The organism is Ruegeria sp. YTSA075, assembly GCF_059610245.1.
In genome coordinates, this window is the sequence record NZ_JBXWNG010000006.1 from 1 (window position 1) to 110,430 (window position 110,430).

At 58.1% G+C, this 110,430-nt stretch carries 116 protein-coding genes and 1 pseudogene (1 of these 117 only partly in view); 70 read left to right on the plus strand and 47 right to left on the minus strand.

All coding sequences use genetic code 11. The annotated features are described in order from the left end of the window. Positions 1-96: 96 nt before the first annotated feature. Positions 97-1,365: a cytochrome-c peroxidase gene (locus AC2FGE_RS12625; RefSeq protein WP_496819739.1), complete on the minus strand. Its 1,269-nt coding sequence runs from the start codon at positions 1,363-1,365 to the stop codon at positions 97-99. A 15-nt stretch (positions 1,366-1,380) separates the two neighbouring features. On the opposite strand from AC2FGE_RS12625, the gene AC2FGE_RS12630 reads away from it, so the two are divergent. Continuing rightward, positions 1,381-1,851 (plus strand): tetratricopeptide repeat protein, encoded by a 471-nt coding sequence (locus AC2FGE_RS12630; protein WP_496819564.1) that lies wholly within the window; start codon positions 1,381-1,383, stop codon positions 1,849-1,851. 31 nt (positions 1,852-1,882) lie between these two features. Here AC2FGE_RS12630 and AC2FGE_RS12635 read toward each other — a convergent pair whose 3' ends face one another. Genes AC2FGE_RS12635 through AC2FGE_RS12660 form a run of 6 tightly spaced genes read right to left on the minus strand, consistent with a single transcriptional unit; the run spans position 1,883 to position 7,459 of the window. After that, the gene (locus tag AC2FGE_RS12635; protein ID WP_496819565.1) at positions 1,883-2,944 is read right to left on the minus strand and encodes a TRAP transporter substrate-binding protein; all 1,062 of its coding nucleotides are present in this window, start codon (positions 2,942-2,944) and stop codon (positions 1,883-1,885) included. Between the two features lie 24 nt (positions 2,945-2,968). Next, a complete protein-coding gene (locus tag AC2FGE_RS12640) occupies positions 2,969-4,258 on the minus strand; it encodes a TRAP transporter large permease (RefSeq protein ID WP_496819566.1) in 1,290 nt (429 codons plus the stop codon). Then, a complete protein-coding gene (locus tag AC2FGE_RS12645) occupies positions 4,259-4,846 on the minus strand; it encodes a TRAP transporter small permease (protein ID WP_496819567.1) in 588 nt (195 codons plus the stop codon). It abuts the gene before it with no gap. Between the two features lie 53 nt (positions 4,847-4,899). Further along, positions 4,900-5,415, minus strand: coding sequence for a flavin reductase family protein (locus AC2FGE_RS12650; RefSeq protein WP_480550856.1), 516 nt, complete (start codon positions 5,413-5,415; stop codon positions 4,900-4,902). Then, on the minus strand, positions 5,415-6,305 hold the full coding sequence (locus AC2FGE_RS12655; RefSeq protein ID WP_496819568.1) for an aldo/keto reductase: 891 nt from the start codon (positions 6,303-6,305) through the stop codon (positions 5,415-5,417). The genes AC2FGE_RS12650 and AC2FGE_RS12655 overlap by 1 nt, the downstream gene beginning before the upstream one ends. Then, positions 6,305-7,459 (minus strand): LLM class flavin-dependent oxidoreductase, encoded by a 1,155-nt coding sequence (locus AC2FGE_RS12660; protein ID WP_496819569.1) that lies wholly within the window; start codon positions 7,457-7,459, stop codon positions 6,305-6,307. Before AC2FGE_RS12660 ends, AC2FGE_RS12655 begins: the two co-directional genes overlap by 1 nt. 112 nt (positions 7,460-7,571) lie before the next feature. On the opposite strand from AC2FGE_RS12660, the gene AC2FGE_RS12665 reads away from it, so the two are divergent. From AC2FGE_RS12665 to AC2FGE_RS12685, 5 genes are all read left to right on the plus strand, one after another. Next, positions 7,572-8,276, plus strand: coding sequence for a GntR family transcriptional regulator (locus AC2FGE_RS12665; protein ID WP_496819740.1), 705 nt, complete (start codon positions 7,572-7,574; stop codon positions 8,274-8,276). 11 nt (positions 8,277-8,287) lie between these two features. Continuing rightward, positions 8,288-9,385, plus strand: coding sequence for a Gfo/Idh/MocA family protein (locus AC2FGE_RS12670; RefSeq protein WP_496819570.1), 1,098 nt, complete (start codon positions 8,288-8,290; stop codon positions 9,383-9,385). 159 nt (positions 9,386-9,544) lie between these two features. Beyond that, a complete protein-coding gene (locus tag AC2FGE_RS12675) occupies positions 9,545-10,699 on the plus strand; it encodes a phosphoserine transaminase (RefSeq protein WP_496819571.1) in 1,155 nt (384 codons plus the stop codon). A gap of 65 nt (positions 10,700-10,764) precedes the next feature. After that, complete coding sequence (serA, locus tag AC2FGE_RS12680) at positions 10,765-12,360, plus strand: phosphoglycerate dehydrogenase (RefSeq protein WP_496819572.1); 1,596 nt, start codon at positions 10,765-10,767, stop codon at positions 12,358-12,360. A gap of 88 nt (positions 12,361-12,448) precedes the next feature. Continuing rightward, on the plus strand, positions 12,449-13,210 hold the full coding sequence (locus AC2FGE_RS12685) for a metallophosphoesterase family protein (RefSeq protein ID WP_496819573.1): 762 nt from the start codon (positions 12,449-12,451) through the stop codon (positions 13,208-13,210). On the opposite strand, the gene AC2FGE_RS12690 is transcribed toward AC2FGE_RS12685, so the two are convergent. Beyond that, entirely contained in the window at positions 13,200-14,717 is a 1,518-nt protein-coding gene (locus tag AC2FGE_RS12690) for a malonate--CoA ligase (protein WP_496819574.1), read from the minus strand. The two genes, AC2FGE_RS12685 and AC2FGE_RS12690, sit on opposite strands and share 11 nt — an antisense overlap. A 157-nt stretch (positions 14,718-14,874) precedes the next feature. Between AC2FGE_RS12690 and serB the strand changes: the two genes are divergently transcribed. From serB to AC2FGE_RS12710, 4 genes are read left to right on the plus strand one after another with little or no spacing between them, the layout of a single operon-like run. After that, positions 14,875-15,753 carry a phosphoserine phosphatase SerB gene (serB, locus tag AC2FGE_RS12695; protein WP_496819575.1) on the plus strand — a complete coding sequence of 293 codons (879 nt, stop codon included), beginning with the start codon at positions 14,875-14,877 and terminating at the stop codon, positions 15,751-15,753. A 44-nt stretch (positions 15,754-15,797) separates the two neighbouring features. Then, positions 15,798-16,127, plus strand: a complete 330-nt coding sequence (locus AC2FGE_RS12700; RefSeq protein ID WP_496819576.1) for an ArsR/SmtB family transcription factor — start codon at positions 15,798-15,800, stop codon at positions 16,125-16,127. Next, positions 16,115-16,543: an SRPBCC family protein gene (locus AC2FGE_RS12705; RefSeq protein WP_496819577.1), complete on the plus strand. Its 429-nt coding sequence runs from the start codon at positions 16,115-16,117 to the stop codon at positions 16,541-16,543. The genes AC2FGE_RS12700 and AC2FGE_RS12705 overlap by 13 nt, the downstream gene beginning before the upstream one ends. 22 nt (positions 16,544-16,565) lie before the next feature. Then, positions 16,566-16,886, plus strand: a complete 321-nt coding sequence (locus tag AC2FGE_RS12710; RefSeq protein ID WP_496819578.1) for a YciI family protein — start codon at positions 16,566-16,568, stop codon at positions 16,884-16,886. Positions 16,887-16,888: 2 nt separating this feature from the next. On the opposite strand, the gene AC2FGE_RS12715 is transcribed toward AC2FGE_RS12710, so the two are convergent. Further along, on the minus strand, positions 16,889-17,887 hold the full coding sequence (locus AC2FGE_RS12715; RefSeq protein WP_496819579.1) for an asparaginase: 999 nt from the start codon (positions 17,885-17,887) through the stop codon (positions 16,889-16,891). Positions 17,888-18,068: 181 nt separating this feature from the next. Between AC2FGE_RS12715 and AC2FGE_RS12720 the strand changes: the two genes are divergently transcribed. The 4 genes from AC2FGE_RS12720 (at position 18,069) to AC2FGE_RS12735 (ending at position 21,104) form a co-directional block, all read left to right on the plus strand. After that, positions 18,069-18,602, plus strand: coding sequence for an invasion associated locus B family protein (locus tag AC2FGE_RS12720; protein WP_496819580.1), 534 nt, complete (start codon positions 18,069-18,071; stop codon positions 18,600-18,602). A gap of 164 nt (positions 18,603-18,766) precedes the next feature. Continuing rightward, entirely contained in the window at positions 18,767-18,934 is a 168-nt protein-coding gene (locus tag AC2FGE_RS12725) for a hypothetical protein (protein WP_496819581.1), read from the plus strand. Positions 18,935-19,103: 169 nt separating this feature from the next. Then, positions 19,104-20,291: a dual-specificity RNA methyltransferase RlmN gene (gene rlmN, locus AC2FGE_RS12730; protein WP_496819582.1), complete on the plus strand. Its 1,188-nt coding sequence runs from the start codon at positions 19,104-19,106 to the stop codon at positions 20,289-20,291. A 189-nt stretch (positions 20,292-20,480) separates the two neighbouring features. Then, a complete protein-coding gene (locus AC2FGE_RS12735; protein ID WP_496819583.1) occupies positions 20,481-21,104 on the plus strand; it encodes a cytochrome P460 family protein in 624 nt (207 codons plus the stop codon). An 8-nt stretch (positions 21,105-21,112) separates the two neighbouring features. Here the strand turns inward: AC2FGE_RS12735 and AC2FGE_RS12740 are convergent, their stop codons facing one another. Then, entirely contained in the window at positions 21,113-21,451 is a 339-nt protein-coding gene (locus AC2FGE_RS12740) for a hypothetical protein (RefSeq protein ID WP_480500669.1), read from the minus strand. Then, entirely contained in the window at positions 21,448-22,368 is a 921-nt protein-coding gene (locus tag AC2FGE_RS12745; RefSeq protein WP_496819584.1) for a DnaJ C-terminal domain-containing protein, read from the minus strand. The genes AC2FGE_RS12740 and AC2FGE_RS12745 overlap by 4 nt, the downstream gene beginning before the upstream one ends. Before the next feature lie 159 nt (positions 22,369-22,527). Between AC2FGE_RS12745 and AC2FGE_RS12750 the strand changes: the two genes are divergently transcribed. Then, complete coding sequence (locus AC2FGE_RS12750; RefSeq protein ID WP_496819585.1) at positions 22,528-22,911, plus strand: hypothetical protein; 384 nt, start codon at positions 22,528-22,530, stop codon at positions 22,909-22,911. Here the strand turns inward: AC2FGE_RS12750 and AC2FGE_RS12755 are convergent, their stop codons facing one another. Together AC2FGE_RS12755 and AC2FGE_RS12760 are read right to left on the minus strand one after the other, a co-directional pair. Next, entirely contained in the window at positions 22,912-24,009 is a 1,098-nt protein-coding gene (locus tag AC2FGE_RS12755; RefSeq protein ID WP_496819586.1) for a cystathionine gamma-lyase, read from the minus strand. 3 nt (positions 24,010-24,012) lie between these two features. Then, positions 24,013-24,855 carry an LOG family protein gene (locus AC2FGE_RS12760; protein WP_496819587.1) on the minus strand — a complete coding sequence of 281 codons (843 nt, stop codon included), beginning with the start codon at positions 24,853-24,855 and terminating at the stop codon, positions 24,013-24,015. 79 nt (positions 24,856-24,934) lie between these two features. On the opposite strand from AC2FGE_RS12760, the gene AC2FGE_RS12765 reads away from it, so the two are divergent. From AC2FGE_RS12765 to AC2FGE_RS12780, 4 genes are all read left to right on the plus strand, one after another. Further along, positions 24,935-25,846, plus strand: a complete 912-nt coding sequence (locus tag AC2FGE_RS12765) for a threonine/serine dehydratase (RefSeq protein ID WP_496819588.1) — start codon at positions 24,935-24,937, stop codon at positions 25,844-25,846. A gap of 108 nt (positions 25,847-25,954) precedes the next feature. Then, complete coding sequence (gene dapD / locus AC2FGE_RS12770) at positions 25,955-26,782, plus strand: 2,3,4,5-tetrahydropyridine-2,6-dicarboxylate N-succinyltransferase (protein ID WP_496819589.1); 828 nt, start codon at positions 25,955-25,957, stop codon at positions 26,780-26,782. Between the two features lie 108 nt (positions 26,783-26,890). Then, positions 26,891-27,517, plus strand: a complete 627-nt coding sequence (locus AC2FGE_RS12775) for a LysE family translocator (RefSeq protein WP_496819590.1) — start codon at positions 26,891-26,893, stop codon at positions 27,515-27,517. 52 nt (positions 27,518-27,569) lie between these two features. Further along, positions 27,570-27,917, plus strand: coding sequence for a DUF8846 family protein (locus AC2FGE_RS12780; protein ID WP_496819591.1), 348 nt, complete (start codon positions 27,570-27,572; stop codon positions 27,915-27,917). Here the strand turns inward: AC2FGE_RS12780 and AC2FGE_RS12785 are convergent. Then, on the minus strand, positions 27,914-28,972 hold the full coding sequence (locus AC2FGE_RS12785; RefSeq protein ID WP_496819592.1) for a transporter substrate-binding domain-containing protein: 1,059 nt from the start codon (positions 28,970-28,972) through the stop codon (positions 27,914-27,916). The two genes, AC2FGE_RS12780 and AC2FGE_RS12785, sit on opposite strands and share 4 nt — an antisense overlap. Positions 28,973-29,181: 209 nt before the next feature. On the opposite strand from AC2FGE_RS12785, the gene dapE reads away from it, so the two are divergent. Genes dapE through rnr form a run of 3 tightly spaced genes read left to right on the plus strand, consistent with a single transcriptional unit; the run spans position 29,182 to position 33,216 of the window. Continuing rightward, positions 29,182-30,321: a succinyl-diaminopimelate desuccinylase gene (dapE, locus tag AC2FGE_RS12790; protein WP_496819593.1), complete on the plus strand. Its 1,140-nt coding sequence runs from the start codon at positions 29,182-29,184 to the stop codon at positions 30,319-30,321. A gap of 3 nt (positions 30,322-30,324) precedes the next feature. Further along, complete coding sequence (locus tag AC2FGE_RS12795) at positions 30,325-30,900, plus strand: TIGR04282 family arsenosugar biosynthesis glycosyltransferase (protein WP_496819594.1); 576 nt, start codon at positions 30,325-30,327, stop codon at positions 30,898-30,900. A gap of 57 nt (positions 30,901-30,957) precedes the next feature. After that, positions 30,958-33,216 carry a ribonuclease R gene (gene rnr / locus AC2FGE_RS12800; protein ID WP_496819595.1) on the plus strand — a complete coding sequence of 753 codons (2,259 nt, stop codon included), beginning with the start codon at positions 30,958-30,960 and terminating at the stop codon, positions 33,214-33,216. On the opposite strand, the gene AC2FGE_RS12805 is transcribed toward rnr, so the two are convergent. Both AC2FGE_RS12805 and AC2FGE_RS12810 read right to left on the minus strand, forming a co-directional pair. Continuing rightward, positions 33,207-33,593, minus strand: coding sequence for a DUF1801 domain-containing protein (locus tag AC2FGE_RS12805; protein WP_496819596.1), 387 nt, complete (start codon positions 33,591-33,593; stop codon positions 33,207-33,209). The two genes, rnr and AC2FGE_RS12805, sit on opposite strands and share 10 nt — an antisense overlap. Then, positions 33,590-34,288: a glutathione S-transferase family protein gene (locus AC2FGE_RS12810; protein WP_496819597.1), complete on the minus strand. Its 699-nt coding sequence runs from the start codon at positions 34,286-34,288 to the stop codon at positions 33,590-33,592. Before AC2FGE_RS12810 ends, AC2FGE_RS12805 begins: the two co-directional genes overlap by 4 nt. Before the next feature lie 84 nt (positions 34,289-34,372). Between AC2FGE_RS12810 and AC2FGE_RS12815 the strand changes: the two genes are divergently transcribed. From AC2FGE_RS12815 to AC2FGE_RS12825, 3 genes are all read left to right on the plus strand, one after another. Next, positions 34,373-35,086 carry a helix-turn-helix transcriptional regulator gene (locus tag AC2FGE_RS12815; RefSeq protein WP_496819598.1) on the plus strand — a complete coding sequence of 238 codons (714 nt, stop codon included), beginning with the start codon at positions 34,373-34,375 and terminating at the stop codon, positions 35,084-35,086. A gap of 90 nt (positions 35,087-35,176) precedes the next feature. Then, a complete protein-coding gene (locus tag AC2FGE_RS12820; RefSeq protein WP_496819599.1) occupies positions 35,177-36,469 on the plus strand; it encodes a lytic murein transglycosylase in 1,293 nt (430 codons plus the stop codon). 151 nt (positions 36,470-36,620) lie between these two features. Then, on the plus strand, positions 36,621-37,424 hold the full coding sequence (locus tag AC2FGE_RS12825) for a class I SAM-dependent methyltransferase (RefSeq protein ID WP_496819600.1): 804 nt from the start codon (positions 36,621-36,623) through the stop codon (positions 37,422-37,424). A gap of 146 nt (positions 37,425-37,570) precedes the next feature. Here AC2FGE_RS12825 and AC2FGE_RS12830 read toward each other — a convergent pair whose 3' ends face one another. Further along, a complete protein-coding gene (locus tag AC2FGE_RS12830) occupies positions 37,571-38,968 on the minus strand; it encodes an aspartate aminotransferase family protein (RefSeq protein WP_496819601.1) in 1,398 nt (465 codons plus the stop codon). A 71-nt stretch (positions 38,969-39,039) separates the two neighbouring features. Next, positions 39,040-39,687 carry a GntR family transcriptional regulator gene (locus AC2FGE_RS12835; RefSeq protein WP_496819602.1) on the minus strand — a complete coding sequence of 216 codons (648 nt, stop codon included), beginning with the start codon at positions 39,685-39,687 and terminating at the stop codon, positions 39,040-39,042. A gap of 176 nt (positions 39,688-39,863) precedes the next feature. Here AC2FGE_RS12835 and AC2FGE_RS12840 point away from each other — a divergent pair, with 176 nt between their 5' ends. The 5 genes from AC2FGE_RS12840 (at position 39,864) to AC2FGE_RS12860 (ending at position 45,146) form a co-directional block, all read left to right on the plus strand. Further along, entirely contained in the window at positions 39,864-40,949 is a 1,086-nt protein-coding gene (locus AC2FGE_RS12840; RefSeq protein ID WP_496819603.1) for a polyamine ABC transporter substrate-binding protein, read from the plus strand. 66 nt (positions 40,950-41,015) lie between these two features. Then, positions 41,016-42,143, plus strand: coding sequence for an ABC transporter ATP-binding protein (locus tag AC2FGE_RS12845; RefSeq protein ID WP_496819604.1), 1,128 nt, complete (start codon positions 41,016-41,018; stop codon positions 42,141-42,143). Next, on the plus strand, positions 42,143-43,033 hold the full coding sequence (locus tag AC2FGE_RS12850; protein WP_496819605.1) for an ABC transporter permease subunit: 891 nt from the start codon (positions 42,143-42,145) through the stop codon (positions 43,031-43,033). Before AC2FGE_RS12845 ends, AC2FGE_RS12850 begins: the two co-directional genes overlap by 1 nt. After that, complete coding sequence (locus AC2FGE_RS12855) at positions 43,030-43,848, plus strand: ABC transporter permease (RefSeq protein ID WP_496819606.1); 819 nt, start codon at positions 43,030-43,032, stop codon at positions 43,846-43,848. The genes AC2FGE_RS12850 and AC2FGE_RS12855 overlap by 4 nt, the downstream gene beginning before the upstream one ends. Beyond that, the gene (locus AC2FGE_RS12860) at positions 43,845-45,146 is read left to right on the plus strand and encodes an NAD(P)/FAD-dependent oxidoreductase (protein ID WP_496819607.1); all 1,302 of its coding nucleotides are present in this window, start codon (positions 43,845-43,847) and stop codon (positions 45,144-45,146) included. The genes AC2FGE_RS12855 and AC2FGE_RS12860 overlap by 4 nt, the downstream gene beginning before the upstream one ends. Positions 45,147-45,153: 7 nt before the next feature. Here the strand turns inward: AC2FGE_RS12860 and AC2FGE_RS12865 are convergent, their stop codons facing one another. From AC2FGE_RS12865 to AC2FGE_RS12875, 3 genes are all read right to left on the minus strand, one after another. Further along, positions 45,154-45,954: a phosphotransferase gene (locus tag AC2FGE_RS12865; RefSeq protein ID WP_496819608.1), complete on the minus strand. Its 801-nt coding sequence runs from the start codon at positions 45,952-45,954 to the stop codon at positions 45,154-45,156. Between the two features lie 124 nt (positions 45,955-46,078). Then, complete coding sequence (locus AC2FGE_RS12870; RefSeq protein ID WP_496819609.1) at positions 46,079-46,741, minus strand: flagellar hook capping FlgD N-terminal domain-containing protein; 663 nt, start codon at positions 46,739-46,741, stop codon at positions 46,079-46,081. A 2-nt stretch (positions 46,742-46,743) separates the two neighbouring features. Further along, a complete protein-coding gene (locus AC2FGE_RS12875; RefSeq protein WP_496819610.1) occupies positions 46,744-47,955 on the minus strand; it encodes a flagellar hook-length control protein FliK in 1,212 nt (403 codons plus the stop codon). 134 nt (positions 47,956-48,089) lie between these two features. Between AC2FGE_RS12875 and AC2FGE_RS12880 the strand changes: the two genes are divergently transcribed. The 6 genes from AC2FGE_RS12880 to AC2FGE_RS12905 all read left to right on the plus strand — a co-directional run bounded on the left by AC2FGE_RS12880 (position 48,090) and on the right by AC2FGE_RS12905 (position 51,809). Further along, complete coding sequence (locus AC2FGE_RS12880) at positions 48,090-48,356, plus strand: rod-binding protein (protein ID WP_496819611.1); 267 nt, start codon at positions 48,090-48,092, stop codon at positions 48,354-48,356. Continuing rightward, the gene (locus AC2FGE_RS12885) at positions 48,346-48,705 is read left to right on the plus strand and encodes a flagellar biosynthesis protein FlgN (RefSeq protein ID WP_496819612.1); all 360 of its coding nucleotides are present in this window, start codon (positions 48,346-48,348) and stop codon (positions 48,703-48,705) included. The genes AC2FGE_RS12880 and AC2FGE_RS12885 overlap by 11 nt, the downstream gene beginning before the upstream one ends. A 209-nt stretch (positions 48,706-48,914) precedes the next feature. Beyond that, positions 48,915-50,165: a flagellin N-terminal helical domain-containing protein gene (locus AC2FGE_RS12890; protein WP_496819613.1), complete on the plus strand. Its 1,251-nt coding sequence runs from the start codon at positions 48,915-48,917 to the stop codon at positions 50,163-50,165. A gap of 77 nt (positions 50,166-50,242) precedes the next feature. Continuing rightward, entirely contained in the window at positions 50,243-50,617 is a 375-nt protein-coding gene (flaF, locus tag AC2FGE_RS12895) for a flagellar biosynthesis regulator FlaF (protein ID WP_496819614.1), read from the plus strand. Then, entirely contained in the window at positions 50,617-51,018 is a 402-nt protein-coding gene (flbT, locus tag AC2FGE_RS12900; protein ID WP_496819615.1) for a flagellar biosynthesis repressor FlbT, read from the plus strand. Before flaF ends, flbT begins: the two co-directional genes overlap by 1 nt. Then, the gene (locus tag AC2FGE_RS12905; RefSeq protein WP_496819616.1) at positions 51,015-51,809 is read left to right on the plus strand and encodes a DUF1217 domain-containing protein; all 795 of its coding nucleotides are present in this window, start codon (positions 51,015-51,017) and stop codon (positions 51,807-51,809) included. The genes flbT and AC2FGE_RS12905 overlap by 4 nt, the downstream gene beginning before the upstream one ends. Positions 51,810-51,917: 108 nt before the next feature. Here the strand turns inward: AC2FGE_RS12905 and AC2FGE_RS12910 are convergent, their stop codons facing one another. From AC2FGE_RS12910 to AC2FGE_RS12920, 3 genes are all read right to left on the minus strand, one after another. Further along, entirely contained in the window at positions 51,918-53,489 is a 1,572-nt protein-coding gene (locus AC2FGE_RS12910; protein WP_496819617.1) for a DUF427 domain-containing protein, read from the minus strand. Positions 53,490-53,596: 107 nt separating this feature from the next. Next, a complete protein-coding gene (locus tag AC2FGE_RS12915) occupies positions 53,597-54,298 on the minus strand; it encodes a winged helix-turn-helix domain-containing protein (protein ID WP_496819618.1) in 702 nt (233 codons plus the stop codon). After that, positions 54,270-54,557, minus strand: coding sequence for a hypothetical protein (locus AC2FGE_RS12920; RefSeq protein ID WP_496819619.1), 288 nt, complete (start codon positions 54,555-54,557; stop codon positions 54,270-54,272). Before AC2FGE_RS12920 ends, AC2FGE_RS12915 begins: the two co-directional genes overlap by 29 nt. A 176-nt stretch (positions 54,558-54,733) precedes the next feature. Between AC2FGE_RS12920 and AC2FGE_RS12925 the strand changes: the two genes are divergently transcribed. The 4 genes from AC2FGE_RS12925 (at position 54,734) to AC2FGE_RS12940 (ending at position 58,649) form a co-directional block, all read left to right on the plus strand. After that, the gene (locus AC2FGE_RS12925; RefSeq protein WP_496819620.1) at positions 54,734-55,189 is read left to right on the plus strand and encodes a hypothetical protein; all 456 of its coding nucleotides are present in this window, start codon (positions 54,734-54,736) and stop codon (positions 55,187-55,189) included. A 111-nt stretch (positions 55,190-55,300) separates the two neighbouring features. Next, positions 55,301-55,918 carry a ribonuclease HII gene (gene rnhB / locus AC2FGE_RS12930; RefSeq protein ID WP_496819621.1) on the plus strand — a complete coding sequence of 206 codons (618 nt, stop codon included), beginning with the start codon at positions 55,301-55,303 and terminating at the stop codon, positions 55,916-55,918. A gap of 105 nt (positions 55,919-56,023) precedes the next feature. Next, positions 56,024-57,127, plus strand: coding sequence for a site-specific DNA-methyltransferase (locus AC2FGE_RS12935; RefSeq protein WP_496819622.1), 1,104 nt, complete (start codon positions 56,024-56,026; stop codon positions 57,125-57,127). 139 nt (positions 57,128-57,266) lie between these two features. Then, positions 57,267-58,649, plus strand: coding sequence for an adenylate/guanylate cyclase domain-containing protein (locus AC2FGE_RS12940; RefSeq protein WP_496819623.1), 1,383 nt, complete (start codon positions 57,267-57,269; stop codon positions 58,647-58,649). A 78-nt stretch (positions 58,650-58,727) separates the two neighbouring features. Here AC2FGE_RS12940 and AC2FGE_RS12945 read toward each other — a convergent pair whose 3' ends face one another. Together AC2FGE_RS12945 and mutY are read right to left on the minus strand one after the other, a co-directional pair. Next, a complete protein-coding gene (locus AC2FGE_RS12945) occupies positions 58,728-59,864 on the minus strand; it encodes an alkane 1-monooxygenase (RefSeq protein WP_496819624.1) in 1,137 nt (378 codons plus the stop codon). A 59-nt stretch (positions 59,865-59,923) separates the two neighbouring features. Continuing rightward, positions 59,924-60,979, minus strand: a complete 1,056-nt coding sequence (gene mutY / locus AC2FGE_RS12950) for an A/G-specific adenine glycosylase (RefSeq protein ID WP_496819625.1) — start codon at positions 60,977-60,979, stop codon at positions 59,924-59,926. Positions 60,980-61,060: 81 nt separating this feature from the next. Here mutY and AC2FGE_RS12955 point away from each other — a divergent pair, with 81 nt between their 5' ends. Both AC2FGE_RS12955 and AC2FGE_RS12960 read left to right on the plus strand, forming a co-directional pair. Beyond that, complete coding sequence (locus AC2FGE_RS12955) at positions 61,061-61,567, plus strand: DUF721 domain-containing protein (protein ID WP_496819626.1); 507 nt, start codon at positions 61,061-61,063, stop codon at positions 61,565-61,567. Positions 61,568-61,580: 13 nt separating this feature from the next. Further along, positions 61,581-62,243: a DsbA family protein gene (locus AC2FGE_RS12960; RefSeq protein WP_496819627.1), complete on the plus strand. Its 663-nt coding sequence runs from the start codon at positions 61,581-61,583 to the stop codon at positions 62,241-62,243. A gap of 33 nt (positions 62,244-62,276) precedes the next feature. Here AC2FGE_RS12960 and lpxK read toward each other — a convergent pair whose 3' ends face one another. From lpxK to AC2FGE_RS12985, 5 genes are all read right to left on the minus strand, one after another. Then, positions 62,277-63,275 (minus strand): tetraacyldisaccharide 4'-kinase, encoded by a 999-nt coding sequence (gene lpxK, locus AC2FGE_RS12965; protein ID WP_496819628.1) that lies wholly within the window; start codon positions 63,273-63,275, stop codon positions 62,277-62,279. After that, positions 63,262-64,497: a 3-deoxy-D-manno-octulosonic acid transferase gene (locus tag AC2FGE_RS12970; RefSeq protein ID WP_496819629.1), complete on the minus strand. Its 1,236-nt coding sequence runs from the start codon at positions 64,495-64,497 to the stop codon at positions 63,262-63,264. Before AC2FGE_RS12970 ends, lpxK begins: the two co-directional genes overlap by 14 nt. After that, positions 64,494-65,294 (minus strand): inositol monophosphatase family protein, encoded by an 801-nt coding sequence (locus tag AC2FGE_RS12975; RefSeq protein ID WP_496819630.1) that lies wholly within the window; start codon positions 65,292-65,294, stop codon positions 64,494-64,496. Before AC2FGE_RS12975 ends, AC2FGE_RS12970 begins: the two co-directional genes overlap by 4 nt. Beyond that, positions 65,281-66,627, minus strand: coding sequence for a TldD/PmbA family protein (locus tag AC2FGE_RS12980; protein ID WP_496819631.1), 1,347 nt, complete (start codon positions 66,625-66,627; stop codon positions 65,281-65,283). Before AC2FGE_RS12980 ends, AC2FGE_RS12975 begins: the two co-directional genes overlap by 14 nt. A 135-nt stretch (positions 66,628-66,762) precedes the next feature. Next, on the minus strand, positions 66,763-68,283 hold the full coding sequence (locus AC2FGE_RS12985; RefSeq protein WP_496819632.1) for a DUF2125 domain-containing protein: 1,521 nt from the start codon (positions 68,281-68,283) through the stop codon (positions 66,763-66,765). Positions 68,284-68,422: 139 nt separating this feature from the next. Between AC2FGE_RS12985 and AC2FGE_RS12990 the strand changes: the two genes are divergently transcribed. From AC2FGE_RS12990 to AC2FGE_RS13000, 3 genes are read left to right on the plus strand one after another with little or no spacing between them, the layout of a single operon-like run. Continuing rightward, complete coding sequence (locus AC2FGE_RS12990; RefSeq protein ID WP_496819633.1) at positions 68,423-69,166, plus strand: SDR family oxidoreductase; 744 nt, start codon at positions 68,423-68,425, stop codon at positions 69,164-69,166. Next, entirely contained in the window at positions 69,163-69,771 is a 609-nt protein-coding gene (locus AC2FGE_RS12995; protein ID WP_496819634.1) for an enoyl-CoA hydratase/isomerase family protein, read from the plus strand. The genes AC2FGE_RS12990 and AC2FGE_RS12995 overlap by 4 nt, the downstream gene beginning before the upstream one ends. Then, positions 69,768-70,505: a VOC family protein gene (locus AC2FGE_RS13000; RefSeq protein WP_496819635.1), complete on the plus strand. Its 738-nt coding sequence runs from the start codon at positions 69,768-69,770 to the stop codon at positions 70,503-70,505. The genes AC2FGE_RS12995 and AC2FGE_RS13000 overlap by 4 nt, the downstream gene beginning before the upstream one ends. Here AC2FGE_RS13000 and AC2FGE_RS13005 read toward each other — a convergent pair whose 3' ends face one another. Continuing rightward, positions 70,506-70,802, minus strand: coding sequence for an HNH endonuclease (locus AC2FGE_RS13005; RefSeq protein ID WP_496819636.1), 297 nt, complete (start codon positions 70,800-70,802; stop codon positions 70,506-70,508). It lies immediately after the preceding gene. A 46-nt stretch (positions 70,803-70,848) separates the two neighbouring features. Between AC2FGE_RS13005 and AC2FGE_RS13010 the strand changes: the two genes are divergently transcribed. After that, positions 70,849-72,030 carry a TIGR03862 family flavoprotein gene (locus tag AC2FGE_RS13010; RefSeq protein ID WP_496819637.1) on the plus strand — a complete coding sequence of 394 codons (1,182 nt, stop codon included), beginning with the start codon at positions 70,849-70,851 and terminating at the stop codon, positions 72,028-72,030. On the opposite strand, the gene AC2FGE_RS13015 is transcribed toward AC2FGE_RS13010, so the two are convergent. From AC2FGE_RS13015 to AC2FGE_RS13035, 5 genes are all read right to left on the minus strand, one after another. Then, positions 72,023-72,610 carry a glutathione S-transferase family protein gene (locus AC2FGE_RS13015; protein WP_480826359.1) on the minus strand — a complete coding sequence of 196 codons (588 nt, stop codon included), beginning with the start codon at positions 72,608-72,610 and terminating at the stop codon, positions 72,023-72,025. The two genes, AC2FGE_RS13010 and AC2FGE_RS13015, sit on opposite strands and share 8 nt — an antisense overlap. A gap of 68 nt (positions 72,611-72,678) precedes the next feature. Beyond that, entirely contained in the window at positions 72,679-73,707 is a 1,029-nt protein-coding gene (gene holA / locus AC2FGE_RS13020; protein WP_496819638.1) for a DNA polymerase III subunit delta, read from the minus strand. Beyond that, positions 73,704-74,207: an LPS assembly lipoprotein LptE gene (lptE, locus tag AC2FGE_RS13025; protein WP_496819639.1), complete on the minus strand. Its 504-nt coding sequence runs from the start codon at positions 74,205-74,207 to the stop codon at positions 73,704-73,706. The genes holA and lptE overlap by 4 nt, the downstream gene beginning before the upstream one ends. Then, positions 74,194-76,746 (minus strand): leucine--tRNA ligase, encoded by a 2,553-nt coding sequence (gene leuS / locus AC2FGE_RS13030; RefSeq protein ID WP_496819640.1) that lies wholly within the window; start codon positions 76,744-76,746, stop codon positions 74,194-74,196. The genes lptE and leuS overlap by 14 nt, the downstream gene beginning before the upstream one ends. Before the next feature lie 72 nt (positions 76,747-76,818). Continuing rightward, positions 76,819-77,307 carry a DUF3576 domain-containing protein gene (locus AC2FGE_RS13035; protein WP_496819641.1) on the minus strand — a complete coding sequence of 163 codons (489 nt, stop codon included), beginning with the start codon at positions 77,305-77,307 and terminating at the stop codon, positions 76,819-76,821. 282 nt (positions 77,308-77,589) lie between these two features. Here AC2FGE_RS13035 and AC2FGE_RS13040 point away from each other — a divergent pair, with 282 nt between their 5' ends. Both AC2FGE_RS13040 and AC2FGE_RS13045 read left to right on the plus strand, forming a co-directional pair. After that, positions 77,590-78,558: a porin gene (locus tag AC2FGE_RS13040; RefSeq protein WP_496819642.1), complete on the plus strand. Its 969-nt coding sequence runs from the start codon at positions 77,590-77,592 to the stop codon at positions 78,556-78,558. Between the two features lie 105 nt (positions 78,559-78,663). Next, positions 78,664-79,323: a YggS family pyridoxal phosphate-dependent enzyme gene (locus tag AC2FGE_RS13045; RefSeq protein ID WP_496819643.1), complete on the plus strand. Its 660-nt coding sequence runs from the start codon at positions 78,664-78,666 to the stop codon at positions 79,321-79,323. Here AC2FGE_RS13045 and AC2FGE_RS13050 read toward each other — a convergent pair. Together AC2FGE_RS13050 and ribA are read right to left on the minus strand one after the other, a co-directional pair. Next, positions 79,307-79,807 carry a L,D-transpeptidase family protein gene (locus AC2FGE_RS13050; protein WP_496819644.1) on the minus strand — a complete coding sequence of 167 codons (501 nt, stop codon included), beginning with the start codon at positions 79,805-79,807 and terminating at the stop codon, positions 79,307-79,309. The genes AC2FGE_RS13045 and AC2FGE_RS13050 overlap by 17 nt on opposite strands. Then, the gene (ribA, locus tag AC2FGE_RS13055) at positions 79,804-80,898 is read right to left on the minus strand and encodes a GTP cyclohydrolase II (protein ID WP_496819645.1); all 1,095 of its coding nucleotides are present in this window, start codon (positions 80,896-80,898) and stop codon (positions 79,804-79,806) included. The genes AC2FGE_RS13050 and ribA overlap by 4 nt, the downstream gene beginning before the upstream one ends. Before the next feature lie 159 nt (positions 80,899-81,057). On the opposite strand from ribA, the gene AC2FGE_RS13060 reads away from it, so the two are divergent. Next, positions 81,058-81,744, plus strand: a complete 687-nt coding sequence (locus AC2FGE_RS13060) for a response regulator transcription factor (RefSeq protein ID WP_170533404.1) — start codon at positions 81,058-81,060, stop codon at positions 81,742-81,744. Between the two features lie 201 nt (positions 81,745-81,945). Here the strand turns inward: AC2FGE_RS13060 and AC2FGE_RS13065 are convergent, their stop codons facing one another. Both AC2FGE_RS13065 and AC2FGE_RS13070 read right to left on the minus strand, forming a co-directional pair. After that, complete coding sequence (locus AC2FGE_RS13065; RefSeq protein ID WP_496819741.1) at positions 81,946-82,398, minus strand: helix-turn-helix transcriptional regulator; 453 nt, start codon at positions 82,396-82,398, stop codon at positions 81,946-81,948. Between the two features lie 102 nt (positions 82,399-82,500). Continuing rightward, positions 82,501-82,659: pseudogene (locus tag AC2FGE_RS13070) on the minus strand (HTH domain-containing protein); the annotation flags it as partial. Positions 82,660-82,745: 86 nt separating this feature from the next. Here AC2FGE_RS13070 and AC2FGE_RS13075 point away from each other — a divergent pair. From AC2FGE_RS13075 to AC2FGE_RS13095, 5 genes are all read left to right on the plus strand, one after another. Continuing rightward, positions 82,746-83,690 (plus strand): alpha/beta fold hydrolase, encoded by a 945-nt coding sequence (locus tag AC2FGE_RS13075; RefSeq protein ID WP_496819646.1) that lies wholly within the window; start codon positions 82,746-82,748, stop codon positions 83,688-83,690. A 281-nt stretch (positions 83,691-83,971) separates the two neighbouring features. Continuing rightward, positions 83,972-84,760, plus strand: coding sequence for an exodeoxyribonuclease III (locus AC2FGE_RS13080; protein WP_496819647.1), 789 nt, complete (start codon positions 83,972-83,974; stop codon positions 84,758-84,760). Positions 84,761-84,836: 76 nt separating this feature from the next. After that, positions 84,837-85,754, plus strand: coding sequence for a thioredoxin (gene trxA / locus AC2FGE_RS13085; RefSeq protein ID WP_496819648.1), 918 nt, complete (start codon positions 84,837-84,839; stop codon positions 85,752-85,754). Between the two features lie 27 nt (positions 85,755-85,781). Beyond that, positions 85,782-86,423, plus strand: coding sequence for an LON peptidase substrate-binding domain-containing protein (locus AC2FGE_RS13090; protein ID WP_496819649.1), 642 nt, complete (start codon positions 85,782-85,784; stop codon positions 86,421-86,423). Further along, on the plus strand, positions 86,420-86,605 hold the full coding sequence (locus tag AC2FGE_RS13095; RefSeq protein ID WP_496819650.1) for a Trm112 family protein: 186 nt from the start codon (positions 86,420-86,422) through the stop codon (positions 86,603-86,605). The genes AC2FGE_RS13090 and AC2FGE_RS13095 overlap by 4 nt, the downstream gene beginning before the upstream one ends. Here the strand turns inward: AC2FGE_RS13095 and AC2FGE_RS13100 are convergent. Beyond that, positions 86,602-87,828 (minus strand): FAD-dependent monooxygenase, encoded by a 1,227-nt coding sequence (locus AC2FGE_RS13100; protein ID WP_496819651.1) that lies wholly within the window; start codon positions 87,826-87,828, stop codon positions 86,602-86,604. The genes AC2FGE_RS13095 and AC2FGE_RS13100 overlap by 4 nt on opposite strands. Before the next feature lie 88 nt (positions 87,829-87,916). On the opposite strand from AC2FGE_RS13100, the gene AC2FGE_RS13105 reads away from it, so the two are divergent. The 4 genes from AC2FGE_RS13105 to AC2FGE_RS13120 all read left to right on the plus strand — a co-directional run bounded on the left by AC2FGE_RS13105 (position 87,917) and on the right by AC2FGE_RS13120 (position 94,053). Next, positions 87,917-89,245 carry an amidase gene (locus AC2FGE_RS13105; RefSeq protein ID WP_496819652.1) on the plus strand — a complete coding sequence of 443 codons (1,329 nt, stop codon included), beginning with the start codon at positions 87,917-87,919 and terminating at the stop codon, positions 89,243-89,245. A 108-nt stretch (positions 89,246-89,353) separates the two neighbouring features. Continuing rightward, positions 89,354-90,535: an aminotransferase class I/II-fold pyridoxal phosphate-dependent enzyme gene (locus tag AC2FGE_RS13110; protein WP_496819742.1), complete on the plus strand. Its 1,182-nt coding sequence runs from the start codon at positions 89,354-89,356 to the stop codon at positions 90,533-90,535. A gap of 14 nt (positions 90,536-90,549) precedes the next feature. After that, on the plus strand, positions 90,550-93,441 hold the full coding sequence (locus tag AC2FGE_RS13115) for a DNA translocase FtsK (protein ID WP_496819653.1): 2,892 nt from the start codon (positions 90,550-90,552) through the stop codon (positions 93,439-93,441). 39 nt (positions 93,442-93,480) lie between these two features. After that, positions 93,481-94,053, plus strand: a complete 573-nt coding sequence (locus AC2FGE_RS13120) for a LolA family protein (RefSeq protein WP_496819654.1) — start codon at positions 93,481-93,483, stop codon at positions 94,051-94,053. Positions 94,054-94,090: 37 nt separating this feature from the next. On the opposite strand, the gene AC2FGE_RS13125 is transcribed toward AC2FGE_RS13120, so the two are convergent. Beyond that, entirely contained in the window at positions 94,091-94,672 is a 582-nt protein-coding gene (locus AC2FGE_RS13125) for a transglycosylase SLT domain-containing protein (RefSeq protein ID WP_496819655.1), read from the minus strand. Between the two features lie 61 nt (positions 94,673-94,733). Then, positions 94,734-95,615, minus strand: a complete 882-nt coding sequence (locus AC2FGE_RS13130; protein WP_496819656.1) for an AEC family transporter — start codon at positions 95,613-95,615, stop codon at positions 94,734-94,736. An 80-nt stretch (positions 95,616-95,695) separates the two neighbouring features. Here AC2FGE_RS13130 and hspQ point away from each other — a divergent pair, with 80 nt between their 5' ends. After that, positions 95,696-96,022 carry a heat shock protein HspQ gene (gene hspQ, locus AC2FGE_RS13135; protein WP_496819657.1) on the plus strand — a complete coding sequence of 109 codons (327 nt, stop codon included), beginning with the start codon at positions 95,696-95,698 and terminating at the stop codon, positions 96,020-96,022. A gap of 34 nt (positions 96,023-96,056) precedes the next feature. Here hspQ and AC2FGE_RS13140 read toward each other — a convergent pair whose 3' ends face one another. The 3 genes from AC2FGE_RS13140 to AC2FGE_RS13150 all read right to left on the minus strand — a co-directional run bounded on the left by AC2FGE_RS13140 (position 96,057) and on the right by AC2FGE_RS13150 (position 98,659). Beyond that, positions 96,057-97,634: a gamma-glutamyltransferase family protein gene (locus tag AC2FGE_RS13140; protein WP_496819658.1), complete on the minus strand. Its 1,578-nt coding sequence runs from the start codon at positions 97,632-97,634 to the stop codon at positions 96,057-96,059. Positions 97,635-97,851: 217 nt separating this feature from the next. Then, on the minus strand, positions 97,852-98,301 hold the full coding sequence (locus tag AC2FGE_RS13145) for an ATP-binding protein (protein WP_496819659.1): 450 nt from the start codon (positions 98,299-98,301) through the stop codon (positions 97,852-97,854). A gap of 19 nt (positions 98,302-98,320) precedes the next feature. Continuing rightward, positions 98,321-98,659 carry an STAS domain-containing protein gene (locus tag AC2FGE_RS13150; RefSeq protein ID WP_496819660.1) on the minus strand — a complete coding sequence of 113 codons (339 nt, stop codon included), beginning with the start codon at positions 98,657-98,659 and terminating at the stop codon, positions 98,321-98,323. Between the two features lie 103 nt (positions 98,660-98,762). On the opposite strand from AC2FGE_RS13150, the gene AC2FGE_RS13155 reads away from it, so the two are divergent. The 11 genes from AC2FGE_RS13155 to AC2FGE_RS13205 form a co-directional block, all read left to right on the plus strand. Further along, positions 98,763-99,935, plus strand: a complete 1,173-nt coding sequence (locus AC2FGE_RS13155; protein WP_496819661.1) for an acetyl-CoA C-acyltransferase — start codon at positions 98,763-98,765, stop codon at positions 99,933-99,935. Positions 99,936-100,005: 70 nt separating this feature from the next. Beyond that, complete coding sequence (locus AC2FGE_RS13160) at positions 100,006-100,458, plus strand: GAF domain-containing protein (protein WP_496819662.1); 453 nt, start codon at positions 100,006-100,008, stop codon at positions 100,456-100,458. Between the two features lie 125 nt (positions 100,459-100,583). Beyond that, the gene (locus AC2FGE_RS13165) at positions 100,584-101,153 is read left to right on the plus strand and encodes a helix-turn-helix domain-containing protein (protein ID WP_496819663.1); all 570 of its coding nucleotides are present in this window, start codon (positions 100,584-100,586) and stop codon (positions 101,151-101,153) included. Then, entirely contained in the window at positions 101,153-101,776 is a 624-nt protein-coding gene (locus AC2FGE_RS13170) for a LysE family translocator (protein WP_496819664.1), read from the plus strand. The genes AC2FGE_RS13165 and AC2FGE_RS13170 overlap by 1 nt, the downstream gene beginning before the upstream one ends. A gap of 4 nt (positions 101,777-101,780) precedes the next feature. Further along, positions 101,781-102,161: a GFA family protein gene (locus tag AC2FGE_RS13175; protein ID WP_480550736.1), complete on the plus strand. Its 381-nt coding sequence runs from the start codon at positions 101,781-101,783 to the stop codon at positions 102,159-102,161. Positions 102,162-102,176: 15 nt separating this feature from the next. Then, complete coding sequence (locus AC2FGE_RS13180) at positions 102,177-104,624, plus strand: GcvT family protein (RefSeq protein ID WP_496819665.1); 2,448 nt, start codon at positions 102,177-102,179, stop codon at positions 104,622-104,624. A gap of 21 nt (positions 104,625-104,645) precedes the next feature. Beyond that, entirely contained in the window at positions 104,646-105,122 is a 477-nt protein-coding gene (locus AC2FGE_RS13185; protein ID WP_496819666.1) for a cupin domain-containing protein, read from the plus strand. 12 nt (positions 105,123-105,134) lie between these two features. Next, positions 105,135-106,187 carry an alcohol dehydrogenase family protein gene (locus tag AC2FGE_RS13190; protein WP_496819667.1) on the plus strand — a complete coding sequence of 351 codons (1,053 nt, stop codon included), beginning with the start codon at positions 105,135-105,137 and terminating at the stop codon, positions 106,185-106,187. A gap of 12 nt (positions 106,188-106,199) precedes the next feature. Next, positions 106,200-107,093: a homocysteine S-methyltransferase family protein gene (locus tag AC2FGE_RS13195; RefSeq protein ID WP_496819668.1), complete on the plus strand. Its 894-nt coding sequence runs from the start codon at positions 106,200-106,202 to the stop codon at positions 107,091-107,093. Between the two features lie 17 nt (positions 107,094-107,110). Then, positions 107,111-108,094: a GlxA family transcriptional regulator gene (locus AC2FGE_RS13200; protein ID WP_480826384.1), complete on the plus strand. Its 984-nt coding sequence runs from the start codon at positions 107,111-107,113 to the stop codon at positions 108,092-108,094. A gap of 89 nt (positions 108,095-108,183) precedes the next feature. Next, positions 108,184-110,430, plus strand: partial view of a GcvT family protein gene (locus tag AC2FGE_RS13205; protein WP_496819669.1) — the 5' portion only. It continues 207 nt past the right edge of the window; only the first 2,247 of its 2,454 coding nucleotides appear in the window; the start codon lies at positions 108,184-108,186; its stop codon lies off the right edge, out of view.

Genomic DNA, 110,430 nt, shown 5'->3' on the forward strand with positions numbered 1-110,430 from the left:
ATGGCGACCGAAACCTCATATGCACATGCCCCCCAATGACCGAATACATCGAAGCCGCTGAATAAAAACATCCCCCCCCAAAGGGGGGGGTACTCTCTATGGCTTGAAATCTTTGGGCACACCAAACGGCGGAGTGCCCACAGTCGCGCCTGTCAAAGCGTTTAGAAACGCGAGGAGGGCGTTGATTTCCGTGTCGGTAAGAACCACCGGGGAAATGTCGATTGTATTGCGCACACGCTGCATTTCGAGCCGGTCTTGCCAGACGACAAAATCCGCTTTTTGCAGCCATGGGACCGCGGGCAGGGCCGCCGAGTCCGGCGTCCACTTAGAAAGGCTGGCCTGCGGGTTCAAATGGTGGCGGATCATCGTGTCCAGATCTGGAAAAGCCCCGTTATGGCCATAGGGCGCGGTCAGGGCGACGTTACGCAGCATGGGGGTGCGGAAGCGATAGGCATCCTCGATCCGATTGCTTTCGCCCATGCGGCCCACGTCGCGGGCGTAAGGATCCCATTGGCGGGTTCGCCCAGGGCCAAACGGGGGCAGGCCCAAAGCGTGAAATTGTTGATCTGTCATCAAAGGGCCGGCATGGCAGGCCGCGCAATTGGCCTTGCCATAGAACAGCATCATACCATCTATCTGAGCGTCCGTGAGCGCCGTGGCATCACCCGCCAGATACTGATCAAACGGGCTGTCGGTGCTGCGCCATTCGATGGCCATGAACGCGGCCAGGGCATTCGCGATCTGGGTGATTGTGATGTCTTCGGTGTTTTCGACTTCGTCGAACGCCTTTATAATTGCGGGGCCGTAGCGCGGATCGGTGCGGACGCGTTTGGCCAGAATGGGCCATCCCAGATCGATCCGGTCGGCGACCGCTCCGGTCACCTGATTTTCGCCGACATTCCCGGCCATCTCGAATTGCGACGTCAAGGGAAACAGCGCCTGCGCGGCGAGTAACGAGTTCAGCCCTTTGGGCAACCACTCCTGCGCTGGTGAATTAAACCCATTGCCGTAGACATCCGATATGCTGAGGCGGCCATCGTGAAACACCGTGTGGAGGTCCTTAGCGCCGAGGTTCCACAGCCCAGGTGAATTGCGGGGAATGCGCTTGCGGATTCTATCGATCCCGGTGCCGGGTGTGCGCTCCGGGCCCAGACCCTCACCACCTTCGCCAATGCCCAAAGACAGTCCATCCGAGGTGCCGAAATCCGGGTGATGGCAATGGGCGCAGCTGATGTTCTGGTTGCCCGACAGGATCGGATCGTAAAACAGTTGATGACCAATGGTGGCCTGTTCCATATCAAAGGGGATGAAATCTGCATCGGTCAGCGGGCGTGGCAAATCCTGCGCCACCGCAGCCCCGGCCAAGAGGAACACTATCCCATGCGTCAGTTTGTATATGCCCTTTGCCTGTTCGCATCCCCGGCGGTGGCCGAATTGGAACAGGCGCGCGACATGATGGAAGCTGGGGAATTCGAGGCCGCGCGTGAGGAGCTGTTGCCAGCGGCGCGGTCGGGCAATGCCGAGGCCGAGGAATTGATCGGTGTGATGTACGGGCTGGGGCTGGGTGTCGAACAAGACTATGAGCGTGCGTTCGAATGGTACCTGCGCGCGTCGATGAAAGGACATCCGGGTGCTCAGTCGGGTGTCGGCTGGTACTATGAGCTGGGGTTGGGCATGCCCGCGCCCGATCTGGTGCGCGCTTACATGTGGTACACGCTCAGCGCCATTGGCGGCGATCCCGACGCGGCGATCAGCCTTGAGGAAGTGGTCAAGAAGATGTCGCCGGAGCAAATCGATAAAGCGCATGTGCTGGTGAACGACTACAAAGGGTGGATGTACCCGTTTCGGTAAGGGCCGGGCCACCAGGGCCCGACCCGTTAGCTTAGTTCAGGTCTGCGTCGCGTGAGGCGTTTACATCGGCCTCAGCTGCTGCCACTGCATCCGTCAGCGCAACAAAGATCTCATCGCCACGGGCGACGTTCGACTGGAACCAGTCATAAACAGGCGTTGCGGCCTCTTTGAACGCGGCCTTCTGATCGGGTGTCAGAACATAGAGGTCACCGCCACCGGCGACGAAGTCTTCATAGGCCTGAATCGACTTGCGCTTGGGCGAGGCAAAGGTGGCCTGTTGCAGCGCATAGAAGCCATCGACCACGACGCGGCGCATATCCTCGGGCATTTCCTGGAACTTCGCATTGTTCATCCACCACAGCGCGCCCATATAGGCGTGGCCGTCCAGCGTGACATATTGCAAGCCCGCATCCGGGAATTTCATGCCCATGATGTCTGTGATGCCGTTTTTGGAACCCTCAACGACGCCAGTCTGGAAGCTGGTGAACAGTTCAGGCCACGGGATCGGGGTAGGCGATGCACCAAGCGCCTTGACCAGTTCCTGCGGTAGGTCGGCAACCACGGTGCGGATTTTCAGACCTTCCATATCGGCGGGCTCGGCCACGCGACGTTGCGTGTTGGCAAAGTTGCGCCAGCCGCCGGTGTTGCCGATGGTCATCAGACGGATCGCGCCGCCGGAATCTTCCAGCGCCATATCGCGCATAGTGCGGGTGAAATCGCCTGACAACACGTGTTCAGCAATCCGGTCATCGGCCATCAGATAGGGCAGGTCCAGCACTTGCACATATGGGAAGATGCCCGAGGCCCCGCCCGAGGTGGAAATATAGATGTCGATGGTGCCGTCAGCCACACCTTGTAGGCATTCTGCACCGTTCGAACACAGCTGGGTGCCGATGAACAGTTCAACCTCGATAGCGCCGTTCGACGCGGCCTCGACATAGTTCTTGAACACGATCAGACCGTCATAGTCCTCATCGTTTTCATTCGAGTTGGCCGTGGCGCGCAACGTGTAGTCGGCGGCTGTTGCGGCAATGGCAGATGCCGCCACCAGCGACGTGGCTACCGCGGCGGTTTTGATGAAGTTTCTGAGCATGCGTTTCCTCCCTATGGATCTCAGTTAGTTTGCAAATCCCGTTATCCTCGGGATCGTCATGGATAGTGCGGGGATATATGTGATCAGGAAGATCACGATAATTTCGACGGCCAGGAACGGCAGGATCGCCTTGGCGATGGTCTCGACCCGTTCGCGCGATACGGCTGCGGCCACGAACAGAACCAAGCCCATCGGCGGGGTGGCCAGACCGACGGTCAGGTTGACGCTCATGATGATCGCAAAGTGGATCGGGTCCACGCCGAGGCTGGTGAAGATGGGTCCAAGGATGGGTCCAAGGATGATGATCGCAGGGCCAGCGTCCAGAAACATGCCGACGACGAACAGAAGCAGGTTGATCAGGAACAGCAGGATTAGCGGGTTTTCCGACAGGCTGAGGATCAGCGAGGCCAGTTGTTCCGGCGCATGGCTGAGGCTGACCACGGTCTTGAACGCCATTGCCGCACCGACCAGCAGCAGGACGACGGCTGAAGTCATGCCCGCATTGCTGAGCACCTCGGGTACCTCTTTCCATGTCAATGTCCGCAGGATGAAGAAGCCGATGATGAAGGCATAGCCCACGGCGACTGCCGCAGCCTCAGTCGGGGTGAAGATACCGCCCAGAATACCGCCCAGAATGATGACTGGTGTCATCAGCGGGAAGAAGGCTTTCAGGCTGGCCTGACGGCGTTCGGGCCATGTGTATTTGCGGCTGGCGACGGGAAAGTCGTAACGGTCGGCCATCAGCTTGATCATCAGCATCAGACCAACGCCGACCATCACACCCGGCACGATGCCCGCAAGGAACAGGGCAGCGACGCTTTCACCCATGACATATGCGTAGATGATCATGATGCCCGAAGGCGGGATAATCGGCCCGATCACTGAACTTGCCGCTGTGATCGCGGCGGCGAACTTGCGGGTGTAGCCCTGTTTCTCCATCGCCGGGATCAGCATCGACCCCAGTGCAGAAGTGTCCGCCACGGCGGACCCTGAAAGGCCCGCGAACAGAATCGAACTCAGCACGTTCACATGGGCCAGCCCGCCGCGCAGGTGGCCCATCAGGGCTTGTGAGAATTCGACCAGACGAATGGTGATGCCGCCGCGATTCATCAGCTCTCCGGCCAGCATGAAGAAGGGGATCGCCATCAGTGGGAAGCTGTCCATGCCGTTATAAACATTGCGATAAAGCAGCGTGATGTCGTTTGTCTGTCCGTTTAGCCACAGCAGGATACCGGGCGCGGCCAGAAGGGCGAAGAAGACCGGCAGGCCGATCAGCAGGAAGATCAGAAAGGTGGGCAGGAACCAGATTAGCATTTATTCGGCCCCCACTGCCGCATCAGGAATTTCGGGCAACAGGTGACCTCCACCCAGCAAGGTGATGAAGGATCGCAAAATCAGTTCGATGTTGACCGAAATCAGCAGGATGATCCCCACCAGCAGTGAGGCCATCATCCAGCTGCGCGGGATGCGATACCATTCGTCGAACCCGAGGGAGGTGGGCAGGTACAAAGCAGCAGTCGCGAATTTGCCGCCAAATCCGGTGACCTCGGACCATCCGATATTAGCGGCGACCAGCAACACCGCCAGTGAGACCACCAGCAGGAACAGGGTCAGCACCTGCCCGACAACGCGCGGCAGCATCAATGGCACCATGTCGATGGCCACAAAGCCACCGCGCCGAAAGGCGGTGGGGGCCATCAGGCCGGTCATCCACAACATACAGAATCGCGCGGCTTCATCCGGCCAGGGCAGAGCATTGCCCAGCACGTATCGAAAGAACACCTGAATCAGGATCGCGATCACCATCAATGCAATCGCAACGACACCAACCGCGCGGCCCAGACGCAGCGCGGTTTCGTTCACGAATGCAATCGGCGCAAGCACCGATGCCAGTCCGCCCATGCGGATCCTCCCTTGTGCAGCCGCAGGTTTCTCCTGCGGTCGTCAGATCGCGCTTAGTGTTGCGCGAATTGGCCGAGTTTCCCGGCATAGAAGGTCAGCGCGTCTCCATCGCTCATGCTGGCCTTCAGGACTTTGCCCACTACGATCACATGATCGCCCGCATCGTGATAGGCATGTTGTTCGCATTCAAACCGCGCCAGGCAATCCGACAGCAGCGGCGTACCATTCTCGCAGCGCTCATGTTCGATCTCACGCAGGGCGTGGGCGTCTTTGGAGCACCCAAAGCACAGCTCTGCCTGTTCGGACGATAGCACATGTACGGTGAAATGGCGGGCCTTGTGAAAATAGGGAAAACGGCGTGAGTTGCGATCGCCTGCCCACATGATCAGCGGTGGGTCCAGCGATAGTGACGAAAAGCTATTGGCGGTGATGCACACCGGGCCATCGGTACTGTTGCAGGTTACGATGGTGACGCCTGTGGCAAACCGCCCAAACGCATCGCGCAGGGTGCGGGTGTCGTCCTTATGTGGAACGAAGGTGTGGGTCATGTCCTTTGAGATTGCATTCATCATGGTACCTCATGGCCCAATGCCGCCTCATAGAGGCGATACCAGCTTTCACGATCCAGTTTGACTTTCAGAGCGTCCGAGATGGTTTTGATGCGGTTCAGGTTATTTGTGCCCATAACCGGCAGGATGTTCGCGGGGTGAGCCAACAGGAACGCCACCGCGACGGCGGCGCGATCCACGCCAAACTCGGCTGCGATTTCGTCCGCGACAACGCCCACCGGCGGGTTTCCGGCCATCAAAAGCCCGCCCCCTAGCGGTGACCACGCCATGATCGGCTGCCCATGTTGTTGGTGGAATGCCAGATCACCATTCGTGAAAGGGCTGATCTCACCGAGGGAAATTTCGATCTGGTTAGTGACCAGCTGCGTCTTCATCGCTGATTGCAGCAGCGACCAGTCCCAGGGGCGGAAGTTCGACACCCCAACCGCACCAACCTTGCCGCTGGCAACAACTTCATCTAGCGCGGCGCCGGTCTCATGGTGGTCCATGAACGGGTCGGGGCGGTGGATCAGCAGCAGGTCGATATGGTCGATGGCCATTTCTGACAGAGACATATCGACGGAGTTCAGGATATGCGCGCGCGAGGTGTCATAGTATTTGACCTTGGCGTCCGAATACCGGCCCATCGGCGCGACGATGTCACATTTGGTGACGATTTCCATCTGTTTGCGTAGGTTTGGGTTTGCACGCAGGGCGGCGCCCAGAACGGCTTCAGCAGCATAGCCGCCGTAAATGTCGGCCTGATCAAAGGTGGTGATGCCCTGATCCAGACAGGCCTGAATCTTGGCCTCGACATGGCCAACGGACGTGTCGCTGTCATCGCCCAGCCGCCACATGCCATAGACAAGGCGGCTCATTTCCAGCGTGTCGGCTAGTTTCACACGTTGCATCAGCGACGAACTCCGTTACCCAGCGGGGTCGCCGGGGATGTTGCAGGCACGCGCCCATAGGCTTCGGGCAGCGAGCAGGTTTTCAGGTTGGGCATCACGCGGGCGCCAAAATGCTTGGCCTCATCCATGTGTGGATAACCTGAGAAGATGAAAGCGCGGATGCCCATCTTCTGGTATTCTTCGATCTTGGTTATGACCTGATCGGTCGAGCCCACCAGAGCCGCTCCACAGCCGGAACGTGCCCGGCCCACGCCCGTCCACAGACCCGGCTCGACATAGCCGTATTCATCCGCCAGATCGCGGTTCTTGGCCTGATGCGCCACGCCCAGCGAGGTTGAATCCAGCGCCCGTTCCCGGATCGCACGGCCATATTCGTCATCCAGTTTAGAGACGATGTAATCCGCATACTCCTGCGCCTCGGCCTCGGTATCGCGCACAATCATGTGGACGCGCAGGCCGTAATCCAACGTGCGGTTGTAATTCTCGGCCACGGCGTGAACGGCCTTCATACGCTCGGCTAGCTGGTCCTTGGTTTCGGGCCACATCAGGTAGACATCGCAATGCTCACCGCACAGGTCCAGAGCGGACGGAGAGTAGCCACCGAAATACAGAAGCGGACCGCCGGTCTGGTACGGTTTTGCCGGGTCAGTAGTCAGCCCTGAGAAATTGTAGACTTCGCCCGCATGATTGATCTCATCCTGCGTCCAGGCCTGTTTCAGGATCTCGACCACTTCGCGCGAGCGCTGATAGCGGAACGCGCTATCGGCTTTCTCACCGGGGAAATCTGAGGAAATGATGTTGACTGTCAGCCGACCCTTCAGCATGTGGTCCAGCGTTGCAATGGTACGGGCCAGCATGATCGGCTGCATCTCACCGCACCGCACGGCGGCCAGCAGGTTGATCTTTTCGGTGATCGGGGCGCAGCCGGCGACGAAACTCAGCGTGTCCTGACCGACCTGATAGGACGAGGGGCACAGGATGTTGCGGAACCCCTGTGCTTCAGCCTCTTTCACGATGCCGGAACAATGATCCCAGCTCGAGCGCAGATTGCCGTCAGGTACGCCAAGAAACTGATAATCATCCGAGCAAAGTGCTGCAAACCACGAAACCTCGGCCGCATCCAGATCGGGGGATGTGATGGGGACGATGGTCATTTGATTCACACTCCGTACATCTTTGACTTTCCTCTTGCGTAGCAAGCACATTGATGTAGATCAATAGTGTATCAATTTTTCCTGCGACCCAGTGAAGCGCGCGCAAGTGACCATGAACAGCCGAAATCCCAATGCCTTGCCGATCTATGTTCAGATCGCAGAGCTGCTGATCCGCGAAATCGCGGCAGGTCGCATGATTGATGGCGAGCGTCTGCCGCCGGAACGGGACATGGCATCCGAGCTCAAGGTTTCGGTCGGGACGCTGCGAAAATCGCTCGCCGAGCTTGAGAAAAAAGGGATGCTGGAGCGGATACAAGGCTCGGGCAACTATGTGCGCGAGACTGGAACGCAAAACAGCGTCTATGCGATGTTCCGGCTGGAACTGCCCGAAGGTGGGGGGTTGCCGCGTGCGGATATTCTGTCCGTGGATCAGGTGGAAAAGCCCGCCGATCTGCCTGGGTTCGGGGCATCAAGCCGAGGCTCACGCGTACGGCGGATGCGCTATCTGAATGACACAATCATCGCGGTTGAGGAGATCTGGCTGGACGAATCAGCCGGTCGGATCGATCGCAGCCTGCTATCGGACTCGCTCTATCGCTACTATCAGCACCAGCTTGGGTTCTGGATTACGCGGGCCGAAGACAGGGTTTCGGTCGGGAAACTGCCCGACTGGACGCCGGAGACTTTCACCAAACCTGCCGGGGAAACGGTGGGGTATATCGAGCGGTTCAGCTGGTCGGAAAAGGCCGAACCGGTCGAGTTCTCAAAGACATGGTTCGACCCCGATCGGGCCACCTATGTCCAACGTCTGAAGTAAAAGGAAAACGCATGACCCGGACCATCCACTACGGGCTGATCGGATGCGGCATGATGGGGCAGGAGCATCTGCACAATATTGCTTTGCTGGAGGGTACGCGTGTCGCGGCGATTTATGAGCCGGACCCGGGCATGGCGAAAGCGGCGCAAGCTATAGCGCCGGATGCGGTCATAGTGGGGTCCGTGCAGGAGTTGCTGGCGGTCGAGGATCTGGATTGCATCATCATCGCAAGCCCCAACCATCTACATGTGAACCAGATTTGCGAGATCGCAGAAACGCGCCCATTGCCATTGTTGGTCGAGAAGCCCTTGTTCACCGACCCGCAGGATGCCGCGCGGCTTGAGCAGGTGCAGCGGGACTACCCCCATCCGATCTGGGTGGCGATGGAGTACCGCTATATGCCGCCCATTGCGGCTTTGATTGATCAGGCGGGTGTGACGGGCGGCGTCCAGATGCTGTCGATCCGCGAACATCGCTTTCCGTTTCTGACCAAAGTTGGCGACTGGAACCGGTTCAACCGTAACACCGGCGGGACCTTTGTTGAGAAGTGTTGCCACTTCTTCGACCTGATGCGCCTTATCCTGAATTCCGACCCGGTGCGGATCACCGCCAGCGGCGGGCAGGCGGTTAACCATTTGGATGAAAGCTACAGCGGTGAGACACCGGATATCCTGGATCACGGTTATGTCTTGGTCGATTTCGCCAACGGCGCGCGGACGATGCTGGAACTATGCATGTTCGCCGAAGGCTCTCGCTACCAGGAAGAGGTCTCAGCCGTCGGCCCCAAGGCCAAGATCGAGGCGTTGGTGCCCGGTCCGGGTCGGTTCTGGCCTGATCATTTGGGTGAGCCCCCGGTGCCACAGCTGATTGTCAGCCCGCGTGATCCGAAAGGACCTGTGTCAAAAGACATCCCGGTTGACCCAAAGCTGTTGGCGGCTGGGGACCACAATGGCTCGACCTTCTATCAACATCAGGGGTTTCTGGAACTTGTGCGCGGCCAACGTTCTGCGCCGGATGTGTCGCTTCAGGATGGGCTATGGGCAGTTCGTATGGGGTTGGCGGCGCAGCAGGCGCTGGCCACTGGAGAGACGGTTCGCTTCGATCTGTGATGCCGATAGGAAACCTGTGTTCCCGATAAACGCGATTTCCGGTGTCGTTTTTGACATCGGAAAGGTCTTTTCTGCTTGCTGAGCAGTTTTCCAGGCAATAGCTCTGCCCGTGGGACACCCCTCCCCAACGAGGGGCGTGTATCTGGAAGGGTAATACACATGAATATCGAACAACCGGCGGCGCGGCCGGCCAATCCGCGTTTTTCTTCGGGTCCTTGTGCCAAACCCCCCACATTTGATCTATCCAAACTGGCCGATGCTGCGCTGGGCCGGTCGCACCGTGCTGCTGTTGGCAAGGACAAGCTGAAAGCGGCCATTGAAGGCACGCGTGAGATGCTGGGTATTCCGGCAGACTACAAAATCGGCATCGTTCCCGCCTCGGATACTGGCGCGGTTGAGATGGCGCTTTGGTCGCTGCTGGGTGAACGCAAGGTCGAGATGCTGGCCTGGGAAAGCTTTGGCGCGGGCTGGGTCACAGATGTGGTCAAGCAGCTGAAGATCGATGCCGAGATTAAGACAGCCGACTACGGACAGATCGTCGATCTCGCCTCTGTCGATTTTGCCAACGACGTTGTGTTTACGTGGAATGGCACAACCTCGGGCGTGCGGGTTCCCAATGGCGACTGGATTGAGGATGACCGTCAGGGCCTGACGATTTGCGATGCGACCTCGGCAGCGTTTGCGATGGACCTGCCCTGGGACAAACTGGATGTTACCACCTTCAGCTGGCAGAAGGTGCTGGGCGGTGAAGCGGCTCACGGGATGCTGATCCTGAGCCCGCGCGCGGTGGAACGGCTGGAAAGCTATACGCCAGCATGGCCGCTGCCAAAGATTTTCCGCCTGACCAAAGGCGGCAAGCTGATCGACGGTATCTTTACCGGGGCGACAATTAACACGCCTTCGATGCTGGCGGTTGAGGATTACCTGTTCGCGCTGGACTGGGCGCGTTCGGTTGGTGGGTTGCAGGGGCTGATCGCCCGTGCCGATGCCAATGCCGGGGCGGTTCACGCCTTCTGCGACCAGAATGACTGGATCGCCAATCTGGCCGAAGATGCGGCGACGCAATCGAACACCTCGGTCTGCCTGAAATTCACAGATGGGCGCATTCAGGACGGTTCAGCATTCGCGAAAGCCGTGGCCAAACGGCTTGAGACCGAGAATATTGCCTTGGACATCGGTGGCTATCGCGATGCGCCTGCGGGCTTGCGAATCTGGTGCGGCGGTACGGTCGAGACCTCGGATATCGAAGCGATGCTGCCTTGGCTGGCATGGGCCTTTGAGGCCGAAATCGCGGCGCAAACAGAAGCCGCCTGATCGCATCCCATCTTCACCGGGCCGCATCGGCCCGGACTTCTCATTACATTCAAGGACCAGAGACTATGGCCCCCAAAGTACTCGTATCTGACAAGCTCAGCGAAACCGCCGTGCAGATCTTCCGCGATCGCGGTATCGACGTGGATTTCATGCCCGACTTGGGTAAGGACAAAGACAAACTGGCCGAGGTGATCGGTCAGTATGATGGCCTTGCCATTCGTTCGGCCACTAAGGTTACGCCGACCATTCTGGAGAAAGCCGACAAGCTCAAGGTCATCGGTCGTGCCGGGATTGGGACCGATAACATCGACAAGGATGCGGCGTCGAAAAAGGGTGTGATCGTGATGAACACACCGTTCGGCAACATGATCACCACCGCCGAACACGCGATTGCGATGATGTTTGCCGTGGCAAGGCAAATCCCCGAGGCCAGCACCTCGACCCATGCAGGTAAATGGGAAAAGTCCAAGTTCATGGGCATTGAGCTAACCAACAAGACCCTTGGCGTGATTGGTGCGGGCAACATTGGCGGTATCGTGTGCGAACGCGCGCTTGGCCTGAAGATGAAGGTTGTGGCTTACGACCCCTATCTGGGCGAAGAGAAAGCCGCGCAGATGGGTGTTGAAAAGGTCGAGCTGGACGAGCTGCTGGCCCGCGCTGACTTCATCACCTTGCATGTGCCCCTGACGGATCAGACCCGCAATATCCTGAGCCGAGAAAATCTGGCGAAGACCAAAAAGGGTGTACGGATCGTCAATTGTGCCCGCGGTGGCCTGGTCGACGAAGACGCGCTGGCTGAGGCGTTACAATCGGGTCACGTGGCTGGCGCGGCCTTTGATGTGTTCAGCGAGGAACCTGCCAAGGAAAACGCCCTGTTCAACTTACCCAACGTAGTTTGCACGCCTCACCTTGGCGCGGCGACAACCGAGGCGCAGGAAAACGTCGCGCTGCAGGTGGCTGAACAAATCTCGAACTATCTGCTCACCGGTGCTGTTGAAAACGCGCTGAACATGCCCAGCGTGACGGCGGAAGAGGCCAAGGTTATGGGCCCGTGGATCAAGCTGGCCGGACATCTGGGCAGCTTCATCGGCCAGATGACGGATGAGCCGATCAAGGCGATCAACATCCTTTATGACGGTGTCGCCGCCGAGATGAACCTGGCTGCGCTGAACTGCTCGGTCGTGGCCGGGATCATGAAGAAGTTTAACCCGGAAGTGAACATGGTCTCGGCCCCGGTGGTTGCAAAAGAACGGGGTATCCAGATTTCGACCACCAATCAGGACAAATCGGGTGCGTTCGAAGGTTACATCAAGGTGACCGTTGTGACCGAGAAACGCGAACGATCCATCGGTGGGACTGTGTTCAGCGATGGCAAGCCGCGGTTCATCCAGATCAAGGGGATCAATATCGATGCCGAGGTGGGTGCGCATATGCTCTACACCACCAACGAAGACGTGCCGGGCATCATCGGTGCGCTGGGGCAGACCATGGGCGAGAACGACGTGAACATCGCCAACTTTACCCTTGGCCGATCCGAGGCTGGCGGAGAGGCCATCGCGCTGCTTTATGTGGACGAGCCGGTCCCTGCCGAAGCCCGCGCCAAGCTGGCCGAGACGGGTCTGTTCACCCAGATCAAACCGTTGGAATTCGACGTCGCGTAGCGAGTGTTGAGTTTTTGAGACATCTTCCACCCGTGCCAACTCAGGCGCGGGTGTTTTCTTTTTTAGTCTGCCATACAGGGCCGAAAATGTGCTTGTCTTACCAAGGGATATCGCGGTGACCGCTCCGATCTACGCCGTTGGCGACATTCACGGGCAGCTTGAGATGCTGCAAGAAGCATTGGACCTGATCGAACGCGAAGGTGGGCCGGACGCTCGTGTCGTGTTCCTGGGTGATTATGTGGATCGTGGCCCGGACAGTCGCGCGGTTTTGGACCTTCTGGCCGCAGAGCTTTGCGCTGGGCGAAACTGGGTCTGCCTGCTTGGCAATCACGACCGGATGTTTGCGCGTTTCCTGCGCGATGGCTCTACAGCTGAGGCCAAATTGCGCATTGGGGAACACTGGTTGCATCATCGTCTGGGCGGGGCAGAGACTTTGGCATCTTACGGTATCGAATTCTCGGACGATGACCGTATCTACCGGATTTTGGAGCGGGTGCGCGCGGTTGTTCCAGATAAGCACATCAACTTCCTGAACAGCCTTGTGACACATCATCAAGAGGGCGAGGTGTTTTTTGCCCATGCAGGCATTCGGCCTGGTGTGCCCTTGGCGGACCAAGCCGAGGACGATCTGGTCTGGATACGGGGTGAGTTTCTGGACGATCCGCGACCCCATCCCTGTCTGATTGTACACGGGCACACGCCCGCCCTACAGGCCGAACATCGTGGCAACCGGATCAATCTGGACGGCGGTGCCGGGGTGGGCCGACCGCTGGTCCCGGCCGTGTTCGAAGGCCGGGATTGCTGGCTGTTGACCGAAAACGGTCGTATGCCATTGATACCTAACCTTTGACGAATCTGTCCTTGAATTGTTCGCGCAAGGCGTTCTTTTGGACCTTGCCCATCGTGTTGCGCGGCAGGGCGTCCATCAGGATCAACTCGCGCGGATGCTTGAACCGGGCGAGGTCGTTCTGAACCGAGGCCATGATCGCGGCCAGGTCAGGCGACTTGCCGGGAAAAGGTACGATGATGCCCAGAACGGTCTCGCCGAAATCCGGGTGCGGTACGCCGATCACAGCGCTTTCCAACACGCCGGGTTGGTCGTCCAACAGTAGCTCTAGCTCTTTGGGGTAGATGTTGAACCCGCCCGAGATGATCAGGTCCTTGCCGCGTCCGACGATGTGGACATAGCCATCTTCGTCCACACGACCCAGATCGCCGGTGATGAAGTACCCATCCTCACGTAGTTCGGCGGCAGTTTTCTCGGGCATCTGCCAATACCCCTGAAACACGTTCGGACCGCGCACCTCGATCATACCGATCTCGCCTTGTGAAAGGGTCTCTCCATTGTCCGGGTCGGTCACTTTCAGCTCGACATCAGGCAGAGGGAGGCCAACCGTCCCCGCGCGGCGTTCGCCATCATAGGGGTTTGAGGTGTTCATGTTGGTTTCGGTCATGCCATAGCGTTCCAGAATGCGATGGCCGGTGTGGGCCTCGAACCGCTCATGGGTTTCCGCCAGCAGAGGGGCCGAGCCTGAGATGAACAGCCGCATATGGCTGGTCAGATCGCCATTGAATCGATCATCGCCCAGCAGCCGGGTGTAGAAGGTGGGCACCCCCATCATCGATGTCGCCTTTGGCATCAGGCGTAGCATGTCGTCCAGATCAAATTTCGGCAGAAAGATCATTGACCCGCCTGAGGCAAGGATCACATTTGTTGCCACAAACAGCCCGTGGGTGTGAAAGATCGGCAGCGCGTGCAACAGCACATCGTCACGGGTAAATCGCCATTCTCGCACTAGCGTTTCCGCATTGGACAGCAGGTTTCTATGGGTCAGCATGGCCCCTTTGGATCGTCCGGTGGTGCCCGAGGTGTAAAGGAACGCGGCCAGATCATCCTCAGCCCGGTTCACCGTCTCGAAATGGGTTGGCATGGTCTGTGCGTTGTGTATCAGACTGCCGCTGCCATTCCCGTTCAGTGTTTCCACCTTGGCATTCTGAGCGTGTGAGATAGCGGTTAGCTCAGCTTGATTGACCGCGTCGCAGACAACCAAAGACGCCCCGCTGTTTTCGACAAAATAGGTCAGTTCCGCCGTTTTATAGGCGGTGTTCAGCGGCAGGAAGATCAGCCCGGCCTGCGCGCAGGCGGCATAGAGCGCCAGCATCTGAGGTGACTTTTCAACCTGAACCGCAACCCTGTCTCCCGGTTTCAGCCCAAGCGCCGTCAGCGCATTGGCGATTTGTGCGACCATGTTCAGGAATGCGGCGTGTGTGATGGTGTGGCCATCGGGCAGGTGCAGAAAAGGCGTCTCTTTCCCCGCATGGACGTCGAACAAACGATCATAAAGCGGGTTGGCCATTGTCTATTCCCTTCGGTGCGCTGCGCCCTGAACCTGACCGGGAAATCCGAGGCGGACAAGACCCGAATCCCAGATATTTCCGGGGTGAATGCCCATCGAACACTGGTGAAAATGCTGCACCTGCGATATGCGCAAGGCAGTTTGCCGGAGACCTGAGATGTTTGTTGCCACTTTGCTGACCACCCCCACTGCGCCCGCGCTGGACACTTCGCTGGTCGAGTCTTTGCGAAACGCGTGGGGCGGCGAAGATGTTATCTGGCTCAGCCCCGATGAAGCGGCAGAATTCAACCTTTCAGCCCGCCCCGACAATCAATGGGAGGTCTGGGCAGACTTGCAGCCCATGGGCGTGGATCTTGTCCTACAGCCTATAGAAGGGCGACGCAAAAAGATGCTGCTGGCCGATATGGACAGCACGATGATCCAACAGGAATGCATTGATGAGCTGGCCGATGAGGCCGGTGTCGGCGAGCGCGTCAAAGACATCACCGCACGTGCCATGAATGGCGAACTGGATTTCGAAGGCGCCCTGATCGAACGGGTTGGTCTGTTGAAAGGTATGGATGAGGCGGTGATTGATCAGGTGTTGAACACAAGGATCACATTGATGCCCGGTGGGCGCGCCCTGGTGGCAACAATGCGCGGAAACGGCGGATACGCTGCGCTCGTCTCGGGCGGGTTCACAGCCTTTACCGCCCGCGTGGCCGAGTTGATCGGGTTTGATGAGAACCGGGCCAACACGCTTCTGGCTGCGGATGGTAGGCTGACGGGTGAGGTTCAGCGCCCGATCCTAGGGCGCGAGGCCAAGGTTGAATCTCTGGAACGGATCACAGCGCAGTTGGGGATTGCGGAATCGGATGTTCTTGCCGTGGGTGACGGGGCGAATGATCTGGGCATGCTGCATCGCGCGGGCACGGGCGTGGCGCTGCATGCCAAACCCTCGGTCGCGGCAGAGTGCGATGTGCGGATCAACCATGGGGACCTGACAGCGCTGCTGTATTTGCAGGGCTATTCGCGTGCAGAGTTCGCTGCTGAGTAACGGCGGGGCTTCCCTTTATTTAACACTCATGTTAAATAGTGGTCATGAACACGCTTCTGACCGCCTTTTCCGCTTTATCCGACGCCACGCGTTTCTCGATTGTCGAGCAGTTGATGGCCGATGGGGAATTGCCTGCCGGTGATCTGATCGACGGCAAGGGCATGTCAGGCGCGGCAATCTCACGCCATTTGAAAGTTCTGCGCGAGGCCGGGCTGATCCAACAACGCGTGCAGGGCACGCAGCGCATGTATTCCGTGCGGCCTGAAGGTCTGCGGGCGATTGCGGATTGGACGATCTCAAAACGGCAATTCTGGGAAAGCAGCCTGGATCGTTTGGGCGACATTTTGGAAAGGGAAACCTCATGGCCGACCTGAAACTCGAACGGGAGTTTCCGGTTGACCCCGAAACTCTGTTCGCTTGGGTCTCGGACGGGGCAAAGCTGTTGCAATGGTGGGGGCCCGAGGGAATGCATGTGCCCGAACACAATCTGGATTTCTCGCGCGCTGGTCCCTGGTATTCGGTGATGGAGAATGCCGAAGGGCAGCAATACAAGGTGTCCGGACATGTAACCCATGTCGATCCACCAAACTCGGTCGGGTTCACCTGGGCCTGGCATGACGATCAGGATCAGCGCGGTGTCGAAAGCCATGTGACCTTTACTGTCACCGCCTCTGGCGCCGGATCGCTGCTGGTTTTGGATCACCGCGAACTGGTCGATGCCGAGGCCGCCGCAAATCATAACAAAGGCTGGACATCGTCTCTGCGCAAACTCGCAGCGCAGTGCAAATAGAGTTTCAACAGGGAGGAGCGAAATGCCCCAATATTTGTTTGTCTATCATGGCGGTGCTGCGCCGCAGTCTCAGGCCGAAATTGACGCCACCATGGCTGCATGGGGTGTCTGGTTTCAGGATATGGGTCCTGCGGTCAAGATACCGGGCAACCCGGTCGGGCAGTCTTATACCGTCAGTGCTTCGGGCGTTGCCGAGGATGGTGGTGCAAATCCCGCGTCGGGATTTAGTGTGGTCATGGCTGACTCGGTTGAAGCGGCGAACGAGATGGCCAAGGGCTGCCCTATGGTCGTCAGCGGTACCGGCTCAGTCGAGGTGGCTGAAATCCACGAATTCGAGGCCTAGGCCTAACCGGGGAAACCTGGTGCAGGCCGGATCACGCCACATTCCAGCCCTCGGCGGCTGTATTGCGTGGCATTCATGAACTTGCAGGTGGCCGGGTGATCGGCCTCCAGTACGCCAAGACTGACAAGGATGGCCGCAATCGCGCATTCACTGGCGCGGGTTGTGCCATCGGCGATTTTCAAGGCCACGCCCATCCGTTTCTCGGGGATGATAGCCACAAAGACAGCCTCGGCCCCGGTTTTGATCGCGGCGCGGCCATCCATGGCGCGCATCAGCTCGGTGCAGGCGCGCGTTTCGCCCGCAACCAGATCCGGGTGCTGGATCATGGCCGCCGTCAGTTGCTGCGCCGCATCGCTAGACCGATCCGAACGGTCGCCGGCGGATGCAAACCAGGCCATGGAACGGGCGAGACCCACCAAAGATGTGGCAAAATTGGGCGCCGAACAGCCGTCAATCCCATAACCGGGGCTGGTTTCACCCGTGGTTTCCTCGAATGCAGACAGGCTTGCCTGCTGCACCGGATGATCGATGTCCAGATATTCCGGCCCGGCCCCCATATGCTGCGCCAGGGTCAGAAACCCACAATGTTTGCCCGAACAATTGTTGTGAATCTGACAGGGCGTATCGTCGGCCAATATCAGCCGGTCGCGTGCGGCCTTGTCCGCCGGTTCCTGCGGGCCACAGCGCAGATCGGGCTCTGATAGCCCCAGATGATCCAGCCAGGCGATCACGCGATCCGTGTGAATGGCAGCCCCGTTATGGGACGCGCAGGCCAGCGCCAGATGCTCGGACGTTAGCCCGTACTTTGCCGCCGCGCCGGAGGTGACCAATGGAAGTGCTTGAATCATCTTGGCGGATGAGCGTGGATAAATCACCGCGTTCGGATCCCCCCAGCTTTGCACAATCTGGCCGGTATCGTCGCAGATGACGGCGTGGCCCAGATGCAGGCTTTCCAGCAATGGTCCACGCCACAGTTCAGTCATCGGGATAGGCTGCGTCATCGGGACCTCCGGTTTTTTGCGCAAAATTCTGCCAATCGCCCTTTCGCCTGTGGCGAAACCTGCGTTAGTGTGTGTATGTCGGCAATCATCGGAATGCGCAACTTTCGTAAAGACGAACCGGCAGGGTTCGCGGGCATTCCGGTGGGTATGAGGTAAAAGGTCGAGCTAGGAGGCTGGACAAATGGGATCAATGCTCGTCCGCGTGATCGCGGGCCTGTGTGTGGCAGGGATGGCCACATCTGCAATCGCTCAACAAGCGACAAGCACAAATCGCGTAGCGGCAAAAACCGATTGGAGCGTTTTTGTCGAAGATGATCCTACCGAATGCTGGAGCGTTTCTGCCCCTAAGGAAACCGTGAACACGCGCGGCGGCCGCGTCGTTTCAGTTCGGCGCAGCGATATCCTGTTGTTCGTGTTCTATCGCCCCAATGCCGAGGTCAAAGGCCAGGTCACCTTTACCGGCGGCTACCCGTTCGCATCAGGCTCTACTGTGAACCTGAACGTGGATGGCAGTGAATTTGAGCTGTTCACTGAAGGCGAATGGGCTTGGCCGGCAACAGCCGCCGATGACGCCAAGATTGTCACGGCGTTGAAACGCGGGACCGAGGCGGTGTTGACCGCGCGCTCCGAACGCGGAACACAGACCAAGGACACGTTTTCGTTGCTGGGCTTTACAGCTGCCATCGAAGACGCCGAAACGCGCTGCACCAACTAAGGTGACGCTTACGCGTGTAAGGCCCCGTCATCTGGCGGGGCTTTGTCGTTATGGCGACCCGTTCGTGCCTTTATGTGATTTCAGCTTTGAATTTGATCCGTATCAATGTCGCGGCCTTCAGAATCTGAACTAATCGGTTCAAGAGAAACGAAGGAGTGATAGATATGATGGACAAATCTCTGATCGCGCTCATGATGGTGTGTGGGGTTCTGTTGACGGCCTGTGAAAACAACGGAGAAACCTATCCGGTTACCGGTGAACAATGTGGCCCGGAAGATCCGGTGAAAAAGCTGGATGCGGCAGACTGCCTTGTTCCACCTTCAGGTGTCTGACACCGTACAGACCTCAACTGACTGGCCGCGGCGCTGATCCCCGCGGCCAGCTGCGTTTCCGGGCATTGCAGCGTGTTGGGTACGATTTCTTTTGATCTTTGCACGCGTTCCTATATAGAGGCGCATCCCAAGCCAGAATCTGCATAGATACGCCCTAGAAGGTACCAGCATGTCGCCCAAAGCGCCGATCACGCAAGACGTAATGACCATCCCCCGCAAGCTGCCTGAGGGGAAGGTGAATCTGGTTGGTTTGTCACGTGATCGTCTGCGTGAGGTCCTGATTGAGCATGGTACACCGGAAAAGCAGGCCAAGATGCGGACCGGCCAGATCTGGCAGTGGATCTACCAATGGGGCGTGCGGGACTTTGCCGAGATGACAAATCTGGCCAAAGCCTATCGCGCGCAACTGGCCGAAAACTTTGTCATCGAAATCCCCGAAGTCGTGACTCGTCAGGTTTCGGAAGATGGCACCCGCAAGTATCTGTGCCGCATCGCAGGCGGGCACGAGGTCGAGGTTGTTTATATCCCCGAAGAGGATCGCGGCACACTCTGTATCTCTTCCCAGGTGGGTTGTACGCTGACCTGTTCTTTCTGTCACACCGGCACGCAGAAACTGGTGCGAAACCTGACGGCGGCGGAAATCGTTGGTCAGGTGATGATGGCCCGTGATGATTTGGAGGAATGGCCAACCCCCGGTGCCCCTAAGGACGAAACGCGCCTGTTGTCGAACATTGTTCTAATGGGCATGGGCGAGCCGCTTTATAACTTCGAAAACGTCCGTGATGCGATGAAAATCGCGATGGATCCTGAAGGCATTTCCTTGTCGCGCCGCCGGATCACTCTGTCCACGTCTGGCGTTGTGCCCGAGATTGCGCGCACAGCCGAGGAAATCGGCTGCCTGCTGGCGATCTCATTCCATGCCACCACGGATGAGACCCGCGACGTACTGGTCCCGATCAACAAGCGCTGGAATATCGAGGAACTGCTACAAGCACTCGCAAGCTACCCAAACGCTTCGAATTCCGAGCGGATCACGTTCGAATATGTGATGCTGGATGGCGTCAATGACAGTGATGAGGATGCGCATCGCCTGATCGATCACATCAAGCGCCACAACATCCCCGCCAAGATCAACCTGATCCCGTTCAACGAATGGCCCGGCGCTCCATACAAGCGCAGCTCGAACAATCGTATCCGGGCCTTTGCGAACATCATCTATCAGGCCGGTTATGCCTCTCCTATTCGCAAAACACGCGGAGAGGACATCATGGCCGCTTGTGGCCAACTGAAATCGGCCACCGAACGCGCCCGTAAGTCACGCAAGCAGATTGAGGCCGAAGCCGGGTTGAACGGCTGAGTGAGACTGCCAGCGCCTGTTTTCTGAACTCAAAATTTGTTATATTTGACCTGTTCGGTTCAGGTCGGGCTCACCTTTGTGCACAAGACTGTGAGAGGAATGGGTCCGCGCGAGCCACATGCTAAGTCTTTGGCGACGACCTGCGCGTGGATTGCACGCAGACAAACTGTTTTCAGATGGGCTAATACCATGAGCACGATTTTTCAAATTAGTTTCAAAACAATACTCGTCGCTTCATTCTCGCTTCTTTTTCATATCGGAGCCGCGAAGGCCGATGACCGCGAGGCACACATCGCAATCGAGAATCCTGCTGATCTCAGAAAAGATGAGGCCGAAGAGATTTATCAATCGCTTAGCCGACGTCTGGCACGCGGCTATGCCGGAGCCCAGCTTGACCAGATCCGGAACTATCAAAGCTGGGCGCTGTTCAACGATGTGCCTTATGTTTCAGCGACCCACGGTCAACGATATGTGAACAGCTACGCCAATCGCATGGCACATAACTATGGAACCATGCAGCACGGGGACGTATTGCCAGCGGGGTCGGTTCTGGCAAAGGACAGCATGACTGTCACCGATGAAGGCAAGATCTTTCCGGGTGCGATGTTCGTGATGGAGAAGCTGCCGCAGGGCACCAACCCTGAAACGGCTGACTGGCGCTATATCATGGTGCTGCCTGACGGTTCGCTATATGGCGACACCACGGGATCACGCCCCAATCAGGTTGTTTATTGCCACGAATGTCACGAACAGGTGGCTGAGCGTGACTACACATTCTTCGTGCCCGAAGAGTATCAGGTCAAGGCTAAGTAGCGTTCAACTTATCCACGCTGGAACCGCGCCGTGCCGATCACTTCGATCACTTGTTGGCGGACGGGTTCAGGTTGTGCTTCGACAGCATTCAGAACCTCGCGTAGTTCGGCGCGCAACCCGTGCATCTGATCGATCAGAGAGATCATCATCGACAGGGCATCCGCCTCCATATCGTATTGCTCATGCAGTTCGCAGGCCAGTTCCAGACGGGCAACGTCGATGCTGTGATAGACCACGCCTTGTGCCGATTGCTCGGGAATCACAATCTCGGCGGCCAGATATTCGGTCAGGCGATCCGAGGTCAGGCGGGTGATGGTGGCGATCAATTCCTCTTCGGTCAGGGTCATGACTGCATTCCTTTGCGCGGGTCATAGCCGTGGCTTTGGCGCCAGGTTTCCATGAATTGCTTAAGCTCATCGTCGATCTGGTCGGGCAAGGCGACGGTAAGTTCGATCAGTTGATCCCCACGTTCGGATGAGCCGCGTTTTTTGACGCCCTTGCCCCGCAGGCGCAGGGTCTTGCCGCTGCTGGTGCCTGCCGGTACGGTCACGTTGACACCTCCGTCGATCGTGGGCGCGCGGACTTTGCCGCCCAGAATGGCTTCGTCAATGCTGATGGGCAGCGTGATGTGGATGTCGTTGCCCTGCCGGTCGAACACCGGATGGTCCGCCACCGAGATCGTAACCAGCGCATCACCTGCCGTTCCCTCACCATAGCCCGGAGCGCCTTTGCCCCGCAGCCGGATGGTCTGGCCCGTGGTGATGCCCGCCGGTATCTTGACCTCGATCCGGTTGCCATCGGGCAGGGTTAGTTTCTGACTGGCCCCGAACACGGCATCCAGAAAGCTGATCTGCAGCGAGTAGTTCAGGTTGTGACCCGGCGCGTGGAATTCCTGCGTGTGCTGACCACCGAAACCGCCGCGACCGCGCATGAACTCGGCGAAGATGTCTGACATATCATCCGGGTCCGCCTGCCGCCCGCGATAAGGGTTTCCAGCAGCTTCAGCATAGTCACGATAATATTGCTGTTGCGGGCGCTCCTGACCCGAAGCGTCAATCTCGCCATTGTCATAGCGGGCGCGGGTTTCGGGGTCTTTCAATAAGTCATACGCTGCTGCGGCGGATTTGAACTTTGCCTCAGCCTCGGCATCCCCCGGTTTCAGGTCCGGGTGGCATTCCTTGGCGATGCGCCGATAGGCTTTCTTGATCTCGGCGGCACTGGCGTCTTTGGCCACGCCAAGGACGGAATAGGGATCGTCGCTCATCTCACCTCTCGCGGATGTGGGTCGGTCTGATCTTTATGAATGTGTTTTATCATGCGATTTCAACCGGCCAAAAGGAAGAGGCAATTGAATTGCTTCGTAAAATCCAGCAGGTCTGTTAGTATCTACATGTTCTCAGATGTTCTTTGACGGAGGCTCCGAATGTCACGCAGATTCAAATCCGCTTTGGCCTTGCTGGCCGGGAACGCAATCGGGTTGATATTGGCAGTGCTGCTGCTGACCGGTTTTGCGATCAAGCCTTTGTCATTTGTGGTCGTGGTCATCGTCTTCACCGTTGTTCAAGTGATCGCAGAGCCGTTGATCCTGAAGATCGGAGAAAAGAAAGCGCCTGCACTCAAAGGCGGCATTGCCTTGATCGTGACTTTTGTGGGCTTGCTGGTGACCGAATGGATCACAGCCGGACTTATTATCGGAGGGGTGGCAAATCTGTTGGCAGCAACGCTGCTGGTGTGGTTGGGCGCCTTGATCGGCAGCATTGTTCTGCCGATCTACGTGTTTCCCGAACTGCGCGCGCCCAAGAACTAGCTAAAGCGCATTCAGGCTGGCCTCGATGGCTTGCCACAGTTCCTCAACCGGTTCACATCCAACGGACAGGCGGATGAAACCGGGGTCAACATCATCGCCCCAGCGGGCGCGACGCTCGGCCGAGCTGTGAATGCCGCCAAAGGAAGTCGCAGGGCGCAGCAAAGGGCAGCCGTTGATAAACGCTTCTGCCATATCCTCATTGTCCAGCGTCAGGGAAAGCAGAAACCCGAACCGTTTCGTCTGAGCCTGCGCAAGTGCGTGCGCCGGATCGCCAGGCAACCCAGGATAGCGCACCAACCTGACTGCGGAATGGGCGGCCAGCCGCTTGGCCAACACCTGCGCTGAACTGCACATGCGATCGTAGCGCACGTCCAGTGTTTCCAGCCCGCGATGTAGCAACCATGCCTCATGCGGGCCGGGGATCGCTCCTGAGACGCGTCGCCATTCCTCGACCCGTTCCATGATCTGGTCATTGCGGCTGGCCACATGGCCCATCAGCAAATCCGAATGCCCACCCAAGGCCTTGGTGTCGGAGGACACCACGACATCAATCCCCAGATCCAGCGGGCACTGGCCCAGCGGGGTCAGGGTTGTGTTATCTGCAATTGTTACCCCTCCGGCGGCGCGCACTTGTTCAGCAACGGCGGCCAGGTCGATCATATCCAGACCGGGATTCGACGGGCTTTCGACGAACACCACGTCAAACCCCTTAAAACCACCCTCCGCAAAGGACGTTGTTGCGCGTTCCTCGACCTCGACTCCGAGGCGCGAGAGGAACCGATCCGACAGCAGGCGCGTGACATAGTACCCGTCCGACGGGATCAACAGACGTGATCCGGCCTGAACCGTGGCAAACAACGCTGCTGAGATCGCCGCCATACCCGAAGGAAAGCTGAGGCATGACGCGTCCTCAAGATGCGACAGCATATGCTCCAGCTGCACCCATGTCGGATTGTCGACGCGGCCATAAGTGGCCAGACCATCCGTTGCGCCCGGCAGGTGGTACATGCTGCTTTGGGTCAGCGGCAGGGCCACCGGTTCACCTTCGTTCAAGGTATTGCCACGCAGGTGCAGCATGTCTCCGATCTTAGGGGCCATGGTTCAGCGCCCCGGAATGGCGTCGCGGGGCGGGGCGGGTTCCCAGTTCTCGATGATATCAACCGCCTCTTGCGCGGTGTCGACAAAACGGAACAGGTCGAGGTCTTCGTCCGAAATCGTGCCCGCATCGGCCAGTGCCGCCCAGTTGATGACTTTCTCCCAGAACTCACGACCAAACAGCAGGAAGGGTACACGCTCCATCCGGCCTGTCTGGATCAAGGTCAGGGCTTCGAACAGTTCATCCATTGTGCCGAAACCACCGGGGAAAATGGTGATGGCGCGGGCGCGCATCAGGAAATGCATCTTGCGGATCGCGAAGTAATGGAAGTTGAAGCTAAGATCGGGTGTCACATACAGGTTAGGAGCCTGTTCGTGCGGCAGCACGATGTTCAACCCGATAGAGCAGCCATTTGCGTCTTGCGCGCCGCGATTCCCGGCCTCCATCACACCCGGCCCACCGCCGGTAACGATCACATTTTCACGCCCACCGGTTTCGTTGGATTTTTCGGTCATCAGCCGCGCGAATTCGCGGGCTTCATCGTAGTATTGAGATAGACCTGCCAGCGTTTCGGTCCTTGCAGTGTGCTTTTGCGACGGTTCCGGAATACGCGCGCCGCCGAACATGACGATGGTCGAGGTGATCTGGCGCTCACTCATGATCATCTCGGGCTTGAGCAGCTCCAGTTGCAGACGCACCGGGCGCAGCTCATCCCGGCACAGGAATTCTTCGTCGGCAAAGGCAAGGCGATAGGCGGGCGAGCGGGTCTGCGGCGTATCCGGCACCTCGCGCGCGGTCGAGCGATCTGTTTGTGCGTCGCGGAACGGGCTGTGACGGTCTTCTCTCATGGGTGAACGATCCCTGCTTGCGTGTTTTTCAAACAGCTATAGGCTTCGCGGGCAGAGCGCCAGTCACGGAAAGACAAGAATGAATTGGAAGAGCGAAATATTAGCCGCCCAGCATCGCATTTCGGGCTATGCGCAGGTGACGCCGGTAATGACCAGCAAGATACCGGGCTATCCCATCGAACTGAAGCTGGAGCAGATGCAGCATACCGGCAGTTTCAAGGCGCGGGGGGCGTTCAATACCCTGATCAGTTCTGATGTTCCCGAGGCCGGAGTGGTGGCGGCTTCTGGTGGTAATCACGGCGCAGCGGCCGCCTATGCGGCGCAGGCGCTGGGCTACCCGGCCAAGATATTTGTGCCCGAGCTTGCGGGGCCGTCCAAGATCGCATTGATCAAGCAAACCGGTGCGGACCTGAGCGTTGTATCGGGCGAATACGCGAACGCGCTGACGGCCGCGCAGGCGCATGAACAGGCGACCGGCGCGATGCAAATCCATGCCTATGACGCACCCGCAACGGTGGCCGGGCAGGGGACGTGCTTTGCCGAGTGGGACGCTCAGGGGCTGAAAGCTGATACCGTTCTGGTCGCGGTTGGCGGGGGCGGCCTGATTGCGGGCGCGCTGGCGTGGTTTGACGGCGCGCGCAAGGTTGTGGCGGTCGAACCCGAAACCTCTTGCGCCTTGAATGCGGCGCTGAAGGTGGGTGAGCCGGTGGATGTGTCCGTGTCCGGCATCGCCGCGAACGCTTTGGGTGCGCGGCGAATTGGCCAGATTTGCTTTGACCTGGCACAGGGCGTGAGCTCGGTTCTGGTGAGTGACGAGGCCATTGCTGAGGCGCAGCAGATGCTATGGCAGGCACATCGCATTCTGGTGGAGCCGGCTGGGGCCGCAGCGTTGGCGGCGCTAACTTCGGGGGCCTATCAGCCCGAACCGGGTGAGCGTGTCGCCGTCCTGATCTGCGGTGGCAATATCGCGCCCGATCCGCTTGCCGGTTGATTGGTTGAGGCGCAGACGCAAACGGATCCGTGTTCGTCGCATTGCGCCATGAGGTTCACTTGCGTATAGGCCAAACCAACACGAACAGATTCTGTAGGGAGACGCCCAATGTCCAACGCGCAATTGGAAGCCGCCATCGAAGCCGCCTGGGAGGCGCGCGATACGATTACACCCGCCACCACGGGTGAGCAGCGCGAAGCCATCGAGGATACTCTGAACGCGCTGGACAGCGGGTCATTGCGGGTTGCTGAGAAGTTGGAAAGCGGCGACTGGCATGTGAACCAATGGGCGAAGAAAGCGGTCCTGCTGGGCTTTCGCATCAAGGACATGGAAATGCAGACCGGCGGCCCTCAAGGCGGTGGCTGGTGGGACAAGGTCGACAGCAAGTTCGCCGGTTGGGGCGACAACCAATGGAAATCTGCGGGGTTCCGTGCGGTGCCGAACTGTGTTGTCCGCAAATCTGCCTTCATCGCACCGGGCGTCGTCCTGATGCCGTCCTTCGTGAACCTGGGCGCCTATGTGGACGAAGGCACGATGGTTGACACCTGGGCCACCGTCGGATCCTGCGCGCAGATCGGCAAAAACGTGCACCTGTCCGGCGGCGTTGGTATCGGCGGCGTGTTGGAGCCGATGCAGGCGGGCCCGACCATTATCGAGGACAACTGCTTTATCGGCGCGCGTTCCGAAGTAGTCGAGGGCTGCATCGTGCGCGAAGGCTCGGTTCTGGGGATGGGCGTGTTCATCGGCAAGTCGACCAAGATTGTCGACCGTGAAACCGGCGAGGTCATGTATGGCGAAGTCCCGCCCTATTCAGTGGTTGTCGCCGGATCGATGCCATCAAAGAACAACGTGAACCTCTACTGCGCGGTGATCGTGAAACGCGTGGATGAAAAGACACGTTCGAAAACCGGGATCAATGAGTTGCTGCGCGACTGATCCAAACGTAGCGTGAATGGCAAAAGGCCGTGGATAGGCTCCGCGGCCTTTTTCGTAAGACCATCATGCTGCTATACCGGGCGCTGCCACACAGGAAGAGAACGACCCATGATCCCCATCGATATCGCCATCTTGTTCATGGGGGCCGCGATTGCGCTGGCCGCTGTTCCTGGGCCAGACAATATCTTTGTGATGACGCAATCGGCGCTTTATGGTCGGATGTCAGGGTTGGTTGTGACGCTGGGATTGGCCAGTGGGCTTATCGTGCATACCACTGCAGCGGCTTTGGGCGTGGCCGTAATCTTCCAAACTTCACAAACCGCCTTTGCAGCGCTGAAATACGCTGGTGCGGCCTATCTGGTCTATCTAGCGTGGAAGGCTTTCACTGCGGCAGGGTCTGCGCTTGACGGGGGCGATGCGCCGGAGATTCCGACGCACAAACTCTATCTGCGCGGGCTGATCATGAATATCGCTAATCCGAAGGTGACGATTTTCATGCTGGCCTTCCTGCCGCAATTTGTCGATCCGCTGAACGGCTCGCTGATCGGGCAGTTCTATCAACTTGGGGCGTTGATGTTCCTGGCGACGGTTGTGGTGTTCGGAGCCGTGGCCCTTGCAGCGGGTACGTTGGGTGGCTGGCTGAGGGGCTCGCCTTCGGTTCAGCTATGGATGAACCGCGTTTCGGGCGCGATCTTTGTTGCGCTGGCCCTCAAACTGGCCACGGCCGAGCGCTAGGGTCCTGACCCTAAGCTTGACCAATTCAGGCCGCAGGGCTAAGGCCCGTGGCATGGAAAAGCAGAAAAAGCCCTCGCGCCAGCAAGTCTATACCCTTCTTGTTCAGATCGGACGGAAGGATGGGGATGGTTTGCCCGACGGGGCAACTGGTGCGGCGTTGATCTGTTATGCCAGTGGCGTGGATGAGGCCGAGGCCGTACGCGAGACTGTGGCCATCCTGAAACAGGCGGATACGGCACCGCTGGATGTCACCGGTTACGGCACATTGGCTGAGCGTGAGGCACAGGGCCATGACATCGATCCCGACGAGCGTTCCCTGATGCAGCGGGCGCTGGACGAAAACGCGGTAATCGTGGCGCAGATGACCCCGTTTTTTGAAGACGAGACCTCAGCCTCTTAATTCTGCGATCCGAACCATTTGCGGTGTAGTTCGTCATAGGTCCCGTCCTCACGCAGCGACAGCAGCGCCTGATTGACCTCTTCCACGAGTGGCGAGCCAGTCGGGAAGGCAATGCCATAGTTTTCTCGCAGGAAGATGCTACCGGTCATCGTCGCGATCCTGCGCCCCTCGTGCGCTGCGAAGTAGGACAGGATAGGAGCGTCGAACACGACAGCGTCCAAATCTTCGGCCTTGAATGCCTCAAGCATTTGATCGAGCCCCGGATAGCCTGCGTATTCGATATCGCGCCGGTCCAGAAAGCTGGCCGCAGTTGAACCAGTAATGGTGCCAACATTCTTGCCATAGAGATCATTCACCGAGTTCACATTTCCAGTGATCGCGTCCACCGTCATGACACTGGTGATCCGGGCGGTGAAGACCGATACAATGAACAGCGAGGATACCACCAGCACCACGCCCAGAATGCGGCCAAATGGTGTGCGAGGCATCCGTTCTTCAAAACCACCATTCACGACCAGATTCAGCGCCCACCAGAAGGATGGGAACCATGCCTCGTTCAGCTTGCGGTCGAAATAGGGCTGGGCGCGCCGTTCGAACCCCCACATCAACATGCCGCCGCCAAGCAGGATGGCGAAGGCCAGCCCAATGGCGATGAACAATTCGGTGGATAGTAATGCCTGCAACAGCGACGGTCTGCGCACCGCGTCCGATGGCACCATGATCTGCAAGCCCGCCTCGAAAATCGGCTGGCTAAAATCCATCTGCGTTTCGCGCGAGGCCGTGATCGAGATATTGGCGATGGCCAAATCGGCCGATCCGTCCTCGACCGCGCCCAGCATCTCGGCAAAGGAATCCACGCGCTGGACAGAGTATTCCCATCCCAAAGCCTCAGAAAGAGCCCCCAGCAGGTCCATCGAGAATCCGGTTTCGGCACCGTCCTCAACATAGGAAAACGGCGGGCGTGTCACTGTCGTGACATTTAGCGTCTGTGCCAGGCTTTGCTGTGCGAGAACGGCGAAAGTCAGGCTGATCAATGCGTAGAATGCGCGCTTCATGGTCAAGTCACCCGTTTCGCGGCCCTGTAACGCGAATGTATATGCATGGGCAAGGTGGCCGCAGAGTAAATCGGCATGTTTTATTGCGCTCTCAGACTGATACATCGCTTGTTCAGTGCGATAATTTTTGTGGATTGGCCTTGGCAATCCTGCCAATTCGTTGAATCTGTGCACGAACCTGAACACATGACCAACAGCGAGGCCCACATATGACCGATGCAGTTCAACTGACGGCAGACCTGATCCGTTGCCCATCGGTCACACCTGATGAAGGCGGAGCGCTTGTCCTGCTGCAGAATATCCTAACGGAGGCAGGGTTCGAATGTACCCGCGTGGATCGCGGTGGCATCAGTAACCTGTTCGCCCGTTGGGGTGCCAAGGGGCACGCGCGGACGTTTGGCTTCAACGGCCATACGGATGTAGTGCCTGTGGGGGATCAGGCGGCCTGGACCAAACCGCCCTTCGGGGCCGAGGTTCATGACGGTGTGATGTATGGGCGCGGCGCGACGGATATGAAATCGGGCGTTGCCGCCTTTTCAGCTGCGGCGATTGATTTCGTGCGCGACACGCCACCCAACGGGGCGATTATCCTGACCATTACGGGCGACGAAGAAGCTGACGCGTTGGATGGTACCACCGCCCTGCTTGATCATATGGATCAGGCTGGCGAAAAGATGAGCGTGTGTCTGGTTGGCGAACCCACTTGCCCGAACCGGATGGGCGAGGTGATGAAAATCGGCCGGCGTGGGTCAATGACTGCATGGTTCACAGTGACGGGGGTTCAGGGGCATTCCGCCTATCCGCATCGGGCCAGGAACCCATTACCAGCCATGGTGCGGCTTATGGATCGGCTGGCCAGTCATGAACTGGACCAAGGCACCGATCACTTCGATGCGTCTACGCTCGCCGTTGTCACAATCGACACCGGCAATCCCGCGACAAATGTCATCCCCGCGCAATGCAGCGGCACCGTCAATATCCGCTTCAACGACACGCATACCGGTGCAGGTCTAAGCGACTGGCTCAAGGCTGAAGCGGCGCGCGTGGCTGAAGAGTACGGCGTTGAGGTGGATACCAAAATCAAAATCTCGGGCGAAAGCTTTTTGACCCCGCCAGGCGCACTGTCCGATTTGGTGGCGCAGGCGGTTGAGGCCGAAACGGGCGTGCGACCCGAACTGTCGACAACCGGTGGCACTTCGGATGCGCGGTTTGTCAAAAACCATTGCCCGGTGGTCGAGTTCGGGCTTGTCGGTCGTACCATGCATCAGGTCGATGAATGTGTCGAGGTGGCCCAGATCGAGCAGTTGAAGGCGATTTATACGCGTATTCTGACGGACTATTTTGCCTGACCGATGCAGCGCACTCTGGTCATCATGGTCAAAGAGCCGCGTCCGGGTCGCGTCAAAACTCGACTGGGGCGCGATATCGGCATGGTTGGTGCGGCGTGGTGGTTTCGCCATCAGACGCGCTCTCTGATCCGTCGGCTGCGCGATCCGCGTTGGCAGATTGTGTTGGCGGTTTCCCCCGACGCCGAAGGGCTGACCAGTCGCATCTGGCCCGCCGATCTGCCACGTGCCGCGCAGGGGAGGGGCGATCTCGGTGACCGTATGGGGCGGATGCTGCGCGGGATGCCAAATGGGCCGGTTTGCCTGATTGGGGCGGATATTCCGGGCATCGCGCGCTGTCATATCTCGGACGCGTTCAAGGCATTGGGTCGTTCGCAAATGGTGTTCGGCCCGGCCCCGGATGGCGGCTATTGGCTGGTCGGTGCGCAACGCTATGGCGCGTTGCCGGTGGGCTTGTTTCGGGATGTGCGCTGGTCGACAGAACATGCGCTAGCCGACACGTTAGCGTCAGTTCCCGGCTGTCGTGTCGCCTTGTTGGACGAACTGCGCGACGTGGATACCGTCGCTGATTTGCACGGCTGAGCCAAAGGGGCACTTTTTGGTCATGACGCGGTTGCATGCGCGTGCTAGGCCAAAGATATGAGTAGCATTCCCACCAAGCAGGAGGTCCTTGACTGGATCTCAGCGAACCCCACCCTGACCTCGAAACGTGATATCGCCAAGGCCTTTGGCATCAAGGGCGCGGATCGGATCGATCTGAAGCGCATCCTCAAGGAGCTTGAGGCCGAGGGGCATCTGGAAAAGCGCAAGCGCAGCTATCGCGACCCGGACCGCCTGCCTCCGGTCAGCGTGCTGCAGGTGAAGGCCCCGAATGAAGACGGCGACTTGTTCGCGCGGCCTCTGGAGTGGCATGGGGACGGTGTCGAGCCGATCGTTCTGCTGATCACCCGCGCCAGCGATCCGGCGCTGGGCGAGGGCGACCGCATTCTGGCCCGCCTGACCGTGGTACATGAGGAAGACCACAACTACGAGGCGCGCCTGATCCGTCGCATTGGGACGAACCCGCGCAAGATCGTCGGCATCTATCGCAAGGGGGCCGAGGGCGGGCGGATCGTGCCTATCGACAAGGCCGGTTCAACGGAATGGCTGGTGCCAGAAGGCGCGGTGCATGGGGCCAAGGATGGTGAGTTGGTCGAGGCCGAACAGGCCGGGCCCAAGAACCGCATGGGGCTGCCCCGCGCGCGCATCGTTGAACGTCTGGGCGATCCGACCGCACCCAAGGCCGTGTCGCTGATCGCCATTCACCAACACAGCATCCCGGATGATTTCCCTGACAAGGTGATTGATGAGGCCGACAAGGCCAAACCCGTTGGCCTGAAGGGCCGCGAGGACCTTCGGGACATGCCGTTGCTGACCATCGACCCGTCAGACGCGCGCGACCATGATGATGCATGTTACGCGCATGCGGATGACGACCCCAAGAACCTCGGCGGCCATGTGATCTGGGTCGCGATTGCCGACGTTGCCGCCTATGTTCAGCCGGGCACCGCGCTGGACCGCGAGGCGCGCAAACGCGGCAACTCCAGCTACTTCCCGGATCGTGTCGTGCCGATGCTGCCGGATCGCCTGTCCGGTGATCTGTGTTCCCTGCACGAAGGCGTCCCGCGGGCATGTATCGCCGTGCGTATGCAGATCGACGCCGAGGGCAACAAGATCGGCCATCGCTTCGTGCGTGGTTTGATGCGCTCCGCCGCGTCGCTGCACTATGCCGAGGTGCAGGAGGCCATCGACGGCACTCCTAACGACCGCACCGGACCGCTGCTAGAGACGGTTCTGAAACCGCTCTACGCCGCCTATGCCGCGCTGAAAACCGCGCGTGCGGCGCGGCAACCACTGGAACTGGACCTGCCCGAACGCAAGATCGTTCTGTCCGACACGGGAGAGGTGACCAGCGTCGCCTTCCGCGACCGTTTGGATGCACATAAGCTGATCGAAGAGTTCATGATCCTCGCCAATGTCGCGGCGGCTGAAACGCTGATTGCGAAACGTCGGCCACTGCTGTTCCGCGTCCACGAAGAACCCGCGCCCGAAAAGCTGGAGAGCTTGCGTGAAACGGCGCAAGCCGCCGGCCTGAACCTTGCCAAGGGTCAGGTTCTGCAAACCCGTCACCTGAACGCCCTGCTGAACGCCGCAGCTGGAACCGAAGATGCCGAGCTGATAAACCTTACCACACTGCGGTCGATGGCGCAGGCCTACTATAACCCTGAGAACTTTGGCCATTTCGGGCTGGCGCTGCGGAACTATGCGCATTTCACCTCGCCCATCCGGCGCTATGCCGACTTGATCGTGCACCGTGCGCTGATCTCGGCCCATGGCTGGGGCAAGGATGGGCTGACCGAGGATGAAATCATGCGGCTGGACGAAACCGCCACTCATATTTCGGACACTGAACGGCGTTCGATGATGGCCGAGCGCGACACGACCGACCGCTATTTAGCGGCCTATCTGAGCGAACGGGTGGGCAATGAATTCTCAGGCCGGATCAGTGGCATTGCGCGGTTCGGGGCCTTCGTGAAGATGGACGAGACCGGTGCTGATGGGCTGGTGCCCGTGCGGTCACTGGGGCGTGAGTTCTTCCATTTCGACCGCGAGGCCGGAACGCTGATGGGGTCGGACACCGGCCTGATCATTGCCATCGGCCAACGCGTCACCGTGCGCCTGACCGAGGCAACCCCGGTGACAGGTGGGCTGGAGCTGGAGCTGCTGTCAATCGACGATCAGGCCCTGCCGCGCGGGGGCGGCCCTGCCAAACGGGGCATGCGACGGAAGGCAGTCAGTACCAAGCGCAAGAAGGACAAGATCAAGCGCAAGGTCGAACGCAAACGCCGTCAGAGGTGATACGTTAGGGCCCGCGCGATCAACCAGCCATGGCGGGTCGGGTCGATCTGATCCACATCGTCGAACAGCACCGCCCTGTTGCCTTCAATCCGATCCTCATCGGGAAAGGCGGTTGTGAAGTCCCCCATCAACCGGCTTTGGCAATGTACGAACAGGGCAAATGACGCAGACTTGTGCCCGCCCAACCGAATGGTCGAGCCTTTGGGGGCCAGATAGGCAGGCTGACCCCACCGCAGAGCCTCTTGCAGCGGTTGTGCGCGGGGCAGGGCGTTGGCTGTCTCGAAGATCAGATCACGCAGGGCAAACGCCCCGGCGCGAGTTTCCGACGGTAAGGCCGCAAAAACGGCTGCTATGGCGGGGTCTTCAATCTGCGTCATGACAGCGGCACGGCCTGTTCCATCCGGTCTATATAGCTGTTGAGCAGGTTATCCTGTTTGATGCGCCGGGTCAGCGGTGTTTCAACGGGTGTTGCGCGCATTGCGGCCAGCATGGGGCCAACGCTCATATCTGCTGCGGTTGGTTGCTCTCCCAACAGGAAGGGTGATTGCCACAGATAGGCCGAGATCGCCTCGAGATCACGCTCGATCCTTTCCAGGCGCTCGTTCAGAGAAAAGCGACCAATGCCTTGCGCTGTAAGTCCTTTCAGAACAGATTTTCGGATCGAATTCGAAGCTGGTTTGCGGATCAGGGCCGGAATGCCGGTGAAAAAGGTTTCGCGCAGGATGGGCCAGGCCTCGTCATTGCCCCAGCGGTCCAGAACGATCTGGAAGTACAGATGCTCTTCTGCCATGCGGATCAGGGCGCGGGACTGCGCCTTCTGAATGTCCGACAAACCAGCATCGAAGTCAGCTCCTTGCTGTTCCAGCCAATCGCGGATCAGATCGCTGTCGGGTACCAGACGCTCGGGCGTGCGCAGCACTGGCAGTTTCTGATGTGGCATTTTCCGGGGATCCAGCATGTCGGATCGCTGCCAGCGTTGGCCAGACTGTTGCAGCATCAGCGCTGTTTTCACGCAGAACGGGCTGGCACTAAATAGGCCGAACGCTGAAGGGTAAGTCAGAAGGGTCAGCATTAATAAGCTCCATCATTGAGGATGGCCGGACCTTAGACACGACTGATGACAGTTTCTGACATTAGAGGTAGGCTAACATCCGATATGTCCCGCACTGCCCGCCTGTTCCAGCTGATGCAAGCCTTACGCTCTGGCCCGTCGCCGAAAACCTCGGTCCAGCTGGCGGACGATCTTGATGTGTCGCCCCGCACGATACACCGCGATATAGATGCGCTGCGCGGCCTTGGCGCGGTTATAGATGGTGAGGCCGGATTCGGGTTCACCCTGATCGAAGACGCAACCCTGCCGCCATTAGGTTTTACCGATGATGAGCTTGAGGCGCTGGTCCTGGGTCTGCGCGAAGTGCAGGTAATCGGCGATCCGGCACTGGCTGATGCTGCCAGCGCCGCGTTGCGCAAACTTCAAGGACGGCTGCCACCGCGCCAATCCCACAGGCTGAGCCACGCGGTATTGGCGGCGACGCGATTTAACCGACCCCCTGCGCCCACCATCGAAGTTGCCGATCTGCGGCAGGCCACATGGGATGAACGCACAGTCGAATTTGCATATACCGATGCCAAGGGGGATGAGACCCGCAGGCGGGTGGACCCCTTGAGCATCGTGTACATGGACCGTTCGAATGTCTTGCTCAGTTGGTGCCATCTCAGGCGGGATTTTCGTGTCTTTCGGTTGGATCGCATGCGCGAAATGTTGGTGACAGATCAAAGCTTTCGCCCGAATCGTATACCAATGCTGCGCGATGTTCTCGCCCAGATCCGTTCAAAACGCGCCGCACATGAACAGGACGAAAACAGCTAAGACCTTTGAGAATTGCTGATTTTGCGCTATCCTTGGGGTTGAGCAGTACTCAGGAAAAAAATCGGAATGCATAAATGCATAGGTGGCGTCATGACCGCCGCATTATGGGCATCCATCGTGCAGGCGTCAGCGACAGAACACGCCCCCAGGCCCGAGATTCGGCCTGCGGGTGGCGAAATCCAATTGGCTTCGGCGGATGTTACGACATCCCTGCGTCCGGTGCCCCGGCCCGAGGTTGAGGTCGTGCGGGCGTCTTCGGGTGGGAATGCGCGATTTCAGGCGTGGTTAGGTGCGTTTGCGGATCGGGCGCGGGATCAGGGCATCTCGCAATCTACGCTGGGCCACGCATTGGCGGGCCTGTCCTATGATGTCGATGTCATAAGGCGGGATCGCAATCAGGCTGAATTCTCAAAACCGATTTGGGAGTATCTGGACAGCGCCGTCTCGGATACGCGCATCGCAAACGGGCGCGCGGCGCTGGATCGGCACCAAAAGGTCCTAAAGCGGATCGAGGCGCAATACGGTGTCGAGAAAGAGGTCGTGACCGCAATCTGGGGGTTAGAGACATCGTTCGGCACCTATCGCGGCAGCAACCCGACGATCCGGTCTTTGGCGACACTGGCCTTTGATGCACGCCGGGCATCCTTCTTTGAAACCCAGTTGATCGCAGCTTTGCAGATCATTCAGGCAGGCGATGTCAGCGCGGGCCGGATGATCGGCAGTTGGGCCGGGGCGATGGGGCATACGCAGTTCATGCCGACCTCATATTTGGATCATGCGGTTGATTTCGATAGCGATGGGCGGCGCGACATCTGGTCGGATGATCCGACCGACGCACTGGCCTCGGCGGCGGCCTATCTGGCCCGGCACGGCTGGATCAAAGGGCAGCCTTGGGGTGTTGAGGTTCGCCTGCCCCAAGGGTTCGATTATGCCACGGCCAAACGCGATTATAGTTTGATGCCGTCCGAATGGGCGTCTTTGGGCGTGGTCGGGCGTGATGGCGAACCGGTTCCCGATCACGGGCTTGCTGCGATCCTACTACCGGCTGGTGGGCAAGGCGTTGCTTTGATGATCTTTGACAACTTCAGTGTGATTGAGACCTATAACGGTGCTGATGCCTATGTCATCGGCATTGGTCACCTGTCCGACCGCCTGGCAGGCCACGCACCGTTTCAGGCCCCTTGGCCACGGGGCGACCGGGTGCTGAGCTTTACCGAGAAGAAAGAGCTTCAAACCCGACTGACCAAAGCGGGATTTGATACGCAGGGCATCGATGGGCGGACAGGACCAAACACCATCAACGCCGTACGGGCCTATCAATTGGCTCAAGGGTTGGTGCCGGACGGGTACCCAACGTTGAACCTGTTGGAACGGTTGCGGTGATTGGGGAGGTGAATGATTTGAGTTGCTGCGGGGTCTGCAACGCGGGACATAGCCGCTGTTTGATCGACTTGCCCAAATGTCTGCTTTTTTTGATTTCGAGGCGGAGAAAGATTAGCTTACTGCCGCATGATGTGTTTCGAGGAGCGAAGCTATGTCTGATCCATATTCTAATCTAGGAGCGCAAGATCCTGCGATTCAGGAACGGATTGCAGCAGCGATGGAAGCCCGCTGTCTTGAGCCTGCACAGGTAGCAATCCGCAGAGCCTATCTGAATGATTTAGAGCTCCCGAGCAATGCAAGTGCGTTGGAATTGGGGTCCGGCACCGGCCATGTAACAAAAGACCTGTTGGACCTTGCTGGCGCATCAACCGCGCATGGGCTCGAACCCTCGCCGATTATGGTGGAACGGGCTAAAAAGAGTTTCGGCGATGATACGCGTCTCAATTTCGAAATCGGCGACGCCAAGAACACAGGTTTTGAAGACGCATCATTCGACCTTGTTTTGATGCACACCTTGCTCTGCCATGTGCCTGACCCCGGAGACGTAGTTCAGGAAGCATTCCGCATCCTGAAGCCGGGCGGTGTTTTGGCAGTCTGTGACGGCGACTACGACACCGCGACGGCGCAGTTTGCAGATTTTGACCCGCTCGATCAGCTCATCCGTTTCATGATTAATCAAAACGTCACCAATCTTTGGATTATGCGACAAATCTCCGACATGCTTGCCAAGACTGGTTTTCAACTTGGAGCGCGCAGAGGGCATGGATATGTCGCCGAAGGAGAGGCGACATATTTCCTGACTGTTATTGACCGAGGCGCGGATCGCATGGTCGAAGAGCGTTTACTGTTCCCGGAAACAGCGGAGGCACTGAAGACAGAAGCAAGACGTCGGGTGTCCGAAAAGACCTTCTTCGGCTTTATGTCTTACGTGAGCCAGATTGCCACAAAGCCCTAGGAAACTAAGAAATCTCGTAGTCCGGACATTCGTTTGACGCGCAGCATCGGTCACTCAGGGCTCCGAGCCGACATTGTCGCCAAACCAGACCCCAAAGAAAAAGGCGGCTATCACAGCCGCCTTCACTATAAACCGGGATCAACCAACTAAGACGCCGCCTTCATCAGCCCCTGTGCGATGATCTCGGCCTGTGCTTCATCCAGCGATCTGTAGATGCGTACGAACATCTCGTCGATATCCGCCGGAGTCAGGACAAGTGGTGGAGAGATGATCATCCGGTCGCCCACATGGCGCATGATCAGGTTGTTGGCAAAACAGCGGTCGCGGCAGATATACCCAACGGTGCCGGGGGCCGAGGCGAATTTGGCGCGGCTTGCCTTGTCGGGCGTAAGTGCGATCGAGGCCATCATGCCTACAATCTTGGCCTCACCCACCAACGGATGATCGGCCAGAGCCTCCCATTTTTTCTTCAGATAAGGCGCGGCTACGTCGCGGACGTGGTCGACGATTCGTTCCTCTTCGAGGATGCGCAGATTTTCCAGGGCAACTGCTGCTGCGACCGGATGCCCGGAATAGGTGTAGCCGTGGTTGAACTCGGTGCCCCCAATCACCTCGGCAATCTCATCATTTACGATGGACCCGCCAATGGGCGCGTAGCCCGAGCTGAGGCCTTTGGCGATGGTCATGATATGGGGTTTGATCCCAACGGTTTGCGACCCGAACCAGTTGCCGGTACGGCCGAAGCCGCAGATGACCTCGTCGGCGATCAACAGGATATCGTATTTGTCACAAATACGCTGAACTTCGGGCCAATAGGTATCCGGCGCGACAATGACCCCGCCAGCGCCTTGCACCGGTTCGGCGATAAAGGCGGCTACGCGGTTTTCACCCAGTTCCAGAATTGCCTCTTCCAACTCACGCGCACGGGCCAGGCCAAAGTCTTCGGGCGTCATGTCGCCCCCTTCGGCCCACCAATTCGGCTGGTTGATGTGGTGGATATTCGGGATCGGAATGCCACCCTGTGCGTGCATTCCGGCCATTCCGCCCAGCGAAGCGGAGCCCACCGATGAACCATGGTAAGCGTTATGGCGGCTGATGATGATGTTTTTGTCAGGCTGACCTTTTTCTGCCCAATAGGTGCGCACAAGACGGATGTTGGTGTCGTTTGCCTCTGAACCACCTGCGGCAAAGAAGACGTGGTTTAGGTCACCGGGCGCCAGCTCGGCAATCTTGGCCGCCAAAGCAATGGCGGGCACGTGGGTGGTTTTGAAAAACGTGTTGTAGTAGGGAAGCTCGCGCATCTGACGCGCGGCAACGTCGGCCAGTTCGTCGCGCCCATAGCCGATGTTCACGCACCACAGACCGGCCATTGCGTCCAGGATCTCTTCGCCCTCACTATCAGTCAGGTAGACGCCTTTGGCGCGGGTAATGACGCGCGCGCCTTCCTGCCCCAATGCACCATTGGCCGAGAACGGGTGAAGGTGATGGGCCGCATCCAGGGCCTGTAACTCAGCGGTGGGCATATGGTTGGTGATGGTGGACATCCTGAAACCTCCTAAAGCAGTTGCAGGTCACAATATGATCAAATTTTTGTCTGTCAATCGAATCGCGTGATTCAGGCAGGGGTCAGCGCGCCGACCATCAGCTCCATCCCCTGTTCAACATCTTGTGCGGTGGCCAATGCAGCCTTTTCGGCATCGCCTTCGCGCAGTGCCGCGATGATGTCCTTGTGTCGATCTGGCAGGCTCTGCGTGCCGAATCGGCCACTGACAACCCGCAAGGACGGGCCGAATCTGAGCCACATCCGCTCGGCCAGATCGCGTAGAATCGGGGCATCCGCATGGGCATAAAGCGCTTTGTGGAAGGCATAGTTCAAGCGAAGATAACCGCCGATATCGCCTTCGTCGATCATGCTGTCCAAACGCTGGTCAATTCGCTCTAGCTCATCAATCCCAGCAGGGCTTAGATTTGTGGTTGCGCGTCTGGAAAGCTCTGATTCTATTGCGCTTCTGGCGAATTTCATCTGGGCGATATCCGAATCGGAAATCAATGGAACACTGACCCGGCGGTTCCCCTGAAACACCAGTGCCCCATCAGAGGTCAACCGCCGAATCGCTTCGCGCACCGGTGTCATGCCAACACCCAAAGCATTGGCCAAACCCTGGATTGTAACCGGTTGTCCCGGAACCAAATCGCCAAACAGGATTTGCGATTTGAGGGTGTGATAGACCTGCTCATGCACGGGGCTTTTTGTGTCACTCATCTGTGCTGCATTTGCTTTATTTTTGATCAAATCCAATGGGCTGGTTCCAGTTTCGATACCTATGGTTTGCGGGGTTTAACCCTTCGTGGAACCATAGTCGTTACCATCAAAAAACGCAAAACTTGATCAAATCTGAAAAACAGGGAAAATACCCGGACATTTGCAGGGAGAAAAAAATGACAATCAAAACGCTGACGCTGACAGCGGTCATCGCATTGGGGACTTCGGCAGCCTTTGCCGAAGAGGTGCGTGTTTACAATTGGTCCGACTATATTGACGAGGACCTGCTGGCGAAGTTCGAAGAAGAGACCGGCCTGACGCTGATCTATGACGTCTTCGATAGTAACGAGGTTCTGGAAACCAAGATGCTGGCCGGTGGGTCAGGCTATGATGTTGTGGTGCCGTCCGGCACTTTCTTGCAACGTCAGATTCAGGCTGGCGCGTTTCAGGAACTGGATGCCGCCAAACTGTCGAACGCTGGCAACCTTTGGGACGTGATCCAGGATCGCACTGCAGGCTATGATCCGAACAACGCCTATTCCATCAACTACATGTGGGGCACCACCGGCATCGGTGTGAATGTTGGCAAGGTCAAAGAAGCTTTAGGCGACGACGTGGTCCTGAACAGCATGGACCTTGTCCTGAAACCCGAAAATATGGAGAAGCTGGCCTCGTGCGGTGTGCATTTCCTGGACGCGCCTGCCGAGATGATACCGATGACACTGCAGTATCTGGGTGAGGATCCTGACAGCCATGATCCGGATGTCATCGCCAAGACCGAAGAGGTGCTGATGGCGGTACGTCCGCATATTCAGAAATTCCACAGCTCGGAATACATCAATGCGCTGGCCAATGGCGATATCTGTGTGGCCGTCGGCTGGTCGGGTGACATCCTTCAGGCGCGGGACCGTGCGGCCGAGGCCGACAATGGTGTCGAGATTGAATACCACCCCTTCGCCGAAGGGTCGCTGATGTGGTTCGACCAAATGGCCATTCCTGCGGATGCGCCCAATCCCGAGGGTGCGCACAAGTTCCTGGACTTCATCCTGGACGCCAACAACATGGCTGCCGCGTCGAACTATGTGTACTACGCAAACGGCAACAAGGCTTCGCAGGAATTTCTGGAGGAAGACGTGATCGGTGATCCGGCGATCTATCCGGATGATGCGACGATGCAGAACCTCTATATCACGACGCCCTATCCGTCGAAAACACAGCGGGTCGTGACCCGCCTGTGGACCAAGATCAAGTCAGGCACCTGATCTTGCGGCGCGGGGCGAAACAACGCCCCGCGTTTTTCTTTGCCGTACAGAAATACGGGGGCCGCTTTGAACTCTGATGTCTTTGCGCCGTGGGAAGACCCACAGGCGAAACCGCTGATCCAGTTCCAGAATGTCACCAAACGGTTCGGGGGCTTCACTGCCATCGACAACCTGTCGCTGGACATTTTCGAACGGGAATTCTTTGCTCTGCTCGGCCCATCGGGCTGTGGCAAGACCACGATGATGCGAATGCTGGCGGGGTTCGAAACCCCGACCGAGGGACACATCATGCTGAGTGGACAAGACATTGATCCGATCCCGCCGAATAAGCGGGCGGTGAATATGATGTTCCAGTCCTACGCGCTGTTCCCGCATCTCAGCATTTGGGACAACATTGCCTTTGGGCTGCGCCGGGATAACATGCCCAAGCATGATCTGGAGGATCGGGTCGAGGAAATGTTGCGCCTCACTCGTTTGGAACAGTTCGCCCGTCGTAAACCGCACCAGATTTCGGGTGGACAAAGGCAGCGGGTCGCTTTGGCACGGTCGCTGGCGAAGGCTCCGAAGCTGTTGCTGTTGGACGAACCCCTTGGCGCGCTGGACAAGAAACTGCGACAGGACACGCAGTTCGAACTGATGGATATTCAGGAAAAAACCGGCACCACCTTTGTGATCGTCACCCACGATCAGGAAGAGGCGATGACCGTTGCCAGCCGTGTGGCGGTGATGGATCAGGGCAAACTGATGCAAGTCGCCACGCCGGATCGTATCTATGAAAACCCGAACTCGGTCTACGTGGCCGACTTCATCGGAGATGTGAACATCATCGAAGGTCGTGCAACATCGACAGGTGATGAGACCTATCAGATCGATTGGGCCGAAGGACAGGCACCCCTGACTGCGACATCGGGCACTGAGCTTTCGAATGGTCAATCCTGCCATCTCGCAATCCGGCCCGAGAAAGTGACAATCTCGACCGATCGCCCGGCCGAAGCAATCAACGCGGTGCAGGGCAAGGTGCTGGACATTGCCTATCTTGGTAACCTCTCAACCTATCACGTGGAACTGTCAAACGGCACGATCATTAAGGCGCAATCTGCCAACACGCGCCGTATCTCGCGCCGATCCTTCACTTGGGAAGACCCGGTCTGGCTGTCCTGGACAGCAACGGCCGCGGTTCTATTGGCGAACTGATGCGCCGTGCCCTGCTGATTGCTGTGCCCTATGTCTGGTTGCTGGCACTGTTCATGGTGCCGTTCTTCATTGTGTTGAAGATTTCGCTGTCCGACACGGAACTGGCCATCCCGCCCTATACGCCAACGCTGGACCTGTCGCAGGGATGGGCTGGCATCAAGGACTTCTTCAGTCAGCTGGATTTCGAGAATTTCGTCTGGCTGACCGAGGATGACCTGTATTGGAAAGCGTATCTATCCAGCGTCAAAATTGCCCTGATTTCGACCATTCTGACGTTGCTGGTGGGCTATCCGATCGCCTATGGCATGGCGCGCGCGCCCGAAGAATGGCGGCCTACATTGATGATGCTGGTGATTCTGCCGTTCTGGACCTCGTTCCTGATCCGCGTTTATGCATGGATGGGCATCCTTTCGAATGAGGGTTACCTGAACCAGTTGCTACTGTGGACGGGTATCATCTCGACCCCGCTGACCATCCTGAACACCAATACGGCAGTCTATATCGGTATCGTCTACACCTACTTGCCCTTCATGATCTTGCCGATCTACTCGGCACTGGAGCGGATGGACGAATCCCTGATTGAAGCCGCCGAAGATTTGGGATGTTCCCGTCTGCAAGCGTTCTGGTTGATCACCATCCCGTTGTCGCGCCCTGGCATCATCGCCGGCTGCTTCCTGGTGATGATCCCGGTGATTGGTGAGTTCGTGATCCCGTCGCTGTTGGGTGGATCGGGTACGCTGATGATCGGCAAGGTTCTGTGGGAAGAGTTCTTCTCGAACCGTGACTGGCCCGTGGCCAGCGCCGTGGCCGTGGTCCTGCTGTTGATCCTTGTGATTCCGATTGTGCTGTTCCAGCGCAACCAGCAAAAACAGACGGAGGCCGAGCAATGAGCAGGCTAAGCTGGTTCAATGCCGTCTCGCTGACGCTGGGGTTTGCGTTCCTGTATATCCCGATGATCATCCTGATCATCTTCAGTTTCAACGAAAGCAAGCTGGTTACCGTTTGGGCGGGTTTCTCGACTAAGTGGTATGGTGAGCTGGTCCAGAACGAGGCGTTTTTGGACGCTGCCTGGGTCACGATCCGTGTTGCGGTGTTTTCGTCCACGCTGGCCACCATATTGGGCACCGCTGCCGCCTACGTGCTGGTGCGCGGGGGGCGTTTCTTTGGGCGAACCCTGTTTTCGGGCATGATCTATGCACCGCTGGTGATGCCCGAGGTGATTACTGGCCTATCGCTGCTGTTGCTTTTCATCGGGATCGGTTTGGATCGAGGCATTCTGACCATCGTTCTGGCGCACACGACATTCTCAATGTGCTTTGTGTCGGTTGTCGTCTCGTCGCGCCTTGTGACATTCGATCAGTCTTTGGAAGAGGCCGCGCTGGATTTGGGCTGTTCTCCCGCGCAGGCGTTTCGCCTTGTCACTTTGCCGATCATCGCACCAGCCGTGATCTCGGGCTGGCTGCTGGCCTTTACCCTGTCGCTGGATGATCTGGTGATTGCGTCGTTCACGTCTGGGCCATCGGCGACGACCTTGCCGATCAAGATATTCTCAGCCGTTCGGCTTGGGGTCAGTCCGGAAATCAATGCGCTTTCGACCATCATGATCGCAGTTGTCACGGTGGGGGTGATCACCGCATCGCTGGTCACGAAACGTGCGATGATGCGGCAGCGGCAGGATGAAATGGCCGCCGCCCGCGCCGAATGAAACGCATCTATCCGGCCTACACCTACGGCCCCGGCCCGCGCGAGGGGTGTTGGTGGGATGAGACCTGCCCCAGCCCTGACTGGCAGGAACTGAACGGCGATCAGAGTGTAGATGTCGCCGTCATCGGCAGCGGTTTCACCGGAACCTCTGCTGCATTGCACCTTGCCAAAGAAGGGGCTTCGGTCGCCGTGCTTGAAGCGGAAACCCCAGGTTGGGGCGCATCGGGGCGCAATGGCGGTTTCTGTTGTCTGGGCGGATCAAAATTGAGCCACAGCGCCTTAGCCCGCCGCTTTGGGCAGGACAGTGCCGCCGCTCATGAACAAGCAGAACATGATGCCGTCGCGTTGGTTGCGGCCATGCTTGAGGAATATCAGATCGCGGCTGATACGCATTCGGTCGGTGAGACCCAGCTGGCGCATTCATCGCGTGCGATGGCGAAATTGCGCAAAAAGGCAGACCAAAGCGGCACCCTGCATAAGAAAGAAGATTTACCCGGATTGGGTCTGAACGGCCCGTTTCATGGCGGCTACACGACTCCGGTCGGGTTTGGTTTGAATCCTCGGAAATACCTGTTTGGACTTGTGCGATCCGCAATCGCATTGGGGGCGGCATTTTATCAGAACAGCCCTGTGCAAAGTGTCCAGAAAACCTCCTCGCGATTTGAACTTGGAACGCCCACGGGCCGCGTGCAGGCTGATCAGGTGCTGATCTGCACCAACGGGTATTCGAGCGAGGATGTTCCAGACTGGATGTCAGGCCGGTACATGCCTGCGCAATCCACGGTTCTGGTTACTCAGCCGTTGACCGAGGCCGAAAAGGCGGCGCAGGGCTGGACCTCAGACCAAATGTGCTATGATACGCGGCATCTTCTGCATTACTTCCGTCTGATGCCGGATGGGCGGTTTCTGTTCGGAATGCGAGGGGGGCTGCGATCTTCCGAGGCGTCCGAGAGGGCCATCCGAGATAAGGTGCAGCGGGATTTCAGACAGATGTTCCCTGCATGGTCCGATGTCGATATCACCCATATCTGGTCGGGTATGGTGTGTCTGTCACGTTCGCTGTTGCCCTATGCAGGGGCCGTTCCGGGATATCCCGGAATGTTCGCGGGGTTTGCGTTTCATGGCAACGGCGTTGCGATGGGCAGCTATTGCGGTCGTGCGCTGGCGCGATTGGCTTTGGGGCAGGCGACGGGCTTGCCAGAGCCGATGACACAAACGCCCGCTCGGTTCCCGTTGGGGCGCATGCGGCGCGCGCTGTTGCCGCCCGCCTATGCGGCCATGGCGGTTGCTGATTGGTGACGTATTCCTAACGCAGCGCCTCAACTTCAAGCTGAAACCCATGTTCGTAATCTGGGGCACCATTCTCTACCCGCCAAAGGCAATAGGCGGCCATGCGCCAGGCGAACCACGGTCGAAGCTGTCCGTATCGGGACAGGACTTCGGGGTCTCCGTAAGCGCTTAGAAAGCGGTTTTCCTGACCTCGGTCCAAAGGCATACCCCGATAGAGCAGTTGCATCGCCGGGGACAGGAACATTGCCAGGTCTTCACAAGGGTCACCCAATGCCGGGCATTGCCAGTCAATCAGAGTCAGCCCGGATGCAGCGACCAGAATATTGCCGGGCACCGGGTCGCCGTGAATCAGGCTTAGGTTCGCCGTTGGAGTGACTTCATGATCTGGCCTAAGGCTCAGCAGTTTGTTTCGGGTTTCGGGGGCACAAAGATTAAGGATGTCTTGCCCATGCCGGGCAAGATCTGCACTCCCGTTGCAGCCTTCTGGCGCTGGAACTGTAGCCGTTGATTGATGCAATCGCCGAAGCAACCAAGCGACGGGTGCGGGATCATCGTTCCAAGGTGTGCCGGGCGCATGGTCGTACAGAACCCAATGATCTGCATGATAACCACCGGCAGCGCATAGGCGTGGAACCAACCCCGTAGGTTCCAATGCGGTCAGGCATCGTGCTTCTAGCGCGGCGTCGTTGCGAAACAGCGGGTTTTGCAACGAGGATCGATAGAGTTTCAGAACGCGGTCGGCATCTCCGCCCAGAACCTTCCAGACCTGATTGGTTCGCCCGCCGTAGAGGGTTTCGAAACGCGCACCGTTTTGCACCAACTTTTGATCAGAAAGTTGTTGGATAAGATCAGGCGGAGGGGCGGAGAAGCTTGGCAGGGTCAAAACCAGTTCTAAGGGCGAATCGCGATCCGCTTAGGTTTGGCCCGTGCGTCTGGTCAGATCAAGCGCCTGATCGAACCCCGCTCACCTGGTGTGTGGGAACAATCTGCCCGCCTTCGAGGGTCAGCAAGATCGAATCTGTACCAATCTGCGCCTCAACAACCCGGCCGTATGAGGCGACAGGTGTTTCAGACAACCGCTCTCCATCCTGATAGCTGCTGAGGGTTGCAGTGTAGTTCCCCGGCGGCAGCGGGTTGCCATCAGAATCGGTTCCGGCCCAGGTAAACTCGGTCTGATCAAGCGGGACATCCGAGGTGGAAACGACTTTGCCATCAGCGTCCCGAACGGTCAGGGTGGCTTGGTCCGCCGATTCATGCGGAGCTGCAAACAGAGTCACCGGTTGGCTGTCGAAGCTGAACCCGGACGTTGACCGGACATCCATGCCGACCCAATTCGCCAGTTCGCCCAGGTTCAGGCTGCCCATGCTGGAGGTGAGTGAGGCCAGTAGATCGTTGGTCTGAACCTGCTGTTCCACCATCGAAAACTGCGCAAGTTGCGAGGCGTATTCGGCTGAATCCATCGGGTCCAGCGGATCCTGATTCTGGGCTTGTGTTGTCATCATCAACAGAAAGGTTTCAAAATCAGAGGCGATCGCACTGGTTTTGGAGCCCGAGGTTGCTTGCGACTGAACCGATGTCTGAGCGGCTTGTGTTGGATTGATCATGTTCAAAGCCTTATATCAATGCCCCGGCCCGGGGCGGTGTTCTTCGGAAACGGGGCAGCCTGCGCGCCCTGATCCTCAGGCGTCAGATCGAAGTTGTTCGCGGTTTGGTGACCGAGCGGGTTTTGCGGCGAATCTGAGGAGTCCCCGAGATCAAATGACAGGTCACCATAGCCTAGTTTCTGAAACTCCTCAGACAACACAGCGATATGGCGGCGCATCAGGTCCAGGGTTTCAGGCCGTTCTGTGGCTATGGTCAGGTGAAACCCGTCTTCGCGCCCATTCAGAACGATGGAAACGCGTCCCAACTCCTCGGGGTTCAGGGCAATTTCGATTGCGCCCGAGCCAGGCCGGGCCTGTATGGCTGCAGCCATCTGGCCCGCGATTGCCCGCGCAACCTCGGTTCGCGCCGCCTGTACAGGTGCGCTGAGTGGTGCGGTCGAATCGCGGGTTGATTGCAACACGGGCTCCTCACCCAAGGCAGCAACGGGTTCGGCGGCATCGACTTTATCAGCCAGTTCTGCATCACGCTGCCGGGCAAAGGCTGTCAATTGCAATTGCGCGACACTGATGCCGACAGCCGGGGACGGTACGGCATGTGTTGGCTTTTGCGGTTGCACGGTGGCGGGATTGGTATCCGGTACTTTGTCAGCAGGCACCGCATCAACCTGTGCGGATCTGTCTTTTGACTGCATTTTAGCAGCGTGCATTGCGATCACACCGGTGTCGGGACGACTGGGCGCATCTTTTGTAGCTACGAGGGTTTCCCCCAATGGCTTTGGTTGAACTTGCTGCGTTGGGTCAGCAGGCTCAATCCGTGATTTGGACATCTCGCTATGTGCCGATTCTGGCGGAACATCCACCACGCCCCGTCCCTGCTGCGGCTGCACCATAGTCTCATTCCCAAGTTGCGCTTGTGTTGGGGTGACTGCGAACTCCGTTTTCCCAACCTCAACAGGTTTTTGAGTTTCGGGACGCGGTGTCGGGTTAGAAATCGCTACATCCGGGTCCAAAGACTCACCTTTGACCGAGGGGATATTGGTTTCAGCCGCCATTGGGGCGTCTTGTTCCTCTGGCATATCTTCGGACGAGATTTCCAGTTCAGGCGGCGCTTCCTGTTGATCCAGAACATCCTGAAACTGGGCCCCGGTCCTGTTCTGGCGCTCTTTCTCTGCGCTCGCCTCGGGTTTGGCAGTCGAGGCTGTTGCAGCTGTCATCGGTGTAAGCGGGTTGGGCATTTTGCTCCGGGCTCCGTCATGTCTGATCGGAAACCTGCCTGCAGGAAGTTACGTTTATTTTAACCGCTTTCACCTTTGATCGAGAAAGTTCGATGTAAATTTCGGAGAAAGCGATGAAGGTTACGGCACTGCCCCAACCGGTTCAAACCGCCGATAAGCTGAAGGCCGCAGCGGTCGAGCTTGAGGCGACATTTCTGGCTGAGATGCTGAAATCTGCAGGGCTGGGTGAATCGCGCGATTCATTCGGCGGCGGAGCGGGTGAGGATCAGTTTTCGTCTTTCCTTGTCCAGCATCAAGCCCAGCAATTGGCCCAGTCGGGCGGTGTCGGCCTGTCTGAAATTTTGTTCAAATCAATGATGGAGAAGTTCAATGACGGTTGAACCAAGCATGAGCCTGATCAAATCCCTGGAAGAAATTTTGGATCTTGAACGTACCGCGCTGGTGGATGGTGATCTGGATCGCCTGACTCACATGGTGCCGGAAAAAGAGAAGCTGATTGGCGCGATCAATGACTTGCAGGTGCGTGACAGCGTCGATCTGATTCGAGTTCAGCAAAAGGTCGAACGCAACCAGGCTTTGTTGAACAGCGCCGCAGACGGTATCCGCGCCGTTGCCGCTCGTATGGCCGAACTGCGCCGGGTGCGGCAGGAATTCAGTACCTATGGGGCTGACGGGCAGCGCAGCGGCTTTAAAGTTCGCAGCCATGCAAAGCTCGAAAAACGGGCTTAGCTTGGTGTTGATTCAAATCTGAAGTTTCGGGATCGGGCATCTTAGCACTCCGTTAGGGGATCAACGCCAAAAGTGTCCTTGCACCTGAAATCAGCAGGTGGCGCGAACGGCCACAGGGCGCATCGCACAGGTCAGAAAGACAGCCAAGCCTGCAGTTCTCTGCGGGGTGAACATGGGCGCAAATCGCCCGAAGTGAAAGGATGACAGCAATGTCCAGCATTCTGACAAACAACGGCGCAATGGTCGCGCTGCAGACCCTGAAATCGGTCAACAAAAACCTGGCGATGACGCAGAACGCAATTTCAACAGGTAAGGACGTCGCAACCGCCAAGGATAACTCGGCGGTATGGGCGATTTCGAAAGTGATGGAATCGGACGTCAAAGGCTTCAACGCGATCAAAGACAGTCTTGCATTGGGTGAGTCGACTGTGGCGGTCGCGCGGAACGCATCTGAAACTGTGACCGATCTTCTGACCCAGATGAAAGGCAAGATTGTCGCGGCGCAGGAAGGCAACGTTGATCGGGCCAAGATCAACGATGATGTCACCGCTCTGCGCAACCAGATCGAATCGGTTGTTGGTGCAGCGCAGTTCAATGGACTGAACCTTGTGGATGGATCTGCGGGTACTGTTTCGATCCTGTCTTCGCTGGACCGTGATGGCACGGGTGCTGTCAATTCGGCGTCTATCTCGGTCGCCAGCCAGGATCTGTCCATCGGTGGGTATACCGCCAAGGGCGTGCTTGCAGGTTCGGATGGTGCGACCACCGATAACGACGTGGCTGGGTTCACTATGGACCGTACCGCCGGCACCGGCGATATCGTGATCGACAGTTCTACTGACAACTTTGAAGTTGGTGACCGGGTCTCGATCCGGGTTGGTGATCAGGAGGTGTCTTACACTATCCAGGACAGCGATCTCGATCCTTCAGGCACATATGACGAGAACTATACCGATGCATTGGTTGCGGTTGGCCTGAAGAACGAGATTGATGCGTTAGGCATCACCGGGATGGCGGTTGACTACGACTCGTCGGGTGCTCCGAACACACTGTCCTTCGCAACAGGCACGGCGGCCGCCGGGGCTGATGCGGATCAGGATATCTCGGTATCTGCTCAGTTCTCAAATGCTGGTTCGGGTGGTCTGGGTGCGCTCAGCTCGATTGACGTGTCCACTGATGCGGGTGCCGCTGCTGCACTTGGCACGATTGAATCGCTGATCGACACGTCGATTGACGCAGCCGCTGCTTTTGGTTCGGCCCAAGGTCGAATCGAGACCCAGCAGGATTTCGTGTCCAAACTGACGGATTCCTTCAAATCCGGCATCGGCGCGATGGTTGATGCGGATATGGAGGAAACCTCGGCCCGTCTTCAGGCTCTGCAGGTCCAGCAGCAGTTGGCGACTCAGTCGCTGTCGATCGCCAACCAGGCGCCGCAGTCGATCCTGTCGCTGTTCCGTTAATTTTGGAACTTGGCCGGGGCGCGGTTTTCGCGCCCCGGTTCTGACCGCCTGAAGACGGCCAATTGGAAGGATTTCAAGTGACCCCGCAAATGCTTGCTCACAACGCTTATGCGCAAACTGCCGCCCCTGTTCGTACACCACGCGACACTGAATTCGAGGCGATCTCGAAAATCACACGCCGTCTGAAAGCGGCCGCGGCCAGCAAGACAACCGATTTCGCCGCCTTTGTGCAGGCGGTTCATGAAAACCGTCGTTTGTGGACCGTTCTGGCAACTGGCGTTTCAGATTCCGACAACGCCTTGCCCAATGAACTACGCGCGCGGATTTTCTATCTGGCAGAGTTCACGGAACATCATAGCAGTCAGATCCTTGGCAACAACGCCACCGTAGAACCATTATTGGAGATCAACACAGCGGTCTTGCGCGGCCTGCGCCAGGGCGGGGCGGCGTAATGGGGGGGCTGGTTCTGAAACTTGCCCCGAAAGAGAGGGTTCTGATCAACGGTGTCGTGATTGAAAATGGGGATCGTCGCAGCCGGTTCTCGATCATGACACCTCAGGCGAATGTTCTGCGCTTACGCGATGCGATACACCCCGATGAGGTTAACACGCCTGTCCGCCGTGTCTGTTATGCCGCGCAGCTTGTTCTGTCAGGCGATATGGATCCTGTTGAAGCGCGTCAGCAGTTGCTGCGCCGGGTCGAAGAGTTGAGTCAGGTTTTCACAGATGCTGACAGCCGCCGTGTACTGGGCGAAGCCACGGATGCACTGGTGGGCGAGCATTACTATAAATGCCTCAAATCCCTTCGTTCGCTCTTGCCGCGGGAAGAGCGTTTGATGGCTTATCAGCAATGACATTTCAACCCGTCATACCCACGGGCGGGTTGGTTGGTTGGCGCTTCCTCCAGCGAACCTATGAGTCGCAGTTTCAGGCCTTTTCGAGCTCGAATATCAACGAGCGCGAAAATCGCTACTTCCTGGAGAACATCGGAAAGATTGAAACGGCTGAGCAGCTGGTTTCGGATCGGCGCCTGCTGCAGGTCGCGCTGGGTGCCTTTGGTCTGGAAGGGGATCTGGACAACCGATTTTTCATCCGCAAGATCCTTGAGGATGGGACGAGTGCGGATGATGCCTTGTCCAATCGGTTGGCCGATAAACGGTACCGAGAGTTTTCGGACGCGTTTGGGTTTGGGCCTGGTCAGGTGCGGCGAACCGGCTTTGCGTCCTTGATGGAACAGGTCGCGCAAGACAATATGGCCGCCCGTTTCGAGATTTCGGTCGGTGAATCTGATGAAACGATGCGGATCGCCCTTTATGCGCAGCATGCGTTGACGGAGCTGGCGCAAGAAAATGTCAGTGCTGATACCAAATGGTTCGATCTGATGGGCTTGCCTCCGCTGCGCAGCATGATGGAGACAGCGCTGGGCTTGCCGCCGTCGTTTGGGCAGTTGGATATCGACAAGCAGTTGGTCGAATTCAAAGATCGCTTGCTTCGGTTGACCGGGTCCGATGATCTGGCGCAATTCACCGAAGAAGATGCGGTGACGCGATTGACCGACACCTATCTGGCGCGCAGTCAGATCGCACAGTTGCAAAGCACCATCTCGCCAGCGCAGACCGCGCTGATCTTGCTGGGGGCAGGGTAAGCAGAGATAGATGTCCTGCTGCTATCGTTCCGGCGTATAGTTGGTGGGTTAACCATGTAATCTGTCGACGGGTGAAACGCCATCGCGACCAAGTAACGACCGCGTTTGCTAAGAATTCAGGATCTCATCCGCGGACGTGCGCAGGGCATAGGAGTTAACAGGCTTTGATACATTATGCAGGGCTACCTCACCCAAAGGCTGCGCATGGGCACAGGCAGGGGCGATGTCTTCGGACACAACAATGCGATGGCCAACCGTTTTGCCGAACTCACCAAGCCGAGCTGCAATGTTTGCCGCTTGTCCGATGACCGTGAAATCCAGTCTCTCGCGCGATCCAACATTGCCATAAGTCACGCGCCCATAGGCCACTCCGATCGAGCAATCGCAGTGAATATCGTCGCCCGATTGCCGCAGTTCGCCCAACCGTTCGACGATATCAATCGCCGTGCGCTGTGCGCTTTCGCGCGCGATGTCTGGGTCATCCAGTGCCGGGAAGACCGCAAGCACAGCGTCGCCGATAAACTTCAGCACTTCGCCACCGTTTTCGTGCACGATTTCCGAGACAGTTTCGAAAAACTCGTTCAACAGATTGATATAGGCCTCACGCCCTAACTGTTCTTCCAGACTTGTGGAGTTGCGAAGATCGCAGAACATGATCGCGGCGTCGATCTCATCGCCATCGCCACGCCGAATTTCACCGCCCAGAACCCGTGCGCCTGACCGTTTGCCCACATAGGTCTCTAGCAGAACCTGCGCGTTTTCGCGTTGCATGAAAACTTCGTAGTAACGCGCGATGACCGATGAGCATTCAAACACCAACCCGAGGTTTTCGGTGGTGAACCCATTGGGGTGATCGCAGGTCAGCGTCAGAACATTGGTGCGCCCGTCTGAGAATGGCAGTGGCATCGCCACGTAGTCGGTTGCGCCCTTCTCGCGCAAATCCTCCATGATCGGAAAGCTGTTATGCGGATTTTCGTCATTCAACCGCTGACGTACGCCGCCAAGCCCATTGGAAACGTGGCGCAAGGGGCTGTTGATAAAGGCCGGATGATCGTAGATTTCATAAGTCGGCGCGCGGGTCAGAATCTCTTCCTGATCCTTTTCCCAGATAAAATGCTTGCCCGCGATCAACGGGTGAAGGGACCAGGCCAGTATGCTGAGGCGTTGGATGGCGATCCCGTGCTCCAACATTTTCTCGGCCAGGGCTTCGGTAAAGGCCTCGGGAGTCGTCGCGGTCGAGGCACCGCGCATCAGCCAGTCAATCAATGGGCCGCTGATATTGCCATCATCCGGATCACGCAGCTGGTTCTGACCCAGATCGATGTCGGTGTAAGCGCCGGGCATGAATCCGATATGGCCCTGAATGGCGATGCTCTCTGGCAAAGCTTGTTCATAGGCCCAGACGGAATTGGCCAGATATTCGCCCTGAACGGTGATGTCGTGATACGTCGCCGTACCCTTGAACGGGCAGAAGGTTTGCAACTCGGTTTCGGCGCTCAGGTCGACGCATAGATCATCGCGTGGGATGTAGATGGTCGGCGGCAGACGAGTTTCATACATCACCTTGGCGTTACGGCTTTCGGCCAACAGTGTATCGTTCCGATAGATGGCGATCCTGCCCTCTAACGGTTCTACAGAGATTCCATAACCAGTGGTTCTTGGTGTGGCGTGGACGTTCATGATCGACCTCCCTTGCCATGGGTCCACAAAGAATGGGGCCTTCCGCCCACCATTCCAAGAGGGATCATGCAGATTTTATCGGCTGTGCGATCGTGCACCCAAAGATGTCAGACCATTTGAATGACATCTTTCTCGATCGACAGCATATAGCCTTTCTTGGCGATGTTTTTCACCAACAACTCGCTGACCATCTGGTTGCCCAAGGTATCGCGCAGCCGCTTTATCCGTGTCGCACCTGCTGCTTCGTCGCAATCCGAGGCGTCCCGGCCAGAGATCATTCCTTCGATCTGGGCGCCGGATAGTACCTCGTCATCCAGACGGGATTCCGCCAGAACGGACAGGGTTTCCATTGCCGCGGGGGTCAGTTTGAAATCCATGTTGTTGAGGTAGACAGTGTTTTCCTCACGGCTGATCAGCAGGGAAGTAACCTGTATCCCGGTGCGTTCGATCTGGGCCATGCGACGGTTCAGCAGCACCAGCATGACGAGAAACACAAAGGCTGAAATCAGCATCGCGCAGGAAAAGACCAATAAGACGTAAATCACCATCCGATAGCTGGACAGCGTATCCGCAAAGGCGGTGCCGGATTGGGCCAAAATTTCCAACAGCCGGATTTCTGTTTGCGATGTCAGATCGCTTTCAACGAATAACCGCTCGACCCGCACGTTGAAGGCGTTGGCGTCGGGCAATGTCCACAGCAAAAAGGCGGCAGCGGTGACAAGGATGATCAGGATCGCGGCGATCCCCAGCCCCACAAGCCGTGTACCAGAGCGTCTTGCATCAGAAACGGAGATAGAATTTTCCGGCATTGGCCTTCCTTTGATCTAACCCTTCCGGTCCGAACACTGTCATTACATTCAGCAAGGTCCAGCCAGAGCCTTGCAGGCGCTGGGCGACCTCTTGCTGCGCCTGACCTTTGTCGCATGAGGTCAGCTGCATCACACCGTAATGCAGGCGCAACGGGTTGTCCTGTTTTGCCTTATAATCCGCATAGCAATCCGCTGCGGACGCGACGGAGCCCACCGATATCAGGGACGCCAGGGCCAAAGAAGAGATGATCTGTTTCATAGGCCACATCCTGCGCATGGGTTGGCCCGATATTCAATAACACAAGGGGTTTGCGCAAGTTGATATTGGATAGCAAGGGCCTGTTATTGCCTGTCTGAAAGGTGCGGGCCCAGTTTGGGTACATCGAATGCGCGGCCCGTCAGGTGGTCGCATCCACATCCGAAAGGACAAGCAAGATGCACAAGAAATTCATTGCTCTGATCGTTGGGGTTGCCATGGCTGTGACCGGGGTTTCCGCCTCGCAAGCGCGCGCGGCGGACACGGGTGACATATTGGGCGGGTTGGCCGCAATCGCGATTATTGGTGCGGCGGTCAATCATTACAACAAGGAAAAACGCAAAGATCGTGAACGTGCCTCGCGGCAGTACACCCATGTGGACCCAAAGCCGCGCCATGTGAAACCTCTGCCCAAGCGGGTGGCGCGGTATGATTTGCCCCAGCGTTGTTTGCGAACTTTCAATGCCTATGGGGATCGGCCGCTGTTGGGGACCGGTTGCCTCAACAAGCACTACAAACATGCAGGTAGCCTGCCACAAGAGTGCAAGGTCGGTTTTTGGAATGGCAAAAAGGTCAAACGGGCCTACGAACCCGCATGCCTGCGCCAACAAGGTTACCGCGTGGTTTATCAGTAATCAGTCACGAGCAGGAGCGGTGCCACAGAAGTACCGCGTAAGAGAGAGGGCGGCGTAAGCTGCCCTCTCTTTTTTCTTGCGGTCGGTGATGAAACGCGGTTTTCCAGGGGGATGATGGTTCCGAGTTTTGAGCTTGAGCAGGCCCTGCTGGACAGTGGGCATCTTCGCATCGCAGGTGTGGATGAGGTGGGGCGCGGCCCGTTGGCCGGGCCGGTGGTTGCGGCCGCTGTGATCCTGAACCCGCAGGATATCCCCGAAGGGTTGAACGATTCCAAGAAACTGACCGCGAAACGCCGCGCCGCTTTGGATTCGGCGTTGCGGGTCCGGGCAGAGTTTGCAGTGGCCGAAGCATCCGTGGCCGAGATTGATGAGATTAACATACTGCGCGCCTCGCATCTGGCAATGGAGCGGGCAGTTGCAGCTCTGTGCCCGGCACCTGATTATCTGCTGATCGATGGTAACATGATCCCGCGCGGCCTGAAGATCCCCGCGCAAGCTGTGGTCAAAGGAGATGCCCGATCAGTGTCGATTGCGGCGGCCTCGATCCTTGCCAAAAACTGGCGCGATCAACTGATGGTGGATTTGGCGCAACAGCATCCGGGATATGGATGGGAAACCAATGCCGGTTATCCATCAAAACAACACCGCGATGCGCTGCGAAATCTTGGTGTGACCCCACACCATAGACGTTCGTTCAAACCAGTCCACAATATCTTGTATCAAGAGTAAATCGTAAGCTACTGATTCAAAAAAGAATTTGACGGCGAATCATCTTTGACTCATCCTTGTCTCAACCAAATGAGCGCAAAAGCGCCGTGGAACTGAGGCAGTGATATGACCACAATCAAGACAAAGGGCGCAGCCGCGCTCCCTTTAAACACGATCCTATCCGGAGACTGCATCGAGGTGATGAACAGTCTTCCTGAGGCGTCTGTTGACCTGATTTTTGCGGATCCACCGTACAATCTGCAACTGAAAGGTCAGTTGCACCGCCCCGATAACTCTCAGGTGGATGCGGTTGATGATCACTGGGATCAGTTTTCCAGTTTTGGGGCCTATGATCAGTTCACGCGGGAATGGTTGAAGGCTGCGCGTCGCCTGCTGAAACCCAACGGTGCGATCTGGGTGATTGGCTCTTATCACAACATTTTCCGCGTGGGCTCGGCCCTGCAGGACGCTGGGTATTGGATTCTGAATGACGTCGTGTGGCGTAAATCGAACCCGATGCCGAATTTCCGTGGCAAGCGCTTTACCAACGCACATGAGACTATGATTTGGGCCTCGAAACAGGAAGGCGCGAAATACACGTTCAACTATGAGGCGCTGAAGGCCCTGAACGAGGGCGTGCAAATGCGCAGCGACTGGGTGCTGCCGATCTGTACCGGGCACGAACGCTTGAAAGACGACAACGGCGATAAGGCACATCCCACGCAGAAACCGGAATCACTGCTGCATCGCGTTCTGATCGGATCGACCAATCCAGGTGACGTGGTGTTAGACCCGTTCTTTGGCACTGGCACCACGGGTGCCGTCGCGAAAATGCTGGGGCGTGAGTTCATCGGCATCGAGCGCGAAGAAAGCTATCGCAAGGTCGCCGAAAAACGCATCGCCAAGGTGCGTAAGTTCGACCGCGAGGCGCTGGAGGTCAGCGCCAGCAAACGCGCCGAGCCGCGCGTACCCTTTGGCCAGTTGGTCGAACGTGGCATGTTGCGTCCGGGTGAAGAACTCTATTCCATGAACCAGCGTCACAAGGCCAAGGTTCGGGCAGATGGCACCCTGGTGGGCGATAATGTCAAAGGTTCGATCCATCAGGTTGGTGCGCATCTGGAAAACGCCCCCTCCTGCAATGGCTGGACCTACTGGTGCTTTAAACGCGATGGCAAGACTGTGCCCATCGACGTGCTGCGTCAGCAGATCCGGTCCGAGATGCACAACTGATCTTAAGAACACCGCCGGTGCCTGTGGCCTGACACAAGGCACTCAGCCTTGCCCCGCCGATCTTACGGCGGGGTCTTTTGTTTTGGGCCAAGGAATGATTGCATAGGCGAACACGTCAGACCGTATAGGAGCGCTGACTTTGACCGACGTCACCCCCAACCCGTCCCGCTTTGGCCGCTTTTTCATAACTCAGCCAGATGATTTTGATCTGGACCATAAATACGCCGAAGAGGCGCTGGAGCGGCATAAGCGCGAGGGGCTGGAACTGGCCGTCAGAGCCCGCTGGGTTGCCATGGGGTTGACCGGCATCTTGCTGATCTACCTGAACCCGAATTGGGAGGTTCTGTATTATCATTTCATCCTGTTGCTAATCTGCGCAAACGGCTGGTTGATTCAGCGTGCCGGGCGGGTCGGGCAATCCAGGGTAGAGCTGCTTTTGATCTTTGCAGATCTGCTGATCATGACGCTGGGCATGATCGTTCCGAACCCGTTTAGCGACGAAGTCCGACCGCTTGCGATTCAATTCCGATTCGATAACTTCCAGTATTTCTTCATTATTCTTGCCGCAGGAACGTTGGCCTATTCCTGGCGCACGGTTGTGGCCATCGGCACGTGGACAGCGGGTATATGGACGGCCGGGTGGGTTTTGGCTTGGCTCCTTTCGACACCGTTCCCAGAATTGGGCGAACGGGTCTTTGTGGCGTTGCAGGGGCATCCTGAACTGCAAGAAATGCTTGACCCGAACAGTTTCCAGGCACCTCAGCGCATACAGCAGGTCATCGTGTTCATTATGGTTGCGGTGACCTTGGGCATCTCAATGCGGCGGCTCAATCGCCTGTTGCTCAGCAATGCGGGGCTGGAGAGAGAACGCGCAAACCTGTCGCGGTATTTCTCGCCCAATGTTGTTGAATCGCTCAGTCACAACGATGAGCCACTGAAACAGGTTCGCAAAGAGAACGTAGCGGTTTTGTTTATCGACATCGTGGGGTTCACCCGGTTTGCGGCGGGCCGCGATCCCTATGAGGTGATCGAGGTTTTGCGCGGGTTTCACGGGCGGATGGAGACTGAGGTATTTCGGCATAACGGTACATTGGACAAATATCTTGGCGATGGCTTGATGGCCACGTTTGGAACCCCGGTCACAACGCCGCTGGATGCGACCAACGCGCTGGGCTGCGCGCGGGCCATGGCCGAGGTTATCGAACGCTGGAACCTTGAACGTCGACGCGCGGGGGAGGTCGAGATTCATGTTGGGATCGGGGTCCACTATGGCTCGGTCGTTTTGGGAGATATCGGGGCCAACCGGCTGGAGTTTGCAGTGATCGGCGACGCCGTGAATGTTGCGGCCAAGCTTGAGGCGGTGACCCGTGATTTCAAGGCGGATATTGTGATCAGCGATGCGCTGCGGCAGCAGGTATTGCAGGAAAGCCCAACAAGCCAGCCATTGCTGGAAGGATTTGCCCAGAAAACCAGCCAACCGGTGCGCGGTGTTGAAGACCCTATGGATATCTGGGTCAACTAAGGAGCTCCCGCCCGGAGGGGCAGCATCAAAGATGCAACCCCACCCGTTGGGCCGGGCAGCGCGCGGGGCGCGCTGCGGTCAGGCGTTTGGCCGCGGGTTCAGCGCTTTGTTGTAAGGGTGCCAGTCCGTGATTTCGGGGTAGTATTGCTGCCGCCAGGCCCGAACGCGGGGGTTCATGACGCGTCGCCACAGGGGTGGAATCATCGCAGCCACGGTCATCACGGGATAGCCATAGGGCAGTTGTGGTGCGTCCTCTTGCGCGTGGTTTTGCAACAGGGGGAAGCGCCGGTTTGGTTTGTAGTGGTGGTCCGAGTGGCGCTGAAGGTTGATCAGCAGCCAGTTCGAGGCTTTTTGCGCGGCGTTCCAGGAATGGCGGGGCAGGACATGTTCGTATTTACCATCGCCCATGTGTTTCCGTGTCAGCCCGTAATGTTCGACATAGTTGACCAGTTCCAGTTGCCAGATCGCAACACCCGCCTGCAGCAGGAACAATCCCAGCCCGGCCCATCCTCCGATCAGCGCCGCCAGCAGCAGCATCCCGCCCTGTAGCGCCCAATAGCGCCAGAACGGGTTTGCACTGTCTGCCCAAGGGCGATCTTTGCGGGCAAGTTTGTCCTTCTCGGCCTGAAAAGCTGAGACCAGGCATTGCAATAAAACGCGTGGATAGAAGCGATGAAACCCTTCGTTATACCGCGCAGTCACCGGGTCTCGCGGCGTTCCGACATAGCGATGATGCACCAGCAGATGTTCGGATCGGAAATGGGAATACAGGACCATAGCGAGCAGGATATCCCCCAGCCAGCGTTCCAGCCGGGATTTCTGGTGCATCAGTTCATGGCTGTAATTGATGCCCACCGTGCCCGACAGGATGCCCATACCAAAGAACAGTCCAATCTTGGACCAGGTCGTCAAGTGGTCGGAATGGGTTGCATACCAGATCAGGCCAAACAGTGTGATGAACTGAGCAGGAACCCAAAGCTTGGTCAGCAGGATATACCAATGCAGGATGTCATCGGGCGTTTCCGGGTCGGCATTGCTCAGATCAAGCCCGGTTAGCCGATCCAGTGCTGCAAAGGCCCACCAGGTGGACAAGGGGACCAGCAGAACCCACCATCCACCCGCAAGTGCTGTGGCCCAGATCAAGGGGATCAACAGGAACGACACCCAAAAAGGCATCGCGGTCTGCCAGCGGGTCAGGGTATCTGTTGCAATCATCTGGTGCTCCGAACCTTTGAGAGCAGCCTAGCCCGAGCAATAGCGCTTGGACAGCGGGCTTATTGCCCCCTCCACAAATCGTGAGCCTTGCGCATCACAGTAGGCAGGTCGCTGGGTTTGAACTCATACTTGGTCAGAAGTGTCAGTCCTTCTGGTATGGTGTTGGCTGGCAGCTCGGCTGTCCAGATTTTCAGCACCAGATGGAAATGCGTAAAAGTGTGGCGCACTTCGCCCGGCAGGGTGCACCAATCCGCTTGGAAAGGGGGCGCTTCGGCAGGGGTCTCAGACCAGTCAGGCCCGGGCCAGCCGAGCATACCACCCAATAGACCCTTATCAGGACGGCGTTCCAACAGCAGAGCCCCGTCCTCGCGCTGGGCGATATAGATATGACCGAAGCGGGTGGGTTTGGGCTTTTTCGGAGTTTTCTTTGGCAGCTCTGCCTGTGTTCCTGCGACGCGGGCCAGACAGGGATCGCGCAGCGGACAGATGCCGCAGGCGGGGGATTTCGGAGTACAGATGGTTGCGCCCAGATCCATGACAGCTTGTGCGTAGTCTCCGGGGCGATGATCGGGCGTCAGCCTTGCGGCTTTTTCCTTCAGAACGGGTTTCGACCCAGGCAGTGGATCGTGAATATCATAGAGCCGCGCCATGACCCGTTCGACATTGCCGTCCAGCACCGTCTCGCGACGGTCAAAGGCTATGGCCGAGATCGCAGCGGCGGTATAGGGGCCAATTCCGGGTAATTGCAGAAGCGCATCGTAAGTGTCCGGAAACTGCCCATTGTGATCCTTGGCCACCACCCGAGCGCATTTCAACAGGTTGCGGGCGCGGGCATAATAGCCAAGTCCGGCCCATTCACCCATGACCTGATCATCCGGTGCGGCGGCCAGCGCTTGAACTGTAGGCCAACGCGTGGTGAAGCGTGTGAAGTAGTCGCGCACGGCGGCCACCGTTGTTTGCTGCAACATCACCTCGGATAGCCAGACGCGATAGGGGTCAGGCTGTACACCAGCCACACGATCCGCCGGACCCACGCGCCATGGCATTTCGCGGGCGTGGTGATCGTACCAGTCCAAGAGCGCGGTGCTTACGCTGAATTCAGTGATGTCACGCAAGTTTTATCTAACTCCCTGTCAGGTTTCGCTGGCACCTATCCTTGTGCTCATTACAATAGCTGCGCAGGAGTTGGAAACCAGATGCAACGCAGACGTTCCTCGACCCGCGGGTTCAAACGCACCGCCAGTTTGCTGAATGATCAGATTCGGCGCGCCGGGGAAAGCCGGGGATTTGCTGTGTCACGTCTGCTGACCCATTGGGCCGAGATTGTGGGTCAGGATACTGCCTCCATCGCACGCCCGGTGAATGTAGGATATAGCAAAGGCGGGATCGGCGCGACGTTGACGCTGCTGACCACCGGGCCGCAGGCTCCGATGCTGGAAATGCAAAAAGAACAGCTGCGCAGCAAGGTGAATGCTGTTTACGGTTACAACGCGATCAGCCGCATCCGGATCACCCAGACCGCTCCGAACGGATTTGCCGAGGGGCAGGCCAGTTTCGATCACAAGCCGATACCGCCAAAACCCGAAATAGAACCTGAAATTGTAGCCGAGGCAGACAAAGTGTCGCGTGACATTCACGATGGTGATTTGCGCGCTGCCCTTGAACGTCTGGGCCGCAACATTTTATCTAAGCACAAAAGCTGAGAAAGGGCTGAGTATGAGCCGTATTGCAACAGGAATCTGTGCGGCTGTCGCCATTGCCGCTGGTGGGTATTGGCTGACAACCACAAGTTCGACCCCTGCCAATCCGCTGGTCGGAAGTGCGAACGCACAAGAGGCAGAGCTGGACACTTCGACCATCGTTGAAATGGTTCAGGGGGCTGAAGATGCCCCGGTCGAGATCATCGAATATGCATCCTACACCTGCCCGCATTGTGCCACTTTCCATCAGGGGGCCTATAAGCAGTTGAAGAAGGATTTCATCGACACCGGCAAGGTTAAGTTCACTTATCGTGAAGTCTATTTTGACCGCTATGGCCTGTGGGCGTCGATGATAGCGCGCTGCGCGGGTCCTGATAAGTTCTTTGGCATCACCAATCTGCTTTATGAGGGTCAGTCAGAATGGACCCGCGCCGGTGGTCCGACCGAGATCGTGGATGAGTTGCGCAAGATCGGTCGGCTGGCCGGGATCGACAACGACCAGCTTGAGGCCTGTCTGCAAGATGGAACGCGTGCCCAGACACTGGTCGCCTGGTATCAGGAAAACGCCGAGCGTGACGGGATTGAGGCGACACCGTCTTTCATCGTCAACGGCAAGAAAGTGTCCAACCAGTCCTATGCTGATTTCAAGACGCTGATCGAATCTGAACTGGGCAGCTAAACAGAAATCCGGTCGGCCCGAACAGGGCCGACCCTAAGGTGACGGCGCGATCTTTGCCAACATCTCTTTGACGGCGTCTGCATCCGAGATGCGAAGACGAACTGGCAGGGTCACAACCTTTCGCCGAAAGGTTTCGGGCAGGCGGACGGCGTCTTTCTCGGTTGTCACCATTTGGGCCCCCAATAGGCGCGCTTCATTCTCAAGCCGGGCCATCAGGGCCGGGGTCAGCGGCTGGTGATCATCCAGCGCTTCGGCGCGCACTAGGTCAGCCCCCTGTTGGCGCAAGGTCTGAAAGAACTTCTCGGGATGTCCAATTCCAGCGAAGGCCAGTACCTTTGAGCCTGTCCAATCCATGCCAGTTTGCAGGGGCTCGACCACTCCGGTCGCGTGCGGCACGGCAATCGTGTTACCCCAATGCGCTGCGAAGCTATCCTGAGCGGTGGCATCCCCAAGCGAAAGCACCAGATCGGCGCGTTTCAACCCGACATCGACTGGCTCGCGCAAGGGACCTGCGGGCAGGCACAGCCCGTTCCCGAAACCGCGCTGGGCGTCCACCACAATGATCGAGAAATCCTTGGCGACTGACGGGTTCTGAAACCCATCGTCCAAAACGATGACAGTTGCCCCACCCTCTGCCGCCGCGCGTGCCCCGGCGGCGCGGTCTTTTGCGACCCAGACATCGGCGAACATGGCCAGCAGCAGCGGTTCATCCCCGACTTGCGCTGCCGAATGCTTGCCGGGGTCGACCCGCACCGGGCCTTCCAGCGTGCCGCCATGACCGCGGGTCACGATATGCGGCGTGTGCCAGCTGTCGCGCAACTGCTCGACCATCCAGATGGTCGTGGGTGTCTTGCCAGTACCGCCTGCATTCAGATTGCCGATGCATATGACCGGCACACCCGGTTTGAGTCCGGCCGCCGATGCGACGCGGCGGGCGGTGGCCGACGCGTAAACCCGACCCAGAGGGGCCAGTATCCGCGCCCTTAGATCCAATTGATCCGGGGGGGTGTTCCAAAACTCAGGTGCCCGCATTGTCGGAACTCCGTTGGTCCAGCGTGTCCTGCACCATCTCGATCAACCTGTCGGCCTGAGGCGCGCCTTCGGTGATCATCTTCCACCCTGCCAGCGCCATCCCCGCCGCCTGATCCGGCGCCAGCAGTTCGGCCACCGCGTCGCCCAATTCGGTTGCGGATTTGATCATGCGCGCAGCCTTGATCTGTTCCAGCTGATCGTAAAGCCCCTGGTATCGATGCACAAATGGTCCGTGCACGATGGCTGAGCCAAGGGCAATGGTTTCCAGCGGGTCGCATCCGCCTGCGCCACGCTCAAGCGAGCTGCCCATGAATGTCACCGGGCAGACCCGTTGCCACAGGCCCAGATCCTCGGGCTCTGAGGTCAGGATGACTTGTGTCGCGTCTTCGATCTGGTCACCCTCGTCCCAGTTACTACAGCGTAAATCCATCGATGCCAATCGCCGCTGCAGGGGCAGTGCTTCGCCCATATCGGCGACATGCAACACCAGCACGAGCCGGGGCATCATGCGCAAGGCCTGACGGTGCGCGCTGAGGACAGAGATAAACTCTTTATCCTGAACCCATGCCGCCAACCAGACGGGCCGGCTGGACAGGTTATGGGTGACCTCGATCAGTTCGTCTTCGGGCCATGGCCTCGGGTTTGGACTTATCTGAAGGGGTGGGGATTCCTCGACTTTTGGCGTTGCAATCCCCAATCGCCGAATCTGGCGCGCGATCTCTTCTGATGGCGTCAGAATATGATCAAAGCAATTGAAGGTGTACCGGCTGATATCCGGCAGCCAGCGTGCAAGCCTGGCGCTTACGACATCAGGGGTTGCCTCGATCAGGATCAGAGGAATCTTCTGCTCTGCGGCGCGGGTGATGATGCTTGGCATCAACCCACCACCGACCCACAGACCCATATCCGGGCGCCAATGTTCCAGAAAACTGCGGGCTGCGCCAGTTTGCTCCAAAGGTAGTGTGATCAGGGGAAAGCTGGTTCCCGCCCAACGCGAAAGATCAGCATCCGGAGGGGCGGTTAGCAGCACGGACAATCCGGGTCGGACCTGTTTCAGACGGTCGCACAGATCGACGATCACGCGCAGACGGTCCGGATCGGCGATGTGCACCCATAAAACCTCGCCAGTTGGGCGGGGCAGATTGGTTCTGCCGTCGTTTTTCGGCATGCGCCACGACAGAATCCGATAGGCCATAAGGCTAAGCGATTGGGGTTGGCTCATGCCGGAATCCCCGGACCATCCTCATCAAGTTGCGCGGCAAGAATGGTATGCAGTCCTTCACCGGCGGCGACCACTCCGTTCAATCGGGGATGTTCGTTGTTAAAGCGCAGCGGCTGACCTTGGCGGTCGGTACATATTCCGCCCGCTTCGCGCACGATCAGATCCCCGGCTGCGATATCCCATTCCCAGCTAGGGCGCAGCGTCAACATTCCGTCGAACCGGCCCTCGGCGACCAGAGCCATGCGATAGGCCAGCGATGGGCGGTAAGCCCGTTTAAAGGGTGGCACCTGACCCGCGCGCCAATGATGCGCAGCAAGGTTGGGTTTGGCTGCCAAAAGCTCGGACTGATCCAAAACCTTAGCCTGTGTCGCGTGGATCGGCGCGCCGTTCAGTGTAGCCCCCTGGCCCTTGCTGGCTGCATAAAGCAGATCCCGCATGGGCAGGTAGATCACGGCAGCAGTCACTTCGCCGTTGTCGGTAACGGCCAGCGAATGGGCCCAAGTCCGGGACCCTTCGGCAAAGCTGCGGGTGCCATCGATTGGGTCGATGATAAAGGCGCGGTCTCGATCAAGGCGCGCGGCGGTATCTTCGGTTTCTTCGCTGAGCCAGCCATAGCCCGGGCGGGCCGCTGGCAAACGCTGTTCGAGCATCGCGTTCACGGCCAGATCCGCTTCGGTCACGGGTCCGGCACCGTCGGGTTTATCCCAGCGCTGCGCCTGCGGTCCCGAATAGCGGGACGCGATCTTGCCAGCCTCAAGGGCTGCGTCGATCAGAAGGGGCAGATCAGTTGCCGGCAAGCGTCATTCCTTCGATCAGTACCGAGGGCACGACCCGCGACAAATAAGGCCGCGCATCATTGGCCGAGATCATTCGCATAAGCATATCGCGCAGGTTGCCCGCGATGGTGCATTCGTTGACCGGGTAGGTGATCTCGCCATTCTCGACCCAAAAACCCGATGCCCCGCGCGAGTAGTCACCGGTATTGGGGTTGATCGTTGAACCGATCATCGAAGTGACCAATAATCCGGTTCCCATATCGCGTAGCAGATCGGCACGGCTTTGCGTGCCTTGGGTCAGGCTCAGGTTCCAGTTGCTGGGCGAGGGCGGGCCTGAAACGCCGCGAGCGGCATTCCCGGTTGACGCCATGCCAAGCTTGCGCGCGCTGGACAAATCCATCGTCCAGCCGGTCAGCACCCCGTTTTCGACAATCGCACGACGCTGGGTTGGCAGGCCTTCGGCATCAAAAGGGCGAGAGCCCGAGATGCGCGGGCGATGCGGGTCTTCGATCAGGGACAGACGCGCGGGCAGAACCTGTTCCCCCAGATTGTCTTTCAGCCAGGATGCCCCGCGCGCAATCGCGGCGCCGTTGCTGGCTGCCAGCAAGTGACCGATCAAAGAGGTCGATATGCGCTCGTCAAATAAAACCGGAAAGCTGCCGGTCTTTGGTTTACGCGCGCCTACTAATGCCACGGCCCGTTCGCCGGCGGAGCGGCCAATATCCTGCGGTGTGCGCAGGTCCGATTGGAAGGTGCGGACGTCGCCGTCATAGTCACGCTCCATCCCCGTGCCTTCACCCGAGATCGCAACGCAGGAGGTTGACCGATAGCTGCGCGCATAGTGTCCGGAAAACCCGTTGGTCGCCGCCAGACTAACCCGATGGGTACCGTAGCTGGCCGCCGCATCTGACACTTGTGATACGCCAGACACCGCCAGCGCGGCGGCTTCGGCAGCAATTGCATCGTGCATCAAGGCATCTGCTGCGGGTTCCGGGGCGGGGTCGAACAGTTCCAGCGCGTCGATATCCCAATCGGTCACCAGTTGAGCGCTGTCAGCCAGGCCCGTAAACGGGTCCTCGGGCGCCTCCTTGGCCATGGCCACGGCACGTTCGGCCATTTTGGTCAGCGTATCGGGTCGCGTATCGGAACTGGAGACAATCGCCTGCTGCTTGCCGACAAACACGCGCAGCCCAAATTCCGTTTCTTCCGAGCGTTCGGCATGCTCCAAGGCTCCGTGCCGCACCTCGACAGAGACCGACGAGCCGTCGATCACAATGGCATCCGCTGCCTCAGCCCCGGCTTTGTGGGCGGCATCCAACAGGTTCTGGGTCAGGTCTTGTGGCGTACGGGTCATGGGGTCTCCGGTTTATTTGCACAGGACGTAGCCTTGCACAGCCCGTCTCGCAAGACCTGCAGCCGGATGCAATCGCGGTGTTTACATCCAAGGTCATGAACAAGGGCGCATTGGGGCGCCCTTGTTCGATCACATTTACTTAATGCGTTGACCATTGGCCAGAATCTGGCCGTCTTCTTTGAACTCGATGGTCGATGTCAGCGTATCGGGTTCATCACCGGGTACGGCCATCATGCCCATCATCATACGCGCACCCAGCGCATCATTCTCGGACATCAGACCCATGCCCATCAGATTGTCGATCAGCGTATTTGCGCCTACCAACTCAAGATTGGCGACACCCGATGGGGCGGGCATGCCAAATTCCTGGGTGTTTTCGTTGTCGAAGGCAAAGTCTCCGTCACCCGACAGGCGCGCGCCAACCAGCGAGACCAGCAACTCGTTGATCTTGAGCGAATGCAACTCGGCTGGCATCTCGTCCGAGCTTTCCAATGCTGCCGCCTGTTCCGGGTCGAAGATGTTCATCAGAACCTTGGCCGTTCCGCTTGTATCCAGCGCAATTGTGGCCGGATCGCGCGGCAGGGTGCCTGCCGGGTCGAACATGCTCCACAAAACGTCGGACATGGTGAAATCGGTCAGGTTCATCGCAAAGCCGAACGGTTTGACCTCATCCGAGGGTTGCACCGGGATATCAAGCTTCAGACCGGCCTTCTCCATCGCCAGTTCCAGTGGGAAAGGCAGGTCGGCTGTGGTCACCGCCATCTGGGTTTTGTTTTGCTCAAGATCATAGGCCAGGCTTTCGGCGTCCATACTGGCCGCGAAACGCCCACCTTCGGAGGAGCTTGCCATGGTGAACTCGCTACCCTCTGCGACCCCGCTGACATTTGTCTCGCCTGAGCCGTAGGTGAATTCACCGTCAAATTCGAAACCCGAGGTATAAAACGCGCTTGGGTCGCTCAGGTCCAATCCGCTGGGCAGAACACTGTCACCTTCGAAGGTCAGCTCGTTCAGCTGCCCGACGAACAAGCCCGAATCCCCCAGGTCGGGGTCTTCAAACGCGATGTTGTAAGACAGTTCCGCGGCTTCCATGGTCTGTGTGATGGTGCGACCCTCACCAATCTGCATGCGCGAGCTGCCGCTCAGGTCGGTCATGTCGAACCTGACGTCAAACGCATCCGCACGCAGCGCTTCGTCGCCTGCCTCCAGCTCTTGCAACGCAACGCTGAACTCGGATGCTGAATAGTCATAGGTCATATCTTCAGGCGTGCCCGAAACCACCATGTCCAGATCGGACTGCGAATAGACCATATCGACGGAAAACACCTCGTCTTCGGCGGTGCCGGCCAGTGTTACCGAGAAGCTTTCGGGAAAGCCGATGCCGACGGTGCCATCACCATTTTCCGTCAGCGTCACTTCAGGCACCACCATGCTGAACTCGCCCTCATCATCGGGCAGTTCCATCAGCACGGTCATGTCCGCGATTGTGGTCACGTCCCCGGCGCTGCTTTGACTGCCGGTGATAGTATAGCCCATCGACTGAAAGTAAGATTGCCAATCCGCCCAGATATCATTGGCGGTCAGGTCGGCCCAGGCGCCTTGGGTGGCAATTGTATAAGCCAGGGCTGCGCCGCAGCTGCGGCGGAAGAAAACAGACATAAGGTAACCCTTCTTGATCAATTTGCTGCGCATGGTCGGGTTTGTGGCGGGTATCGTCAAGGGGCAAGGGCTGGACCCTTTCCCCGTTTCCGCGCTACGCCTGTAGCCAAATACCAGCCCAATGCGTGAGGAGGGGCAAATGCAGGGAAAAACAGTACTTATTACCGGGGCCAGCAGGGGTATCGGGGCTGAGGCAGGGCGCGTTTTTGCCGCAGCCGGGGCCAATGTGGCGCTGGTTGCACGCAGTCGTGATCAAATCGATGCACTGGCGGCTTCGCTGGGCGACAATGCAATCGCGCTGGCCTGCGATGTCAGCGATTTCGCGCAGGTCGAGCAGGCAGTGGCCGATTGCGTTGCTCGTTTTGGCGGATTGGATGTGCTGATCGGCAATGCCGGGGTGATTGAGCCGATTTTTCATCTGGCCGATGCTGATGTCGACTCCTGGAGCCAGGCCATCGACATCAACCTCAAAGGTGTCTTTTACGGGATGCGCGCCGCCCTGCCGGTCATGCGCGCGGCGGGCGGGGGGACGATACTGACCGTCTCGTCGGGCGCCGCCTCGAACCCGGTTGAGGCGTGGAGCCACTATTGTTCCTCGAAAGCGGGGGCAAAGATGCTGACCGAATGCCTGCATCTGGAAGAGGCGCATAATGGTATCCGCGCGATAGGTCTTTCGCCGGGTACGGTGGCCACAGATATGCAGCGTGTCATCAAGGCCAGCGGCATCAACCCGGTCAGCCAGTTGGACTGGGATGTTCATATCCCGGCGGATTGGCCTGCACGTGCATTGTTGTGGATGTGTTCGCAGGATGCAGATGAGTTTCTGGGGTCCGAAATTTCCCTTCGGCAGGATGACATTCGCCAAAGGATCGGTCTGACGTGATTGAACTGACGCAAGAGGGCGGGCTTTGGACCGTCACAATCAACAACCCCGGCAAGGCAAACGCTTTGACCGGGGCGATGTTGACCGAACTCGCCGAGATTGCAGAGGCTGCCACCGAGGCCCATGCTTTGATTCTGACCGGTAAGGGAAAGGTGTTCAGCGCAGGGGCCGATCTGGACGAGGCGCGGGCCGGGCTTGCCACCTCGGACGTGTGGGAACGCCTATCAGGCGCGATTGCGGCCTTGCCTTGCCTGACGGTGGCCGCATTGAATGGCACCTTGGCCGGGGGGGCGAACGGGATGGTGCTGGCCTGTGATTTACGCATCGCGGTGCCGTCGGCCAAGTTCTTCTATCCGGTGATGAAGCTGGGTTTCCTGCCTCAGCGGTCCGATCCGAAACGCATGGCGGCATTGATAGGCCCGGCGCGGACCAAGCTGATCCTGATGGCGGGGCAGAAGATCACAGCAGAAGAGGCCTATGCCTTTGGTCTGGTCGACCGCATCGTCGCACCCGAAGACCTGATGCCCACTGCGCAAGAGCTGGTGGCGGACAGTGTGGCTGCAAAACCCGACATCGCCGCTGGCATCGCCGAGCTGTGCCGATGAGGTTGTCCGCGCTGCGATTGCGCGTCGCCGACCCGGATCGCCTAGCCGGTTTCTATCGGGAGGCGCTGGGTATGTCGGTGCAGGTCGAGGGGCAGAACCGCCGTGTTGGCTATAACGGGCAGGATGCGGATCTGTTGCTGATGCCGGGTGGCGGCGGGTACGCCCATGATCAGGGGCAACGATACTGGAAGATCGGGATTACCCTGCCCAATGTGGACGTGGCGGTTGAGGCGTTGGGCAAACAGGGCCATGCTGTCAGTGTCCCGCGTCAGTTTCTGGATATCGGCTACATGGCCCATCTCAGCGACCCCGAAGGCTTTGTGATCGAACTGCTTCAGCATGATTTCGAAGGCAACCGACCCGAAACCGCAGCCGACCCAGCGCAACCCTTTGCGAAGGCACGGGTTGGTCAAATCACCCTGCGGACCGGTGACATCGCAGCGGAAGATGTAGTCTGTCGCGCCCAAGGTATGTCCTTGCTATCGATGCAAGAGGTCGCCTCGCACGGCTTCGATCTGCATTTCTATGCGTTCAAGCATGACGTACCGCCTGATCCCGATCTTTGGGCGGTGTCGAACCGCGAATGGCTGTGGAAACGACCCTACACAACGCTGGAATTCCAGCACATCCCGGGTGCGCAATTCGCGCCTGTGCCGGACTACAAGGGGCTGGAGGTCGAAGGTTTGGCAGAACCTATTCAGGATGCGTTTGGCAATCCCATCTTTCCAGTTTGATCATCGCCCTCTGCGCTTGCCCGGCACTTTCGATTGAAATGCGGGTGGGCGATTGCGGACCCAGTTCAGGAATTTCTCAAGCCGTGGATGAGCGCGCAGGGCCTCAGCCGTGTTGAAACTGCGCGCCAGTTCGGCCTCAGACAAGGTAGCGTGGACCTCTTTGTGGCAAATCTTGTGCAGCAGCACGGTGGGTCCGCCCTTGCCTCCTTTGAGTTTTGGGATCAGATGATGCAGACTGCCACCGCCTTCCGGGATCGGGCGGTCGCAAAGCGGGCAGATTTGATCGCTGTTCGTCATGATCTGGAATGATGCGCCTGCGGGCGATGAAGGCAAGAGGGCTGCAATGGCGCAGGCAGTGGTAATCGGGGCAGGGCCCGCCGGATTGATGGCCGCAGAACAGCTGGCCCAAGCTGGTCACAAGGTTTTGGTGGCCGAGGCTAAGCCTTCAGTCGCGCGCAAGTTTCTGATGGCGGGTAAGTCGGGCTTGAACCTGACCAAGGATGAACCTTTCGAGACGCTGCTCCAATCCTATGACGAAGCCGCTGACTGGCTCCGCCCGATGCTAGCTGAATTCGACGCGCAGGATGTGAAAAACTGGGCTCAGGAGCTGGGGCAGGAACTATTCACCGGTTCTACCGGGCGTGTGTTCCCGTCGGTTATGAAAGCCTCGCCGTTGCTGCGCGCGTGGTTGGCGCGCCTGTCTGAAATTGGCGTTGAGATTAAAACCCGCTGGCGCTGGACCGGATGGCAGGACGACGCGCTCAGCTTTGACACGCCAGACGGGGCGCAGGCGGTGAAAGCCGATGTGACGATCCTTGCAATGGGTGGGGCAAGTTGGGCGCGTTTGGGATCGGATGGGGCTTGGGCGAATGACCTTGTCCAAAGAGGTGTCGAGGTCGCCCCCTTTGCCCCCGCAAATGCGGGTCTGCTTGTCGATTGGTCCGATCACATGTCAAAGCACTTCGGCGCGCCGATCAAAGGCGTCGCCCTGCGGGCCGGATCGCTGCGCACACGGGGCGAGGCCGTGATCTCAGCCCGTGGTCTGGAAGGCGGCGGCATCTACAGCATCTGCAAAGCCGTGCGGGAAGGGGCGGAGTTGACCTTTGATCTGATGCCCGATCTGTCGGCGGAGGATGTGGCGCAGCGCCTAAGCAAAACACGCGGCAAAGCCAGTCTATCCAACCATATTCGCAAGTCGCTCAAGCTGGGTCCGACCCGAACCGCTTTGCTGACCGAGTTTGGTCGCCCCCTTCCCACCGAGCCCGAGGCGTTGGCCAAGGTGATCAAGGCGTTGCCCATCTGTCATTCTGGATTGCGCGCGATAGACGAAGCAATCTCGACCGCGGGGGGCGTTTCACGCGATGCGGTGAGTGACGGCCTGATGCTGACCAACCTTCCGGGTGTGTTCTGCGCGGGCGAGATGCTGGATTGGGAAGCCCCGACGGGCGGCTATCTGCTCACGGCGTGTTTCGCCACCGGGCGCTGGGCTGGTCGATCAGCCACGGACTGGTTGCAAACTAGCTAAGTTCGGCCAGTTTCTTATAGGCAGGCCGGTTCCGCATTTCTTTGCCATAGGTTTTCAGTACATCTGAGTTCAAAGGGAATCCGGCGCCTTTGGCCCAGCTCATGCAATGGACCAAAAGGATATCGGCAATCGTCATTTGATCACCCAGCAGGAACGGACCTTGAAACCGGCGTTCTAGTCGCTGGAAGTTATTGTCGAATTCCCATTTGGCCGCCTCACTGATGCCGGGTGCGCGTTTGTCTTCGGGCAAAATGAAGCCATGTCGTGCGGCGACCCATAGAACGGCGTCCAACTCGTCAAGAATTGCATGAAAAAGCGAATCCTGAATAGCGCGGTCATAGCTGCCTGCCGGATAGGTGAAAGCGCCATGTTTATCAGCCAGATAGGTCATGATCGCGGAGCTGTCCGAGATCAAATGGCCACCATCCTCGAGTACAGGGATCTTGCCCGTGTGGTTCAACGCCACGACCTTGGGGTCGCGTGGACCGACTTTTATCAGCTCATATGGCTGACCCAACTCTTCAAGCAGCCAGATGACACGCGCTGCGCGGCTTCGAACGCTCCCATAGACTTTGTACATGCTATCCTCCTGCCAAATGCCTGACCGAATGTGACCCGGATCGCGCGTACGTCAAGACATACGCGGGGTCAGCGTGACCGCGCCAGCATCGCCAATCGGATCATTGCGCGTTCGACCAATGCCATCGCGGGGGCGGTTTGGCCGGCAGATCGCAGGGACAGGTCGGTATCTGTGAGTACCGTCAGTGCCGTTTGTAGTTTTGGCGCGCCCCATCCCTGCGCCTGACGCAGAATGCGGTCGCGCCGTTTGCCATAGACCGGAGGCCGCAGCTTGCCGATGCCCTGCGCTGCACCACCGGGATCTGAGGCGCAGGCATAAAGTGTGCGAAAATGCCGGGTCGCACCGATGCACAGCGTTACTCCGTTTGTACCCTGTGCCTGCAAGCGTCGGATGAGCGGCCCGATTTCTCCGGCGCGTCCTTCGGCAACAACGTTCAGGACATCGTCCAACGCCGCCTCGGTCGAGCGGGGCGCGCAGGCTTCTATGTCATCCATGCTTAGCTCGGTATCATCGCCGCGCTTGTAAAGTGACAGCTTTTCAATGGTTTGAGCGAAGTCACCTGGGCTGAGGCTGACGGCCAGTTCACTGAGTGCTGACATCGGATCGCGTGGGATGTTGCGTAGTCCTGCTTGGGTCAGAACCCGCTCGACCTCGGCCCGTGACGGGGGATCATCGTAGATGCCAACTGCGTAAGCCTGTGGATGCGCCTCAAAGGCTTTCCGGATTTTCGAACTGGGTTTTAGCTGACCCGCGGTGACGATGATCTGCGCATCACCGGGTGCCCAATCCTCGAGCGCTGCCAGAATCGAAGGCGCGGCGGTATCGGTCGCCTCTTCCACAAAAACCGCGCGCGGCCCTGGAAAAAAGCCAACCGCCTTAACTGCATCCAACAACAGAGCAGGATCGCCGCGCAGGTCGCTGCCCGGCATCCGCGTCAGGCGCATTTCTTCTTCGGCATTCTTTCCAAGCAGAGCCGCTAGAATCTGTTGGCGTTTCAACGCCACCCGCATGGCATCGGCACCGTAGATCAGCAGCCCGGTTTTGTCCGCATCCGGCTTGGCGAAATAGCCATCCGCCTCGCGCGGGCTCAGCTTCATGCGGTCAGGTCCGGCGTGGCATACAGCCGATTGATGATCTGATCCGACAGAATCGACATCAACCGCCGTTTCGCGTCCCGCTCGTCTGCCAGCGTGGAAACGGTCGAGCCTGCAGCCGAATATCCCACGAAATCAGTAACCGTGCCCGACGCCATGATCTGGCCCGTTTCATTGGACCGAAGCGAATACTCGGCCCGGCCGTTGATTGTATAGCGGTTGATTTCGTTGGTGGTGGTGATCGCGGCGGCTTGAATATTGGTCGCAACCTGGACGTTCAGCTTGTAATCCTTGCCGGATGTAGCGCTGCGGCCCAGCTTTTGTTCAAGGTTTTCAACCAGAAGAAAGCTATCAACCGTGTTCGGGGCCGATAGCTCGACCCGGCCAAACAGCTCTGAACCAGACCCACCGGGGGCGTAAACAGGTTCAAATCCGCAGGCAGACCCGGCAAGGCAGGCTGCCAGTGGCATCAGTAGAACTCTTCTGCGATTAAACGACGACATTCACGATCCGACCCGGAACAACGATGACTTTCTTCGGCGCCGAACCATCCAGCGCCTTTTCGACAGCTTCGGTGCTGAGCGCGATTTTTTCAACCTCGTCCTTGGGCATATCCTTCGGAACGCTGATTTCCGCGCGGCGCTTTCCGTTGATTTGAATGGGCAGGGTGACGGTGTCATCGACCAGCATTGCTTCATCAGCGACGGGCCACGCAGCGACGGCCACCAGACCTTCGCCGCCCAGCAGCTGCCAGAGTTCCTCGGACAGGTGCGGCGTCATCGGTGACATCAGCTGTGCCAATATCTTCGCTGCCTGACGTTTGGCATTTGACCCGGCCTTGGATTTCGCAAGCGTATTTGTGAACGCGTAAAGCTTGGCGATAGAGGCGTTGAAGCCAAAGGATTCGACCCCGCCAGATACATCATGGATCGCTTTGTGCATCTCGCGCAGAAGGGTCTCATCCTCGTCATTGGCGGGGATATCCGACTCGGCGATCTCAGACGCGATACGGTGCACGCGGCTGAGATGCTTAAAGGCGGCCTCGGCCCCGGATGCGGTCCATTCCACGTCCCGTTCAGGCGGAGAATCGGACAGAACAAACCAGCGCGCAGTGTCCGCGCCAAAGGCTGAGATAATGCTGACTGGGTCGACCACGTTTTTCTTGGATTTCGACATTTTGGCCGAGGGGATGATTTCGACCTCAGTGCCGTCGGCCAGTTTCCCGTCGGTCACATCTTCAGGCAGGTGATAGACCGGACGACCGTTGGCGTCGCGCGTCTGGTAGATTTCATGCGTCACCATGCCTTGGGTGAACAGTGCATTGAACGGTTCGATGGCTTTTTTCGGCAGATGACCGGTGATCTGCATCGCCCGCGCAAAGAAACGGGAATAGAGCAGATGCAGAATCGCATGCTCGATCCCGCCAATATACTGGTCGACATTCATCCAGTACTCGGCTTCGGCCAAATCTGTAGGTGTTTCGGCACGCGGGGCGGTGAAACGAGCATAGTACCAGGACGAATCGACAAACGTGTCCATCGTGTCGGTTTCGCGCTTGGCAGGCGCGCCGCAGGCCGGGCACGGGGTGTCGCGCCAGTTGGGGTGGCGGTCCAGCGGGTTGCCGGGGATCGAAAAGTCGATGGGTTTGCCGTTGCCATCATCATAGGGCAGTTCGATCGGCAGGTTTTCTTTCTTCTCGGGAACCGTGCCGCATTTTTCGCAATGAACCACGGGAATCGGGCAGCCCCAATAGCGCTGACGGCTGAGGCCCCAGTCCCGCAGGCGGTATTTGACCTGTGCTTTGCCCAGATCCCGCTGTTCGAACCAGTCGATTGTTTTGTCGATTCCATCCTGGCTGGTGGTTTCGCCCAGACCGGCAAAGTGGTCGATATAGACGACTTTTTCAGATTTCTGGGGCACCAGCGCCTCGGTGCCGATTTCGGACTCATCGCCGGGCATATGGAATGCTGGAACAACAGGAAGCTGATATTTGCGGGCAAAATCCAGGTCACGCTGATCATGTGCAGGACAGGCGTAAACCGCGCCGGTGCCATAATCCATCATGACAAAGTTGCCGATCCAAACCGGCAGTTCCTGATCGGGCCAAACGGGATGACGCACAGAGATACCGGTGTCGATGCCCTTTTTCTCGGCCTTTTCCATGGCCGCTTCGGTGGTGTCCATCTTGCGGCATTCTGCAATGAATTCAGCGGCTTCTGGGTTGCTTTCCGCCAGTTTGCGCGACAAAGGATGTTCCGGCGAGACTGCAATAAAACTCGCACCCCGCAGTGTATCCGGGCGGGTCGAGTAGCAGATGATCGGCTCACCACCGTCTGTGCGCTCAAACGGGATTTCGATGCCGCGCGACTTGCCGATCCAGTTTTCCTGCATCAGGCGCACCTTGGCGGGCCAGTTGTCGAGCGTGTCGAGCGCCTCAAGCAATTCCTCGGAATAGTCGCTGATCTTGAAGAACCATTGCGTCAGTTCACGCCGTTCCACCAAAGCGCCCGACCGCCAGCCGCGCCCGTTTTCAACCTGCTCGTTGGCCAGAACGGTCATGTCGACCGGGTCCCAGTTCACCACGGCGTTCTTGCGGTAAACCAACCCGGCGTTGAGCATATCCAGGAACAGAGCTTGCTGCTGACCGTAATACTCGGGGTCACAGGTGGCAAACATCCGAGACCAATCAATGGCAAAGCCCATTGGTTTCATCTGAGCGACCATCTCGCTGATATTGGCGTACGTCCAGTCTTTGGGGTGGCCACCAATTGCCATCGCGGCGTTTTCAGCAGGCATGCCGAAGGCATCGAATCCCATCGGGTGCAGCACGTTGAACCCGCAGGCTATCTTATAGCGCGCAATTACGTCGCCCATGGTGTAGTTGCGAGTGTGTCCGATATGAATGCGTCCGGACGGGTAAGGGAACATCTCAAGCACATAGTATTTCGGCTTGTCCGCCTTACGGCTGGCGGTGAAAATCCCGGCCTTGTCCCAGGCCTCTTGCCATTTTGCTTCGATTTCGTTGGCCGAATAGCGCGACATCATGCGGTCCTTAGTGAATGAAAACGCCGGGTCAGAACCCGGCGTGGTATTAGAGCGTATTTCGTCGGGTTGCTAGAACTTACTGTCTGCAATGCGTAGCTGACGGGCACGGGACAGGATCGCATCTTCGACCGCGCGCGCGGTCGCATCGCTGACCGGCGCGCCGCCGCTGCTCTGCAATGCGACCGACAACGACCGCGCGGCAAGGGCCGGGTCGCTGATATGCACGGTTGCTCGGTAAGAGCGTCCTCCACCTGGGGGGGTGCCATACCCCGTCACGATCACGCCGGTGAAGGGATCAACCTCTTGAATGGGAAGAAAGCTGAGAACATCCAGTGAAGCGGACCAAAGATAGCGATTCACATTGGTTGTCTGCTCGGCGGTGCTGCGATCAAACACATCCCAGATTGTAGTACGCTCAGGGTCGTTCAATTCGCGCTCAGCTGACCGGCTACTGTCGGTGTTGCGATAAACGGGGTTCGGCGCAGCGCTTCGATTCGGGCCACAGGCCGAAACGGCGGCAATTGTTGCAATCAAACCCAAAATCGTAGGCACACGCATTGTAAGCAGGTCCTGTTTTCACTCGCTGTCATCGTCAGGGGATACTCCTAACTAAGGTCCCTGTGTGCAACAACCCTATTCTTTGGTATTTATTGAGTGTGCAGTTGGGCAGCGGGGCGAGAAGGTGACTGTGGCATCCTTGCACCAATATTTTGTCAATGACAGCGCGTTGATTAGGCCAAGCTTGCGCAAAGGGGGCAAAAAAAGCGAAACGATGTCCGTGCTGAGACATGTGCTAGGCATGTGTCGAGTAGATAAATCTTTGAAACCGAGGGAAACAAGATGAAAAAAGTTCTCTTTGCAACGACGGCGCTGATCGCGACCGCAGGCGTTGCAGCAGCAGAAGTTAAGTTCGGCGGCTACGGTCGTTTCGGTATTGGCTACGCTGAAGACCGTTCGACTGACGAAAACGTAAGCGACACCATCCTGGTCTCGCGCTTCCGTCTGAACATCGACGGCATCGTTGAAACCGACGGCGGCGTACGCTTCGAAGGCCGTGTTCGTGTGCAGGCTGACGAAGACTCCGGCAACGGCGAAGCAAACGCAGCTGGCCTGAACGGTGCACGCTTCTCGGTCATCTTCGGTGGTCTGCGTGTTGACGCGGGCAACGTAGCTGGCTCGTTCGACAACCTGGCAAACTACTACGGTAACGAGCCTGGTCTGGAAAACTTCATCGGTCAGTACTCCGGCGTTGACTATGACTTCCTAGCCTACTCGTCGACTGGCGCAGGCGCAAACGCTGTGTTCTTCCAGTACGCAGTTGGTGACTTCGCGTTTGGCGCGTCGTACGACCAGAACGTTGGCAACGTTGGTGGCGACACCACCCTGAGCGGCATTGACCGTTGGGACCTGAGCGCGACCTATACCTTCAACAACATCACCGCAGCACTGGCCTATGGTCAGACCGATGCTCCGGCTGGTGGTGAGAAGAGCACCCTGACCGTCCTGACCTTGGGCGCAGAATTCGGTGACTTCTCGGGTACTCTGTTCGTAGCGGACGATGATGTTGCAGATGACGCAGAAAACGGCACTGCATATGGCTTCTCGCTGGCCTACAACGTTGGTGCAGCTCTGACCCTGACCGCAGCTTACGGTGACGGTTCGGCTGACAACGACACTCAGCAGTACGGTATTGGTGCCATCTACGATCTGGGCGGCGGTGCATCGCTGCGCGGTGGTATCGGCAACACCAAAACCGGCAACGCAGACAGCCAGCTGAAAGCTGACTTCGGTGCTCGCTTCGACTTCTAAGTCGATCTGAACCACAAGGTTCTTGGGGCGGGTCTTCGGACCCGCCCTTTTCTTTTTCCGTCCCATGGTGTTCTGTCGCCTCAGAAAGCAGATTCAAGGAACACCATGTCGCTGCAAGACATCATCACCCGCATCACCAGTGCCGAAGCCAAAGCTGGGCGCGATCCGGGGTCGGTCAAGCTGATCGCTGTTTCCAAGGTGCAGCCGAATGAGCGGGTGAAGGCTGTGCTAGAGCAGGGCCATCGTTGCTTCGGTGAGAACCGGGTGCAGGAGGCGGCGGGTAAGTGGCCGATGTTCAAGGAACAATTCGAAGGAATTGACCTGCACCTCATCGGCCCGCTGCAAACCAACAAGGCACGTCAGGCGATGGAGTTATGCAACGCCATCCATTCGGTTGATCGCCCGAAGCTGGCCAAGACTCTGGCCCGACTGGCGCAGGAGATCGGAAGCTGCCCCGCGCTTTTCATTCAAGTAAATACAGGTGAAGAAGAGCAAAAGGCAGGGATTTTACCGTTGGAGGCGGATGGTTTTATCGCCGAATGCCGCGCGCTTGATCTGCCCATCCAGGGCCTGATGTGTATACCGCCGGTCGAAGAAGAACCTGCATTGCATTTTGCTCTGCTGGCCAAAATCGCAGACCGAAATGGTTTGACGGGCCTGTCGATGGGGATGAGTGGTGATTTTGAACAGGCTATCGCACTGGGTGCCACCCATGTACGCGTTGGTTCGGCAATCTTTGGGGAACGCGTCAAACCTCAGGGATGATCAGACGCGTGCCGAGGTTAATGCGGCGCGCCATCCAACGCAGGTGGTCGCGCCGAAAAGCGACACAGCCTTCGGTCGGATATCCGGGTCTGCGCCATTGATGGATAAAAATAGCTGACCCGCGACCCGGCACCGCATTGGGCCAGTTCCAGTCTATGATCAGAACCAGATCATAAAGCGGATCGGCGCGTCGCAGCTTCTCATGACTATACCCATAAGATGCTGTTACCAAAGAGTTATAGCGATTATCCGATATATCATCTGACCACAGATCCCATGGGCCAATGGGCCGGGCCCATGCGGTGGGCGCAGTGATGCGGTCAGGGCGATAGAGCATGCCGACGATGCGATGGGTCCCGGTCGGGGTGGCGCCATCGCCTTCGCGTTTGTCGGCGCTCAGCCCCCCTTTCCCGATCGAACAGGGAAAGACACGACCCAAAAAACGGACCCCACGCGGGGTCAGGATCAGGTCACCAGGTGTCAAAGCAGATGCCCGGACTTCGCGGCCTTGGTGGCCAGATAGCCTCGGTTATGTACAGTTTCACCGACCTTCAGCGGCACACGCTCGGTTACAGCGATGCCGGTTTTTTCCATCATCGCGATCTTGGCAGGGTTGTTCGTCAGCAGTCGAACCGAGCTGAAGCCCAGCGATTTCAGGATGTCCGAGCCCAGACGGAAATCGCGCTCGTCGTCCTCAAAGCCCAGCCGATGGTTGGCCTCGACCGTGTCAAACCCCTGATCCTGAAGAAAATAGGCGCGCATCTTGTTGGCCAACCCAATCCCGCGACCTTCCTGATTCAGGTAGAGCAATACGCCTGCGCCTTCGTCCCCCATCTGCGCCAGCGCCCCGCGCAGTTGAGGCCCACAATCGCATTTAAGGCTGCCCATCAGGTCGCCCGTGAAGCAGGCTGAATGCAGGCGGGCAAGGACCGGCTTGCTGCGATCCGGGCGTCCAATTTCGACGGCGTAGTGTTCTTCGCCCCCGTCTTCAGGACGGAAAACATGCAACCGCCCGGCTTCTGACACCTCCATCGGCAAGCGCGCGGCGACGATTTCATGCAATGCGCTGCGCTCGGCCAGATGCGGCGCGGCGCGCGCGTGATCGATACAAGTCAGCCCGCGCTCAGTCGCGAAGGATCGACCGTTTTCGACAGAAACGACCACCGCAGCGGGCAAGAGGCGCGCGGATTTGGTCAGAGTGATGGCGATGCGATGCAGATTGGCGCTGCCCTGCCGCTCGGTCATCAGCGGGCCTTTCATGGGTGCGTTCAGATCGTCCGACGGGTCAGCAACGGCTTGCACCCAACTGATATCTGCGTCCGCAGGAACAAGAACCCGCGCCAGATCGCCGTCATAGGCCCGCGCCTTCAGCGTCTCAGCACGCCGTCCGGTGATCGCCACCACGGGCGTGCCTCCGAGCTTGCGCAGATCGGCCAGCCGCTGAGGGCTGAGCGTCTCGGTCGACGCTGCCAACACGCAAAACCCGGTATCATCGGTCAGTGCCACCGGCACGCCCATGCGCAAATCGGCCCGTGCGCGGGCCAGCAATTCGGTCATGTCAGGGCTAAGACTCATCGATGATACCTTACAACATCCGGCGAATTACTATCGGTTTCACCCGAAAAGTGAAACATTTCCGCTGCGTCCGACACGAAGGCGTGAGACGATTGCAGCAAAGCTTGCTGATTGCATATTCCAAACGCAAGTGATGGAAAAGGCTTAGGAGGACCGCAGATGGCTCAGCTCAAGAAAATCCTGCTGGTGGATGACGACGAAGACCTGCGCGAAGCGCTTAGCGAGCAACTGGTGATGACCGAGGACTTTGATGTCTTCGAAGCCTCAGACGGTGCATCAGCGATGGAGCGGGCCCGCGAAGCGATTTACGATCTGGTCATTCTGGATGTTGGCCTGCCCGATACCGATGGGCGAGAGCTGTGCCGCCTGATGCGTAAGCAAGGTGTCAAAAGCCCGATCCTGATGCTGACCGGCCATGACAGCGACGCAGACACCATCCTGGGCCTGGATGCCGGTGCCAATGACTATGTGTCTAAACCCTTCAAATTCCCGGTTCTGCTGGCTCGTATTCGCGCGCAACTACGCCAACATGAGCAATCTGAGGATGCCGTATTTGTGCTGGGGCCGTATACCTTCAAGCCCGCGATGAAGATGCTGATCACCGAGGAAGACCGGAAAATCCGGCTGACCGAGAAAGAGACCAACATCCTCAAATTCCTGTATCGCTCGACCGATGGTGTGGTTGCCCGCGATGTGCTGCTGCATGAGGTCTGGGGTTACAACGCGGGTGTCACGACCCATACGCTGGAAACGCACATCTACCGCCTGCGTCAGAAAATTGAGCCCGATCCGTCCAATGCGCGCCTTTTGGTCACAGAATCGGGCGGATATCGATTAGTATCTTGATCGCCTATGGATTGACTTGGATCAAAGTGATACTCTGTACTCATAATTAGGTTACTCCCATCCCGCACATGTCCGGGTTATGACATGTACCTCCCTGTTGGACTGCCGGGCCTTATGGCCCGGCTTTTTTCTTAGGCTAGGTTGGTAAGATTCCTGCTTTGAGCCCAATGTGCATGATGCTGCATGACGCACCAAGGTCCGCTAAGCGTATCGAACTGGCTGCACACCCGCATCGAATTCAATCCGCCGCAGCCGAAATGTTGGGCCCTCTGCGACGTCAGGTCGGCCGATCCTATCCATTCGAAAATGCCGAACATTTTCACGGCTTGGGTCCCATGCAACCAGATACCAAAGCGGCGGCAAGATCAGCATGGCCTGAGGTTCGACGCAGCGCTGCGTCTTTGCGCCTTTTGCATCGACGTAATCGAATTGCAGAGACAACCGTTCAAGAAATGCCCGCTCAAAAGCAGGGAGCAGCCCACTATCGATCTCTCCGACATTCGAGATATCGACTTGCGGCGCCAGTGGCCCAACATAGAGGCATTCCAACAATCGTCGGAGGTCGCGCAGCTTGTCTGGCGGCAGGGATTTCTCGATCTTGGAAAGCCCGCTGTCAGCCAAGCGGGCAAAGGGAAGCGATCCGGCGGCACGCATGCTCGATATGCCAATTATCAAGGCGAAGACCTCAGGCACAGACAGTTTGGCCGTTGTTTGTACCGACGTAGGGTCAAGGTAGAGTCCCCCGCCACGGCCCTGCTCAGCGATGATTACGTAGCCCTCGTCCCGGAGGGCAGAGAGATCGCGCAAGATGGTGCTGCGCGATGCCCCAACTTCTTCACACAAAGCTTCGATCGTGGACGCCCCGCCTCGGCGGAGGCTTCGGACGATAGTGGCTTGTCGGGATTGGCTTTTCATTTTCCAAGTCTACTACAGAAAGGCGTCAGAACTTGATACCTTTAAGGGTTAATCCGGTGTTACCACAATCAATCCGGAATACCACCATGACTACGATCCCCAATTTTCCTTCCCCCAAAATAGTTGCCCTGAATGGCATTGAGCTCGAGGTCTTTGAGGCCGGGCAAGAGAACAAGGGCAACCCCATTGTACTGTGCCACGGTTGGCCTGAGCATGCCTTTTCCTGGCGTCACCAGATGCCAGCACTTGCTGCGGCAGGATACCATGTCATCGTTCCTAACCAGCGTGGCTACGGCAACTCTTCGCGCCCTGAGGATGTGACACAATACGACATCGCGCATCTGACGGGCGACCTTGCAGCACTTCTGGATCATTACGGATATGACGACGCGGTCTTCGTGGGACATGACTGGGGCGCAAACGTTGTTTGGAGCATGGCGCTCCTACATCCAACCCGCGTCAAGAAGATCATCAACCTCGCACTGCCCTATCAAGCTCGGACACCGATGCCGTGGATTGAGTTCATGGAAACCGTGTTTGGGGAGGACAATTACTTTGTCCACTTCAACCGCAAACCCGGCGTTGCAGACGCCATACTGGACAGCAATGCCAGATCGTTTCTACGCAACCTTTTCCGCAAGAACTTGCCAGCGCTGCCACCGGATCCTGGGATGATGATCATCAACCTTGCGCGGGCAGATGCACCGATGGGAGAGCCTGTGATGAGCGACGCGGACATCGATGTGTTCGTATCTTCCTTCGAAGAAACTGGCTTCACCGGGAGTATCAACTGGTACAGGAACATGGATCGAAACTGGCACCTTTTAGCGGATGTCGGTCCAATCGTTCATCAGCCTGCATTGATGATCTACGGGACGCAGGACATGATCCCTCCCTCTGAGAACCTCGCGGATTTTGTCCTGGATGTTGAAGTGATCAAACTTGAGTGCGGCCACTGGATCCAGCAGGAAAGACCACAAGAGACCACAGATGCAATCCTTGGCTGGTTGGCGCTCGATCTGGCCACCTAAGCCTAGGAGGTCTGTGCCCTCCCGCTCGCTCGGAAGGCACAGGTCATCGCGATGTCTTCGGCCCAAAAATGTGAATGACGGAATTTGTGTTCTAATGCCCGGGCGAGAACCTCCGTGAGACCGGCAGACATGAAAGCGGCCATTGGTGCAGCCAAAGCGAAAGATCACTTTGTCCGCATAGCTGTCATTTATAGGCCTGAGGTTTTCGGCACGTTTTTTGATAGCACCCCATCCCACACCACGCTAACCTTCGCCCAATCGCGACAGAGGAATGCCAACCCATGCCCTTCACCCTTGCCACCTGGAACATCAACTCGGTCCGTTTGCGTGAGCCTATCGTGCTGAAATTGCTGCAGGAAGAGGCTCCGGATGTGCTGTGTCTGCAGGAATGCAAGTCTCCGGTCGAGAAAATCCCGACCGAAGGCTTTGCGGAGCTGGGCTACACCCACATGGTTGCGCGTGGTCAGAAGGGGTACAACGGTGTCGCCATCCTGTCTCGCCTACCGATGGTGGAAGTGGGCGACAAGGATTTTGCCGGTCTCGGCCATGCCCGACATATCGCGGGGCGGTTGGAGAATGGGGTAACGATCCACAATTTCTACGTCCCGGCGGGCGGGGACGTGCCGGATCGTGAGGTGAATGAGAAGTTCGGGCAGAAGCTCGATTACCTTACCGATATGCGCGACTGGTTCCATGCGGAGAAGCCAGAGAAATCCATTTTGGTGGGCGATCTGAACATCGCCCCGCGCGAAGATGATGTCTGGTCGCACAAGCAACTGCTCAAGGTTGTCTCGCACACGCCGATTGAAGTTGAGCAACTGGCCGAAACGCAGGACGCAGGCGGTTGGGTCGATATCACCCGTCAGGATATCCCCGAAGGGCAGCTCTATAGCTGGTGGTCTTATCGCGCGCGGGATTGGGATGCGGCAGACAAAGGGCGGCGGCTGGATCACGTCTGGGCCACGCCGGATATTTCGAGCGCAGGCCATTCCAGCCGTATTCTGCGCGATGCGCGCGGTTGGGAGAAACCCAGCGATCATGCCCCGGTCTTCGCCAGTTTCGATCTGTAACTGTACAACTCGGCCCTTGGTTTCTGCGCCAAGCGGTTGCATATAGGGCGCAAGTTTGAACGAAAGAGTATTTGCCATGGACCTTCTGAACAGCTCAGACAGCACCGCCGCCACCGATCTAATCAAGGATGGATCTGAGGCGACGTTTATGGCCGATGTGGTCGAGGCGTCGCAGGAAACCCCTGTGATCGTTGACTTCTGGGCCCCGTGGTGTGGCCCGTGCAAGACGCTTGGGCCCTTGCTGGAAGAGGCCGTGACCGCCGCCAAGGGTGCGGTGAAAATGGTCAAGATCAACGTGGATGAGGCGCAGATGATCGCGTCGCAAATGCGCATTCAGTCGATCCCCACCGTTTACGCGTTCTTTAAGGGTCAGCCTGTTGACGGGTTTCAAGGGGCTGTGCCGGGGTCCGAGATCAAGGCCTTTGTAGACCGGGTGATCGAAGCGGCAGGCGGCGAAAGCCCAGGCGGTCAATTGGAGGATGCTGTTCAGGCCGCCGAAGAAATGCTGGCCGAAGGGGCCGCTGTCGATGCGGCGCAGACGTTTGCTGCCATTCTGGGCGAAGATCCCAACCATGCGGCGGCCTATGGCGGCTTGGTGCGGGCGCATATCGCATCCGACGATTTGGAACAGGCCGAGGCGATCCTGAACGGAGCCCCCGCAGAAATTTCCAGTACGCCCGAACTGGAAGCGGCCAATGCTCAACTGGAACTGGCGAAACAGGCCGCGGATGCCGGTCCGGTGGCTGAACTGATGGCAACGGTCGAGGCCGAGCCTGACAACCATCAGGCGCGTTTCGATCTGGCGCAGGCTTTGCATGCCAATGGGGATGTCGAAGATGCCGTGGCACAATTGCTGGAACTGTTCCGCCGGGACCGTGAGTGGAATGACGCAGCCGCCAAGACCCAGCTGTTCACAATCTTTGAAGCGCTCAAGCCCAATGATCCCATTGTTCTGAACGGGCGGCGCAAGCTCAGCTCGATGATATTTGCCTAATTCCCGATCAGAGCTACACTCGGATACATGATGCATCCAGCCGACCTGCCGGAAACGGTATCCGTTTTTCCATTGCCCGGGGCGCTGTTGCTGCCTCGGTCTCGCTTGCCGCTGCATATCTTTGAGCCGCGTTACCTGCAGATGCTGGACGATGCGCTGAAGACCAAGGAACGGCTAATCGCAATGGTCCAGCCAAACCCGTCAGTGAATGATGAGAAAAAGTTGCATCGGATCGGATGCGCGGGGCGTGTTACCCAGTTTTCCGAAACCGAGGACGGGCGCTATTTGATCACCCTGACCGGGATATCCCGGTTCCGCATCAAATCAGAGCTTGATGGATTCACACCATATCGACGCTGCGAAGTGTCCTGGGAAGGGTTTGATCGCGATTTGGGGAAATCCGAGAAGGATGACGGGTTCGACCGAACCCGGTTCCTGACCTTGCTGGAACGGTTCTTTGACTCCCGTCAGTTGTCGACCGATTGGGATTCGCTCAAGGATGCAGATGATGAGCTTTTGGTGAACTCCCTGTCGATGCTGATGGATTTTGAGCCAGAGGATAAACAAGCCCTGCTTGAGGCCCCATGCCTGCGGACCCGGCGCGAGACCTTGGTGACACTGATTGAATTCGCCATGCGCGGCGGATCAAATGAGGAAACTTTGCAATGAGCGATTCCGCGAACGCTTTTGATCGTCATATGCTTGAGGCGCTGGTTTGCCCTCAGACTCAGACCACCTTGCATTATGATGCCGAAAAGCAGGAGCTGGTGTCCAAAGCCGCAGGGCTGGCCTTTCCGATCCGAAATGGCATTCCTGTGATGTTGGTCGATGAGGCGCGTCAGCTAGACTAAATCGAGCGTCCTTGCAGAAGCTTCGGCAGGTCTCCGGTCAGCCCTGCGGCCTCGCGCACGAAACCGCGGCGTAATCCGGGCAGAGAGCCAACGACCCCCATCCCGATATCCCGCCCAAGCCGAAGCAGCGGATTGTCGTTCGAAAACAGCCTGTTGAACACATCCGTCGCCATGGCGAGCGAGGCGGTATCGAACCGTCGCCATTCCTGATACCGCTGCAGCACGAGGGTCGATCCAATTTCTTCACCACGCCGCCCGGCCAGTGTCAGCACTTCGGCCAGTGCGCCCACGTCACGCAGGCCGGCGTTTAGACCCTGCCCGGCAATGGGGTGCATCCCATGTGCGGCGTCTCCAACCAAAGCCAGATGATCGGCGATGAAAGAATTGGCGATGGTTAGGTTCAGCGGATAGGTGAATCGATCGCCGTGCAGGCGAATATCGCCCAGGAAATCACCGAACCTTGGGCGCAGCACCTGCAGATACTCGGCCTCGGGCAAGGTGTTGATGTGATGCGCGGTCTCGGTCCGTTCGCTCCAGACAATCGAGCTGCGGTTGCCGGTCAGCGGTAGAATAGCCAGCGGGCCGGGCGGCATGAAGAACTGATGTGCGATGCCGTGATGTGGCAACTCATGTTCAATTGCACAGACTAGAGCGGTTTGCCCATAGTCCCACCCGGTGCGTTTGATACCTGCCCGCGCCGCCGTACCGCTGCGACGACCGTCACAGCCGACCAGCAACTGCCCTGCGATCGTGGTGCCGTCATCCAGTGTCAGAACCGCCCCGCTCGTACTTGTTTCCTGCGCTACAACGGTCTTGCCGTCGATCAGGGTGATGCGCTCGTCCTCGGCCATTGCGCCCAGAAACGCGCGGCGCAGGTGGCGATCTTCGACCATATAGCCCATTGGGCCTTCTTCGATTTCGGCATGGTCGAAATGCATGAAAAAGGGTGATGGGCCTGCACCCGCATGCCCGTCGGTCACTTTGATCTGAAGCATGGGCTGGGCGTGTTCGGCTACGCGATTCCATATGCCGATTGCATCCAGCAGACGCTGAGAGGCTAACGCCAAAGCATAGGCCCGCCCGTCAAAACCCGCATTTTTGCGTATCTTTTCGGCCAGCGCATCAATCACAGTCACCGAATGCCCGGTTTGGGCCAGCGCCAGCGCCAAGGCGGGGCCGTTCAAGCCGCCGCCAACGATCAGAATGTCAGAGCCTCGTGTCATGCCCCGCACTATGCGCGCCCTTTCGGGATTGTCCATGTGCGGTCCTGTCGCTACCGTCCGGTTCAGCCAAAAAAGAAGGAGCGCGGTGATGCAGGAATGGTTGGTGATGACAGCCTGTGATCTGGGTCGAGGTATTGGCATGGGGCAGATCGACCCGGTCGAGCTGACTGAAACCTATCTGGCTGCCATTGACGCCCACCCGCATCGTGACCGTATCTATGCCCGCGTCACCCATGATCGCGCACGGGCCGAGGCGAAGGCTGCAAAGGACCGCGCCGCCTTGGGATTGCGCCGGTCGCTGCTGGATGGCGTTCCGATCAGTTGGAAAGATCTGTTCGATACCGCCGGTATCGGGACCGAGGCGGGATCGGCCCTGTTGAAAGGCCGCGTGCCCGAAACAGACGCCGTGGTTGTGCGCAACGCCACTGCGATGGGTACGGTTTGTTTGGGTAAAACCCATATGAGTGAGCTTGCCTTTTCCGGCCTTGGCCTGAACCCGATCACCGGCACTCCGCCTTGCATTGATGATGAAGAGGCTGTGCCAGGCGGGTCATCCTCGGGTGCGGCGGCCTCGGTGGCCTGGGGGTTGGCGGCTTGCGGGATCGGATCGGATACTGGCGGATCTGTTCGCATTCCGTCGGCGTGGAACAATCTGGTGGGGCTGAAAACCACCGCGGGGCGGGTCAGTCTGGAAGGAACTGTGCCGCTGTGCCTGCGCTTCGACACAGTTGGTCCACTGGCGCGGTCGGTCGAGGACGCAGCGCATATGTTGGCCTTGCTAGAGGGCGGCACACCTGCTGATCTGCGCGGTGCATCACTGGTTGGACGCCGCTTTGCCGATCTACAAAACGTGGCCAAGGATGACCTGCGGGATGAACCGCGCAAAGCCTATGAAGGGGCACTACAACGCCTGATGGATGCCGGGGCCGAGATTGTTCCGCTTGAGGTGCCCGAGTTGAACGAGGCGATGGGCCTGTCGGGTGTGCTCTACACCACCGAGGCATATGGTCTGTGGAAAGACGTGATCGAAGCCAATCCCGAGGCGATGTATCCCGAGATTTTGGAACGGTTCCGCATGGGACAGGCCCATTCCGGGCCGGACTACGTTGCAGCCTGGTCCAAACTCAAAGCCTGTCGGGCCGCATGGGATGCGGCCGCTGCCGGGTTTGACGCCGTTCTGGCCCCCACAGCGCCTATTCTGCCGCCCAATCTGGACAGGTTGATGAATGATCACGAATACTACGTGACCGAGAACCTGCTGGCTCTGCGAAACACCCGCATCGGAAATCTGATGGGACTGGCGGCCCTGACACTGCCGATCGGTACACCGGGTTGCGGGTTGATGATGCTGGGCTATCCGGGGTCGGAAGAGGCCCTGTTGCGGGTGGGATCAGCGGCGGAAACCACATTGGCGTGAATGCCACAATCCCCTGATTCGACGTCTCTTTGTCTGGACGGGGCGGGGTCTGATCTGTACTCTGTCAAAAAACGGGGCGAAAACGATCCCGATCTTGAGGCAGTAGTTATGAATTTTCCCGAGCGGTTTTCGAACCTACCGGAATATGCATTCCCGCGTCTGCGCACCCTGTTGGATCATCACCAGCCGGGCGGAGACGTTATTCACATGACCATCGGTGCGCCGATGCATGATTTCCCTGCTTGGGTGACAGATGTCATTGTCGAAAACGCTGCGGGATTTCAGGGTTATCCACCGAATGAAGGCTCTCCCGAACTGCGCGGGGCAATCACCGACTGGATCAAACGCCGCTATGGCGTGAGCATGGACCCCGAAACCAATGTGATGGCCCTGAACGGCACCCGCGAGGGGCTGTATAATGCGGCCATGGCCCTGTGCCCCGAACAGAAGAATGGTCAAAAGCCGGTCGTTTTGTGCCCGAACCCATTCTATCAGGTCTATATGGTCGCCTCGATCTCGGTTGCGGCAGAACCTGTCTTTGTGCCTGCGACTGCGGCTACGGGCCATCTGCCCGACTATGCCGGATTGCCCGAAGATGTGCTGAACCGCACCGCGATTGCCTATATCTGTTCCCCCGCGAACCCGCAGGGGGCTGTCGCATCACGTGACTACTGGTCCGAGTTGATCGGGCTGGCCGAGAAATTCGATTTCCGCATCTTTGCGGATGAATGCTATTCCGAGATTTACCGGGATGAGGCGCCCACGGGCGTTCTAACGGTCGCGCAAGAAGTGGGCGCTGATCCCGAAAGGATCACCCTGTTCAATTCTCTGTCGAAACGATCCAATCTGGCTGGTCTGCGATCCGGCTTGATCGCGGGTGGTCCGGAAACCATCAAACGCGTTAAGCAATTGCGCAACTACGCCGGTTCGCCTTTGCCTTTGCCTCTGCAAGCCGTAGCAGCGCGGGTTTGGGCGGATGAGGCGCATGTGGTGGAAAACCGCGCGCTCTATCAGGAGAAATACTCCATCGCGGATAAGGTCTTTGCCAATGTGCAAGGCTATATGCCGCCCGAGGCCGGGTTTTTCCTTTGGCTGCCGGTCGATAACGGCGAAGAAACCGCGTTGAAGCTGTGGCAGGAAACCGGAGTGCGGGTCCTGCCGGGCGCATATCTTTCTCAGGGTGACCCGGGGCAAAACCCGGGCGAGCAATTTATCCGGGCCGCCATGGTGGCCCCAAAAACAGAGTTGCAGCGCGGGCTGATCACACTCCGCGACTGCATCTATTCGTGAGGTACGAGGGCAAAATGGCATCATTGAACGCGCGCAACCGCGATCCACTGCTGGACAGCACCACACAGGCCGCCATCGAGCGGCGCAGCAAGGAATTGATCGGGATTGCACTGATCCTGCTGGGCCTGGCTGCGGCAGCAATGATCTGGTCCTACACGCCCGAGGACCCGAACTGGATGGTTTCGACCGATGCGCCGGTGCAGAACTGGATGGGCCGGGTCGGTGCCTGGGTTGCTGCGTTTTGCTTTATGGTTGTGGGTTGGGGCAGTTGGGGCTTTGCCCTGGCGTTGATCGTCTGGGGCGTGCGGTTTGCGGGCCATTTCGGCGAGGATCGTGCCATTGCACGGCTGATCTTTGCACCCATCTGGATCGCAGTTTTGGCGGTCTATGCGGCGACTCTGGTGCCCGGAGAGGCGTGGCGCGTTACCCATAGCTATGGCCTCGGCGGCTTGGGCGGTGATACTGTGCTGGGCTTTATCTTGCTGATCCTCCCGATCTCGTCGGCCTTTGTTGTCAAGTTGATGTCGTTGGTGATGGCGATCGGCATGCTTGCGCTGGGTGTCTTCGTTCTGGGCTTCACCAGAAGTGATGTAAAGCGCGGTTTTAGGGCCTTCCTGCTGGGCCTGGTGGTGTCCTATGACATGCTGATGACCTTGCTGGGCCGGGGGGCTTCGGCCACGGCGCAAGCGGCGCGGGATCGTCGCGCGCAATGGAAAGAGCACCGGGCAGCGCGGGTTGAGCCGGTCTTGCAGGATGTGGTTGCCTTTGGTGATCCTGTTTTTGAAGAGTTGGAAGAAGAGACCCCTGAACCTCCTCAGAAAACCGGGCTGCTGGCCCGTATGCCGGCTCTGATCCGCCGCCCTGATCCGATGCCTGAACCGGAATTGGTCGAAGCGATGCCGGTCGAAGGTTTTGACGAAATGCCGGGCGAAGATCGCATTCGGTCGAAAATTTCGGCAGCGGTACGTAATCGCAAGGTGGCGACGGGTGAGGTAACGCCTGAGCCTGATCCGAACCTGCCGCTAACCAAAGGCCGTGGCCGGGGACCTGATCCCCTGATCCTGAACACTGGTGCAGCTGCGGAGCTGCCGCCCGAACCACCCATGAGTTGGACCGACTTGCCTCCGGAACCGACGCTGAGCGCCGAGGCCACGACGGAGTGGCAAGAGCCGCTGCATCAGGATTTCGCGGCTGAGCCAGAGTTTGACGACGACGATACCGTGTTCGAAGACATGCCTGCGCCGGAACCGCAGGTACGCCCCGCGATGAAAATCCCTGTGGCGGAGCCGCGCAAGCCGGTGGTCGCGCAGCCTGTGCGTCGTACACCGCAACCGTCGCGCCGAGCACAGGCCGAGGCACAACCAGCATTGTCCTTTGAAGAACGACATTCGGATTTCGAGTTGCCGCCCTTAGGTCTGTTGTCCAACCCGTCCGCCATTCAGCGCCACCATCTGAGCGATGAGGCGCTGGAGGAAAACGCACGGATGCTGGAAAATGTGCTGGATGACTATGGCGTCAAGGGTGAGATCGTCAGCGTGCGTCCCGGTCCTGTTGTGACCATGTACGAGTTGGAACCTGCTCCGGGCCTGAAAGCCAGCCGCGTGATTGGTCTGGCCGACGATATCGCGCGATCCATGTCGGCACTCTCGGCGCGGGTCTCGACCCTGCCGGGCCGCTCGGTCATCGGGATCGAATTGCCCAACGAAAATCGTGAGATGGTGGTGCTGCGCGAAATTCTGGCCAGCCGTGATTTTGGCGATGGCAACCATGCGCTGCCTCTGGCGTTGGGCAAGGATATCGGCGGTGAGTCTGTCGTGGCGAACCTGGCCAAGATGCCTCACCTGCTGATCGCGGGAACCACGGGTTCGGGTAAATCGGTGGCGATCAACACGATGATCCTGTCGCTGCTCTACAAGCTGACCCCGGATGAGTGCCGCTTGATCATGATCGACCCCAAGATGCTGGAACTGTCCGTCTATGATGGCATTCCACATTTGCTCTCACCCGTTGTAACCGATCCGAAAAAGGCGGTCGTAGCCCTGAAATGGGTCGTGGGCGAGATGGAGGACCGCTATCGCAAGATGTCCAAAATGGGCGTTCGCAACATCGCGGGCTACAATGGCCGCGTGAAGGACGCTCTGGCCAAGGGCGAGATGTTCAGCCGCACGGTGCAGACCGGGTTCGACGATGATACCGGCGAGCCGATGTTCGAGACCGAGGAATTCGCGCCCGAGGCGATGCCCTATATCGTCGTCATCGTCGATGAGATGGCCGACCTGATGATGGTGGCAGGGAAAGAGATCGAAGCTTGTATTCAACGTCTGGCGCAGATGGCGCGGGCCTCGGGTATCCACCTGATCATGGCCACACAGCGCCCCTCGGTCGATGTGATCACCGGCACAATCAAGGCAAACTTCCCCACCCGGATCTCGTTCCAGGTGACCTCGAAAGTCGATAGCCGTACAATTCTGGGCGAAATGGGTGCTGAGCAGCTGCTGGGGCAGGGCGACATGCTCTATATGGCGGGTGGCGCCAAGATCACTCGTTGCCATGGCCCCTTTGTTTCGGACGAGGAAGTCGAGGAAATCGTCAACCACCTGAAGCAATTCGGCCCACCCGATTACATGAGCGGCGTGGTTGATGGACCGGCTGAGGAAAAGGCTGACAACATCGACGCCGTTTTGGGCCTCAACACGGGTGGCAACACCAATGGCGAAGACGCGCTGTATGATCAGGCGGTGGCGATTGTGATCAAGGATCGCAAATGCTCGACCTCATATATCCAGCGGAAACTTGCCATCGGCTACAACAAAGCCGCGCGGCTTGTTGAGCAGATGGAGGACGAAGGCGTTGTTTCGGCGGCAAATCACGTCGGTAAGCGGGAAATCCTCGTCCCCGAGCAGTAGGATATTTAATAACAAGGGCAAAAGGCTTATCTGGGTCTTATGAAACAGATTGCTTTTGCCCTTGCACTGACATTGGCCGCACCTGCGGCTTGGGCGGCGGATAAACTGCCGCTGTCAGAGATTTCGAACTATTTGAACCAGATGAAAACGGTTCAGACGAGCTTTACCCAGGTCAATGACGATGGCTCGCTAAGCACTGGCGAGCTTTGGATTCAACGGCCGGGTAAAATGCGGTTTGAATATGATCCGCCGGACAGCGCGGTTGTTCTGGCACGGGCGGGCAGTGTTTTGATCTTCGATCCCAAATCGAACCAACCGCCCGAGCAATACCCGCTGAGGCGAACACCACTGTCTTTGGTTTTGGCGCGCAACGTCAATCTGGGGCAGGCGAATATGGTGGTTGGGCATGAATTTGACGGCACGGCAACGGTGGTCACGGCGCAGGACCCCAAGAACCCTGAATCGGGCCGGATCGAGATGATGTTCACCGACAATCCTGTTGAGCTGCGGAAATGGGTGATCCACGACAACGCAGGCACCCAAACCACAGTACTGCTGGGTCCGCTGACCAAGGGCGGTACCTTTGATCAGGATATCTTTTCAGACAAATAGCGAATAAGGGTCAGCGAAACCGCTGACCCCATCACGCTTAGTATCGGCAGTTTGCCAGCTGCGCCTGATACATTTCGGCGCGCGCATCCACGTCGCTGGCCACGCCAAGCAACCAGGATTTGCGATTGTAGCTGCCACGCGCATACCCTGTGTGCCCTTCGTGATAGGCCAGATACTGATTGCGTGTATCCGCAGGATGGATGCCATTCCGCTCGTAGCTTTTGTTCATGTACCAACCGATAAAGTCCGACGCATCGCTGATACGATCCCGCTTGGCGCGGCGCTTGCCGGTTTCACGCTGGTATTGCTCCCACGTGCCATCCAGGGCCTGGCCATAGCCATAGGCACTGCTTTGGCGCCCCATTGGGATTACGCCCAGAACATAGCGGTGCGGAGTGCGCGCATCGTGACGATATCGGCTTTCCTGATAGATGGTGGCCATCTGAACGTGAACGGGAACGCCCCATTTGCGTTCGGTTTTTTGAAAGGCCCGGATATAATCGGGCTTCTCGCGCGCAATACTGCACGCGTCATTCAATCTGCTGGGCGGTTGCTTAGAACCACCGCCACAGGATGCCAAAAGCAGCACCCCAAGGAGTACGAAAAGAATTCTGCTCATGTGCCTCATGCCTTTTTTCGGACATTCTAGCGCAGATTGAGCGTGGATGGAATCACAATCGCTAGAGCACAAGCGCCAAAACAAGTGGTAGTGTTGCAACGGACAACACGGTCGAGACCATAACCATCCCTGCCACCGCATCGGCATCGGCCTCGAACCGTTCGGCCAGCAGATAGGATGTCACCGCAACCGGGGTGCTCATTTGTAGAACCAGTACGCCAAAAGCGATGGCTTCTAAATCGAACGCAACCGCGACGATCCAGCCCAGTGCAAAGCAGACACCGACTTTCAGAAGGGATAGTCCCACCGCCTGGCCCAGGTTGCGCGTGGTGAGTCGGGCGATGGCAACGCCGAGGGTGACAAGCATCATTGGCACAGCCATTTGCCCCAGCAAATCCAACGTGTTGGTCAGAAACAGTGGGGTTTCCCACCCCCGCCACAAAAACAGCGCACCCAGAAGTGTCGCCCAGACCATAGGTTGTCGGATCACCTGCCCATACGCGCCTTTTCCGGCGACCAGATAGATGCCGTAAGTGAAGGAAAACAAAGCTGTCACCGACAGGAAAATCACGGCATATCCCAGCCCCGCCTGACCAAAGGCGAAGATGCACAAAGGTAGGCCAAGATTTCCGGTATTACCGAAAATCAGTGGTGACAGATAGGTGCGCTGGTCCAATTTCAGCACGCGCACGAAAGCCCAGAATACAGCTGCCAGAACAAGGTTGGCGATGATCGTGGCGACGGTAAAGCGCGACAGGTCACCGCCCGGAATCTCGGTTTGCATCAGGGCAACGAAGATCAGACTGGGCACCGCCAATGTCATGGCAAATCGGGTGACGAACTGCAGCCGATATTCGAACCCAAGCTTGACCCAGGCAAAGCCGATTCCGGCCAGAATGAAGACGGGTGCGACAATTTCGAACACTGTCAGTAGAAGGTTCACAGACTGTTTCCCTGAAATTCAGATCAAATATTGGCTTTTCTGCCCGGAAAGAGGTAGTAACTGCTTTGGGGGCTGAAACAATGCTAAAGACACACGCCAAATACGGCCTGGGACAGGTTGTTCGTCACAAAAAACATCCCTTCCGAGGGGTGATTTTTGACGTGGATCCGGAGTTTTCGAATACTGAAGAATGGTACGAAGCCATCCCCGAAGAAAGTCGGCCGATCAAGGATCAGCCGTTCTATCACCTGTTGGCCGAGAATGATCAATCCTTCTATGTCGCTTATGTTTCAGAACAAAATCTGATCGAGGATCAATCGGGCGAACCGGTCGAGCATCCGGACATCCCCAATATGTTTGGTCCTTTCGAAGACGGCTCCTACCCGCTGCACTTTCATTTGAACTGAACCTTTGGGCCCGTGGGGCCAAAGGCGGATGTGACTAGTACCCGAGTGCACAGCCATCCTTGCGCGGATCGCTGGCCCCTTCCAAAATACCATCCTCGCGGATTCGAATAGCCTGAGCCCCGCCAAGCGGGGTTTCTGGAGCTGTGACAGTGTGGCCAATATCCGCCAATTGTTGAGCGGCTTCCTGTGGGAAGCCACGTTCCAGTTTCAGAACTCCACCATCGGCAAAGGCACGGGGGGCATCAATGCTGGTTTGTAGCCCAAGGTTGAAATCTGTCATGTTCGATACAAACCGGGCGTGGCCTGTTGGCTGATAGGCCCCGCCCATCACGCCAAACGGCATCATGACGCGCCCGTTCTCCGTCAGTATGCCTGGTATGATCGTATGCATCGGACGTTTCCCCCCGCCCAATTCGTTGGGATGGCCGCGTTCCAGCGTAAAGCCTGCCCCGCGGTTTTGCAGCAGAATTCCGTATTTGTCCGAGGCGATCCCCGAACCGAAACTGTGAAAGATCGAGTAGATCAGCGAAACGGCCATCCGATCCCGATCAACAACGGTGATGTAAACCGTGTCTTTGTGAATGGCTTCGGTCAGCGGTGCAGGAGCCCCGATTGCGCATTTGGGATCAATCAGCAAGGCAAGGCGTTCGGCAACGTCCGGATCAAGGAAACGTTCCGCACGTGCGGTGTGGTCCGGATCGGCGATGAAACGGTTGCGCGCATCATAGGCCAGCTTGGTGGCCTCCGCTTCGATATGGACCCGGTCTGCGCCAAACGGGTCCATGTCTGCCAGATCGAAATGTTTCAGGATGTTCAGCAGCAAGATGGCGGTTGCACCTTGTCCGTTGGGTGGATGCTCGACCAGATCGATACCGCCATAGCTGCCGCTTATCGGGTCCGTCGGCGTGCATGCGGTACGTTCAAAATCTTCGGCGGTGTGCACACCACCGAGTCGGGACAGTGCAGACAGCATATCCTGAGCGATCTCGCCAGTGTAGAAGGCCTCACGCCCGTCTTTGGCAATGCGGCGCAACACCTCTGCCTGACCGGGGGATCGGAAAACCTGACCAACCTTGGGAACCTGTCCATCTATCTGATAGTGCTGTTTTGCAGCCCCTTGCAGGGTTGCTGCCCCGCTTTGCCAGTCAAAGGCCACGCGCGCTGCAACCGGAACACCCAGTTCGGCATAGTGGATTGCGGGTTGCAGAATTGCGGCCAGTCCCAACAGCCCTTCAGTTTCAGCGAGATGGCAGAACGCATCGACCGCGCCGGGAATCGTAACCGCATCGGGGCTGGTCAGGGGGATTGCGGTCAGGTTCTGAGCGCGCAACGCATCAGCATTGGTCTTGGCCGGGGCTCGGCCTGATCCGTTCAGCGCGCGAACCTTGTTTTCGCCCGCCCGGTTGAACAGGACAAAGCAATCGCCGCCCAGCCCGGTCATTTGTGGTTCGCAAATGCCCAGCAAAACCGCACCGGCGATGGCCGCGTCCATTGCATTGCCGCCCTGCGCCAGAATATCCAGCGCGGCCTTTGTCGCCAGGGGATGAGAGGTTGCGCACATACCTTCTGTTGCCAGAACCTCGGACCGTCCAGGCACGTGCAAATCGCGCATAACTTCTCTCCTCTTCCTTGCCGTGGCGAAGGTAAAGTGGGGGGAAGGATTGTCCAGATATTTCAGGCGGGGGGAGGTTCCTCGGCGCCGTTCACTGGGTGGGGGCTGTGACACTTGGCGCCGAGGGAAGCTATCTGAGCTACGAGTCACTGTATGATGGTTGTTTGAGGCGCCACAATGGTTCGAAAAAGGCGTTATTGTGGCGACAGTGATTCAATTAGTGTTGGCGTTCAAAGTCAAATCGCAGGGACAGGCGATTGCATCCCTGATGTCGCTCATAACAGATATCGCTTGTCAGTTGGTTGATCAAAAACCATCCGAATCCGCCTTCGGGCAGATCCCGCAGGTCGGTTTCGACAGAGGCTGGGGTTCCGTCAGGCAGTTGATAACCGGGCATTGGGTTCCCGGTGTCCGAGATCAAAATGTCCAATCGGTCGCGTTCAAGCCGGCAGGTTACCTGCACCTTTGCGGGCGCAATCCCCTCATAGGCATGTTCAACCACGTTGTTGATTGCCTCAGCCAGGGCAATCTTGACGTCATCTGCCATATGATCAGGCAACCCCTGTTGTGCCAGCCCGGTGCTGAGCTGTGCAATCCCGGCGCTGGCTTCCACCTCGGTGGCGGGAAAGCTGAGTTCCAGGCAGGTTTCGTTCCGTATCGGCGTCACGCAGTTCACTCCTGCCAGATCAGTCCAACGTCTCTGCCAAAGCGTCGTCTAGAGTTGTGAACAGTTTGAACACTGTGTCCATGCGCGTCAGGCGAAAAACCTTTTCGACAACCGGTTGCAGGCCCGACAAATCCAGTCTGCGGCCGTCACCAAGCTGTTTCATCGACGCGACGATCGCACCCAGACCGCTGGAATCAATAAACTCGACCCCTGCCAGATCCAGTATGACGCGGCCGCATTCTGTTTCGGTTTCGCGCCGCATATCCTCCTTGAACTGGATGGCCATGGCAGCATCGATTCGGTCGGATTGGACCGTTATGATCTGGGTATCCCCGGTCGTCTTGCTGGTCAGACCCATTTTGACCGCCCTCTTCGCTAAAACTACGTCGTAGAAATACGCTAGACGGCAAATCTTACCATTCGGTATTCAGAGGACAGAATTCGAACAAAGGAAGGCCGGGATGAAAGATGTTGTGATCGCAGGGGCCGCGCGTACCCCGATGGGTGGGTTTCAGGGCATGTTTGATGGCGTCTCGGCGGCGGAGCTCGGTGGCACGGCGATCCGGGCGGCGCTTGCGCAGGCGGGCACCCAGTCGGTGGATGAGGTTCTGATGGGCTGCGTTCTTCCTGCCGGGCAGGGGCAAGCCCCCGCGCGTCAGGCTGGTTTTGCAGCTGGCTTGGGCGAAGATGTTCCAGCGACAACGCTGAACAAGATGTGCGGGTCGGGCATGAAAGCTGCCATGATGGCTTTTGATCAGATCGCGCTGGGCCATGCGGACCTGATGGTTGCGGGTGGAATGGAGAGCATGACAAATGCCCCCTATCTGCTGCCAAAGATGCGAGGTGGTGCGCGCATTGGGCATGGGCAGGTTGTGGATCACATGTTCCTTGATGGCCTGGAAGACGCTTATGACAAGGGTCGGCTGATGGGCACCTTTGCAGAAGACTGTGCCGAGGCCTATCAATTCACGCGTGAGGCGCAGGATGAATACGCCCTGCAATCCTTATTCAACGCATTGGCCGCGCAGGAAAACGGAGCGTTTGACGATGAGATCACCCCTGTATCCGTGCGGACGCGCAAGGGTGAGGTGACTCAGTCCACGGACGAGCAGCCTAAATCCGCCCGGCCTGAGAAAATTCCGACCCTGAAACCCGCCTTCCGCAAGGATGGTACGGTCACGGCGGCCAACGCTTCCTCGATCTCGGATGGTGCGGCCGCATTGGTGTTGGCGTCTGCAGCCCAGGCCGAAGCACAGGGTCTAAAGGTCCGTGCTCGAATTTTGGGTCATGCCAGTCATGCTCAAGCACCGGGTCTGTTCACCACGGCCCCGGTGCCCGCAGCGCGGAAACTGCTGGATCGGGTCGGTTGGGCAGTCGAGGATGTCGATCTGTGGGAAGTAAACGAAGCCTTTGCCGTGGTTCCAATGGCTTTCATGCATGAAATGGGATTGCCACGGGAGAAAGTGAATGTGAACGGCGGCGCCTGCGCGCTGGGTCACCCGATTGGTGCATCCGGCGCACGGATCATGGTCACATTGCTGAATGCGCTGGAGAAACGGAACCTTAAACGCGGTGTTGCAGCGATTTGTATTGGCGGAGGGGAAGGCACCGCCATCGCCATCGAACGCATTTGACGCTTTATCGTTTTCCACATAGTTCGGGGATGCGGGGCTGGCTCCCGTTTCCCCTACCTGAAAGCGCGTCATGACAATCGATTACGATACCCTTGCCAAAACCATCGCGTCCCTGACCGAAGGGGAAACGGATCAGGTCGCCCTGATGGCCACTATCGCGTGTGAGGTTCATCATTCCGATGATCGGTTTGACTGGACGGGGTTTTATCGCGTGACCCAGCCCGGCCTGCTGAAGATCGGACCGTATCAGGGTGGTCATGGCTGTCTAGTCATTCCGTTTGAACGCGGCGTTTGCGGGGCCGCCGCACGCACAGGCGAGGTGCAACTTGTGCCGGATGTGGACGCGTTTCCCGGCCATATCGCCTGTGCTTCGTCCACCCGGTCCGAGCTGGTTCTGCCGGTGCGCGACGCCACGGGTGCCGTGATCGCGGTGTTTGACATAGATAGCGATCGGCCGGACGCATTTAGTCAAACCGACGCAGATCGCCTTGCATCGATCCTGACTCAGACATTCGGCGGGTAGCTTTCGTGTCTCACTTTTTGTAGATCGGCACAACGTCAGTATCCGTGAAAAAACTCTTGGAAATTTCACAGAACTGCGCCATCGTGAAAAACGAGACGTAAATTTCACGAGATTCGGAGCGCCCTTTGAACAGTCAGGCCCCGCAAAGCGCCACACTCGGAGCGGACCTGCGCGCCTTGCGCAAGGCGCGGGGATTAACCTTGTCCGAGATTGCCGAGCGTCTTAACCGCTCCGTCGGGTGGCTCAGCCAGGTTGAGCGAGACATGTCCGACCCGTCGATCTCGGACCTGCGTCAGATCGCAGAATGTCTGGGTGTTCCGATGTCGATGTTGTTTGCGCATTCGTCGGTACCCGCGGAAGAGCAAGGTTATGTGGTCCGTGCCGGTTCACGCCGACCTATGGGTTCGGGCGAGGAAGGGTTGATTGAAGAGCTGCTGTCGCCCGATCTGACAGACGATTTCGAAATGGTCCATTCCACCTTTGAGCCCCGATCAAGAATGCAAAAGCCTGCCAATCGACCGACGCAGGAAGTTGGATATATGATCTCGGGCCGGCTGGACCTGATCATCGGCGCGCGTCAATACACCGTCGAACCGGGTGACAGTTTTCGGATCAAGCATGAACCCTATCAATGGGCGAACCCCTATGATGAGCCTGCCATAGCCATCTGGGTGATCGCCCCGCCGGTGTATTGATGAGTTTCGAGGCCTGGACCATATTCGCCCTGTTCTGGGTGGTGTTTGTGACGACGCCGGGGCCGAACGCGGTCAATTGTATCTCAAACGGGATGAGCTTGTCATTTCCCAAGGCCATGTTGGGGGTTCTTGCGATCCTGACGCAGGCAAGCGCGTTTCTGATCCTGTCTGCGCTGGGTGTGACCGCGCTGATTGCTGCCTCTCCGACCGGGTTCTTCATCGCCAAACTGATCGGGGCCGGTTTTCTGATCTGGCTCGGGATACGCGGCTGGATGAACGCAGCAAAACCTGCGCCAGCCAGTGAAAGACCCGCAAGCCATGTTTATCTGCACGCGTTGGCCGTAGCGACGATCAATCCTAAAAGCGTGGCCGGATACCTTGCCGCCTTTTCGCAATTCGTGCAGCCCGACGTGCCGGTCTGGCAGCAAATGGGGGTGATCATGCCCACCGCGCTGGTGATCACCACGCTCAGCTATACGGGTTTCACAGTGCTGGGCGCGATGATGGGCAAAGCGGCGTTGGGGGCGGTGTTCAACATCTGGGTGCGCCGTGTGATGGCAACCTGTTTCATCATCTATGGTGTCATGCTGGGGGCCAGTTCGACGCCCGTAACAAGGGGGTAAAACCATGTATTCCGGATCTTGCCTTTGCGGTTCTGTTGTCTTTGAGATTGACGGGGAACTGTCGCCACCCTCGGCCTGCCATTGCGGCCAGTGCCGCAAGCAATCCGGGCATGTCTGGGCCTCGACCTGGACGCATGAGGACAATCTGAGTTTCACCGCGCGCGACACGCTAAAGTGGTTCGAAGCTTCTGATACCGCCCGTCGCGGGTTCTGCAATGCATGCGGGTCGTTTCTCTTCTGGCAGCACAATGACGAGGACACGATTTCGATTTCCATGGGGGCCTTTGACGGGCCCACCGGGTTGCACCTCGCCCGCCACATCTTCGTGGCTGACAAGGGCGACTACTACGACATTACGGACGATCTGCCCCAAGAGGCACAGTAACAGGGACTGAATGACATGAATGATTTTCCGACAAAAGCCCGCGTGGTTATCATCGGTGGTGGCGTGGTGGGGGCCTCGTCCCTGTATCATCTTGCCAAGAAAGGCTGGACTGATTGCGTTCTGCTGGAAAAGAACGAACTGACCGCAGGCTCGACATGGCATGCAGCAGGCAACGTGCCGACCTTCTCGACCTCATGGGCGATCATGAACATGCAGCGGTATTCGACCGAGCTTTATGCGCGGCTGGGGGATGAGGTCGACTATCCGATGAACTATCACCAGTCGGGTTCGATCCGTCTGGCGCACAGCAAAGAGCGGATGCAGGAATTCGAACGCGCCTTGGCGATGGGCCGGTATCAGGGCATTCCGATGGAAATGTGGACCCCGGAAGAGGCCAAGGAGCGCTACCCGTTCTTGGAAACGCATGATCTTGAAGGCGTTTTGTATGACCCAACAGATGGCGATATCGACCCCGCCCAGCTGACACAGGCGCTGGCCAAAGGTGCTCGTGACATGGGCCAGAAGATCATCCGCTTCTGCCCGGCGACAGGTGTGACCCAACACGACGATGGCACCTGGACGGTGCACACAGATCAGGGCGATATTTCTTGTGACTATGTCGTGAATGCTGCTGGTTACTACGCACAGCGCGTGGGTGAATGGTTCAAACCTTTTGGTGGTCGGACCGTTCCAGCAATGGTCATGAGCCATCAGTACCTGCTGACCGATGAGATTCCTGAAATCGAAGAATGGTCCAAGGAAAATGGCGGCAAGCTGCCACTGCTACGGGATGTGGACGTATCCTACTACCTGCGGCAGGAGAAGCACGGCTTCAACCTCGGCCCGTATGAGCCCAACTGTAAGGGCCACTGGATGACCGAAGATGACCCGATGCCCGAGGATTTCAGCTTCCAGCTCTGGAACGACGATCTGGACCGGATCGAAGACATTGTCACCGATGCGATGGAGCGGGTGCCGCTGATGGCGACCTCGGGCGTTGGCCGCGTTATCAATGGCCCGATCCCTTACGCGCCGGACGGTCTGCCGTTGATCGGTCCAATGCCAGGTGTGAAAAACGCGTTTGAAGCACACACCTTTACATTCGGTATCGCGCAGGGCGGTGGCGCGGGCAAGGTGTTGGCCGAATGGATCGTTGATGGCGCCACCGAATGGGATATGTGGGCCGTCGATCCGCGCCGTTACACCGATTACACCGATCAAGACTACTGTAACCAGAAGGGTCTGGAGGTTTATGGCAACGAATACGCCATGCACTTCCCGCATCACGAATGGCCTGCCGCACGCGATAAGAAACTGTCGCCGGTGCATGACAAAGTCATCGCGCAAGGCGGTGTCATGGGGGCTTATAACGGCTGGGAACGCGCCAACTGGTTCGCGCAACTGGGCGACGATACCTCGCTTGAGGCCACGCATACCTGGGGTCGTTCGGGTCCGTGGGAACAGCGGATCAAGGAAGAATGCGAAGCTGTGCGCGACCATTGTGGCGTGCTGGACCTGCCGGGTTTCTCGCGCTTCATCGTCAAGGGCGAGGGAGCTGCTGAGGCGCTGCGCGGCCTTGTCACCGGTGGTCTGCCCAAGATCGGACGTATTAACCTGGTCTACATCGCAGATGCACGCGGTCGCATCCTGACCGAGATGTCCTGTGTCCGTCTGGGTGAGGATGAGTTCGTGATGATCACTGCCGCGACCGCGCAATGGCATGACCGGGATATCCTGTTCAGCGCGATGCCCTCGACTGTCTCGATTGAAGACGTCACCACAACCCGCGACACGCTGATCGTCACAGGGCCCAAGTCGCGTGAGATACTGGCGGGGATGACCGACGCCGATCTGACCAGCGGCTGGCTGACCCATCAAAGCGCCACGGTGGCCGGACACCCTGCCCATCTGATCCGTGTGTCCTTCGCAGGAGAGTTGGGTTGGGAGGTCCATGCCCTGAACGCGGATATGCCAGCCATCTATGACGCGATCCTTGACGCCGGGGCCAAGCCGTTTGGGATGTACGCCCTGAACTCCTTGCGCATCGAGAAAGGATACCGCGCTTGGAAGGGCGATCTGAGCACCGACTATTCACTGCTTGAAGGCGGGCTGGAGCGTTTCGTGAAGCTGGACAAGCCGCAGGATTTCCCCGGCAAGGCTGCGATCCTGAACGAAAAACAGCAAGGGGTGAAGAAATCCTTTGTGACACTGACCGTTGAAGCCGGTGATTGCGATGCGCCTTACATGTCCTGCATCTGGCAAGGTGATCAGATCGTGGGTGAGACGACCTCGGGCGCATGGGGCTACCGCGTCGGAAAGTCCATCGCGCTGGGCATGGTTAAGACCGACGCCACGAACCCTGGAACCGAGCTTCAGGTGGAAATCTACGGTCAGAAATACCGCGCTGTGGTAGAAGAGGACCAACCGCTCTGGGATCCGGCGAACGAGCGGCTGCGCGCCTGATCGTTAAGAAGGAGACCCAAAATGGGCAAACGCTATTCAGTTCTGGGGCCTGGTGACGGCCCCAACTATGACTGGGAAAACGACCATACGTTTGTGAAAGTGTCCGGTCGGGATACGAATGGCGCTTATACTCTTATGGAGGACAATCTGAAGGCCAGCTTTGCGCTTGGCCTTCATCGACACGAAACCCACGCCGAAACATTCTATTTTCTGGATGGTGAGGTTGATTTTTACATCGATGGCGATTGGCATCGCTGCAGGGCAGGGACCACGATGCACGTGCCCCCGGGTGTGCCGCACGCGTGCCGAACAGCGGGCAGTGCACCCGCAAAGATGCTGATGATCTTTCAGCCTTCGGGTTTTGACGATTTCCTGGTTGAGCTGGCGAATATGAGTGAGGCTGACTTTGCTGATGAGGCAAAGATGGCTGCGCTTAATTCCCGCTATGATATTGTACCGATGGGCCCTGTTCCGCCCCATCCCGATGATGCAGGTTGAACGGCGTCCCCTATGACTATCCCAACCACAATGTCCGGCGTTTATCTGACCCACCATGGTGGGCCCGAGGCGCTGGAATGGCGTGAAGATATTGCCGTGCCAATGCCCCGCCCCGGGCAGGTTCTGGTGCGCGTTGCAGCTGCCGGGGTCAATAACACGGATATCAATACACGGGTCGGCTGGTATTCGTCGGATGTAACCGGGGCCACAGATGACGTCGATCAGGATGTCGAGGCCGGGGGCTGGGGCGGTGCATTACAATTTCCTCGGATTCAAGGGGGTGATTTGTGTGGCATCGTCGAAGCTGTCGGCTCTGAGGTGGGGTTCAAGCCGGGTCAGCGCGTGACCTGCCCGATCAACCTGCCACGTCCGCGTCCCGGTCATCCGCACGGGTTCATCGCGCTGGGGTCCGAGATCGATGGGGCCTTTGCGCAATATTGTCTAGTTGAGGCGGATGATCTTTATGACGTCTCCGCTTCGCCCCTGTCAGATATCGAGATTGCGGCCATCCCTTGCGCATACGGGACCGCCGAGAATCTACTGACCCGCGCGGGTGTCACCGCTGGTCACAAGGTCCTGATAACTGGCGCATCGGGTGGCGTAGGTCTGGCCGCTGTGCAACTGGCACGCCTGCATGGCGCACAGGTCTGGGGCGTGACCGGGGAGGCAAAAGCCGAGGTGGTGAAATCTCAGGGCGCGGTCGGGACCTTTGACCGCGATGCGCCTCTGCCTGCCGATATGTTCGATGTTGTTATCGACGTGGTTGGTGGCCCGGCATGGGCAAATCTGATCCTTGCGCTGAAACCCGGCGGTCACTACGCCGTATCCGGTGCAATCGCGGGCCCGATGGTACAGGCAGACCTGCGCGATATCTATCTGCGCGACATCACCATCCACGGCTGCACGCATCAAGCGCCCGAGGTCTTTGGCCGCCTGGTCGAACTTATGAATGCTGGTCGCATCAAGCCATTGATTTCCCGTACATACCCCTTAAGGGATATCACTCAGGCGCAAGAGGCGTTTCAGTCCAAAGCGCTGCCGGGGAAACTGGTGCTGATCCCGTAAGGAAGGTTTGGTATGGCAAAAATTACTCTGTTGGATGGCTCGATCGGGCAGGAGCTGGTGAAGCGCAGCGGCAAGCGCCCGACGCCATTGTGGTCGACGCGGGTGATGATTGATCATCCTGAATTGGTCCATGACGTGCATGCTGAATACTTCGCCCGCGGCGCAACCGTTGCCACGACCAACACCTATGCTGTTCACCGCTCGCGCCTGGTGCGTGAAGGGATCGAAGATCAGCTGACGCCGCTGGTGCAAACCGCTGTGACACAGGCCAAGGCCGCGCGGCCGGATGGAACAGGGCGGGTTGCCGGATCACTGGGGCCTTTGTTGGCGTCATACCGACCCGACCTGATGCCCGACCCGGACGACGCGGCGCAAAAGTTTGGTGAGCTGGTCGCGTTGATGGCGGATGATGTCGATATGTTCCTGCATGAAACCGTGTCCTCGGTTCTTGAGGCCGAAGGAGCCCTGCACGGGACAGCCAACTGCGGGAAACCTGTCTGGTTGGCCGTGTCGGTGATGGATGAGGACGGAACACGCCTGCGCTCGGGTGAGCCTTTGCAGGATATCGCCCCCTTGGTCGCCGAACATCACCCCGACGCCGTTCTGATCAACTGCTCGCCGCCCGAGGCAATCCCGGCGGCGTTGGATGTTTTGTCCGGCATGGGTCTGCCCTTTGGGGCCTATGCCAATGGTTTCACCCATATCGCGGACGGTTTTTTGAAAGATGCCCCGACGGTTGATGCGCTGGAACAGCGCCATGATCTGGGGCCCAAAGCCTATGCCGATCATGCCATGGCCTGGGTCAATCAAGGCGCGACGATTGTTGGCGGATGCTGTGAGATCGGCCCAGATCACATCGAGGCTTTGGCTCATCGGCTTAAGGCTGCCGGTCATCAGATCGTCTGAGAAATGTGCAGGGCTGAATGACAGAGACACCCGTTTCAGCCTCCGCCGAACCAGGCCCTGATCTTGTCCATTTCGACATACTGGTCGCGCCGGGCTATGTGTTGTTGGAACTGGCGTCTTTGGTCGATGTGCTGCGTATTGCAAACCGGGTCTGCCCGTCGCCCCGGTTTTCCTTTGGCTACCGATCCCTGCGCGGAGGGCCGATTGCCAGCAGCAGCGACGCGACCGTTGAGACCAAAGCCGTTTTGCCCAACCCGACAGCGGCCTACCTTTTTGTGATCGGGAATACGGACCCGTATCAACCCGACCTGTCACTGGGCCGTGTCGTCTCGGACTATACCTATCGCGGCGCGCAGGTGTTTCTGCTGGCCGAAGCGGCCAGCCGCTACATTGACGAACAGGGAACAGCCGATTTGGCAACGCATTGGGAAAACGCATCTTTCCTGCGTGAACGTGGTGCAGGTTTTGAGGCTAAACTGTCAATCGCAACCGAACGTGGCGCGGTGGTCACCTGCGCCGGGATGGGGGCGACGACAGATATCGCCCTGGCGGTGATCGGGCGCCACATCTCAGGCGCGGTGAAAATGACGGTCGCGGATATCATGCTGCACGAAAACATCCGCGATTTTTCGTCTTTGCAGCCGTTTTCCGGGGCCAAGACCACAGCGACCGGAGACCTGAAACTGGATCAATGTATCAAGCTGATGCAGGCAAACATCGAAGAACCGCTGCCCATTCATGAGATCGTAGACCTGCTGGGCTTATCGAACCGGTCGCTGGAACGGAAATTCAAAGCCTTCTTCGGAACCACACCCAATGGGTTTTATCGCGAAATGCGGCTGGCCAAAGCCAACAACCTGCTGCTGAACACAACCATGAGCGTGCGCGAGATCGGCCTTGCCTGTGGATTCCCAAACGGGTTTTCGTCGGTCTATCGAAGCTTCTTTGGGGTCACGCCTTTCGCGATGCGGCGCCAGAAGAGGCAAATCGCGCATAGGTGATTTTTGTAGATGTGCTGACGTTTTTGATAGGTTTTCTGTCGATCTTCCGTGCGATGCAGGTAAAAACCTGACAAAGCGGAGTCTGCACAATGGTTAATCTGCCCAGCAAAGCCCGAGTGGTCATCATCGGCGGCGGCGTCATCGGATGCTCGGTTGCCTATCACCTGACCAAGAAGGGCTGGAAAGACGTTGTCCTGCTTGAGCGCAAGCAGTTGACCAGCGGCACCACATGGCATGCGGCGGGCCTGATCGCGCAGCTGCGCGCGACGGCAAACATGACCAAACTGGCGAAATACAGCCAAGAGCTTTACGGCGCGCTGGAAGAGGAAACCGGCGTCGCCACCGGGTTCAAGCGCGTCGGGTCAATCACCGTCGCGCTGACCGAAGAACGTAAAGAAGAGATATACCGCCAGGCCGCCATGGCCCGCGCCTTTGGTGTCGAGGTCGAAGAAATTTCGAACGAACGGGTGCATGAGATGTATCCGCACCTGAACCTCGATGGTGTCAAAGGTGCGGTTTACCTGCCGCTCGACGGGCAGGGCGATCCTGCGAATATCGCCCTGGCATTGGCCAAGGGCGCGCGGCAGCGCGGCGGCGTCGTCAAAGAACGGGTGAAGGTCACTGATATCGTCAAGCAAGGCCGCACGGTCACCGGTGTGGACTGGGTTGCCGATGATGGCGGCGCCTCGGGCCATATCGAATGTGATATGGTGGTGAACTGCGCGGGTATGTGGGGCCACGAAGTTGGCCGGATGGCAGGTGTGAACGTCCCGCTGCACGCGTGCGAGCATTTCTACATCGTCTCGGAACCCATCGAAGGTCTGACCCCGCTGCCGGTTTTGCGCGTGCCGGATGAATGCGCGTATTACAAGGAAGATGCGGGCAAGATGATGCTGGGTGCGTTTGAACCCAACGCCAAACCCTGGGCCATGGGCGGCATTCCAGACAGCTTTGAGTTCGACCAACTGCCTGAGGATTTCGATCACTTTGAACCGATCCTCGAAGCGGCCTGTGAACGCATGCCGATGTTGGCCGAAGCGGGCATACATACCTTCTTTAACGGGCCGGAAAGCTTTACGCCCGATGACGCTTATCATCTGGGTCTCGCGCCCGAGATGGACAATGTCTGGGTTGCCGCCGGTTTCAACTCGATCGGTATCCAATCCGCCGGTGGTGCGGGCATGGCGTTGGCCGAATGGATGGACAGTGGTGAAAAGCCGTTCGATCTGGGTGACGTGGATATCAGCCGGATGCAGCCGTTTCAGGGCAACAAAAAGTACCTGTTCGAGCGTTCGAAAGAGACATTGGGCCTGCTTTACGCCGACCACTACCCCTATCGTCAAAAGGCGACCGCGCGCGGCGTGCGCCGGACGCCGTTCCATCATCACCTGAAGGAACAAGGGGCCGTTTTCGGCGAATTGGCGGGTTGGGAACGCGCCAACTGGTTTGCCAATGACGGGCAGGAACGCGAGTACCAATATAGCTGGAAACGTCAAAACTGGTTCGAAAACTCTGCAGCTGAGCACCGTGCTGTGCGCGAGAATGTGGGTATGTACGACATGTCCTCCTTCGGCAAAATCCGGGTCGAGGGGCCGGATGCCGAGAAGTTCATGAACTATATCGGTGGCGGTGACTACTCGGTGCCCAATGGCAAGATCGTCTATACGCAGTTCCTGAACCGCACTGGCGGGATCGAAGCGGATGTCACTGTGACCCGCCTGACCGAAACCTCCTACCTGGTGGTCACCCCGGCGGCGACGCGGCTTGCTGATCAAAGCTGGATGCAGCGCCACGCGGGTGGTTTCAACGTGGTCATCACCGATGTCACTGCGGGCGAGGGCGTATTGGCCGTGATGGGCCCGAATGCGCGCGCGCTCCTGGAAAAGGTCTCTCCGGCTGATTTCTCGAACGCGACCAATCCGTTTGGTACCGCGCAGAACATCGAGATCGGCCTGGGCCTGGCCCGCGCGCATCGCGTAACCTATGTGGGTGAACTTGGCTGGGAGGTTTATGTCTCCTCAGATATGGCCGGCCATGTGTTCGAAACGCTGCATGAAGCCGGTCAGGATATGGGGCTGAAGCTGTGCGGTATGCATATGATGGACAGCTGCCGGATTGAAAAAGGTTTCCGCCATTTTGGCCACGACATCACTTGCGAAGATCATGTGGTAGATGCGGGGCTAGGCTTTGCCGTCAAGGTAGACAAGGGCTGCGATTTCATTGGCCGCGAGGCCGTGATCACACGTAAGGAAAATGGACCCCAAAGCCGTCTGGTACAGTTCAGACTGGCCGATCCCGAACCGCTCCTGTTTCATAACGAACCGATCGTGCGGGAT

Bases quoted from the DNA above. Each gene is read 5' to 3' on its own strand.
- AC2FGE_RS12665 (WP_496819740.1), top strand. From the start codon at position 7,572: ATGAACAGCCGAAATCCCAATGCCTTGCCGATCTATGTTCAGATCGCA.
- AC2FGE_RS12755 (WP_496819586.1), bottom strand. From the start codon at position 24,009: ATGGCCCCTAAGATCGGAGACATGCTGCACCTGCGTGGCAATACCTTG.
- AC2FGE_RS12870 (WP_496819609.1), bottom strand. From the start codon at position 46,741: ATGATCAATCCAACACAAGCCGCTCAGACATCGGTTCAGTCGCAAGCA.
- AC2FGE_RS12990 (WP_496819633.1), top strand. From the start codon at position 68,423: ATGCAGGGAAAAACAGTACTTATTACCGGGGCCAGCAGGGGTATCGGG.
- AC2FGE_RS12810 (WP_496819597.1), bottom strand. From the start codon at position 34,288: ATGCTGACCCTTCTGACTTACCCTTCAGCGTTCGGCCTATTTAGTGCC.
- AC2FGE_RS12835 (WP_496819602.1), bottom strand. From the start codon at position 39,687: ATGAGTGACACAAAAAGCCCCGTGCATGAGCAGGTCTATCACACCCTC.
- AC2FGE_RS12660 (WP_496819569.1), bottom strand. From the start codon at position 7,459: ATGACCATCGTCCCCATCACATCCCCCGATCTGGATGCGGCCGAGGTT.
- AC2FGE_RS12760 (WP_496819587.1), bottom strand. From the start codon at position 24,855: ATGAGAGAAGACCGTCACAGCCCGTTCCGCGACGCACAAACAGATCGC.
- hspQ (WP_496819657.1), top strand. From the start codon at position 95,696: ATGCTAAAGACACACGCCAAATACGGCCTGGGACAGGTTGTTCGTCAC.
- AC2FGE_RS12710 (WP_496819578.1), top strand. From the start codon at position 16,566: ATGCCCCAATATTTGTTTGTCTATCATGGCGGTGCTGCGCCGCAGTCT.
- AC2FGE_RS12820 (WP_496819599.1), top strand. From the start codon at position 35,177: ATGACCGCCGCATTATGGGCATCCATCGTGCAGGCGTCAGCGACAGAA.
- dapE (WP_496819593.1), top strand. From the start codon at position 29,182: ATGACCGATGCAGTTCAACTGACGGCAGACCTGATCCGTTGCCCATCG.
- AC2FGE_RS12775 (WP_496819590.1), top strand. From the start codon at position 26,891: ATGATCCCCATCGATATCGCCATCTTGTTCATGGGGGCCGCGATTGCG.
- AC2FGE_RS12955 (WP_496819626.1), top strand. From the start codon at position 61,061: ATGCAACGCAGACGTTCCTCGACCCGCGGGTTCAAACGCACCGCCAGT.
- AC2FGE_RS13045 (WP_496819643.1), top strand. From the start codon at position 78,664: ATGTCGCTGCAAGACATCATCACCCGCATCACCAGTGCCGAAGCCAAA.
- AC2FGE_RS12725 (WP_496819581.1), top strand. From the start codon at position 18,767: ATGATGGACAAATCTCTGATCGCGCTCATGATGGTGTGTGGGGTTCTG.
- AC2FGE_RS12785 (WP_496819592.1), bottom strand. From the start codon at position 28,972: ATGAAGCGCGCATTCTACGCATTGATCAGCCTGACTTTCGCCGTTCTC.
- lptE (WP_496819639.1), bottom strand. From the start codon at position 74,207: ATGTCGTCGTTTAATCGCAGAAGAGTTCTACTGATGCCACTGGCAGCC.
- serA (WP_496819572.1), top strand. From the start codon at position 10,765: ATGGCCCCCAAAGTACTCGTATCTGACAAGCTCAGCGAAACCGCCGTG.
- AC2FGE_RS12720 (WP_496819580.1), top strand. From the start codon at position 18,069: ATGGGATCAATGCTCGTCCGCGTGATCGCGGGCCTGTGTGTGGCAGGG.
- AC2FGE_RS12840 (WP_496819603.1), top strand. From the start codon at position 39,864: ATGACAATCAAAACGCTGACGCTGACAGCGGTCATCGCATTGGGGACT.
- AC2FGE_RS12635 (WP_496819565.1), bottom strand. From the start codon at position 2,944: ATGCTCAGAAACTTCATCAAAACCGCCGCGGTAGCCACGTCGCTGGTG.
- AC2FGE_RS12855 (WP_496819606.1), top strand. From the start codon at position 43,030: ATGAGCAGGCTAAGCTGGTTCAATGCCGTCTCGCTGACGCTGGGGTTT.
- trxA (WP_496819648.1), top strand. From the start codon at position 84,837: ATGGACCTTCTGAACAGCTCAGACAGCACCGCCGCCACCGATCTAATC.
- AC2FGE_RS12705 (WP_496819577.1), top strand. From the start codon at position 16,115: ATGGCCGACCTGAAACTCGAACGGGAGTTTCCGGTTGACCCCGAAACT.
- AC2FGE_RS12825 (WP_496819600.1), top strand. From the start codon at position 36,621: ATGTCTGATCCATATTCTAATCTAGGAGCGCAAGATCCTGCGATTCAG.
- AC2FGE_RS13075 (WP_496819646.1), top strand. From the start codon at position 82,746: ATGACTACGATCCCCAATTTTCCTTCCCCCAAAATAGTTGCCCTGAAT.
- AC2FGE_RS13065 (WP_496819741.1), bottom strand. From the start codon at position 82,398: ATGCGTGCCGCCGGATCGCTTCCCTTTGCCCGCTTGGCTGACAGCGGG.
- AC2FGE_RS12655 (WP_496819568.1), bottom strand. From the start codon at position 6,305: ATGCAACGTGTGAAACTAGCCGACACGCTGGAAATGAGCCGCCTTGTC.
- AC2FGE_RS12925 (WP_496819620.1), top strand. From the start codon at position 54,734: ATGCACAAGAAATTCATTGCTCTGATCGTTGGGGTTGCCATGGCTGTG.
- AC2FGE_RS13200 (WP_480826384.1), top strand. From the start codon at position 107,111: ATGACAGAGACACCCGTTTCAGCCTCCGCCGAACCAGGCCCTGATCTT.
- AC2FGE_RS12795 (WP_496819594.1), top strand. From the start codon at position 30,325: ATGCAGCGCACTCTGGTCATCATGGTCAAAGAGCCGCGTCCGGGTCGC.
- AC2FGE_RS13125 (WP_496819655.1), bottom strand. From the start codon at position 94,672: ATGAGCAGAATTCTTTTCGTACTCCTTGGGGTGCTGCTTTTGGCATCC.
- flbT (WP_496819615.1), top strand. From the start codon at position 50,617: ATGGGGGGGCTGGTTCTGAAACTTGCCCCGAAAGAGAGGGTTCTGATC.
- AC2FGE_RS13040 (WP_496819642.1), top strand. From the start codon at position 77,590: ATGAAAAAAGTTCTCTTTGCAACGACGGCGCTGATCGCGACCGCAGGC.
- AC2FGE_RS13105 (WP_496819652.1), top strand. From the start codon at position 87,917: ATGCAGGAATGGTTGGTGATGACAGCCTGTGATCTGGGTCGAGGTATT.
- AC2FGE_RS13100 (WP_496819651.1), bottom strand. From the start codon at position 87,828: ATGACACGAGGCTCTGACATTCTGATCGTTGGCGGCGGCTTGAACGGC.
- serB (WP_496819575.1), top strand. From the start codon at position 14,875: ATGTTTGTTGCCACTTTGCTGACCACCCCCACTGCGCCCGCGCTGGAC.
- AC2FGE_RS12985 (WP_496819632.1), bottom strand. From the start codon at position 68,283: ATGTCTGTTTTCTTCCGCCGCAGCTGCGGCGCAGCCCTGGCTTATACA.
- AC2FGE_RS13000 (WP_496819635.1), top strand. From the start codon at position 69,768: ATGAGGTTGTCCGCGCTGCGATTGCGCGTCGCCGACCCGGATCGCCTA.
- AC2FGE_RS12805 (WP_496819596.1), bottom strand. From the start codon at position 33,593: ATGACGCAGATTGAAGACCCCGCCATAGCAGCCGTTTTTGCGGCCTTA.
- AC2FGE_RS12675 (WP_496819571.1), top strand. From the start codon at position 9,545: ATGAATATCGAACAACCGGCGGCGCGGCCGGCCAATCCGCGTTTTTCT.
- AC2FGE_RS13195 (WP_496819668.1), top strand. From the start codon at position 106,200: ATGGCAAAAATTACTCTGTTGGATGGCTCGATCGGGCAGGAGCTGGTG.
- AC2FGE_RS13060 (WP_170533404.1), top strand. From the start codon at position 81,058: ATGGCTCAGCTCAAGAAAATCCTGCTGGTGGATGACGACGAAGACCTG.
- AC2FGE_RS12640 (WP_496819566.1), bottom strand. From the start codon at position 4,258: ATGCTAATCTGGTTCCTGCCCACCTTTCTGATCTTCCTGCTGATCGGC.
- AC2FGE_RS13170 (WP_496819664.1), top strand. From the start codon at position 101,153: ATGAGTTTCGAGGCCTGGACCATATTCGCCCTGTTCTGGGTGGTGTTT.
- dapD (WP_496819589.1), top strand. From the start codon at position 25,955: ATGTCCAACGCGCAATTGGAAGCCGCCATCGAAGCCGCCTGGGAGGCG.
- AC2FGE_RS13120 (WP_496819654.1), top strand. From the start codon at position 93,481: ATGAAACAGATTGCTTTTGCCCTTGCACTGACATTGGCCGCACCTGCG.
- AC2FGE_RS12740 (WP_480500669.1), bottom strand. From the start codon at position 21,451: ATGACCCTGACCGAAGAGGAATTGATCGCCACCATCACCCGCCTGACC.
- AC2FGE_RS13010 (WP_496819637.1), top strand. From the start codon at position 70,849: ATGGCGCAGGCAGTGGTAATCGGGGCAGGGCCCGCCGGATTGATGGCC.
- AC2FGE_RS12960 (WP_496819627.1), top strand. From the start codon at position 61,581: ATGAGCCGTATTGCAACAGGAATCTGTGCGGCTGTCGCCATTGCCGCT.
- AC2FGE_RS13185 (WP_496819666.1), top strand. From the start codon at position 104,646: ATGGGCAAACGCTATTCAGTTCTGGGGCCTGGTGACGGCCCCAACTAT.
- AC2FGE_RS12830 (WP_496819601.1), bottom strand. From the start codon at position 38,968: ATGTCCACCATCACCAACCATATGCCCACCGCTGAGTTACAGGCCCTG.
- AC2FGE_RS12980 (WP_496819631.1), bottom strand. From the start codon at position 66,627: ATGACCCGTACGCCACAAGACCTGACCCAGAACCTGTTGGATGCCGCC.
- AC2FGE_RS12910 (WP_496819617.1), bottom strand. From the start codon at position 53,489: ATGAACGTCCACGCCACACCAAGAACCACTGGTTATGGAATCTCTGTA.
- AC2FGE_RS12735 (WP_496819583.1), top strand. From the start codon at position 20,481: ATGAGCACGATTTTTCAAATTAGTTTCAAAACAATACTCGTCGCTTCA.
- AC2FGE_RS13090 (WP_496819649.1), top strand. From the start codon at position 85,782: ATGATGCATCCAGCCGACCTGCCGGAAACGGTATCCGTTTTTCCATTG.
- AC2FGE_RS12645 (WP_496819567.1), bottom strand. From the start codon at position 4,846: ATGGGCGGACTGGCATCGGTGCTTGCGCCGATTGCATTCGTGAACGAA.
- AC2FGE_RS12885 (WP_496819612.1), top strand. From the start codon at position 48,346: ATGACGGTTGAACCAAGCATGAGCCTGATCAAATCCCTGGAAGAAATT.
- AC2FGE_RS13095 (WP_496819650.1), top strand. From the start codon at position 86,420: ATGAGCGATTCCGCGAACGCTTTTGATCGTCATATGCTTGAGGCGCTG.
- AC2FGE_RS13115 (WP_496819653.1), top strand. From the start codon at position 90,550: ATGGCATCATTGAACGCGCGCAACCGCGATCCACTGCTGGACAGCACC.
- rlmN (WP_496819582.1), top strand. From the start codon at position 19,104: ATGTCGCCCAAAGCGCCGATCACGCAAGACGTAATGACCATCCCCCGC.
- AC2FGE_RS12850 (WP_496819605.1), top strand. From the start codon at position 42,143: ATGCGCCGTGCCCTGCTGATTGCTGTGCCCTATGTCTGGTTGCTGGCA.
- AC2FGE_RS13160 (WP_496819662.1), top strand. From the start codon at position 100,006: ATGACAATCGATTACGATACCCTTGCCAAAACCATCGCGTCCCTGACC.
- AC2FGE_RS13080 (WP_496819647.1), top strand. From the start codon at position 83,972: ATGCCCTTCACCCTTGCCACCTGGAACATCAACTCGGTCCGTTTGCGT.
- AC2FGE_RS12700 (WP_496819576.1), top strand. From the start codon at position 15,798: ATGAACACGCTTCTGACCGCCTTTTCCGCTTTATCCGACGCCACGCGT.
- AC2FGE_RS12630 (WP_496819564.1), top strand. From the start codon at position 1,381: ATGCGTCAGTTTGTATATGCCCTTTGCCTGTTCGCATCCCCGGCGGTG.
- lpxK (WP_496819628.1), bottom strand. From the start codon at position 63,275: ATGCGGGCACCTGAGTTTTGGAACACCCCCCCGGATCAATTGGATCTA.
- holA (WP_496819638.1), bottom strand. From the start codon at position 73,707: ATGAAGCTGAGCCCGCGCGAGGCGGATGGCTATTTCGCCAAGCCGGAT.
- AC2FGE_RS12875 (WP_496819610.1), bottom strand. From the start codon at position 47,955: ATGACAGCTGCAACAGCCTCGACTGCCAAACCCGAGGCGAGCGCAGAG.
- AC2FGE_RS12715 (WP_496819579.1), bottom strand. From the start codon at position 17,887: ATGACGCAGCCTATCCCGATGACTGAACTGTGGCGTGGACCATTGCTG.
- AC2FGE_RS13015 (WP_480826359.1), bottom strand. From the start codon at position 72,610: ATGTACAAAGTCTATGGGAGCGTTCGAAGCCGCGCAGCGCGTGTCATC.
- AC2FGE_RS12970 (WP_496819629.1), bottom strand. From the start codon at position 64,497: ATGAGCCAACCCCAATCGCTTAGCCTTATGGCCTATCGGATTCTGTCG.
- AC2FGE_RS12750 (WP_496819585.1), top strand. From the start codon at position 22,528: ATGTCACGCAGATTCAAATCCGCTTTGGCCTTGCTGGCCGGGAACGCA.
- AC2FGE_RS12935 (WP_496819622.1), top strand. From the start codon at position 56,024: ATGACCACAATCAAGACAAAGGGCGCAGCCGCGCTCCCTTTAAACACG.
- AC2FGE_RS12765 (WP_496819588.1), top strand. From the start codon at position 24,935: ATGAATTGGAAGAGCGAAATATTAGCCGCCCAGCATCGCATTTCGGGC.
- rnhB (WP_496819621.1), top strand. From the start codon at position 55,301: ATGATGGTTCCGAGTTTTGAGCTTGAGCAGGCCCTGCTGGACAGTGGG.
- AC2FGE_RS13190 (WP_496819667.1), top strand. From the start codon at position 105,135: ATGACTATCCCAACCACAATGTCCGGCGTTTATCTGACCCACCATGGT.
- AC2FGE_RS12690 (WP_496819574.1), bottom strand. From the start codon at position 14,717: ATGGCCAACCCGCTTTATGATCGTTTGTTCGACGTCCATGCGGGGAAA.
- rnr (WP_496819595.1), top strand. From the start codon at position 30,958: ATGAGTAGCATTCCCACCAAGCAGGAGGTCCTTGACTGGATCTCAGCG.
- AC2FGE_RS13150 (WP_496819660.1), bottom strand. From the start codon at position 98,659: ATGGGTCTGACCAGCAAGACGACCGGGGATACCCAGATCATAACGGTC.
- leuS (WP_496819640.1), bottom strand. From the start codon at position 76,746: ATGTCGCGCTATTCGGCCAACGAAATCGAAGCAAAATGGCAAGAGGCC.
- AC2FGE_RS13180 (WP_496819665.1), top strand. From the start codon at position 102,177: ATGAATGATTTTCCGACAAAAGCCCGCGTGGTTATCATCGGTGGTGGC.
- AC2FGE_RS13035 (WP_496819641.1), bottom strand. From the start codon at position 77,307: ATGCGTGTGCCTACGATTTTGGGTTTGATTGCAACAATTGCCGCCGTT.
- AC2FGE_RS12915 (WP_496819618.1), bottom strand. From the start codon at position 54,298: ATGCCGGAAAATTCTATCTCCGTTTCTGATGCAAGACGCTCTGGTACA.
- AC2FGE_RS12780 (WP_496819591.1), top strand. From the start codon at position 27,570: ATGGAAAAGCAGAAAAAGCCCTCGCGCCAGCAAGTCTATACCCTTCTT.
- AC2FGE_RS12745 (WP_496819584.1), bottom strand. From the start codon at position 22,368: ATGAGCGACGATCCCTATTCCGTCCTTGGCGTGGCCAAAGACGCCAGT.
- AC2FGE_RS12670 (WP_496819570.1), top strand. From the start codon at position 8,288: ATGACCCGGACCATCCACTACGGGCTGATCGGATGCGGCATGATGGGG.
- AC2FGE_RS12905 (WP_496819616.1), top strand. From the start codon at position 51,015: ATGACATTTCAACCCGTCATACCCACGGGCGGGTTGGTTGGTTGGCGC.
- AC2FGE_RS12860 (WP_496819607.1), top strand. From the start codon at position 43,845: ATGAAACGCATCTATCCGGCCTACACCTACGGCCCCGGCCCGCGCGAG.
- AC2FGE_RS12920 (WP_496819619.1), bottom strand. From the start codon at position 54,557: ATGAAACAGATCATCTCTTCTTTGGCCCTGGCGTCCCTGATATCGGTG.
- AC2FGE_RS13005 (WP_496819636.1), bottom strand. From the start codon at position 70,802: ATGACGAACAGCGATCAAATCTGCCCGCTTTGCGACCGCCCGATCCCG.
- AC2FGE_RS12815 (WP_496819598.1), top strand. From the start codon at position 34,373: ATGTCCCGCACTGCCCGCCTGTTCCAGCTGATGCAAGCCTTACGCTCT.
- AC2FGE_RS12650 (WP_480550856.1), bottom strand. From the start codon at position 5,415: ATGAATGCAATCTCAAAGGACATGACCCACACCTTCGTTCCACATAAG.
- AC2FGE_RS12890 (WP_496819613.1), top strand. From the start codon at position 48,915: ATGTCCAGCATTCTGACAAACAACGGCGCAATGGTCGCGCTGCAGACC.
- AC2FGE_RS13175 (WP_480550736.1), top strand. From the start codon at position 101,781: ATGTATTCCGGATCTTGCCTTTGCGGTTCTGTTGTCTTTGAGATTGAC.
- AC2FGE_RS13110 (WP_496819742.1), top strand. From the start codon at position 89,354: ATGAATTTTCCCGAGCGGTTTTCGAACCTACCGGAATATGCATTCCCG.
- ribA (WP_496819645.1), bottom strand. From the start codon at position 80,898: ATGAGTCTTAGCCCTGACATGACCGAATTGCTGGCCCGCGCACGGGCC.
- AC2FGE_RS13155 (WP_496819661.1), top strand. From the start codon at position 98,763: ATGAAAGATGTTGTGATCGCAGGGGCCGCGCGTACCCCGATGGGTGGG.
- AC2FGE_RS12945 (WP_496819624.1), bottom strand. From the start codon at position 59,864: ATGATTGCAACAGATACCCTGACCCGCTGGCAGACCGCGATGCCTTTT.
- AC2FGE_RS13140 (WP_496819658.1), bottom strand. From the start codon at position 97,634: ATGCGCGATTTGCACGTGCCTGGACGGTCCGAGGTTCTGGCAACAGAA.
- AC2FGE_RS12880 (WP_496819611.1), top strand. From the start codon at position 48,090: ATGAAGGTTACGGCACTGCCCCAACCGGTTCAAACCGCCGATAAGCTG.